This window comes from Pseudoduganella flava (genome assembly GCF_007830495.1).
GTDB lineage: Bacteria > Pseudomonadota > Gammaproteobacteria > Burkholderiales > Burkholderiaceae_D > Rugamonas > Rugamonas flava.
Genome location: NZ_VLKW01000004.1, coordinates 401,117 through 513,699, shown reverse-complemented (window position 1 = coordinate 513,699; position 112,583 = coordinate 401,117). Strand labels below are relative to the sequence as shown.

Annotated in this window: 107 protein-coding genes, 1 tRNA gene and 1 pseudogene (2 of these 109 running past the window's edge); 28 read left to right on the top strand and 81 right to left on the bottom strand. The window is 66.5% G+C overall.

Going from position 1 to position 112,583, the window contains the following annotated elements; genetic code table 11:
• From IP92_RS13970 to scpC, 6 genes are all read right to left on the bottom strand, one after another.
• Window positions 1-1,013: the 5' portion of a M14 family metallopeptidase gene (locus tag IP92_RS13970; protein ID WP_145875782.1), read on the bottom strand. 112 nt of this gene lie to the left of the window's left edge; the window shows 1,013 of its 1,125 coding nt (coding positions 1-1,013); the start codon lies at window positions 1,011-1,013; the stop codon falls past the left edge of the window.
• Between the two features lie 368 nt (window positions 1,014-1,381).
• Entirely contained in the window at window positions 1,382-2,845 is a 1,464-nt protein-coding gene (locus IP92_RS13965; protein WP_145875780.1) for a catalase, read from the bottom strand.
• Window positions 2,846-2,968: 123 nt separating this feature from the next.
• Window positions 2,969-6,187 carry a DUF4214 domain-containing protein gene (locus IP92_RS13960; protein ID WP_145875778.1) on the bottom strand — a complete coding sequence of 1,073 codons (3,219 nt, stop codon included), beginning with the start codon at window positions 6,185-6,187 and terminating at the stop codon, window positions 2,969-2,971.
• Window positions 6,188-6,277: 90 nt separating this feature from the next.
• Window positions 6,278-12,136, bottom strand: coding sequence for a DUF4347 domain-containing protein (locus tag IP92_RS13955; protein WP_145875776.1), 5,859 nt, complete (start codon window positions 12,134-12,136; stop codon window positions 6,278-6,280).
• Between the two features lie 57 nt (window positions 12,137-12,193).
• On the bottom strand, window positions 12,194-12,829 hold the full coding sequence (locus tag IP92_RS13950) for a phage tail protein (protein ID WP_199271917.1): 636 nt from the start codon (window positions 12,827-12,829) through the stop codon (window positions 12,194-12,196).
• A gap of 215 nt (window positions 12,830-13,044) precedes the next feature.
• Window positions 13,045-14,547 (bottom strand): succinyl-CoA:acetate CoA-transferase ScpC, encoded by a 1,503-nt coding sequence (gene scpC, locus IP92_RS13945; protein ID WP_371860936.1) that lies wholly within the window; start codon window positions 14,545-14,547, stop codon window positions 13,045-13,047.
• A gap of 104 nt (window positions 14,548-14,651) precedes the next feature.
• On the opposite strand from scpC, the gene IP92_RS13940 reads away from it, so the two are divergent.
• On the top strand, window positions 14,652-15,530 hold the full coding sequence (locus tag IP92_RS13940; RefSeq protein WP_145875772.1) for a LysR family transcriptional regulator: 879 nt from the start codon (window positions 14,652-14,654) through the stop codon (window positions 15,528-15,530).
• A gap of 54 nt (window positions 15,531-15,584) precedes the next feature.
• Here IP92_RS13940 and IP92_RS13935 read toward each other — a convergent pair whose 3' ends face one another.
• Window positions 15,585-16,361 carry a transporter gene (locus IP92_RS13935; protein ID WP_145875770.1) on the bottom strand — a complete coding sequence of 259 codons (777 nt, stop codon included), beginning with the start codon at window positions 16,359-16,361 and terminating at the stop codon, window positions 15,585-15,587.
• Between the two features lie 95 nt (window positions 16,362-16,456).
• Between IP92_RS13935 and IP92_RS13930 the strand changes: the two genes are divergently transcribed.
• Window positions 16,457-16,798: a VOC family protein gene (locus tag IP92_RS13930; RefSeq protein ID WP_145875768.1), complete on the top strand. Its 342-nt coding sequence runs from the start codon at window positions 16,457-16,459 to the stop codon at window positions 16,796-16,798.
• Window positions 16,799-16,801: 3 nt separating this feature from the next.
• Here IP92_RS13930 and IP92_RS13925 read toward each other — a convergent pair whose 3' ends face one another.
• The 4 genes from IP92_RS13925 to IP92_RS13910 form a co-directional block, all read right to left on the bottom strand.
• Window positions 16,802-17,539 carry a metallophosphoesterase family protein gene (locus IP92_RS13925; RefSeq protein WP_145875766.1) on the bottom strand — a complete coding sequence of 246 codons (738 nt, stop codon included), beginning with the start codon at window positions 17,537-17,539 and terminating at the stop codon, window positions 16,802-16,804.
• 39 nt (window positions 17,540-17,578) lie between these two features.
• Window positions 17,579-18,058: a DUF6644 family protein gene (locus IP92_RS13920; RefSeq protein WP_145875764.1), complete on the bottom strand. Its 480-nt coding sequence runs from the start codon at window positions 18,056-18,058 to the stop codon at window positions 17,579-17,581.
• Between the two features lie 2 nt (window positions 18,059-18,060).
• Window positions 18,061-18,423, bottom strand: coding sequence for a DUF6152 family protein (locus IP92_RS13915; RefSeq protein WP_145875763.1), 363 nt, complete (start codon window positions 18,421-18,423; stop codon window positions 18,061-18,063).
• Between the two features lie 75 nt (window positions 18,424-18,498).
• Window positions 18,499-18,993, bottom strand: coding sequence for a hypothetical protein (locus tag IP92_RS13910; RefSeq protein WP_145875761.1), 495 nt, complete (start codon window positions 18,991-18,993; stop codon window positions 18,499-18,501).
• A gap of 486 nt (window positions 18,994-19,479) precedes the next feature.
• Here IP92_RS13910 and IP92_RS13905 point away from each other — a divergent pair, with 486 nt between their 5' ends.
• Entirely contained in the window at window positions 19,480-20,562 is a 1,083-nt protein-coding gene (locus IP92_RS13905) for a hypothetical protein (RefSeq protein WP_145875759.1), read from the top strand.
• Here the strand turns inward: IP92_RS13905 and IP92_RS13900 are convergent.
• Complete coding sequence (locus tag IP92_RS13900) at window positions 20,537-20,848, bottom strand: hypothetical protein (RefSeq protein WP_145875757.1); 312 nt, start codon at window positions 20,846-20,848, stop codon at window positions 20,537-20,539. The genes IP92_RS13905 and IP92_RS13900 overlap by 26 nt on opposite strands.
• Window positions 20,849-20,850: 2 nt before the next feature.
• A complete protein-coding gene (locus IP92_RS13895; protein WP_145875755.1) occupies window positions 20,851-21,216 on the bottom strand; it encodes a DUF6152 family protein in 366 nt (121 codons plus the stop codon).
• A gap of 38 nt (window positions 21,217-21,254) precedes the next feature.
• Here IP92_RS13895 and IP92_RS13890 point away from each other — a divergent pair, with 38 nt between their 5' ends.
• Window positions 21,255-21,728, top strand: a complete 474-nt coding sequence (locus tag IP92_RS13890) for a hypothetical protein (RefSeq protein WP_145875752.1) — start codon at window positions 21,255-21,257, stop codon at window positions 21,726-21,728.
• Here IP92_RS13890 and IP92_RS13885 read toward each other — a convergent pair.
• From IP92_RS13885 to IP92_RS13875, 3 genes are all read right to left on the bottom strand, one after another.
• Window positions 21,703-22,833, bottom strand: a complete 1,131-nt coding sequence (locus tag IP92_RS13885) for a HEPN domain-containing protein (protein WP_145875750.1) — start codon at window positions 22,831-22,833, stop codon at window positions 21,703-21,705. The genes IP92_RS13890 and IP92_RS13885 overlap by 26 nt on opposite strands.
• A 563-nt stretch (window positions 22,834-23,396) precedes the next feature.
• Window positions 23,397-23,825, bottom strand: a complete 429-nt coding sequence (locus IP92_RS13880) for a tyrosine-type recombinase/integrase (protein WP_158206700.1) — start codon at window positions 23,823-23,825, stop codon at window positions 23,397-23,399.
• Complete coding sequence (locus tag IP92_RS13875; RefSeq protein ID WP_145875747.1) at window positions 23,813-24,130, bottom strand: hypothetical protein; 318 nt, start codon at window positions 24,128-24,130, stop codon at window positions 23,813-23,815. Before IP92_RS13875 ends, IP92_RS13880 begins: the two co-directional genes overlap by 13 nt.
• Window positions 24,131-24,638: 508 nt before the next feature.
• Here IP92_RS13875 and IP92_RS13870 point away from each other — a divergent pair.
• Complete coding sequence (locus tag IP92_RS13870; RefSeq protein ID WP_145875745.1) at window positions 24,639-24,944, top strand: site-specific integrase; 306 nt, start codon at window positions 24,639-24,641, stop codon at window positions 24,942-24,944.
• Window positions 24,945-25,158: 214 nt separating this feature from the next.
• Here the strand turns inward: IP92_RS13870 and IP92_RS13865 are convergent, their stop codons facing one another.
• Together IP92_RS13865 and IP92_RS13860 are read right to left on the bottom strand one after the other, a co-directional pair.
• Window positions 25,159-25,923: a hypothetical protein gene (locus tag IP92_RS13865; protein ID WP_145875743.1), complete on the bottom strand. Its 765-nt coding sequence runs from the start codon at window positions 25,921-25,923 to the stop codon at window positions 25,159-25,161.
• A 14-nt stretch (window positions 25,924-25,937) separates the two neighbouring features.
• A tRNA-Pro gene (locus tag IP92_RS13860) sits at window positions 25,938-26,014 on the bottom strand.
• Between the two features lie 102 nt (window positions 26,015-26,116).
• Between IP92_RS13860 and IP92_RS13855 the strand changes: the two genes are divergently transcribed.
• Window positions 26,117-26,947 carry an SIR2 family NAD-dependent protein deacylase gene (locus tag IP92_RS13855; protein ID WP_145875740.1) on the top strand — a complete coding sequence of 277 codons (831 nt, stop codon included), beginning with the start codon at window positions 26,117-26,119 and terminating at the stop codon, window positions 26,945-26,947.
• A 3-nt stretch (window positions 26,948-26,950) separates the two neighbouring features.
• On the opposite strand, the gene IP92_RS13850 is transcribed toward IP92_RS13855, so the two are convergent.
• Together IP92_RS13850 and IP92_RS13845 are read right to left on the bottom strand one after the other, a co-directional pair.
• Window positions 26,951-27,661 (bottom strand): fumarylacetoacetate hydrolase family protein, encoded by a 711-nt coding sequence (locus IP92_RS13850; RefSeq protein WP_145875738.1) that lies wholly within the window; start codon window positions 27,659-27,661, stop codon window positions 26,951-26,953.
• An 18-nt stretch (window positions 27,662-27,679) separates the two neighbouring features.
• Window positions 27,680-28,291 carry a TetR/AcrR family transcriptional regulator gene (locus IP92_RS13845; protein ID WP_145875736.1) on the bottom strand — a complete coding sequence of 204 codons (612 nt, stop codon included), beginning with the start codon at window positions 28,289-28,291 and terminating at the stop codon, window positions 27,680-27,682.
• A gap of 123 nt (window positions 28,292-28,414) precedes the next feature.
• Here IP92_RS13845 and IP92_RS13840 point away from each other — a divergent pair, with 123 nt between their 5' ends.
• On the top strand, window positions 28,415-28,909 hold the full coding sequence (locus IP92_RS13840) for a GNAT family N-acetyltransferase (protein WP_158206701.1): 495 nt from the start codon (window positions 28,415-28,417) through the stop codon (window positions 28,907-28,909).
• Between the two features lie 194 nt (window positions 28,910-29,103).
• On the opposite strand, the gene IP92_RS13835 is transcribed toward IP92_RS13840, so the two are convergent.
• Genes IP92_RS13835 through IP92_RS13825 form a run of 3 tightly spaced genes read right to left on the bottom strand, consistent with a single transcriptional unit; the run spans window position 29,104 to window position 34,886 of the window.
• Window positions 29,104-30,522, bottom strand: a complete 1,419-nt coding sequence (locus IP92_RS13835) for an efflux transporter outer membrane subunit (RefSeq protein ID WP_145875732.1) — start codon at window positions 30,520-30,522, stop codon at window positions 29,104-29,106.
• Entirely contained in the window at window positions 30,519-33,662 is a 3,144-nt protein-coding gene (locus IP92_RS13830; RefSeq protein ID WP_145875730.1) for an efflux RND transporter permease subunit, read from the bottom strand. The genes IP92_RS13835 and IP92_RS13830 overlap by 4 nt, the downstream gene beginning before the upstream one ends.
• A 12-nt stretch (window positions 33,663-33,674) precedes the next feature.
• Window positions 33,675-34,886, bottom strand: a complete 1,212-nt coding sequence (locus IP92_RS13825) for an efflux RND transporter periplasmic adaptor subunit (protein ID WP_145875728.1) — start codon at window positions 34,884-34,886, stop codon at window positions 33,675-33,677.
• Between the two features lie 580 nt (window positions 34,887-35,466).
• Between IP92_RS13825 and IP92_RS13820 the strand changes: the two genes are divergently transcribed.
• Window positions 35,467-36,909, top strand: a complete 1,443-nt coding sequence (locus IP92_RS13820; protein ID WP_158206702.1) for a PEP-CTERM sorting domain-containing protein — start codon at window positions 35,467-35,469, stop codon at window positions 36,907-36,909.
• A gap of 46 nt (window positions 36,910-36,955) precedes the next feature.
• On the opposite strand, the gene IP92_RS13815 is transcribed toward IP92_RS13820, so the two are convergent.
• The 4 genes from IP92_RS13815 to IP92_RS13800 form a co-directional block, all read right to left on the bottom strand.
• On the bottom strand, window positions 36,956-37,717 hold the full coding sequence (locus IP92_RS13815; RefSeq protein WP_145875723.1) for a hypothetical protein: 762 nt from the start codon (window positions 37,715-37,717) through the stop codon (window positions 36,956-36,958).
• 152 nt (window positions 37,718-37,869) lie between these two features.
• A complete protein-coding gene (locus IP92_RS13810) occupies window positions 37,870-39,777 on the bottom strand; it encodes an MFS transporter (protein WP_145875721.1) in 1,908 nt (635 codons plus the stop codon).
• A 67-nt stretch (window positions 39,778-39,844) separates the two neighbouring features.
• Entirely contained in the window at window positions 39,845-41,134 is a 1,290-nt protein-coding gene (locus IP92_RS13805) for a sensor histidine kinase (protein ID WP_145875719.1), read from the bottom strand.
• 1 nt (window position 41,135) lies between these two features.
• Entirely contained in the window at window positions 41,136-41,789 is a 654-nt protein-coding gene (locus IP92_RS13800) for a response regulator transcription factor (RefSeq protein WP_145875716.1), read from the bottom strand.
• A gap of 153 nt (window positions 41,790-41,942) precedes the next feature.
• Between IP92_RS13800 and IP92_RS13795 the strand changes: the two genes are divergently transcribed.
• Window positions 41,943-42,602 carry an energy transducer TonB gene (locus IP92_RS13795; RefSeq protein ID WP_145875714.1) on the top strand — a complete coding sequence of 220 codons (660 nt, stop codon included), beginning with the start codon at window positions 41,943-41,945 and terminating at the stop codon, window positions 42,600-42,602.
• 33 nt (window positions 42,603-42,635) lie between these two features.
• On the opposite strand, the gene IP92_RS13790 is transcribed toward IP92_RS13795, so the two are convergent.
• Complete coding sequence (locus IP92_RS13790) at window positions 42,636-43,358, bottom strand: class I SAM-dependent methyltransferase (protein ID WP_145875712.1); 723 nt, start codon at window positions 43,356-43,358, stop codon at window positions 42,636-42,638.
• A 68-nt stretch (window positions 43,359-43,426) separates the two neighbouring features.
• Here IP92_RS13790 and IP92_RS13785 point away from each other — a divergent pair, with 68 nt between their 5' ends.
• Window positions 43,427-44,287, top strand: coding sequence for a polysaccharide deacetylase family protein (locus tag IP92_RS13785; protein ID WP_229418762.1), 861 nt, complete (start codon window positions 43,427-43,429; stop codon window positions 44,285-44,287).
• Window positions 44,288-44,293: 6 nt separating this feature from the next.
• Here the strand turns inward: IP92_RS13785 and IP92_RS13780 are convergent, their stop codons facing one another.
• From IP92_RS13780 to IP92_RS13690, 20 genes and pseudogenes are all read right to left on the bottom strand, one after another.
• Complete coding sequence (locus tag IP92_RS13780; protein WP_145875708.1) at window positions 44,294-44,905, bottom strand: 4'-phosphopantetheinyl transferase family protein; 612 nt, start codon at window positions 44,903-44,905, stop codon at window positions 44,294-44,296.
• Window positions 44,905-45,351 carry an excinuclease ATPase subunit gene (locus IP92_RS13775; RefSeq protein ID WP_145875706.1) on the bottom strand — a complete coding sequence of 149 codons (447 nt, stop codon included), beginning with the start codon at window positions 45,349-45,351 and terminating at the stop codon, window positions 44,905-44,907. The genes IP92_RS13780 and IP92_RS13775 overlap by 1 nt, the downstream gene beginning before the upstream one ends.
• 19 nt (window positions 45,352-45,370) lie before the next feature.
• Entirely contained in the window at window positions 45,371-46,600 is a 1,230-nt protein-coding gene (locus IP92_RS13770) for a beta-ketoacyl-ACP synthase (RefSeq protein ID WP_145875704.1), read from the bottom strand.
• On the bottom strand, window positions 46,597-47,334 hold the full coding sequence (fabG, locus tag IP92_RS13765; RefSeq protein WP_145875702.1) for a 3-oxoacyl-ACP reductase FabG: 738 nt from the start codon (window positions 47,332-47,334) through the stop codon (window positions 46,597-46,599). The genes IP92_RS13770 and fabG overlap by 4 nt, the downstream gene beginning before the upstream one ends.
• Window positions 47,331-47,771 carry a hotdog family protein gene (locus IP92_RS30790; RefSeq protein ID WP_503826282.1) on the bottom strand — a complete coding sequence of 147 codons (441 nt, stop codon included), beginning with the start codon at window positions 47,769-47,771 and terminating at the stop codon, window positions 47,331-47,333. Before IP92_RS30790 ends, fabG begins: the two co-directional genes overlap by 4 nt.
• Window positions 47,772-47,789: 18 nt before the next feature.
• Window positions 47,790-48,959 (bottom strand): annotated as a pseudogene (locus IP92_RS13760) (beta-ketoacyl-ACP synthase); the annotation flags it as partial.
• Between the two features lie 13 nt (window positions 48,960-48,972).
• Complete coding sequence (locus tag IP92_RS13755; RefSeq protein WP_229418761.1) at window positions 48,973-49,530, bottom strand: DUF3261 domain-containing protein; 558 nt, start codon at window positions 49,528-49,530, stop codon at window positions 48,973-48,975.
• Window positions 49,515-50,750: an NAD(P)/FAD-dependent oxidoreductase gene (locus tag IP92_RS13750; protein ID WP_145875700.1), complete on the bottom strand. Its 1,236-nt coding sequence runs from the start codon at window positions 50,748-50,750 to the stop codon at window positions 49,515-49,517. The genes IP92_RS13755 and IP92_RS13750 overlap by 16 nt, the downstream gene beginning before the upstream one ends.
• Entirely contained in the window at window positions 50,731-53,118 is a 2,388-nt protein-coding gene (locus tag IP92_RS13745; protein ID WP_145875960.1) for an MMPL family transporter, read from the bottom strand. The genes IP92_RS13750 and IP92_RS13745 overlap by 20 nt, the downstream gene beginning before the upstream one ends.
• Window positions 53,118-53,735: a LolA family protein gene (locus IP92_RS13740; protein WP_229418760.1), complete on the bottom strand. Its 618-nt coding sequence runs from the start codon at window positions 53,733-53,735 to the stop codon at window positions 53,118-53,120. The genes IP92_RS13745 and IP92_RS13740 overlap by 1 nt, the downstream gene beginning before the upstream one ends.
• Entirely contained in the window at window positions 53,732-54,157 is a 426-nt protein-coding gene (locus tag IP92_RS13735; RefSeq protein WP_145875699.1) for an acyl-CoA thioesterase, read from the bottom strand. The genes IP92_RS13740 and IP92_RS13735 overlap by 4 nt, the downstream gene beginning before the upstream one ends.
• Window positions 54,144-55,700, bottom strand: coding sequence for an HAL/PAL/TAL family ammonia-lyase (locus IP92_RS13730; protein WP_145875697.1), 1,557 nt, complete (start codon window positions 55,698-55,700; stop codon window positions 54,144-54,146). Before IP92_RS13730 ends, IP92_RS13735 begins: the two co-directional genes overlap by 14 nt.
• Window positions 55,687-56,682: a lysophospholipid acyltransferase family protein gene (locus tag IP92_RS13725; protein WP_443094147.1), complete on the bottom strand. Its 996-nt coding sequence runs from the start codon at window positions 56,680-56,682 to the stop codon at window positions 55,687-55,689. Before IP92_RS13725 ends, IP92_RS13730 begins: the two co-directional genes overlap by 14 nt.
• Window positions 56,679-57,422: a glycosyltransferase family 2 protein gene (locus IP92_RS13720; RefSeq protein ID WP_145875695.1), complete on the bottom strand. Its 744-nt coding sequence runs from the start codon at window positions 57,420-57,422 to the stop codon at window positions 56,679-56,681. Before IP92_RS13720 ends, IP92_RS13725 begins: the two co-directional genes overlap by 4 nt.
• Window positions 57,415-59,154: an ApeI family dehydratase gene (locus IP92_RS13715; RefSeq protein WP_145875693.1), complete on the bottom strand. Its 1,740-nt coding sequence runs from the start codon at window positions 59,152-59,154 to the stop codon at window positions 57,415-57,417. Before IP92_RS13715 ends, IP92_RS13720 begins: the two co-directional genes overlap by 8 nt.
• Complete coding sequence (locus tag IP92_RS13710) at window positions 59,147-59,692, bottom strand: COG4648 family protein (protein ID WP_145875690.1); 546 nt, start codon at window positions 59,690-59,692, stop codon at window positions 59,147-59,149. The genes IP92_RS13715 and IP92_RS13710 overlap by 8 nt, the downstream gene beginning before the upstream one ends.
• A gap of 4 nt (window positions 59,693-59,696) precedes the next feature.
• Window positions 59,697-59,966, bottom strand: a complete 270-nt coding sequence (locus IP92_RS13705) for an acyl carrier protein (protein ID WP_229418759.1) — start codon at window positions 59,964-59,966, stop codon at window positions 59,697-59,699.
• Window positions 59,967-59,976: 10 nt separating this feature from the next.
• Window positions 59,977-60,231, bottom strand: a complete 255-nt coding sequence (locus tag IP92_RS13700; RefSeq protein WP_145875687.1) for a phosphopantetheine-binding protein — start codon at window positions 60,229-60,231, stop codon at window positions 59,977-59,979.
• Window positions 60,224-61,027, bottom strand: a complete 804-nt coding sequence (locus IP92_RS13695; RefSeq protein WP_145875952.1) for a lysophospholipid acyltransferase family protein — start codon at window positions 61,025-61,027, stop codon at window positions 60,224-60,226. The genes IP92_RS13700 and IP92_RS13695 overlap by 8 nt, the downstream gene beginning before the upstream one ends.
• Window positions 61,017-61,760: a beta-ketoacyl synthase chain length factor gene (locus tag IP92_RS13690; protein WP_145875685.1), complete on the bottom strand. Its 744-nt coding sequence runs from the start codon at window positions 61,758-61,760 to the stop codon at window positions 61,017-61,019. The genes IP92_RS13695 and IP92_RS13690 overlap by 11 nt, the downstream gene beginning before the upstream one ends.
• A gap of 466 nt (window positions 61,761-62,226) precedes the next feature.
• Between IP92_RS13690 and IP92_RS13685 the strand changes: the two genes are divergently transcribed.
• From IP92_RS13685 to IP92_RS13670, 4 genes are all read left to right on the top strand, one after another.
• Window positions 62,227-63,648 (top strand): HAMP domain-containing sensor histidine kinase, encoded by a 1,422-nt coding sequence (locus IP92_RS13685; protein ID WP_145875683.1) that lies wholly within the window; start codon window positions 62,227-62,229, stop codon window positions 63,646-63,648.
• A complete protein-coding gene (locus tag IP92_RS13680) occupies window positions 63,638-64,219 on the top strand; it encodes a hypothetical protein (protein ID WP_229418758.1) in 582 nt (193 codons plus the stop codon). The genes IP92_RS13685 and IP92_RS13680 overlap by 11 nt, the downstream gene beginning before the upstream one ends.
• Window positions 64,219-65,601, top strand: coding sequence for a sigma 54-interacting transcriptional regulator (locus IP92_RS13675; protein ID WP_145875682.1), 1,383 nt, complete (start codon window positions 64,219-64,221; stop codon window positions 65,599-65,601). Before IP92_RS13680 ends, IP92_RS13675 begins: the two co-directional genes overlap by 1 nt.
• A gap of 222 nt (window positions 65,602-65,823) precedes the next feature.
• A complete protein-coding gene (locus IP92_RS13670; RefSeq protein ID WP_145875680.1) occupies window positions 65,824-66,138 on the top strand; it encodes a BON domain-containing protein in 315 nt (104 codons plus the stop codon).
• 196 nt (window positions 66,139-66,334) lie between these two features.
• On the opposite strand, the gene IP92_RS13665 is transcribed toward IP92_RS13670, so the two are convergent.
• Window positions 66,335-66,949 carry an MSMEG_1061 family FMN-dependent PPOX-type flavoprotein gene (locus IP92_RS13665; RefSeq protein WP_260071102.1) on the bottom strand — a complete coding sequence of 205 codons (615 nt, stop codon included), beginning with the start codon at window positions 66,947-66,949 and terminating at the stop codon, window positions 66,335-66,337.
• Window positions 66,946-67,200 (bottom strand): hypothetical protein, encoded by a 255-nt coding sequence (locus IP92_RS13660; RefSeq protein ID WP_145875678.1) that lies wholly within the window; start codon window positions 67,198-67,200, stop codon window positions 66,946-66,948. Before IP92_RS13660 ends, IP92_RS13665 begins: the two co-directional genes overlap by 4 nt.
• Window positions 67,201-67,288: 88 nt before the next feature.
• Between IP92_RS13660 and IP92_RS13655 the strand changes: the two genes are divergently transcribed.
• Entirely contained in the window at window positions 67,289-68,101 is an 813-nt protein-coding gene (locus IP92_RS13655; protein WP_145875676.1) for an AraC family transcriptional regulator, read from the top strand.
• 91 nt (window positions 68,102-68,192) lie between these two features.
• Here IP92_RS13655 and IP92_RS13650 read toward each other — a convergent pair whose 3' ends face one another.
• From IP92_RS13650 to IP92_RS13640, 3 genes are all read right to left on the bottom strand, one after another.
• Window positions 68,193-68,969, bottom strand: coding sequence for an APH(3')-II family aminoglycoside O-phosphotransferase (locus tag IP92_RS13650; protein ID WP_229418757.1), 777 nt, complete (start codon window positions 68,967-68,969; stop codon window positions 68,193-68,195).
• A gap of 65 nt (window positions 68,970-69,034) precedes the next feature.
• Window positions 69,035-70,357 (bottom strand): homoserine dehydrogenase, encoded by a 1,323-nt coding sequence (locus tag IP92_RS13645; RefSeq protein WP_145875675.1) that lies wholly within the window; start codon window positions 70,355-70,357, stop codon window positions 69,035-69,037.
• 64 nt (window positions 70,358-70,421) lie between these two features.
• Window positions 70,422-71,651 carry a pyridoxal phosphate-dependent aminotransferase gene (locus IP92_RS13640; RefSeq protein WP_145875674.1) on the bottom strand — a complete coding sequence of 410 codons (1,230 nt, stop codon included), beginning with the start codon at window positions 71,649-71,651 and terminating at the stop codon, window positions 70,422-70,424.
• Between the two features lie 164 nt (window positions 71,652-71,815).
• Here IP92_RS13640 and IP92_RS13635 point away from each other — a divergent pair, with 164 nt between their 5' ends.
• The 3 genes from IP92_RS13635 to IP92_RS13625 all read left to right on the top strand — a co-directional run bounded on the left by IP92_RS13635 (window position 71,816) and on the right by IP92_RS13625 (window position 74,808).
• Window positions 71,816-72,190 (top strand): Mth938-like domain-containing protein, encoded by a 375-nt coding sequence (locus tag IP92_RS13635; RefSeq protein ID WP_145875673.1) that lies wholly within the window; start codon window positions 71,816-71,818, stop codon window positions 72,188-72,190.
• A gap of 129 nt (window positions 72,191-72,319) precedes the next feature.
• Window positions 72,320-72,763, top strand: coding sequence for a peroxiredoxin (locus IP92_RS13630; protein ID WP_145875944.1), 444 nt, complete (start codon window positions 72,320-72,322; stop codon window positions 72,761-72,763).
• Window positions 72,764-73,002: 239 nt separating this feature from the next.
• Entirely contained in the window at window positions 73,003-74,808 is a 1,806-nt protein-coding gene (locus IP92_RS13625; RefSeq protein WP_145875672.1) for a PhoH family protein, read from the top strand.
• 238 nt (window positions 74,809-75,046) lie between these two features.
• On the opposite strand, the gene IP92_RS13620 is transcribed toward IP92_RS13625, so the two are convergent.
• On the bottom strand, window positions 75,047-75,937 hold the full coding sequence (locus tag IP92_RS13620) for an alpha/beta hydrolase (RefSeq protein WP_145875671.1): 891 nt from the start codon (window positions 75,935-75,937) through the stop codon (window positions 75,047-75,049).
• Window positions 75,938-76,076: 139 nt separating this feature from the next.
• Here IP92_RS13620 and IP92_RS13615 point away from each other — a divergent pair, with 139 nt between their 5' ends.
• Together IP92_RS13615 and IP92_RS13610 are read left to right on the top strand one after the other, a co-directional pair.
• Window positions 76,077-77,195, top strand: a complete 1,119-nt coding sequence (locus IP92_RS13615; protein ID WP_229418756.1) for a sensor histidine kinase — start codon at window positions 76,077-76,079, stop codon at window positions 77,193-77,195.
• Window positions 77,196-77,199: 4 nt separating this feature from the next.
• Window positions 77,200-77,952 (top strand): LytR/AlgR family response regulator transcription factor, encoded by a 753-nt coding sequence (locus IP92_RS13610; protein WP_145875670.1) that lies wholly within the window; start codon window positions 77,200-77,202, stop codon window positions 77,950-77,952.
• On the opposite strand, the gene IP92_RS13605 is transcribed toward IP92_RS13610, so the two are convergent.
• Entirely contained in the window at window positions 77,927-78,367 is a 441-nt protein-coding gene (locus IP92_RS13605) for a VOC family protein (protein ID WP_145875669.1), read from the bottom strand. The genes IP92_RS13610 and IP92_RS13605 overlap by 26 nt on opposite strands.
• A gap of 80 nt (window positions 78,368-78,447) precedes the next feature.
• Between IP92_RS13605 and IP92_RS13600 the strand changes: the two genes are divergently transcribed.
• Entirely contained in the window at window positions 78,448-78,648 is a 201-nt protein-coding gene (locus IP92_RS13600; protein WP_145875668.1) for a heavy-metal-associated domain-containing protein, read from the top strand.
• Here IP92_RS13600 and IP92_RS13595 read toward each other — a convergent pair whose 3' ends face one another.
• Both IP92_RS13595 and IP92_RS13590 read right to left on the bottom strand, forming a co-directional pair.
• On the bottom strand, window positions 78,649-79,500 hold the full coding sequence (locus IP92_RS13595) for a DUF1444 domain-containing protein (RefSeq protein ID WP_145875667.1): 852 nt from the start codon (window positions 79,498-79,500) through the stop codon (window positions 78,649-78,651).
• The gene (locus IP92_RS13590; protein ID WP_145875666.1) at window positions 79,497-80,222 is read right to left on the bottom strand and encodes a glutathione S-transferase; all 726 of its coding nucleotides are present in this window, start codon (window positions 80,220-80,222) and stop codon (window positions 79,497-79,499) included. Before IP92_RS13590 ends, IP92_RS13595 begins: the two co-directional genes overlap by 4 nt.
• A gap of 93 nt (window positions 80,223-80,315) precedes the next feature.
• Between IP92_RS13590 and IP92_RS13585 the strand changes: the two genes are divergently transcribed.
• Entirely contained in the window at window positions 80,316-81,077 is a 762-nt protein-coding gene (locus tag IP92_RS13585) for a sulfite exporter TauE/SafE family protein (RefSeq protein ID WP_145875665.1), read from the top strand.
• 16 nt (window positions 81,078-81,093) lie between these two features.
• Here IP92_RS13585 and cueR read toward each other — a convergent pair whose 3' ends face one another.
• The 7 genes from cueR to IP92_RS13550 form a co-directional block, all read right to left on the bottom strand.
• A complete protein-coding gene (cueR, locus tag IP92_RS13580) occupies window positions 81,094-81,498 on the bottom strand; it encodes a Cu(I)-responsive transcriptional regulator (protein WP_145875664.1) in 405 nt (134 codons plus the stop codon).
• The gene (locus tag IP92_RS13575) at window positions 81,495-83,942 is read right to left on the bottom strand and encodes a heavy metal translocating P-type ATPase (RefSeq protein WP_145875663.1); all 2,448 of its coding nucleotides are present in this window, start codon (window positions 83,940-83,942) and stop codon (window positions 81,495-81,497) included. Before IP92_RS13575 ends, cueR begins: the two co-directional genes overlap by 4 nt.
• An 81-nt stretch (window positions 83,943-84,023) precedes the next feature.
• Window positions 84,024-84,722, bottom strand: coding sequence for a FecR family protein (locus IP92_RS13570; RefSeq protein ID WP_145875661.1), 699 nt, complete (start codon window positions 84,720-84,722; stop codon window positions 84,024-84,026).
• 31 nt (window positions 84,723-84,753) lie between these two features.
• Window positions 84,754-88,686 carry a two-partner secretion domain-containing protein gene (locus IP92_RS30470; RefSeq protein ID WP_229418755.1) on the bottom strand — a complete coding sequence of 1,311 codons (3,933 nt, stop codon included), beginning with the start codon at window positions 88,684-88,686 and terminating at the stop codon, window positions 84,754-84,756.
• Window positions 88,687-88,695: 9 nt separating this feature from the next.
• Window positions 88,696-90,285 carry a ShlB/FhaC/HecB family hemolysin secretion/activation protein gene (locus tag IP92_RS13560; RefSeq protein WP_145875659.1) on the bottom strand — a complete coding sequence of 530 codons (1,590 nt, stop codon included), beginning with the start codon at window positions 90,283-90,285 and terminating at the stop codon, window positions 88,696-88,698.
• Between the two features lie 230 nt (window positions 90,286-90,515).
• Window positions 90,516-92,792: a CHASE2 domain-containing protein gene (locus IP92_RS13555; protein WP_199271919.1), complete on the bottom strand. Its 2,277-nt coding sequence runs from the start codon at window positions 92,790-92,792 to the stop codon at window positions 90,516-90,518.
• Window positions 92,793-92,794: 2 nt separating this feature from the next.
• Window positions 92,795-94,411, bottom strand: a complete 1,617-nt coding sequence (locus IP92_RS13550) for an HD domain-containing phosphohydrolase (RefSeq protein ID WP_145875657.1) — start codon at window positions 94,409-94,411, stop codon at window positions 92,795-92,797.
• Window positions 94,412-94,601: 190 nt separating this feature from the next.
• Here IP92_RS13550 and IP92_RS13545 point away from each other — a divergent pair, with 190 nt between their 5' ends.
• From IP92_RS13545 to IP92_RS13530, 4 genes are read left to right on the top strand one after another with little or no spacing between them, the layout of a single operon-like run.
• On the top strand, window positions 94,602-95,495 hold the full coding sequence (locus IP92_RS13545; RefSeq protein WP_145875654.1) for an MBL fold metallo-hydrolase: 894 nt from the start codon (window positions 94,602-94,604) through the stop codon (window positions 95,493-95,495).
• On the top strand, window positions 95,495-95,923 hold the full coding sequence (locus tag IP92_RS13540) for a hypothetical protein (protein WP_145875652.1): 429 nt from the start codon (window positions 95,495-95,497) through the stop codon (window positions 95,921-95,923). The genes IP92_RS13545 and IP92_RS13540 overlap by 1 nt, the downstream gene beginning before the upstream one ends.
• A gap of 16 nt (window positions 95,924-95,939) precedes the next feature.
• Window positions 95,940-96,389 (top strand): hypothetical protein, encoded by a 450-nt coding sequence (locus IP92_RS13535; RefSeq protein ID WP_145875650.1) that lies wholly within the window; start codon window positions 95,940-95,942, stop codon window positions 96,387-96,389.
• A gap of 2 nt (window positions 96,390-96,391) precedes the next feature.
• Window positions 96,392-96,784 (top strand): VOC family protein, encoded by a 393-nt coding sequence (locus IP92_RS13530; protein WP_145875648.1) that lies wholly within the window; start codon window positions 96,392-96,394, stop codon window positions 96,782-96,784.
• Between the two features lie 13 nt (window positions 96,785-96,797).
• Here the strand turns inward: IP92_RS13530 and IP92_RS13525 are convergent, their stop codons facing one another.
• Together IP92_RS13525 and IP92_RS13520 are read right to left on the bottom strand one after the other, a co-directional pair.
• Window positions 96,798-97,754, bottom strand: a complete 957-nt coding sequence (locus IP92_RS13525) for a GNAT family N-acetyltransferase (protein WP_145875646.1) — start codon at window positions 97,752-97,754, stop codon at window positions 96,798-96,800.
• Entirely contained in the window at window positions 97,751-98,317 is a 567-nt protein-coding gene (locus IP92_RS13520; RefSeq protein WP_145875644.1) for a helix-turn-helix domain-containing protein, read from the bottom strand. Before IP92_RS13520 ends, IP92_RS13525 begins: the two co-directional genes overlap by 4 nt.
• A 56-nt stretch (window positions 98,318-98,373) precedes the next feature.
• On the opposite strand from IP92_RS13520, the gene IP92_RS13515 reads away from it, so the two are divergent.
• Entirely contained in the window at window positions 98,374-98,763 is a 390-nt protein-coding gene (locus IP92_RS13515) for a hypothetical protein (RefSeq protein ID WP_145875641.1), read from the top strand.
• Here the strand turns inward: IP92_RS13515 and IP92_RS13510 are convergent.
• The 8 genes from IP92_RS13510 to rpsF all read right to left on the bottom strand — a co-directional run bounded on the left by IP92_RS13510 (window position 98,760) and on the right by rpsF (window position 104,599).
• Entirely contained in the window at window positions 98,760-99,752 is a 993-nt protein-coding gene (locus IP92_RS13510) for a bile acid:sodium symporter family protein (RefSeq protein WP_145875638.1), read from the bottom strand. The two genes, IP92_RS13515 and IP92_RS13510, sit on opposite strands and share 4 nt — an antisense overlap.
• A gap of 65 nt (window positions 99,753-99,817) precedes the next feature.
• Entirely contained in the window at window positions 99,818-100,828 is a 1,011-nt protein-coding gene (locus IP92_RS13505; RefSeq protein WP_145875636.1) for an inorganic phosphate transporter, read from the bottom strand.
• A 25-nt stretch (window positions 100,829-100,853) separates the two neighbouring features.
• The gene (locus IP92_RS13500; protein WP_145875634.1) at window positions 100,854-101,480 is read right to left on the bottom strand and encodes a DUF47 domain-containing protein; all 627 of its coding nucleotides are present in this window, start codon (window positions 101,478-101,480) and stop codon (window positions 100,854-100,856) included.
• A gap of 66 nt (window positions 101,481-101,546) precedes the next feature.
• On the bottom strand, window positions 101,547-102,932 hold the full coding sequence (locus tag IP92_RS13495; RefSeq protein ID WP_145875632.1) for a replicative DNA helicase: 1,386 nt from the start codon (window positions 102,930-102,932) through the stop codon (window positions 101,547-101,549).
• 168 nt (window positions 102,933-103,100) lie between these two features.
• On the bottom strand, window positions 103,101-103,553 hold the full coding sequence (gene rplI, locus IP92_RS13490) for a 50S ribosomal protein L9 (RefSeq protein WP_145875630.1): 453 nt from the start codon (window positions 103,551-103,553) through the stop codon (window positions 103,101-103,103).
• 34 nt (window positions 103,554-103,587) lie between these two features.
• The gene (gene rpsR, locus IP92_RS13485; RefSeq protein ID WP_107143310.1) at window positions 103,588-103,878 is read right to left on the bottom strand and encodes a 30S ribosomal protein S18; all 291 of its coding nucleotides are present in this window, start codon (window positions 103,876-103,878) and stop codon (window positions 103,588-103,590) included.
• Window position 103,879: 1 nt separating this feature from the next.
• Window positions 103,880-104,200, bottom strand: a complete 321-nt coding sequence (priB, locus tag IP92_RS13480; RefSeq protein ID WP_145875938.1) for a primosomal replication protein N — start codon at window positions 104,198-104,200, stop codon at window positions 103,880-103,882.
• A gap of 15 nt (window positions 104,201-104,215) precedes the next feature.
• Entirely contained in the window at window positions 104,216-104,599 is a 384-nt protein-coding gene (gene rpsF / locus IP92_RS13475) for a 30S ribosomal protein S6 (protein WP_145875628.1), read from the bottom strand.
• Window positions 104,600-104,859: 260 nt separating this feature from the next.
• On the opposite strand from rpsF, the gene lexA reads away from it, so the two are divergent.
• Complete coding sequence (gene lexA, locus IP92_RS13470) at window positions 104,860-105,525, top strand: transcriptional repressor LexA (RefSeq protein WP_145875626.1); 666 nt, start codon at window positions 104,860-104,862, stop codon at window positions 105,523-105,525.
• A gap of 3 nt (window positions 105,526-105,528) precedes the next feature.
• Here the strand turns inward: lexA and IP92_RS13465 are convergent, their stop codons facing one another.
• From IP92_RS13465 to accD, 7 genes are all read right to left on the bottom strand, one after another.
• Complete coding sequence (locus IP92_RS13465) at window positions 105,529-106,368, bottom strand: hypothetical protein (RefSeq protein ID WP_145875624.1); 840 nt, start codon at window positions 106,366-106,368, stop codon at window positions 105,529-105,531.
• Window positions 106,365-107,606, bottom strand: a complete 1,242-nt coding sequence (locus IP92_RS13460) for a cystathionine gamma-synthase family protein (RefSeq protein ID WP_145875622.1) — start codon at window positions 107,604-107,606, stop codon at window positions 106,365-106,367. The genes IP92_RS13465 and IP92_RS13460 overlap by 4 nt, the downstream gene beginning before the upstream one ends.
• A 312-nt stretch (window positions 107,607-107,918) precedes the next feature.
• Window positions 107,919-109,442 (bottom strand): amidophosphoribosyltransferase, encoded by a 1,524-nt coding sequence (gene purF, locus IP92_RS13455; RefSeq protein ID WP_145875620.1) that lies wholly within the window; start codon window positions 109,440-109,442, stop codon window positions 107,919-107,921.
• A 39-nt stretch (window positions 109,443-109,481) separates the two neighbouring features.
• Window positions 109,482-109,970 carry a CvpA family protein gene (locus tag IP92_RS13450; protein WP_145875618.1) on the bottom strand — a complete coding sequence of 163 codons (489 nt, stop codon included), beginning with the start codon at window positions 109,968-109,970 and terminating at the stop codon, window positions 109,482-109,484.
• Window positions 109,971-110,001: 31 nt separating this feature from the next.
• Window positions 110,002-110,979 (bottom strand): SPOR domain-containing protein, encoded by a 978-nt coding sequence (locus IP92_RS13445; RefSeq protein ID WP_145875616.1) that lies wholly within the window; start codon window positions 110,977-110,979, stop codon window positions 110,002-110,004.
• Between the two features lie 11 nt (window positions 110,980-110,990).
• Window positions 110,991-112,277: a bifunctional tetrahydrofolate synthase/dihydrofolate synthase gene (gene folC, locus IP92_RS13440; protein ID WP_145875614.1), complete on the bottom strand. Its 1,287-nt coding sequence runs from the start codon at window positions 112,275-112,277 to the stop codon at window positions 110,991-110,993.
• A gap of 118 nt (window positions 112,278-112,395) precedes the next feature.
• On the bottom strand, window positions 112,396-112,583 hold the 3' portion of the coding sequence (gene accD / locus IP92_RS13435) for an acetyl-CoA carboxylase, carboxyltransferase subunit beta (protein ID WP_145875612.1). It continues 685 nt past the right edge of the window; the window shows 188 of its 873 coding nt (coding positions 686-873); its start codon lies off the right edge, out of view; the stop codon is at window positions 112,396-112,398.

Sequence of the window (112,583 nt, the reverse complement as noted above, 5' to 3'; positions counted from 1 at the left end):
GGCATCTCGAGCGTCAGCGCGAGGCAGCCGAAGTGGTGGCCGATGTACTTCGACGCCAGGGTCAGCATGTCTTCCTTGTACTTGCTGATGGGGTAGCCGACCTTGTCCTGGAAGTCCGGGCTGGCGGCCTTGTAGCGCTCGATGAAGTTCTTCTGCGCGGCGGCCTGCTCGGGCGTGAACTTCTCCAGCATCTCGTTGCCCGCCACGAAGTTGTACGGCAGCGCTTCATCGCCATGGATGTCGAAGAACATGTCGACGCCCGTTTCGTGGATCTTGTTCTTCACGCACAGCACCTCGGGCGAGCGCTCGAGCGTAGGCGTCATCCATTCGCGGTTCAGGTTGGCGCCGGCCGCGTTGGTGCGCAGGTTGCCGCGCACGGAGCCGTCCGGATTCATGTTCGGCACGATGTGGAACACGCAGCGCTGCAGCAGCTTGCGGGCGATCGGGTTGGCGTCGTCGAGCAGCGCGTCGATCAGGCCTTCGATGAACCACTCGGCCATCGACTCGCCCGGGTGCTGGCGGGCGATGAACCAGATCTTCTTCTCGGCCTCCGGATTGCCGATCGTGACGAGGTTCATGTCGCGGCCGTCGACGGTGGAACCCAGGTCCAGCACGCGAGCGATCGGGTTCTCGGCCACCTCGCCCAACAGGCGCAGGTGGCGCTCCCACGAGTACGGCTCGAAGTAGGCGTAGTAGACGCTGTCGAGGTCCGGCGTGTGCTTGATCGTCATCACGTCGCCATCGAACGACGTCGGCACGCGGAACCAGTTCTCGCCATCGTAGCTGGCCACCGCGTTGTAGTCCTCGAAGCCCTTCGCGTAGGTGGCCTGCCCCGCGTTCAGGAAACGCAGCGCCAGCGCCTGCCCGCGCGCACCCTGCACGCGGAAGTGGAACCACTGGTGGATGTCCGCATGCGAATCGCTGCGCAGCTTCAGCTCGATATTGGCGGAATTCTCCGCGCTCACGACGTCGATCGCGCCGGAGTCGAAGTTCTGACTGATTTTAATGGTCATTGTTGTCCTGGAATCCGATGGGTTTGGATGGGCGTATTGTCCCCGGTTTGAGTCCTGAATGCAAAAAAGCAGACCAGTGGCCCGCTTTTTTGACATTACTTACTGTTCAGCCCGTGTCACTGGTGCCAGGCACCAGTGACACGGACTCAGCAGCCGCTCTGGGTGAATTTGTCCCCTGGTGCCAGGCACCAAGGGACATTTTACGGCTGAGTCCGTGTCTCCTGGTGCCAGGCACCAAGGGACATTTTACGGCTGAGTCCGTGTCTCCTGGTGCCAGGCACCAAGGGACATTTTACGGCTGAGCTCGTGTCAACGGTGCCTGGCAGTGGGACCATGGTCCCGCGGACACAAGCTCAGCCAGTGCGGCCTCAGGCGACGTTGCGGCCGCGTTGCTTCAGCGCGGCGCGCACGCCGGCGCCGTAGGCTGGGTCGGCCTTGTCGAAGTGGGCCAGCTGGCGCAGGACGATGTCGTCCGGCACTTGCGACAGCGGGCCGGCCAGGTTGGCGAACAGCGCCTGCTGCTCGTCCGCCGGCAGCAGGCGGAACAGGTTGCCGGCTTGCGTGTAGTCGTCGTCCGTGCCGCGTGGGTCGTAGATGCCCGCCGGGCCGTTCAATGCCAGCGCCGGTTCGCCGTGGCCCAGGCCTTGCACGCCCGTACCGCCCGCTTGCACCGTCGCGTAGTTTTGCTCGGCACCGCCGTTCGCGAAGGCCATCGCGCCGTCACGCTGCTGGTTGTGCACCGGGCAGCGCGGTGCGTTCACCGGCAGGTACTGGTGGTTCGTGCCGACGCGGTACAGCTGGGCGTCGTGGTAGGCGAACAGGCGTGCCTGCAGCATCTTGTCCGGCGAATAGCCCATGCCCGGGACGACGTTCGCCGGCGACAGCGCGGCCTGCTCCACCTCGGCATGGTAGTTCACCGGGTTGCGGTTCAGTTCCAGCACGCCAACTTGCTGCAGCGGGAAGTCCGCGTGCGGCCAGACCTTCGTCAGGTCGAACGGGTTCCAGCCGGTGCGCTGCTCCCATGCGGCCAGTTCGGCTTCCGTCGCCGCCTGGATCGACACGGTCCAGCGCGGGAACTCGCCGCGGGCGATCGCGTTGAACAGGTCGCGCTGCGCGTAGTCCGGGTCTTCGCCGGCGATGCGCACAGCGTCCGCGGCGGTCAGGTTCTTGATGCCCTGCTGCGTCAGGAAGTGCCACTTCACGTAGACGCGTTCTCCGGCATCATTGATCAGGCTGAAGGTGTGGCTGCCGAAGCCGTGCATGTGGCGGTAGCCGTCCGGCGTGCCGCGGCTGGAGAACAAGGTCGTCACCTGGTGCAGCGATTCCGGGGCCTTGCTCCAGAAGTCGAACATCATCGTCGCCGACTTCAGGTTCGTTTGCGGGTCGCGCTTTTGCGTGTGGATGAAGTCGGGGAACTTGATGCCGTCCTTCAGGAAGAACACGGGCGTGTTGTTGCCGACCAGGTCCCAGTTGCCTTCTTCCGTGTAGAAGCGCACCGCGAAGCCGCGCGGATCGCGCTCGGTGTCGGCGCTGCCCTTTTCGCCGCCCACCGTGGAAAAGCGCAGGAACGTTTCGGTCTGCTTGCCGATCGCCGAGAACAGCTTGGCCTTCGTGTACTTGCGGATGTCGTGCGTGACGGTGAACGTGCCATAGGCGCCCGAGCCTTTCGCGTGCACCACGCGCTCAGGAATGCGCTCGCGGTTGAAGTGCTGCAGCTTCTCGAGCAGGTGGAAGTCCTGCAGCAGCAACGGGCCGCGCGGCCCTGCGCTGGCCGAGTTCTGGTTGTCCGCGACGGGAATGCCGGATGCGGTGGTGATTGGCGGCTGGCTCATGTTTTGGCTCCTGTGTGGTGTGAACGTGAAGAAATTCTACGTTGCCATCGCACATTGGAAAAGCTAATTGATTCTATCGAAAGGATAGGTATCACCAATGGTAGAGCCGCCGCTCACTCGAACCTACTGGCCGGGTGTTGCAAATTGTGCAGCGACCACCGCGTCCTGCCCGATCCACGTGCCGATCAGCTCGGCGCGGGTGTGGTCATGCAGATAGTTCACCCACGCTGCCGTGCCGCCGGCCGCCCCCGCCGCCAGGCCCGAGTTCGCGTACAGCGCCTGCACGAACGCGCTGTCGGACAGCTGGCCATAACGCGCCTGGAACTCGGCGGATGCCGCAAAGCCGTTCGCCAGTTGCTGCGCCGACGCGTGCTGCGCGGTCCACCCCGCGATGCCGGCCAGGTCGGCGGCGCGCCCGAGCACCGCCTGGTACAGCAGGCCCACCGTCTCGACATCCGCGCTCTGGCTGAACGACAGGTCGCGGGTGCCGTCCGCGAACTCGGCGCGCTCGATGCCCGTCAGCGTATCGGTCTCGCCGCCGGCCGTCGTCAGCGCGATGCGGCCGTCGCCCAGCACGCGCACCAGCCAGTCGGCCTGCTTGCCGGCGAAAACGGCCGTGTCGATGCCGTCGCCGCCCACCAGCACGTCGTTGCCGCTGCCGCCCTCGAGCCGGTCGTCGCCGCTGCCCGCCAGCCAGCCCTGCTCCACCGCCACGTTTGGCGCGGCGACGGCGATGCCGTCCGCATAGTCGCTGCGATGCTCGCCGCTGGTGGCAAAGGCGAGCAGCACGTCGGCGCGCGACAGCGCCGGGCTGCCGGTGCCGGCCAGCTTGCCGAGCCAGAACGCGACGCCGGCCGCCTCGCCGTCGCGCCCCAGCACCTGCCGGTACAGTGCCTCGACGAAGGCGCTGTCCGTACCCGTGTCCAGCGCGGAGCCCGCCCATTCGGCCGACTGGGTGAGCGCCTGCGCGATCGCGGCCAGCGGCGCCCCGCCCTGCGCGTACAGGTTGAGCCCTGCCAAGTCGGGCGTGCGGCCGAACGCGGCCTGGTACAGCAGGGCCAGGTCAGTCAGCGTGGCGGCCGGCGCGGCAAGGAAGCCCAGCGCGCCCGCGTCACCAATCAGCTGTGCCGGCGCGACGATGGCGCCGTCGTGCGTGACGTTCAGCACCCCGTCGACCAGATTGAACGCCCACGCGCCGCGGTCGCTGCTGCCGCCCAGCAGCACGTCGTTGCCGGCCCCGCCGGCCAGCACGTCATTGCCGCCACCGCCCGCGAGGACGTCGTTGCCTTCGCCGCCGGACAGCGTGTCGCTGCCCTGGCTGCCGCGCAGGTCGACGTCCTCGGGCTGGTCGGGTTGCGCCGGCACGGGCGGTGCGATCGTATTGATGGCATAGGCGCCGGACTGCACGCTGCCGCTGCCGGCGATGTGCGCCGCATCCTGCACGCCCGTGAGATCGAGCGTGATGTGATTGACGGCCGCGGCGAGGTTCGCCGCCGGCGTGAACGCCGCCGTCCATGTTTTGCCGCCGTCGGTCGTCGCGAGCGCGCCGAGCGTGCCGCCCTCCACCGTCAGGTCGTCCAGCGCGAAGCCCGAGACGGGCTCGGAGAACGTCACCGTCAGCGTCGCCTTCTCGCCGAATGCCAGGCTGCTGTCCGACAGCGCCAGCGTGGCCGCCGGTGCAGTACCGCTGACGGTGACGACCGTGTTCGAGTCGAACGCCGTCTGGAACCAGCCGTCGCCCACCGTCACCGCCAGCGCCGTCGACACGGAGTCGCCGGGGCCTGCCTGGTTCGCGGCCGGCGTGAACACGAGCGCGCGCAGTGCCGCCTGCAGCGCGGCCGGCGTGCCGCTCATCGTGTAGATGCCCGCGCCGCCGGACAGGCCCGCGCCGGACAGCGTGCCGTGGCTGCCGTCGTACGAGATCGTCAGCTGCAGCGTGTCGTTGTCCGGGTCGGCGATCGTGATGCCGGCGAACGGCGTGGCCTGCTGGGTATCCGTGATCGCGATGTTGGTGGCCGGCGCGACCAGCGACGGGTCGCCATTGAACAGCACGTTGAACGTCTGCACGAGCGGCGTCATCGTGTTGCCGACGGTGTCGCGCACGCCGCTGACGGTCACCGTGTACGTGCCTTCGTCGGCGCTGTCCCACGTGCCGCCTGGCGCGGAGAACACGTACTGGCCCTCATAGGTACCGATGTTCATCGTCGACCCCGCCCCGACGAGATTGCCGTTCGGCCCCGTCACGGTCACGCCGGCGAACACGGCGCTGTTCTGTTCGATGCCGCTGCCCGCATCGGCAAAGTCGATGCCGAACGACAGGCCGGCGCCACTCGGGTTGAAGAGGTTATCGAGGTGCGCCGTCGCCGTCGGTCCCGCCGTATCCAGCTGGTAGGACAACGACGTGGCGCTGCCGCGGCCATCCTGGTCGACGGCCTTCAGCTGCAGGCCGCCGCCGGCAACGAGGGTGGCGTTCGTCCACGTCAGCGTCGTGCCGCTCACCTTCGACGTGATGTCGGTCCACGTCGCGCCATTGTCCAGCGAACCCTGCACGGTCTGACCGACGGCCAGCGCGCCGCTCAATGTCGCGGTGATCGTCTGCACCGCGACATTGGTGATGCGGTCGCCCGCCGTGCCCGTATCGTCCGAGAAGCCGATCGCCGAGAACGTCACCGCCGGGGCGCTGCTGACGAACGTGATGGACCTGGCGGCGGACAGCGCGCTCGTCACGAAGCCGTCGCCCGACGTCGTGAACGCGTAGGCGTTGTAGGTGCCGGTCAATGCCGCGGCGGACAGCCCGTTGACGGTCCAGCCGTTGGAATGCACCGTCGCCGACGCGGCCGCCTCGCCAACATCGTAGGCGGCGTTGCCGTTCTGGTCGATGAACACGGTGACCTTGCTGGTCGTGTCGTTGCGTGCGCTGGTGCCGCTGAAGGTCAGCGACGTTGCCGACGTGATGTCGTCGGATGCACTGGCGCCGTTGTCGCTGGCGCTTGCCAGATCGGGCTTGCCCGGGGTTTCCGGCGCGACCCGGATCGTGATCTCGCGCGTGACGGTATCGACACCGTCCGACACGGCCATCGTGAACTTGTCGAGGCCGGCATAGCCATCGGTGGCCATGTAGATCAACAGGCCGCCCGGCGTGATGCTGGTGCCGCCGGAGGCCGCCGTCATCTGGTACATCGTCAACGTGCCATGGGCGGGACCGATAACCTGCGTCCACGTCAGCGTCTGGCCGCTGTCGGGATCGCTGACGGCGGCAAGTTCGTTGAAACGCTGGGATCCGACATTCTGGATGTGGAGCAGCGGATTGTTGTTCAGGAAAACGGGAGCGGTATTGGGCACGGTGAGGATCGCGGGCGGAAAAACCCGCGATCTTACCTGCAAAACGATGCTATTAGTACATATTTATTGTTTCAACGAACACTGAACCGCTCAGTAGCCGGGGTCCGTGAACTGCGCATCGGCCACCGCCTGCTGGGTAACCCATGTGCCGATCAGCTCCGCCCGGGTGTGGCTGCCCAGATAGGACACCCAGCTCTGCGCCCCGCCCGCCGCGGCGGCGTCCAGGCCGGAATTGGCGTAAAGCGCCTGGACGAACGCCGTGTCGGACATGCCGTCGTAGCGACCGTGGAACTCGGCCGATGCCGCGAACCCGGCGGCCAGCTGCGCCGTCGTCAGATGCTGGTTCGCCCACGAGGCGATGCCCGGCAGGTCGGCCGCACGGTCCAGCACGGCCTGGTACAGCAGGCCCAGCGTCTCGATCTGGTCCCCCTGCGTGAACGACAGGTCGAGCGTGCCGTCGGCGAATTCGCCCCGCTCGATGCCGGACAGCACATCCGGGCCGCCCGCCGCGACGCTGGCCAGCACGACCCGATCGGGTCCGGTCACGAGCAGTCCGTAATCGGCTTGCTTGCCGGCGAAGACGGCCGTGTCGGTACCGTCGCCGCCGACCAGCACGTCATCGCCCGTGCCGCCCTCGAGCCGGTCGTCGCCGCTGCCTGTGATCCAGCCCCGCTCCGCCGTCACATCCGCCGCCGCGACGACGATGCCGTTCGCATAATGGCCGCGGTGCTCCGCGCTGGTGGCGAACGCCAGCAGCACGTCGGCACGAGACAGTGCCGGCCCATCGGTGCCGGCCAGCTTGCCGAGCCAGAACGCGACGCCCGCCGCCTCGCCCGCACGCCCCAGCACCTGCTGGTACAGCGCCTGCACATAGGCACTGTCGGTAGCGGCGTTCAGCGCCGAAGCCTTCCATTCGGCCGAGTTCACGAAGCCCTGGGCGATCGCCGCCATCGACGCGCCGCGCTCGAGGTAGAAGTTCAGCCCCGTCAGATCGGCCGCCCGGTCGAACGCGCCGTGGTACAGCAGCGCGATGTCGCGCAGCGATGCGGCGCCGGCCGAGATGAATGCCAACGCATCGGCACTCGCATCGAGCTCCGTGCGCGCCAGCGTTTCGCTCAGCAGCGGCGCGAACATTTGCGTCTGGTGCCCCGCGCTCAGCGTGCCGTCCGCCGCCAGCGTGAAGTCCCAATGCCCGCGGTCGCTGCGCCCGCCCTGCAGGATGTCGTTGCCGGCCCCGCCGCCTACGCTGTCGTTGCCGATCCCGCCGGCCGCCGCGTCGTTGCCGTCGCCGCCCGACAGGGTGTCGTTGCCGCCCGCGCTGCCGATCACGTCGTCGCCCCCGCCACCCAGCAGCTGGTCGTCCTCGGGCCCCAGGAAGATGCTCTGGCTTGCATCGTCGCCGATGACGATGTTGTTGCCCGCCCCGCCGCGCAGCGTGGCCGCGCCGACGACCGCGGCAAACGCCACATTGTCGAGCTGCAGCGTGACGTTCGGTCCCACCTGGTGCGCATCGAGCACGATGCCGTGCACGGCGGCGCCGGCCGGCGTACCCGTCGTGGTGGCGCCCGAAATCAGGATCGAGCCGGCCGCGCCCGCGGTGGCCGTCGGCGTCACCGTGGCCGTCTGCAGCAGCGTGCTCGCCAGCAGATTGTCGAGGAACGTCGTGCCCTCGCCCGTCATCTGCTGCTGCACGTCCGATCCGCTCGCGGTCTTCTGTTCGATGCGGCGGATCAGGTCCAGCAACGCTTCCTGGTTCGTCAGCAGTGTGGCCGGGCCGCTGACGTCCAGGCCCGTGCCGACAGGCAGGCTGACCGTGAGCGCCGCGCCGGTCCCGCCTTTGGTCGCGGCCAGCGGAATATCGGCCAGGCCCGGGTGCGGCGTGTTCGGGTCGTCGGTGCGCGTCGTGGTCACGACCGGCACGGTGACGGTGTTGTTGACGAGGCCCGTACCCGGGTCGGTCTGCTGCGTGCTGGTGACGGGCACGCCGTCGACCGTGCCGGTGGGCTGCTCCGGCCCGGGCGCGGTACCCGTCTGCACCGCATACGTATTCGACGTGGCCGTGCCCGTGCCCGCCGTGCCGTCCCCGCTGTGCACCTGCGTCAGGTTCAGCGCGATGGTGTTCGACGTGACCCACGCACTGGCGGCGGGCGTCAGCGTCGCCGTCCACGTCAGGCCGCCGTCCGCCGTCGCCAGCTGCGTCAGCGTGCCGTTCGGTGCCGTCAGGTCGCCGATGTCCAGGTCCTGCACGGCCTGCGTGAACGTGATCGTGACCGTCGTCGTCTCGCCTGCCGTCAGCGTGGTGTCGCCAACGGCGATCGTCGCCGTTGGCCGGAAGCCGACGTGGAACGTGTGCGCGGCGGCATCCGCGACGACGGCGTTGCCGGCCATGTCCATCACGCCGCCGGACAGGCCGATCGTGTAGTCGCCCGCCTCGCTCGCGTCCCAGCTGCCGCCCGGCGCTTCCACCGTGTAGGTGACGGTATTGCCGCTTGCCTGCGCGGCGCTCACCGTCAGCGTGCCACCCGGCCCGGTGACGGACACGTTGTCCGTGCTGATCGACGCCTTGTTCAACCCCGAGCCGCCGGTATCGCTGTAGGCGACGGTGAACGTGAAGGTGGCCGTGCTCGGATCGATCAGGTTCGTGCGCACCGGCGTGGCCGCTACCGGTGCTGCCGTATCGATCAGGTAGGCCTGCGGCAGCGCCGTGCCGTGGTTGCCAGCCGTGTCGCTGACGCGCGCCTGCAGCGTGCCGCTGCCCGTCAGCGTCTGGTTCTGCAGCGACCACACGCCCGAACCGATCGACCCCATGGCCGTGGTCCAGTGCACGCCGTTGTCGAGCGAGACCTCGACGAATTCGCCGGCGGCCAGCGGCCCGCTCAGCGTGCCGCCGATGTTCTGCGCCGCCACATTGGTGATGAAGTCGGTGCCGCTGTCGCCGTTGTCCGCCGACAGCGCCGCATCGGCAACGGTGAGCGTCGGCGCGGTGGTATCGAGCTCGTAGGCATGGCTGGCCGCGATCCCATCCTGCGCATTGCTGTCGGTGGCCTTGATGGCGATCGTGTCGGTGCCGGACAGTGTGACACCGACCCACTTCACGCTGGTGCCGCTGACCTGGTTCGTGATGTCGACCCACTTGCCGCCATTGTCCAGCGAGCCCCATACCTTGTCGCCCACGTCCAGCGCCTTGCTGAGCGTGGCCGTGACCGTCTGGGATGCCACGTTCGTGATGAAGTCCGTGTTGCTTATGCCCGTGTCGCTGGACAGCGCCAGCCCCGATACCGCGGGCGCGGTACTGAAGGCCACGTTGAACGTGTCCGCCGACGCATCGGCGGCGACGGCATTGCCGGCCCGGTCGCGCACGGACGAAGCATTGAGCGCGACCGTGTAGGTGCCGACGTCGCCGGTGTCCCAGCTGCCGCCGGGCGCCTGCACCGTGTAGGTCACTTCATTGCCGCTGGCGGCAATGCCGGTGACGGCCAGCTTGTTGCCGTTCGGGTCAAACACGCCGACATTGCCCGTGCCGAACGTGCTCGTGTCGAGCGTGGAACCGCCCGTGTCGGCATATGTCACCTTGAAGGTGAACGCGCTGCCCGACGGAGCGATCTGATCCACCGCCACCACGGCTGCGGTAGGCGCCGTCGTATCGACCACGTAGGCTTGCGACGATGCGCTGCCGTGGTTGCCCGCCGTATCGGTGACCCGCACTTGCAGCGTGCCGCTGGCCGCCAATGTCTGCCCGGCCAGCGACCACGTGTTCGTGCCGGTCGTATTGGAGGCGGTGGTCCACGTCGAACCGTTGTTCAGCGAGACCTCGACGAAGTCTCCTGCGGCGGTGGGCGCGGACAGCGTGCCGGAAATCGTCTGCGCCGCCGTGTTCGTGACGAAGTCGCCGGCACTGGCACCGCTGTCCGCCGACAGCGCCTGGGAGGCGACCGTTTGCGTCGGCGCCGAGGTATCGAGCGTGTAGGCCTGCGTGGCGACCGATCCCTGGTTGCCGTGTTCGTCGTCGACGCGCAGGCGGATGCCGCCGCCGGCAACGAGCGTGGCACCCGTCCACGTCAGCGTCGTGCCGCTGACCTTGCTCGTGATGTCCACCCAGCTGCCGCCGTTGTCGACCGAGCCGTAAACCACATCGCCCGCACCGGGCGCGCCGGACAACGTGGCCGTGATCGTCTGCGCGGCGGTGGCCGTGTTGAAGTCGGCGTTGCTGGTGCCCGTATCGGCGGAAATGTCGATGCCGCTGAACGTGAGCGTTGGTGCAGTGTGGTCCACCGTGATCGCCAGCGGCGCGCTGGTGCTGCTCGTCAGGCTGCCGGTGGCGGACGTCACGAGCGAGTAGACGTTGTAGTTGCCCGAGGTGAGCGCGGCCGTATTGATGCCGCTGACCGTCCAGCTGCCGTTGTTGACGGTGGCCGTGCCGGTCGCTTCGCCGGCGTTGTAGGCGCCGTTGTTGTTGGTATCGATGAACACCCGCACCGTGCTGGCGACATCGCCCGCCGCGCTGGTGCCGGAGAACGTCATCACGTTCGCGGCGGTGATGTTGTCGGTGCTGCTGGCGCCCGTGTCGCTGGCGGCCGCCAGGTCCGGCGCGCCCGGCTGCGCGGGGTTGACGTTGACGGTGATCGTGCGCGTGGCGGTGACCGAGCCGTCCGATACCTGTACCGTGAAGGTGTCCGTGCCTGCGTAGCCCGCCGTCGGCGTATAGGTCAGCGTGCCGCCGGGGGTGATGTTCGAGCTGCCCGTTGCGGCGGTCGCGCCGGAGAGCGTCAGCGTGCCGTGCGTCGGCATCGTCTTTTGCGTCCACGTCAACGTCTCGCCGCTGTCGGTATCGCTCACGTGCAGCAGCGCGGACATGTCGACGGCGCCGGCGTTCTGCGCCGCGGTGAGCGTCGTCGTGCTGCCGACGAACGTGGGCGGCACGCTGATGTTGGACAGGACGATGTCGTCGAACTCCAGGGCGATCGGGTTGCCGTCGGCGTCCGTGAACTCGGCATAGCTCGCGTTCTGCAGCGCCGCCGCCGACGAGGTGTACACGTGGCCGTCCGGATCGAACGGCAACGTGAAGTCCACGAACCCCTTGTCGGTGGTGACACGCAGCGTCGACAGGCCGGAGGTGTTGATCAGCGAGAACGACGTCAGCGTGAACACCTTGCCGCTGTCCAGCTGCATCCTGACCTTCAGCGGCAGCTGGATCGACGAATCGGACCAGTCGACCGCCAGCACGTTGCCGTTCATGACCGCATCGGACGAGTTGCCGGTGAACGTACCCTCGGGCACGACGACCAGCGCGCTGCTGGGGGCGGTGACGGTGAGCGTATGCGCGCCGACAGTCTGCGTCGCGGTGGCCGTACCCGGCGCGCCGATGTTCTGGTCGGCGTTGAAGTTGCTCTCGAAACCGAACGTGACGGGCGTGGCCAGCGTGCCGGCAAACGTGTCGAATGCACCATCGCTGCCCAGCGCCGCCGTCTCGATCGTGCCGCTGCTGCGCTCGAGCACCCAGTCGCCGCCGGCCGCCGCCGCCCCGGTCAGCCCGGTAGATGCCGCCACGTCGGCGCCGGTCAGCCGCGCCAGCGTGTCGACCAGGGCCGCGCCGGCGCTGCCTGCCCCCGCGTCGCAGCCGTACAGCAGCAGGTCGGCATCGGCGCTCAGTGCGGCGCGGATCGCCGCCACGTCGGCACTGCGCTCCTCCAGCACCTGCGCCGTCAACGCCAGGGCGCCCAGCTGCAGCGTCCCCGCAGTGCCGTGCGACAGCACGTGCACGGCGTCGATGCCGCTGCGGCCGGCCAGCGTGGCGGCGATCTGCGCCAGGCCATCGCGACTATCGATCAGGTGGACTTCGGCTGAAGGATCGAGGCTTGCAAGCAGCGCCTGGTAGTTGGCGATGCCGGGGTCGATGAAAACGATGTGGGTTCGCGTTGCCTGGTCGGCAGTGTCCTGCATGACGTACATGGTGCTCAATCCTTCATGAACGATTGATTCGATGACGCGGCTTCGTGGGTGCGCGGCTCAGGGCCGCGACGGATAGAGCCCGTTGACGCAGATGATGAAGTTCATCGTCACGAAGGGCGGCAACGTCGCCATGTTGGCGCTGCCGGTCAGCGTCAGCGGCAGCGCGGTGCCGTCGCCCGTGTTCGTGGTCGCGACGCTGCCGCTGGCGGCGGGCAGGGTCACGTCGAACGGCTTGAGGGTATCGGTCTGGGCGCCGGTACTGTAGGCCTTCACGGCCACCGTGCCGCTGACGGGTTTGCCGAGGACCATCGTGGTAGTCGGCACACTGTCGGTCGCGTTCGAGTCGCTGTCGACCGGGATGGCGATGCTCACGGAACCCGACGTACCGCCGGTGAACGTGGCGCCATGGCTATGGGCGGGCAGGTTGGTGAGCCCGATCGTGACGCTGCCGGTGGAGGTGACGGTCGCGGTCGCGCTGGCCGCGCCGCCCGTCTGGCCGATCTGGCCCGGATTCGGTGCCCCCATCGGGAATTTCCCACACAGGTTGGGCAGGCCGAAGGTGGTCTTCCCGTCGCCGCCATACACCGTGCCGATCAGCGAGTACAACGCCATGTACTGTTGCATCGGCAGCAATTGGCCGTTGCACATGGCCCAGTCGGCCGGAGCCCAGTTCATCGGCCACGGTATGATCATTCCGAGCATCGCATCCATATCCACGTCTCCTCTTGTTGGATAAACGGCTTATGCGAGGTGATCATGCCATAGGCTGCTGCCAGGATGATTGGAGCGAATGTAAATAACAGGGGGTGGCGCGACAATTCGTGCGCCGGGAAGTGAGAATTGGAGAGATTTTCGCGGAACCCGCGTGCATTAAGCCGGCCGCGCCGGGCGCGCGGCCGCTGTGCCGCTCAAGTCACTTGCATCGTGCCAGTGCGCCGATACCGCTCATGCCACGCCAGCGCCTCTTCCAGCAGGTGCGGCGTCTGGCCGCCGCGCAGCAGGGCGCGCTCGTAATAATCGCGTAACTGCGCCCGGTATGCGGGGTGGGCGCAGTGCTCGATGATCACAGGTGCGCGTTCGCGCGGCGCCAGCCCGCGCAGGTCCGCCAGGCCCCACTCCGTCACCAGTACGTCCACGTCGTGCTCCGTGTGGTCGACGTGCGACACCATCGGCACGACGCTGGAGATCGCGCCATCCTTCGCCTCCGACTTGCTGACGAAGATCGCCAGCTCGCCGTTGCGGGCGAAGTCGCCCGAGCCGCCGATGCCGTTCATCATATGGGTGCCGCCCACGTGGGTGGAATTGACATTCCCGTAGATGTCGAATTCCAGTGCCGTGTTCAGGCCGATGATGCCGAGCCGGCGCACGATTTCCGGATGGTTGCTGACCTCCTGCGGGCGCAGCACGATGCGGTCGCGGTACTTGTCCAGGTTGGCGATGAAGCGCTCGTGCGTCGCGGCCGACAGCGTGATCGACGATGCTGACGCCAGCGCCAGCTGGCCGGCGTCGAGGAGTTCGATGGCGCTGTCCTGCAGCACTTCCGAATACATCGTCAGGCCGCGGAACGACGATTGCGTCAGGCCGTGCAGCACGGCGTTGGCGATCGTGCCGATGCCCGCCTGCAGCGGCAGCAGTTGCGGCGTCATGCGGCCGGCGCTGACCTCGCCTTCCAGGAACGCGATCACGTGGCGCGCGATGGCGTCCGTTTCAGTATCGGGCGGCAGCACGGAAGACGGGCTGTCCGGGCTGTTGGTGACGACGATCGCGGCGATGCGCGCCGGGTCCACGGCGATGGCGGTAGCGCCGATGCGCTGGCCCGGATGCGTCAGCGGAATGGGCTCGCGTCCGGGGCGCGGGCGCGGCACGTAGATGTCGTGCAGGCCTTCCAGCGCCACCGGCGCGGCCAGGTTCAATTCGATGATGACCTGCTTTGCCTGCTGCACGAAGCTGGCGCTGTTCCCGACTGCCATCGTCGGCACGATCGACCCATCTTCGCGGATCGCGCAGGCCTCGATGACGGCGATGTCGATGGCGGGCAGCACGCCGCTGCGCAGCTGCTCGGCCGTCTCCGACAGGTGCTGGTCGATGAACATCACCTCGCCTGTGTTGATCTTGCGGCGCAGCGAAGCATCGGCCTGGAACGGCAGGCGGCGCGCGATGACGCCGGCGTTGGCCATCAGGCCGTCGCTGTCGTTGCCGAGCGATGCGCCCGTGATCAGGGTCAGGTCCAGCGGTTCGCCGCGGGCGCGCTCGACGAGCGCGCGCGGCAGCGCCTTGGCATCGCCCGCCTTCGTGAATCCGCTCATGCCGACCGTCATGCCGGGCCGGAACAGCCGGGCGGCGTCCTGCGCCTCCATGAAGCGTGCCGCCAGTTCCGGGCGGCGCACGCGTGCTTGCGCCAGTGCTTCCATCATGTTCTCCACTTTCATTGCCTCAGGAACACAGTATAGGAGTGCACTTCATGCGCAATATGACTTATATTCTCTTGTTCCATTCCTAAAATTCATGGAGACCGATGGATATCCGATCGCTGCGCTACTTTGTCGAGACGGCCCGCCTGTCCAGTTTCACGCAAGCGGCCGAGCAGTTGCACGTGACGCAGTCGACGATCAGCAAGATGGTGCACCAGCTGGAGCAGGAGCTGGGCACGCCGCTGTTCGTGCGCGACGGCCGGCGCCTGGGGCTGACGGACACGGGCCGCGTCGTCTACCAGCGCGGCCAGGAACTGCTGGCGACGATGCGTACCCTCACGGCCGAAGTGCAGGACATCCAGGCGGTGCGCCACGGCACGCTGAACATCGGCATCCCGCCGATGATCAACATGCTGTTCACGCCCGTGCTGAAGGCGTTCCGCGAACGCTACCCGGAGATCCGGCTGCTGCTGCGCGAGGAGACGGGGCCGGAAGTGGAGCGCCTTGTCGCGACCGGGGAACTGGAGATCGGCATGACGATGCTGCCGGGCGACCCGATGCTGCCCGTCGAACGGCTGCCGGTGGCCAGCTACCCGATCTGGGCGCTGGCGGCGAAAGGCACGTTCCAGCACCAACGCCGCACGCTGAAGCTGGAGGCGCTGAAGGACTTGCCGATCGTGCTGCTGACGGACGACTTCGCGCTGACGCGCAGCCTGCGCATGGCATTCGCGCAGGCCGGCTTCGAGCCGCTGGTGACGGCGCAAAGCGGCCAGTGGGACTGGCTGGTGGAGATGGCGTCGGCCGGCATCGGCGTGGCGCTGCTGCCGGAACCGTTCATCGACCGGCTGGCCGACGACACGCTGCACGCGGTGCGCATCGTCGAACCGGAGCTGCCGTGGCAGGTGGCGCACGTGTGGAGCGGGCGTTACCTCTCGCACGCTGCGCGGGCCTGGCTGGACGTTGCCGCCGACGTGCTAGGGTAGCGCGGCACTTCGCCCTCCCCGTATGTGCCGTCAGAAGCGCAGCGACAGCCCCAGCTACAGCGCCAGGTCCGGCGTGCGGCTGTTGACGCCGCGCGCCAGCAGCGCATCGACCTGCCAGTCGCGCGCGATCACCCACGAGCCGCCCACGTCGAACGTGGCTTGCGTGCCGCCGTCGCGCCCACGCGCGATGCGGGGCGCGGCCAGCTCGACGAAGGTGCGCACCCGGTCCGTCAACGCCTTGCCCAGCACGATGCCGAAGATGCCGTTGACGGCATGGCCGCCGTCCGGCGAGCGCTCGCGGATCAGGCCCGGCATCACGCCCAGGTCGAAGCCATGCGGCAGCTCCCATTCGGCGGACACGCGCAGCGACGGGCGCACGCCCTCGCCGCGGAACGCGGCCGAGCCGGAGTCGATGTCCGCATGCAGCAGCACACCCAGCGACGGCCAGCCCTGCCCTGCGTCGCGCACGTGCCATTTGACGCCCAGCGCATCGTCGGCCCAGCCGTGCGCGCGTTCGTGGCCGTCGATACTGTCGGCGCGATAGCGTTCGCGCCCGTCCGTTTCCAGGCGCAGCTCCACCGTGTCGCTGACGCCCACCCGCAGCAAGGTTGGCGTGGTGGTGGTGCGCTCCTTCAAGCCCGCATCGCGGTTGCGTTCCAGCGCGAAGCCCGTTTCGATCTGCACGCGGCCCTTGCCGACGACGTTGCTCGATTCGACGAAGTCCGGCCGGTCCGTGGCGATGTCTTCGTCCTTCTGCTGGGCGGTGGCGGTCAACGGCAGCAGCGCGGCGCAGCACAGCAGCGCGCCGGCGAGGTATTCTTTGGTGGTCATGTGGGCTCTTCGGTAACTGGCACGGTGCCAGTGTAGCCGGGATGCCGCCAGCCTGGCGCGGCCCGTGCCGGGCCTGCCCAACCATGGAGGATGCGATGCGCCTGAACCACCTCGATCTGCCCGTCCCGGATGTGGCCGCGGCCACCGATTACTTCGTGCGCGGCTTCGGTTTCGAACCCGTACACGGCGGACCCCGCATGGCTGTACTGCTGGGCGCGGACGGTTTCGCGCTCGTGCTGAGCCACGGCGAGCCGCGCTATCCGGACGGCTTTCACATCGGCTTCCTGCAGCCCTCCGACGAGGCCGTGCATACGGCGCACAGCCGGCTCGCGGCTGCGGGCATCGCCGCGCCCGCGCCGCAGCGGCACGACGGTGTACTGCAGTTCTGGTGCACCGCGCCCGGTGGCGTGACGATCGAAATCAGCCACCGGGGTTGACGCCTACGGCATGCGCCCCGTGCGCAACGCATGGGCCCAGTCGGGTCGGCCGTTGCGCTCGGCCAGTTCCGCCGCCAGCTCCCAGTCGTACGGCACGGCCACGTGCTCGACGAGCCAGCCGGCCGCCGTCCGTTCGACGATCGCGTAGCGTGCATGGGGCGTGCCGTTTTCCACCTTGTGCGGATGCGGCTGGTCGTCGTCGTAGGCCTGCAGGCCGACGCTGCCGGGATTGACGACGAGCCGGCCGTCGTCCAGCCGCACGCTGCGCGGCACGTGCGTGTGGCCGCACAGGATCAGCGACGCGGCCGCATCCCCTGCCCGTTCCAGCACCTCGGCATGCGTGGCCGGCCGCATGCCCGTTGGCGTGACGGTCTCCATCCAGTACACGAGGTCCGACGACGGTGTGCCGTGCACCAGCAGCACGTCGTTCGTCAGCTTCAGCGTGCCCGGCAGCGAGTGGATCCACGCGCGTTCGACCTGCGTGATCTGCTCGTGCGCGTAACGGTCCGAGGCGCCCATCTTTTCCGGCACGTGCATCAGCACCTGCCGTTCGTGGTTGCCGGCGATCGTCGGCATGCCGAGGGCGATGAGCCGCTCGGCCGTGTCGCGCGGCTGCAATGGGCCGGACAGGATGTCGCCCAGGTTCACCGTCACGGTCACATTGCGCCGTTCGATATCGGCCAGCACCGCTTCCAGTGCGCCGAGGTTGCCGTGGATATCCGAGATGGCCGCGATCTTCATGGTGAACTCCGAGGGGACGTTAGCGGCAGTATAAGGGCTTCAGGTATAGGCGAGCAGCCGCCCGCAGGCGACGATCGCCGTCCACAGCAGCAGCGACAGCAGTGCCTGCGCCCGCGCCAGCACAGGCGCCGCCACGCCGGCATCCCAATGCGCAACGCCCCGGTACACGCCCACATGGAACAGCGCCGCGTTGACGCCGGCCGCCGCCAGCAGCGCCAGCTTCAGCCGGAACGTGGGGTTGGCAATGAAGTCCTGCGGCGCGCTGGCGAACATCAGCAAGCCGGCCGGCACGATCAGCAGCAGGCTGGCCGCCGCCCACGGGAGCACGTGTGCGCCGAGCGCCCGCACGGGCAACCGGCGTGCAAAGCCGAGCACGCGCAGATCGAACATCGCCACAGCGCCCACCAGCACGGCAAAGCCGATGATGTGCACGGTCTCCACTGCCGGATACAGCCACACCCCATCGCGCATCGCCCGCGCCACCGGCGTGCCGGCCAGCCACGCCGTCCACGCCTGCATCGTCAGCGCAACTCGGTCGTCTTGTCTTTGACGGTGATCCGTTCGGCCCGCAGCTCGCCCGCCTTCGTGCGGTGCGGGTAGCCATACACGGTGGCCTGCCCACCTGCCGCCAGCGCCTCCTTCGGCAAGCCGCGGCTCTCCATCCGCGACGGCGGCGCAAGCACGACGTGCCACGTCCTGTCGGCCGTCTTCAGCTCGACGTGGCCGTGTGGCTGGGTGTAGCCGCTGGCGGCGATGGTGCCGGTCAGGGTCAGCGGTTTGTCGGCATCGTATTCGCTCCAGCCGTGGTGGGCGAGGGCGGTGGCGGCAACGACAGCGAGGCCCGCAGACATTCCGATGAAGCGCAGATGAGGGACGATAGGCATGCGTGTTCTCCAAAAACGAGATTTTCCCACTTTAGGCGATCACCGCAAAAGCGCAAGGCTGCCTTACCAGCTCAGCTAGAGATCATTCTCCGATGTAGGCTGCTCGGCGAGGGCTTTCTTAATCATAAGTGCGCTGCTGCGAGGGAAGTTCTGCGCTGCCGAGAATGCACCGACGAACATCATTGCAAAAACAAGGAAAAGTGTACCCACTGCGGCGCTTCCCGTTAGTCCAGGATAAAAAAAGATCGCGACGAATAACAGCGCCGCCACTGCGAAACTCACGAACATAATAACCGTATTGAAAGCGAACTCCACTCGTTCAATCCAGTTGAATGATCTGACACGCATTTCATGCCGCGCGTTAAACTCAAGAAAGGGATGCGCTCTCCTTATGATGCGCCAGTTGGCAACGTGAGACACACGCTCATGTAAGGAGACTAATGCATCACGCCTTCGCTTCTCTGCATAGATACCTGTAGCGGTACGAAACATGTGGGTGTCCCTCATCTCCTGCACCACCCGAACACACGTAATATCGGCCTTCTCAGGACAATCCAAATACTTTTCCATTGACGCTACTCGTTCCGACCTACGTTGCGAGAAATGCTGAATGAGAGGTATCGATTTGACTTTCAAGAGTAACCAGATGGATACTGCGATGACCGCAAAGAGACCGGACGGCGTACTGAACAACACCGAGATGGCTCCAATAAGCGCGGGCAGCCCTTCTACAGCCGCTCTGGCGTCTTCGACTCTTGCTGTGAGAGTTCCATTTATCACATTTCTCTCCTTTGTACTTACTGAGGGTTGCTCACATCCTACGAGGCACGACGGATACATTCACGGTCCCGTCCCCCTACGGGTACATGAGAGGCACGGTCTACTCCGCCGGCGCAACCTTTCCGCACCGCGAAGCGATGACCGATCTCGTGTATCCCAACCACGACGGCGTATTCACAGGAGCCGATCGCTTCACAGCTAACAATGATATGGTACAGTTCAATCATCATCTCGAACTGGATTTTTGAAAATATAACTCAGGGCCATACAATGCGAATGCAAAGCAACCAAGAAACCGTATTAGAAGAATTCATGCAAAGATCTTTTGGTGCGCAGTTCCTCTACATCCCTCAGAAATTCTATAAAGGGACCGCCCCGAAAGAACCAGCAGATCTTGCGTGGGTGTCAAACGAAACAGTCGCGCTCTTCTATTTACAGTCCTCGCGAGACAGCCTTGCTGAGCAGACAGAACACAATCGAAATCAAGCGGCTGGCTACCATCGCCTTTGGGCTACTAAGGAGACTCGGTACGCTCTTCGAGGGAAGAACAGATTTGGTGACGAATGCTTCGTGCCATACGCTAGGGTGCGGTCATACCTAACAATATTAGTTGTATCAAATGAGTGCGGAGTTCATTTTGCGCCTCCGATTACCGATAAGATACCTCATGCTGTGTTAGTCATTCCTGATAAGCTATTACACTGGATAGCGGATTTTGGTGGAACAATTGTCGACTTATTCACTCTCCTCAATATTTGTCTAACTGCGAATTCGAGCAACCCCTCTAGCGATCCAGAGGAGCAGTTTGAAGATCTCGCTGCCACTGTGTTGGCATACGTAACGCACTCGTTCGCGAATGCAGATCCGGAGCGGCGCTATCTCAGCGGCACGCCAGCCTTTGACTTCCACATCCTGCATGAACATTTATCGAGAATGCGCATGGCCGCAAATAACGCAGCTCTTGATAAGGATGCTAGACAGCAAATGGCAGACGTGTTCGGAGATCTGATGCTCAACGAATATGCAAGCTTAACAGCAACTGTCGAGAGGGCAATTTCTGCATCTTCCCCACCGGAGTTCAAAAACTGGGTAGTTATGAAGATGGAGGGAAAACACTACTCGTTTGTGGTGGGAACTGTAAATCTTCAATCAACAAACGTGGCCCAAGTTACACAAGCGGTGATCGAAACAAGCAAGAATGAAAAAGGGGGGCGAGAATGCATATCGATTTTGTATGGCAATATCGCGAATGCCAACGATTTCCGCGTTCCTATTACGATCGCCTTACCTAAAACACTTCCACGCAAGCACTACGAAATCCTATCAGAGAGAATTATTGAGTTAAGTCGGGCATATTGAGTCGACGTATGAAGTCCGCGAAACAGCGCCAGAGCGGGCGCGATCCAAAGCCTGATTTTGTTGCCATCACAAATAAAAGGCCCAGCAAGGCCACGCTTTCGCACAATATACGCACGAGTAAACAATGCGCGAAGCCGAGCACGCGCAGATCGAACATCGCCACCGCGCCCACCAGCACGGCAAAGCCGATGATGTGCACGGTCTCCACTGCCGGATACAGCCACACCCCATCGCGCATCGCCCGAGCGACCGGCGTGCCGGCCAGCCACGCCGTCCACGCCTGCATCGTCAGCGCAACTCGGTCGTCTGGTCTTTGACGGTGATCCGTTCGGCCCGCAGCTCGCCCGCCTTCGTGCGGTGCGGGTAGCCATAGACGGTGGCCTGCCCACCGGCCGCCAGCGCATCTTTCGGCAAGCCGCGGCTCTCCATCCGCGACGGCGGCGCGAGCACGACGTTCCACGTCCTGTCGGCCGTCTTCAGCTCGACGTGGCCGTGTGGCTGGGTGTAGCCGCTGGCGGCGATTGTGCCGGTCAGGGTCAGCGGTTTGTCGGCATCGTATTCGCTCCAGCCGTGGTGGGCGAAGGCGGTGGCGGCAACACTGGCGGCCAGTAAGGGTGCGACCAGCAGCGTGATGACTCGGGTGGCGGCTTGCATGGGCTTCCACCTGCAGTCGGGCGACGGGAACCGTTACCATGTCTGAAAACACCGGCAATAACAAGATAGCAAAACGCCCTTGGCGGCGCCGTCACTTGCCGCGTGTTAATTGCATTTTTTCAAGTATCTCTGCAATTCCCGCTACCAGTGCGGCGCTTTGCCGACCTACTTGGGTAACCAACGACGATTTCGGCTGGTTCCCACAAGGCAGTCCGTTCCAGCTGAGCTGGACGGCCGTGTATGACACGGATTTCCCGGTACACGCGCTGGCGCCATCCGAGGGCCAGCGTGCAACCGCGCTGTCCGGCACGATGGCCGTCAACATCAACCGTGTGGCGGTACAGTCCGACACCTTGCCTAACAGCGCAAACTATTTCGGCGTGTACCGCGGTGCTTACCAGAACGGAGCCGTCGCTGCCCCTGCAGAGCCCGATCTATGCCAACGGTCATCTGTACAACTTCTTCCTGAAATTGTTCCCGTCCAGACTATTTTTTCCACTGCAAGCCGCTGATCAGTTCCACCTCACGAATTATCGCCAACCGGAGGAACTTTTCGGCCAAAGCGAGGACCCTTCTATTGTCCTCACTGAGGCGGGCGCGCTTCCCGTGGACGAGCTTGTTTCGAACATCCATAATTTCACCGAACTGTGTAATAAATCCAGCACGACCGCTGGGCTTGCCTGATAGTAGAAAAGCAATCCTGTCTGCCAACCTTGCATTTCCTATGATCTCTGTAGGATCACCCAGCAGTGCTTCCAAACCGATGCAATATTGTATGAACCTTACCGACTCATTTTGTGCAACGTGCGCATCTTCATACCAATCGACTGCCGCAGCCAGGTTTTCCTGTCCTTTCTCCTCAAGTACAGAAAGTGCCTTTCCAACGTCGGCAAATATCGTCCGCAACAGATCGACGAACGGATCGTAAAGCAAAAAACTCTGATATTCAGGTAATGCGGGTCGGTAGCACCGCAACCGCAGGCCTGCGATTCTACCTTCTAACAAAGGCGGGACTTTCAGTGAAAAAGAGGCGCCTTCCTCCGTGTGATCCCAGAAAATACCAGCGAATGAATGCTGGTCATCGTAGTAGCCGCCGCACGTCACCATCATGCAAAACATTACTCGATTCGCTCTGCTGAACGCCTCCTGTTGCGCCATTGTTTCTACGCCCGGCTCAGAATAGCCTTGAACAGCTATATATAATACGCCCTCACGTCCAGTGAGAGCGAGATTGACACCATCGGCTATATCAATATCGCAGTCAGGAAGGTCGACGCCCAAGTCAGGAAAGTGAAGCACCAGGCGGTAATCTTTAGGGAACTGCGCGAAGTAGTCGACTAAGCGGTCTTCCACAAGCTGCCGCCCGACCTCGGGCTCAACAGTGTATGTACCGTCGCTGCGCTCAAATTCGCGTTCAAATTCATTAAAGACATTCAAGACCGATCTAACCACATCCATTCTGGACATAAAGCCAGAGTAAACTCGATGAATCGAAGCGATCATCTCATCCCATGGATGGTCATAGCGGAATATAGGAGTGCGCTCCATTTCAACCGTTCGCAGATACTCGGTAATAATTTCCCTGTATTTTCCCTTCAAAACCCGCTTGTTGCCCATCTTCAGCTCCTAAGTTGGAGCTATCTTATCAGCTAAGCGACCACCGGGGGACCTACCGAGCTCTCGGTGCACAAGTCACCGAGCTTATGTTCGATGGATTCTGGGCTAGGAAGTCGAGTTCCTTCAGGGCCTTGTGGATGCGCGCCCTCTGATCATAAGCTGTCGCTTTCGCAACGCTCAGCGCTGCTGCCGCAGCCGAAATAGTCATCCCACGCACGAAGAACGACCGATCAATCGTTGCCCGCATATCCCACACACTAATTCCAAGTGCAACAGCCGGCGATCCCGGTCTTCATAACTAGGCCATCGGCGACAGCGCGTACTGCTGCGTGGAATGGTTGAAGGCGAATGTCAGTGCGTCGTGGGTGTCACGGAAAGCTGGTCTTGCATGGTGGTCCTCCATCGGTGGTTGCTGCGGTCTTGTGCTGCTGGCGGGCTTCGGTTTCGGGGTCGCGCTTCTAAAAACCCGATGACTGTTGATAATCGTGACGTCCTGTACCATAAGGGTCCGTTTCGAGCACCTCGCCACTTTCGCGCCTCTCAAACCCATTTTTTCGGCGATTCTAGCCGCGCAGCGTGCGGCCGTGTCCAGGTCTTTTTGAGGTAGGCATGGTTGTCAGCGGCGACTTGTGGCGCATCACCTTCTGGATCGTCTGGATGGGCACGCCCTCCTCCGAGAACAGCGTCGCGAACGTGCCGCGCAGGCGGTGGGGCGTGACGCCGTTGGTCTTGCACAGGGCGTTCGCCAGCATCATTGGGCGGCGGGAGAAGCCGGCCTGCAGCTCGGTGCCATCGGCACGCGGCGCGATCAATCCCTCGTCGCGGCTGAGCAGGCGCAGATGGTCGATCATCCAGCGCGGCACGGGCACGGGCTCAGCTCCACGCCGCTTCGTACGGCCAAGCGTGTATGTGCTGCGCTGCCAGTCGATCCACTCCTGCCGCGCGCCGGCGGCCTCGCGCTCGCGGAGGCCCAGGCCAATCAGCAGGCGCACAACGGTCGCGCCTTCGGGGCGCGCCAGTACAGGTGCAACAGCCGCACGACCGAGACGCTGCGCAGGTGGTCTGCGCTTGCGGTTTGCGCGTGCATGGCTAGCTGGCGGTTGAACAGCTCTGCGAGCGTCGGCACCGGCTCGCCGCGGCTGGCGCGTATGACGGCATCAGAGTATACGCGGCCAGCGAACTCTTCGGCTTCGCCGCGTTTGGTCAGCCGCGTGCTGCCCTGCACGCGCTCGCCGATCACCACGGACCGGTAGTGCCAGATATTCCCCTTGCGTGGTCGAAAAACGGTCACGTCCATCGGTCGCGCCTTATCACTGTCGTGTCGGACATCTTGAACTCCTTCGCAAGATTTTCGAGCGACCAGCGCAGCGTGGCCTCCGCCTCTCTCGCCTGCCTCCCCCAACCGTCACGGACTTGTCGCCGTTCGCTATGCACTCGGCGATGCGGCGCGCCTAGCGCCGGTGATCGAACGCGTCATCCGCGCTCTGCCTGATGCCGGCGGCGGCCATGTCGCGAAGAATCGAGACGGCGGCCTCCTTCGACCTCCTTGTCTTGCTCGACGCGCGCCGGAATGTCCGGTCATTCTTTTCGCTCGAGCTGCATGCCCAAGGCCCGCTCCCATGCCAGTCGCACTTGGGAGAAGGTCTGGCGCCGCAAATCGGTTCTGAGGCCGATAGCGGGCCAGAAAACAGCCGGGTGTGACACACCCCAAGCGCCCTCAGTTCGGCGCGGGATGCTGATAACCCGCCAGCAGTTACGCGCGATCCGAGCTGGAGTCATTCAGAGAGCACCGCGGCACCGGTGCCGTGCTCGCCACCGTCAGCGGACCGATGTTTGTCGCGATCATCGATATCACGTACCTCCTTCAGGCCCGGGCCATCGACATGCAGACGATGCGCCATGGGAAGTTCGAGAGCGGCGTAATCCATCTCAAGCCGCGCAAGACCGCTAAAAGCAGCGCGGCGGCTAACATCGTGATAACGCCAACAATCAGGGGGTACGATCGCGGGCGGGCCATCAAGCGATCGCGCGGCATCATCAGCCCTCACCTGTTCGCGACGACGAAGGGTGGCGCCTATTCGAAGACCGGGCTCATATCGATGTGGCGCTGAGCGAAGGAGCGCGCGGGCATTACAGCTGACGTCACGTTCAAGGATATCCGCGCGCTTGGCGCTACAGACGCCGCCAAGCTGAAGATACACTGGGAAGAGTTACAAAAGCGCTTGGTCCATACCAGCGGCCGTACGACGGACATTTACATTAAATCGGCGGTGCCTGACCTGTTCTACCTTGCGATCGAGCTTCCTTGGCTGTCCCGTTGACGATCTAGCGTCGTCGCACTAGCGCTAATAGTTTTGGTGCCAATGCAGTCCATTTATAAAAAGTTACGTCAAAAGACGGCGCGAGCGTTTGCAGTAGGCCCAAGCGAATAAGGCCGCTGACATTAAGCGCTTCGATACTGCCGATTAACGCGGAGTAAGTGTGCTCTGGGGTCTGAAAATTCTCATCCTCGATTATGCACACAGCGCTGTATTGGAACAGCTCATCTAATAGTCGAATCTCCGCAGCAGACATATCACGGACAAGCCGCCCGAGCGCTTCTGGTACCCCGGCGCAGGCCTGCTCATCAATTAGCGAATTTCGAAAAGCTATGCGAAGGTAATCTAACTTGGCTTGATCGATTGTTGCATACACAGCGGCGCCACAGTCACTTGCCACCTTATATTGCTCTTCGGTTATGCGATCGAGATCGATTCGCATCGCCTCTACATCACGCCGCATTGCGTCTAACGCATCTCTCGTCCGTTGCACGTACCGCTCAGCAATCGCGCTTTGAGCCAGACCGGGGACGATCCCGAGAAGTGCGATTGCAAAGGGATCTGGTGGAAGTCCCGCGCCTATGAGCGCGGGCCCGGTCACGGCCGCCCCAGCGCTGAGCAGAGCGGCTGCCAAAGGATTTCCTAGGAACTTTTCGGTACTGCTCGGCTCCATCTTGCCTCTCGGATAGTGGAGAAAACAAAAACCCACCGAACCGATATTAGACATCTGCCTGATATACAGTGGTGGGTTTATGTACAGCTTGCGCTGCAAGTCATTGAATCCAATGGTCGGGACGGCGGGATTCGAACTCGCGACCCCCTGCACCCCATGCAGGTGCGCTACCAGGCTGCGCTACGCCCCGACGAGTGGCGCATTATAACAGAGCCATTTGAGTTTTTGCTATGGTCTTTTGCATCCAGGCAGGGTCACGGCTATGGCCGCCGGGCCGCGCTAGAATGCCCGCATGGATGCCCTCTCCTCCTCCCTGCTCGATCGCGCGGCGGCGCTGATACGCGATGCGGATGCCCTTGTCGTCGCGGCCGGGGCCGGCATCGGCGTCGATTCGGGCTTGCCGGATTTTCGCGGCAACGAAGGCTTCTGGCGCGCCTATCCGGCCCTCGGCAAGGCGCGTATCGACTTCGCCAGCGCCGCGTCGCCGGCCACGTTCCGCAGCGACCCTCGCCTCGCCTGGGGCTTTTATGGCCACCGCCTGGCGCTGTATCGCGCCACCGTGCCCCATGCCGGCTTCGCGCTGCTGAAACGCTGGGGTGAAGCGATGCCGAACGGGGTTCACGTCTTCACCAGCAACGTCGATGGGCAGTTCCAGAAGGCGGGGTTCGATCCCGCGCGCGTCCATGAATGCCACGGCTCGATCCATCACCTGCAATGCCTGGCGCCGTGCGGCGATGCGATCTGGGAGGCGGAGGACTTCGTGCCGGAGGTGGATGCCGATGCGTGCCGGCTGTCGAACGAGCCGCCGCGCTGCCCACATTGCGGCGGGCTGGCGCGGCCGAACATCCTGATGTTCGGCGACTGGGACTGGATCGAGCGCCGCAGCGCGCAGCAGGCGGCGCGGCTGGAGCAGTGGCTGCGCGCTGCCGAGCGCCCCGTCGTCATCGAGCTGGGTGCCGGCACCGCGATCCCGTCCGTGCGGCAGTTCAGCCACCAGGTGATCCGCGCCGGCGGGCGGCTCGTGCGCATCAACCCGCGCGAGCCGGAGGTGCCGACGAAACTCGATGTCGGCCTTCCCGCCGGCGCGCTCGAAGGCTTGAGCGCGCTGGCCGCGCGGCTGTAGCGCTTACACGTAGCGGACGGCGATGTCCGTCAGGCCGTCCACGTGGGCGGTAAGCAGTTGTCCGCGCTGCACGGCGCCGACGCCTTCCGGCGTGCCCGTGAAAATCAGGTCGCCCGGCTGCAGCGTGAACAGCGTCGACAGGTTGGCGATCGTCTCGGCGATCGACCAGATCATGTCCGCCACGTGGCCGGACTGCTTCACGGCGCCATCGACCTGCAGCGCGATCGCCGCATTGCCGATGCCCGGCACGCTTGCTGCCGGATGCACGGAGCCGACGGGGGCCGAGAAATCGAACGCCTTGCCGATCTCCCACGGGCGGCCGGCGGCCTTCATCTGGCCTTGCAGGTCGCGGCGTGTCATGTCCAGGCCCACGGCGTAGCCGAAGATGTGCGACGGCGCGTCGGCCGCCGGGATGTTCGCGCCGCCCTTGCCGATCGCCACCACCAGCTCGCATTCATGGTGGAAGTCTTCCGTCCGCGGCGGGAACGGCAGTTCCACCGTGGCGCCGGCGGGCACCGCGACGACGGCGTCCGCATCGCCCGGTTTGCAGAAGAAGAACGGCGGCTCGCGGTTCGGGTCCGAGCCCATTTCGCGGGCATGGCCCGCATAGTTGCGCCCGACGCAGTAGACGCGGCGGACGGGGAACAGCGCGGCGCTGCCGGCGACGGGCAGCGCTGCCGCCTGGTGCGGGGCGAAGACGTAGGATGTGCTCATAAGCTCCAATCGTGGTGGTCAGCTGAACAGCAGCGGCTTCAACGCGAGGTGGAACGACGCGATCAGCTGCTCCGGGTCGAGATCCGGGTTGTGCAGGGCACGCACGGGCAGGCCCTGGAACATCGTGATGATAGCGTCCATCCGGCCATTGAGCACGGCGTCGTCAACGCTGATGCCGTGCAGCGCGCGGCCGCGCTTCAGGATCGCGCGGAACTGGTCGCGCGTGCGCCGGTCCGCATCGCGCACGACGGCGGCGATCTTCGGGTTGCGCGATGCTTCCGCCGTGATCTCCATCGGCATGAACCACGTCTGCGGGTTCAGGTCGTCGCGCACGCCTTGCGGGATGCGGTCCAGCAGCGCCTGCAACGGGTCTTCCTGTTGCTCGAGTTCGCGCAGGTCGGCGGCGATGCGCTCGACGTTCTCCTCGACGAAGGCGGCGATGATCGCATCCTTGCTGTCGAAGTAGTTGTAGATATGGCCGGCGCTCATGCCGGCCGCTTTCGAGATCTCCGCCATGCTCGCGCCATGAAAGCCGCTGCGGCCGAAACAGGCCGCGGCCGCGTCCAGTACCTGGCGGCGCCGGTGGCGCGCCTTTTCCGGGTCGTGATGGCGTTTTTCGATATGATTCATGCTGTCTTTCTGGGGTTGCCGGCCCTCTTTCCCCACTGCCGGCACCGGTTTGTCAAACGGATCGCCCGTGCACGCGCACGGATGCTATCATTTTCTCCGACCGCTACTTGCGCAAGGACGACCATGTCAACCAGGACTTCCCGCACGATCGAAATGCGGCCGGCGGAAGCCGCCGACCAGGCCTTCATGGAGCAGCTCTATGCGAGCACGCGTACGGCAGAGCAGCGCATGGGTGCATGCGATGCCCGCACCGAGGCGCTGCTGATGGCCTTGCAGTTCCGCGCGCGGCAGACGCAGCTGCATGCGCTGTACCCTTACGGCGACGTTGCCGTCATCGTCGAACGCGAGCGGCCGATCGGCGCCCTGTACGTCAACTACGGCGCCGACGAAATCCGCATCCTGGACATCAGCCTGCTGCCCGAATGCCGCAACCGCGGCATCGGCCTCGGCCTGTTGCGCAGCCTGCAGGCACAAGGCGTGCGCATGCGCGTGCCCGTGCGGCTGGACGTGCTGCCCGGCAGCCGTGCCCAGCGCCTGTTCCAGCGCTGCGGGTTTACGCTCAACGGGGCGAACGGCCTGTTCCTTTGTATGGAGTGGACGCCGCCGTTGTTGACTTGAACGTTATTTGTCGAAGCGCAGGTTCGCCCGCCGGCACCCCAGACCCAAACCTAGGGTCAGACCCGGCGGGGCTTTGCCGGGGTTTCGGAGAGCATGCTCTCCGCCGGCAAAGCGGTGCGGGCTTGCACGCCCGCACTCCTCCCTGACCCCTGCCTTTGCCGTTGGGTTTAACTTTTACCACGGCCCCTTGGCCCTTACTGCCAGCCGCCGCCCAGGACTTTATACAGCGTCACCTGATTCGACGCCTTCGCCAACCGCGCCGTAATCAAGCTCTGCTGCGCCGCATACAACGTCCGCTGCGACACCAGCGCGTTCAGGTACGACTCCGCCCCCTTCTGGTAACGCTGCTCGTGGATCCGGTAGCTCTTGCCGGACGCTTCCACCAGTGCCGTCTGCGACGCCACCCGCTCATCGATCGTGCCGCGCTGGGCCAGTGCATCGGCCACTTCGCGGAATGCCGACTGGATCGCCTTTTCGTACTGCGCGACGGCGATGTCGCGGTTGGTCTTCGCGATGTCCAGGTTGGCCTGGTTTGCACCGCCCGCGAAGATCGGCAAGGTCAGCTGCGGGATGAACGTCCATGCGCCGGAACCCGCCTTGAACAGGCCCGACAAGGCGCCGCTCGCGCTGCCGGCTGATGCCGTCAGCGAGATGCTGGGGAAGAACGCGGCACGGGCGACGCCGATGTCCGCGTTGGCCGCCTGCAGCGTGCGTTCGGCGGACAGCACGTCCGGCCGGCGTTGCAGCACCGTCGACGGCACGCCTTCCGGCAGGTCCGCCACCTGCGTCACGGGGCCCAGCGGGCCTTGCGGCAGCAGCTCGGCCGGCACCGCTGCGCCGGCCAGCAGCGCCAGCGCGTTCTGGTCGGCCGCCACCTGCGCCGTGTACACGGCCACGTCGTTGCGGGCCGATTCCACGCTCGTCTGCGCCTCGTACATGTCGAGGCCGGACGTGGCACCCGCCTCGAAGCGACGCTTGCTGAGCTCATACGTGATCTGCTGGCTCTTCAGCGTGTCCTGCGCCAGGCGCAGGCGCTCCTGGTCCGCGGCCAGCGTCAGCCACGCATTGGTCACTTCGGCCACCAGGCTGATCTGCTGCGAGCGGCGCGCTTCCGCCGTGCCCAGGTACTGCTGCAACGCGGCCTCGGACAGGTTCTTCACGCGGCCGAAGAAGTCCAGCTCGAACGCGGGAATGCCCAGGCCCGCGCTGTACTGGCGGGTGATGTAGCCATCGCCGGTGGGCGACGAATTGTCCGGCACGCGATTGGCCGTCTGGCTGACGGTGGCGTTCACGTGCGGCACCTGCCCGGCACGCTGCACGCCATACTGGGCGCGCGCCTTCTCGATGTTCAGGATCGACACGCGCAGGTCGCGGTTGTTGGCCAGCGCCAGCTCGACCAGCTGCTTCAACTGCTCGTCGGCGATGAAGTCGCGCCAGGCGATGTCATACGCTTCCTTCGTCGCGGTCGGCTGCGCGGCCGGCTTGTAGGCATCGCCTTGCGGCCACGTCTGCGCGGCCGACGGGATCGGGGCGGCCGGGCGTTCGTACGTCGGCGCCAGGCTGCAGCCGGCCAGCAGCGCGGTCACCGCCAGGGTGATCAAAGACTTGTTCATTGAGCTTCCTTTACAACAGTGGTACCCGGGGCGGCGGCTTGCTTGCTGGCGAACCAGCTGCGTACCAGCACGAAGAACACGGGCACGAAGAAGATGCCGAGGAACGTCGCCGTCAGCATCCCGCCCAGCACGCCCACGCCGATCGCGTTCTGGCTGCCGGAGCCGGCGCCGCTCGCCACGGCCAGCGGCAGCACGCCCAGGCCGAATGCGATCGACGTCATCAGGATCGGCCGCAGGCGCAGCTTCACCGCTTCCAGCGTCGCTTCGCGCAGGTCGCGGCCCGCTTCCTGCAGTTCTTTCGCGAATTCCACGATCAGGATCGCGTTCTTCGCGGACAGGCCGACCACCGTCAACAGGCCCACCTGGAAGTACACGTCGTTCGCCAGGTGGAAGCCCCACGTCGCGATCACGGTACCGATGATGCCCAGCGGGACGACCAGCAGCACCGAGAACGGCACCGACCAGCTTTCATACAGCGCGGCCAGGCACAGGAACACGATCAGGATCGAGATCGAGTACAGCGCCGGCGTCTGCGAGCCGGACTGGCGCTCTTCGACGGACAGGCCGGTCCATTCGAAGCCGATACCCGGCGGCAGTTGCGCCACCAGCTTCTCGACTTCGGCCATCGCGGCACCGGACGACACGCCCGGCGCCGGGCTGCCCTGGATGTTCACCGAGGACAGGCCGTTGTAGCGCTCCAGGCGCGGCGATGCGTAGATCCACTCGCCCGTGGCGAACGCGGAGAACGGCACCATGGCGCCCGCCGTATTGCGGACGAACCACTTCGACAGGTCTTCCGGCACCATGCGCGAATCCGGCTGGCCCTGCATGTACACCTTCTTCACGCGGCCACGGTCGATGAAGTCGTTGACGTACGACGAACCCCAGCCCACCGACAGCACCTTGTTCACTTCCGCCACGGACAGGCCGAGCGCGGTCGCCTTCTGCTGGTCGATAATGACCTTGTACTGCGGCGTATCTTCCTGGCCGTTCGGACGCACGCCGACCAGCAGCTTGCTTTGCGACGCCATGCCCAGCAGCTGGTTGCGCGCGGCCATCAGCTTGTCGTGGCCAACGCCGGCCACGTCCTGCAGCTGCAGGTCGAAGCCCGAGGCGTTACCCAGTTCCAGCACGGCCGGCGGCGCGAACGCGAACACCATCGAATCGCGCAGCTGCATCAGCGCGCCCATCGCCCGGCCGGCGATCGCGCTGACGCGGTTTTCCTTGCCCGGACGTTCCTTCCAGTCCTTCATCCGCACGAACGCGATACCCGTGTTCTGGCCGTTGCCGCCGAACGAGAAGCCGGCCACCGCGAACACGGAAGCGACGTTCGCCTTTTCCTTGTTCAGGAAGTAGTCCTCGACCTTCTCGATCGTCTTCAACGTACGTTCCTGTGTGGCGCCCGTCGGCAGCTGGATCTGCGAGAACAGCACGCCCTGGTCTTCTTCCGGCAGGAAAGAAGTCGGCAGGCGCATGAACACGAGCGCCAGCACGCCCAGCAGCACGACGTACAGGATCATCGACGCACCGCGGCGGCGGATCATGCCGCCCACCATGCCCTGGTACTTGTTGGTGCTGCGTTCGAACGTGCGGTTGAACCAGCCGAAGAAGCCGCGGTCGGACAGGTGATGGCCCTTCTCGACGGGCTTGAGGATCGTGGCGCACAGCGCCGGCGTGAAGATCATTGCGACCAGCACGGACAGCACCATCGCCGACACGATCGTGATCGAGAACTGGCGGTAGATGACGCCCGTGGAGCCGCCGAAGAACGCCATCGGCACGAACACGGCGGACAGCACCATCGCGATGCCGACCAGCGCGCCGGAAATCTGGCCCATCGATTTCTTCGTCGCCTCTTTCGGCGACAGGCCCTCTTCCGTCATCACGCGCTCGACGTTTTCCACGACGACGATCGCATCGTCGACCAGCAGGCCGATCGCCAGCACCATCGCGAACATCGTCAGCGTGTTGATCGAGTAGCCGAACGCGGACAGGATCGCGAAGGTACCCAGCAGCACCACCGGCACGGCCATCGTCGGGATCAGCGTGGCGCGGAAGTTCTGCAGGAACAGGTACATCACGAGGAACACCAGCACGATCGCCTCGCCCAGCGTCTTCACGACTTCCTCGATCGACAGCTCGACGAACGGCGTCGTGTCAAACGCCACGACGGCCTTCATCCCTTGCGGGAACAGCTTGCCCATCTCTTCGATCTTCGCCTTCACCAGCTTAGCGGTATCGAGGGCGTTGGCGCCGGTGGCCAGCTTCAGTGCGATACCGGTAGCGGGCTTGCCGTTGAAGCGGGCGACCGTGTTGTAGTTCTCGCGGCCCAGTTCCATCTTCGCCACGTCGCGCAGGTGCACGGTGGCGCCGCTTCCCATCGTCTTCAGCAGGATCGCGCCGAACTGCTCGGCCGTCTGCAGGCGGCTCTGCGCCGACACGGTGGCGTTCAGCTGCTGGCCCGGCACGGCGGGCGCGCCACCCAGTTCACCGGCGGAGACTTCCGCGTTCTGCGCCTGCACGGCCGTGATCACGTCCGACGGCGTCAGCTGGTAGCTTTGCAGCTTCGAGGGATCGAGCCAGATGCGCATCGCGTACTGGGAACCGAACAAGGTCACGTCGCCCACGCCTTCGACGCGGGAGATCGGATCGAGCACGTTGGCCGCCACGTAGTCGCCCAGGTCGGCGTTGTTCATGCTGCCGTCCTCGGACACGAAGCCCAGCACCAGCAGGAAGTTCTTGGTGGCTTTCGACACCACCAGGCCCTGTTGCGTGACGGCGGCCGGCAGCAGCGGCGTCGCCAGCTGCAGCTTGTTCTGCACCTGCACCTGGGCGATGTCCGGGTTCGTGCCGTTCTTGAACGTCAGCGTGATGCCGATGCCGCCGGCCGAGTCGGACGAGGAGCTCATGTAGCGCAGCCCGTCGATGCCCTTCATCTTCTGTTCGATGACCTGCGTGACTGCGTCTTCCACGGTCTTCGCGGAAGCGCCCGGGTACGAACCGGAGATCGAGATCGACGGCGGCGCGATGCTCGGGTACTGCGCGATCGGCAGCGCCCGGATCGCGAGCACGCCCGCGAGCATGATGACGATCGCTATGACCCACGCGAAGATGGGGCGATCGATGAAAAATCTAGCCATGGATAAAACTCCTTACTGTGCGGCGGCGGGTTTGCCGGCGGCGGCGGTGGCTGCCGGTCGGGTTGCCTCGCCCTGCGCCACGACGGCCGGTGCACCCGGCTTCACCTTCTGCAGGCCTTCGATGATCACGCGGTCGCCGGCATTCAGGCCACCGGCCACGAGCCACTTGTCGCCCTGCGTGCCGGCAGTCTTGATGACGCGCTGCTCGACGATGCCCTGCTGGTTCAGCACCAGCGCCGTCGCTTCGCCCTTCTGGTTGCGCGTCACGCCCTGTTGCGGCACGGCGATCGCCTGCTCGTTGACGCCGTTCTCGACGACGGCACGCACGAACATCCCCGGCAGCAGGTCATGCTTCGGGTTCGGGAAGATCGCGCGCAGCGTGACGTTGCCGGTGCCCGGATCGACGCTCGCGTCGGCGAACTGCAGCTTGCCCGGCTGCGCATAGGTGGTGCCGTCGGCCAGCTTCAGCGTGACCTTGGCCTGGCCGGCTTGCTTCACGCCGCCCGCCTCGATGTTCTTCTTCAGGCGCAGCAGGTCTTCGCTGGACTGCGTCACGTCGACATAGATCGGGTCGAGCTGCTGCACGGTGGTCATCGCCGTTTCCTGGCCAGCGGTAACCAGCGCACCCGGCGTCACGTTCGAGCGGCTGATGCGGCCGGAGATCGGCGCATGCACCTTCGTGTACTCCACGTTGATGCGCGCCGTTTCCAGCGATGCCTTGGCCGATTCGACGTCGGCGCGGGCCTGCGCTTCGGCGGCGATCGCGTCGTCGTAATCCTGGCGCGACACGCCTTCGATCTCGACCAGCTCCTTGTAGCGCTTCACTTTCGGGCCGGCCGTCAGCAGGTTGGCCTGAGCGCGGGTCAGCGCGGCCTTGGCCGAGTTGTAGGTGGCCTGGTAGGTGGCCGGATCGATCTGGTACAGCTGGGTGCCGGCCTTCACGTCGGCGCCTTCCGTAAACAGGCGCTTCTGGATGATGCCGGACACCTGCGGACGCACTTCGGCGATCTGGTAGGCGGACGTGCGGCCGGGCAGTTCAGCCGTCACCGGCAGCGCCTGCGGCTGCACCGTGTAGACGGCCACTTGCGGCGGCGGCATCTTGCCGCCCGGCGCACCGGCGCCTTCCTTCTGATGGGACTCGCAGCCGGCGGTCAGCGCCGCCGCGCATGCGAGGAAAACGAGGCCGGCCGTGCGGAGAGGCGGGCGGGAGAGCGAGTGTTCCATACGTTGTCTTTCTGATCTGTGAGGTATCGCGCGATAGAATGAACGATCATTCTAATACAGATCAGAAACTTGTGCGTTTGCTGACTGGGAAGTCAGCAAAAATAATCAGATTGACTCGAACCGGTTCCTGTGAGCAATAGATGCGGATTTCTTGGCGTGCAACCGCCCTTTAGAGCCGCCAGCGTTCCAAGGGACGTCCGCTTCACTCCGGCGAGCAGCATTGTTGCGCAAACTAAACAGCAACAACGCCACCAATTGATCAAGATCAATGCTGCGGCTGAGACGAACTCATTGGCGGCGAGACGGTTGACTATTATGCAAGAACCAAGCTTGTCACGGCCTCCAGTAGCCCCTCCCAGGCGCGAGACACGCTGCACATCGGCGTTGGTGCCTGAGGCGCCGCCGGCGACGGAGCGCCCCGCAGCGCGCCGTAATTCAGAAAACCCTTGAACAGATGGAGGCCGTCATGTTTCCTCGTCATTGTTGTGCGTGGTTATTGCTCGTGCTTGTTACCGCCGTTACTGCGACAGCCGCCCAGGCGGCGAACGGTGGCGAATCGTTTTCCGCCGGGTTTTCCAACGTGCGCGTACAAGTGTTCGACCTGACGCCGGACGATGGCCAGCCGGCCGCCTACCAGCTCGGCACGACGATCACCGAGATGCGGGCGGATATCGCGTCGAGTTCCGGGTTGCCCACGCAGGGTATCCAGCACACGGTCTCGGACAACCTGCCCTATACGCTGCAACTGAATGCGTATGGCCTGGAAACGACCGTGTACACGGGGGCCGGCCTCAGCGACGCCGGCTTTACTTATGTGATGCCGTCACGCCCCGTCGAAGCCAGCGCCTTCCGGCTCGAGATGTTGCAGGTGACACCCGTGATCCTCGCACCGCATTCGCTGCTCGTCGTGGACGGCATGGCCAACCGCACCACCTCGGACTTGCATCCCTACGACTTCATCTATTTGCGGCTGAACGGCGAACTGGCGGGGCTGAGCACAACGGATTTCTGGATCTGCTGCGAAGCGCCGCCCGGCACGCTGGCCCGGCCCTTCCAGTTTGCGTATGCGAACACCGGCAGCACGCCGATGACGCTGTCGATGATGTTGAACACGATGACGGAAGTGACGCTGGCCGTACCGGAGCCGTCCGGATGGGCAATGCTGCTGGCTGGCCTGGTCCTGCTGGCCGTCGCCGGCGGGCGCGGCACCAAACGGGCGCTCGGCCGCATCGGCAAGGCCGCCGGAATCGTCGCGCTGTGCGGCAACGCCGGCATCGCGGCAGCGCAATCGGCCGCCGATCCGTTCGTCATCGGCAGGCTCAGCAACGTTGCGTTGACGGTGGTGGACATCGCGCCGGACGACGGCATCACCGCCGCATACCATATCAACGAAGAGAGCGTGGGACTGTCGAATGCCGTGTGGTGGCTGCAAGGCGAGGTACGCAAGGACGTGACGCCGCCCGTCGGTACGCCCGCACAAAGCCAGCTCGACTTCATGGCCTGGCAGACGTCGATCGCGACCAATGGCGCGCGGGGCGATGCGGTGTCCAGCATCGTCTGGGACGCGGAAACGCCGCTGGAATCGTCGTTCTACTACTCGATCAGCAACAGCTACGACTACGCCGCCAACATCACGCTGCGGCCCGGCACCGCACTGGTCCTCAGCGGCACGCTGTTCCAGCAGTACGTGCCGCGCGGGATGCACCCTTACGATCTCGTGCAGTCGTTCTTCACGGCCGAGATGAACAACGAGTACGGGGCCTCCCACTTCAGCTCGACGCCGGCCAAGTACGGCCCGGACACGATCCAGGAGTGGAACCAGACGTTCGACTTCACGCTGGCCATCACCAATCCCGATCCCATCGACGCGGCCATCGGCCTGCGCCTGCACCTCTACTCGGGCATGATTCCGCGCCTGCCGCTGTTGCCGGTGCCCGAGCCTGCGTCGTACGCGATGCTGCTGGCTGGCCTTGGAGTGCTGTGCCGCTACCGGCCGAAGCGCGCGGGCGCCACGGCCGGCTGATCGTCCGACCGGGGCACCGGTCGGACAACTGGCATGGAGCTGCCGATCAAGTCGTCGTCGTCACCGGCACAAACTGGATCGTCAGATTCTGCAGATAGACGGCGCTGTTCGCCTCGAAGCCGGAATCGATCCCGAACAGCACCCACAGCTTGCCTTCGCCATCCGTCTTCACTTTCACGCCCGTCGTATTGCGCAGCAGCTTCGATGCGTACTTGCGGGTGCCGTCGCATGGCAGGCCGTTGGCGACGTTGCCCAGCACGAGCGACGTGGCGCCTGCCGTGCCCTGGTTGCCGTGGTCGATGTTCAGGCGCACGTCGCCGTTCGTGTTGACGGCCTTCGGTTCGGTGGCCGATGCCGCCGCGATCACGTACACGGATTCGCCCGGCGCGCCGCCGACGCCGGAGCAGCCGCTCGGTGCGTCCGTCAGCAGGTTCAGCGTGTACACATAGAACGTGTATTCGGTATTGGCGACGAAGCCGGTGAACTGCTTCTTCACGTACAGCAGCAGGTCGTCGCTGCGGTTCGTGCCGCCCACGTAGTAGGCCTTCGTGCCCTTGTAGCCGGTGCCGAGGGCCTCGGTGCTGCGCAATTCGATCGCGACTTCCGTCGGTGCCGTGGCGGTCGTGTAGTCGCTTGCTTCGCCGGACCAGCCGTCGGCGCCCTGGTTGAAGTCCTGCGACAGCACGACGGACGTCGCCGTCGGCGTGGAGCCGGTGCTCGTGCCGGCGGGATCGTCATCGCCGCCGCCGCAGGCGGACAGCAAGGCAAGGGTAGCTACCGACAGTGCGGCTTTCCAGGTACGGATCATCGTTGATTATCTCTTGTTGTGTGCGTGGGTAGATGGCGCGCGCCGCATGTGGGCACATGCGCGCGCCGCGTCATTGTAAAAAGGAACAGCCCGTTCGTGTGATCTTATTGTAACGAGTTGTATGCCAGAGCAACCATTAAGCCGCCGCGGCCTTATTTCCAGTCGCCGCGCAGCGCCAGCACCTCGCGCTGCAGCAGCTCGGGAGTAGCGTCCGACGGCGGCACCGGCTGGCCCACCGCCAGCGCGAGACGCGAACGCAGTCCCTTGCGGAACGCCCGTTCGAACACGTTGTCGTCGCTGCGCGAAAGCAGGTGGCCCCACAGGCCGCGCAGCGCCATCGGAATCACCGGCACCTGCGAGCGTTCGACGATCTTCGCGATGCCGCCCTTGAATTCGTTGATCTCGCCCGTCGTCGTCAGCCGTCCTTCCGGGAAGATGCATACCAGCTCCCCGTCGTGCAGCGCATGGGCGATGTCCACGTAGGCCTTCTCCAGCAGCCACGGGTCTTCCTTCGCCGGCGCGATCGGGATCGCCTTCGCCGTGCGGAAAATGAAGCCCAGGAGCGGCGTCTTGAAGATGCGGTGGTCCATCACGAAGCGAATCGGCCGCGGGCTCGCCGCCATGATGACGATCGCATCGACGTAGCTGACGTGGTTGCAGACGAGGACCGCGGCGCCCTCCTCCGGAATGCGGCCGGCCTCGATCACCTTCACCTTGTGCACCGTGTGGATCAGCAGCCAGGCCAGGAAGCGCATCAGGAATTCCGGCACCAGCGAGAAGATGTAGGCGGCGACGAGCGCATTCATGATCGCGGTGGCCAGGAACAGTTCCGGAATCGTCAGGCCCTGCCCCAGCAGCAGGATCGCAACGCCGGCCGCCGCCACCATGAACAGCGCGTTCAGGATGTTCATGCCGGCGATCGTGCGCGACAGGTGGCGCGGATCGCAGCGCAGCTGGATCAGCGCGAACAGCGGCACGATGAAGAAGCCGCCGAACACGCCGATCAGCACGACGTCCAACACGATGCGCCACGCGCCCGGCTGCGCCAGCATGCCGAACGCGTCGACGGGCGACATGAGGGTGGACCCGAGCGCGCTACCGCCGTAACCGAGGCTGGCGAAATACAGGTCGACGCCGAACAGCGACAGGCCGATGGACCCGAACGGCACCAGGCCGATCTCCACCTTGCGGCCGGAGAGCTTCTCGCACAGCAGCGAGCCGGCGCCGATCCCCAGCGAGAACACCGTCAACAGCAGCACGAACACGCTGTGATCGCCATGCAGGTAGTTCATCGCATACACGGGGAACTGGGCCAGCACCATAGCGCCGTAGAACCAGAACCACGAATTGCCCAGCATCGACAGGAACACGCTGCGATTGCCGGCCGAGTGCCGCAGGTTGCGCACCGTTTCCGCCAGCGGGTTCCAGGCGATCCGCAAGTCGGGCGCTGGCGCGGGCGTCAGCGGGATGCGGTAGCTGGCCAGCAAACCCAGCACCGCGAAGCCGACGGTGGCCCCGGCCACCACCGAAATGCCCAGCGCGCCGTGCATCACGATCACGTCGCCAAACACCTGGCCCAGCAGGATGCCGACGAACGTGCCCATCTCCACCATGCCGTTGCCGCCCGTGAGTTCCTCGGGCCGCAGCTGCTGCGGCATGTACGAGTATTTGACGGGGCCGAACAGCGTGGAGTGCGTGCCCATCGCGAACACGGCCAGGATCAGGAGCCACAGCGTGTGCGTCAGCCAGCCCGCCGCCGCGATGCCCATGATCGCGATCTCGGCCCACTTGATGAAGCGCACCAGCGCGGCCTTCTCGAACTTCTCGGCCACCTGCCCCGCCGTTGCGGAGAACAGCACGTACGGCAGGATGAACAGCCCCGGGATCAGGTTCGTCACCATCGACGGCGACAGCGCCGTCCAGCTGGCCGCGTCGAACGTCAGCACGACGATCAGCGCCGTCTTGAACAGGTTGTCGTTGAACGCGCCCAGGAACTGCGTCCAGAAGAACGGCGCGAAACGGCGCTGCGTCAGCAGCGTGAATTGACTGGCATGGCTCATGTGCGGTGCTCATGAAAAACGGAACCGACAACATACCCCACTTCCGCCGGCCGGACAACGTGCGACCTCACGCGAGCGGCAGGCGGATCGCGATGCGCGTGCCGCCACCGTCGCTATCGATCGTGAAGCTGCCACTTGCCGCATGCACGCGTTCGCGCATGCCGGCGATGCCCACGCCATCCGTGCTCGTGGCGGCGTAGCCGATGCCGTCGTCGCGCACGTCGATCGTCACCGCACCGTCGCGGCGCGCCAGCAGCACGGCAGCATGGCGCGCGCGGGCATGCTTGACGACGTTCGACAGCGCCTCCTGCACGATGCGATAGATCGAGATCGCCAGTTCCGGTTCGAGACCCGCGAACTCGCCTTCGACGCGGCAGGTGAAGCGGCAGTCGGCATGGCTGGCATCCATCTGCCGCACCATCTCCTCGATCGCGCCCTGCAGGCCGAGCATGTCCAGCACCTCGGGGCGCAGGCGCCGCACCAGCGCCCGGCCGCTGTTGTACAGCCCAAGCGTCGTCTGCGTGATCGAGCGCGCGCGGGCCGCGATGTCCTCTGCCACGTCGGCAGGCTCCACGGTGGCGGCCAAGGTGGCGATGCGCTGCGACTCCAGCCGCGCGGCGATCAGCGCGGCGTTCAATTCGTCGTGGATCTCCAGCGCGATGCTCTGGCGCTCCTCTTCCACGGCCGTGTTCAGGCGGCGCAGCAGCCGGCGCTTTTCCGCGTCCGCCTCGCGCAGCGCGGCGATCGACGCCTGCAACGACGTGTCGAACCCTTCGGACAGCCGCCAGGCCAGCGCGCCGCACAGCAGCAGCCCTGCCGTGACGGCCAGCAGTTCAAGCCGGAAGCGCGCCGCCTGGCGCGCCAGCAGGGCATCGGCGGACATCCGCACGCGGAGATAGCCCACCGTTTCAAACGCGGGCGGCGGCGCGCCATTCGCCGCGCCGAACACGACGCGGCCGTCCTGCGCGCGCATGTTCAGCCACACGAGGCGCTTGACGACCGGCGCCTCATAGTAGCGGCGCTCCGGCTGGCCGCGCGCCTGGCCCGCCAGGCGCAGCAGCTCGCGCCGTTGCGCGTCCAGCAGCGCCACTTCGACGATGGCCGGATCGGCCTGCAGCACGCCGCGCACCGAGCGGCGCAACTCGTCGTATTGGCCGGACACCACGGCGTATTCGCTGCTGTCGGCCAGCACGCGCGCCAGCAGCGTGCCCCGTTCGGCCAGCTCGGCACGCACCTCGTCCTGGCGCGACAGGTAGCTGAGCCACACAAGGGCCAGGCACAGCACCACCAGCGGTGCCAGGGTGATCGCCAGCAGCCGCGTGCGGGTGCTCCAATGGCGCCAGGACAGCGGCGTCATCTCAGGGCTGCAGCAAGCCGTAGCGCACCGCCAGCCGCGTGATGTCGGCGGCGCGCTGCACGCCCAGCTTGTCCTTGATGGCCTGGCTGGCATTGCTGATCGTTTTCGACGACACATCGAGCCGCTCGGCGATCTCGGCGTTCGTCAAGCCTTCCGCCATCAGCGTGAAGATCTCCAGCGAGCGCTCGTCGAGCAGCGCTTGCGGCGACGCGTCGCCCTGCACGGACAGGCTGGCGAGGCGCTCGGCGATGCGCGGCATGAAATACAGCTCGCCCGCGTGGGCGCGGCGCACGGCCGCAGCCAACTCCTCCGGGTCGCAATCCTTCGTGATGAACGCGCGCGCGCCGATCCGGTAGCACTCCTTGATCAGGCTGTCCTGGTCGAACTGCGTCAGGAACACGATGCGCGCGGCGCCGTCGCGGGCCAGGATGTCGCGCGCCACGTCGAGGCCCGTCAACTGCTCGCCGAAGCGGATGTCCAGCACCAGCACGTCCGGCTGCAATGCGGCGAACTGCTCGAGCGCCTCGGCCGGGCTCCTTGCCTGCGCCACCACCTCGATGTCCGGCCGCTCCAGCGACAGCGCGAACCCCGTCATCACGATCGGGTGGTCGTCCGCCAGCATCACGCGGATCCGTTCTTCCTTCGCCTTCCTCATCTACCAGCCCTCCGCAAACTTCATTACCAATGAGTGGAAGCATACCACTCCACATAATTACTCGTTAACCCCTTCCATTTTTACCATTACATGGAATAGTATACTTCCACGACATAGCAATCCAGATTTCCAACCAAGGTAAAGGAGTGCGCCATGAACTTCCTCGACAACCAGCGCGCCGGACGGCGCAACCCCACCGGCATCGCCGTCGTCGTGCTGCTGCACGTCGCCGCGGCCTTCGTTGCGCTGCACAGCTCGAAGATCCTGATCCACCGTGCGCCGGAGAGCATCGTCGACGTGATCCCCATTCCGGACACCCCGCCGCCGCCGCCCCCGCCGCCGGTGCCGCTGCCGGACATCCTGCCGCCGCCGACCACGTCGGTCGTCGTGCCGGACATCACGCCGGACGTGCCGCCGGTGGAGCCGGTGGACATCACGACCCGCCGCATCGACGAACCGCCGCCGCCCGCCGACACGCGGGGCGGCACGGTGCGCCAGCAGCCGCCCGTGGAACAAACCAGGCGCGAGCCGGTGAAGGTGGCGCCGGTGGTGGATGCGAAGGCATGCACGCGGCCTGAATATCCGCGCAATGCGCAGCGCAACGGCGACACCGGCACGGTCACGCTGGCCTTCCTGATCGGCACGGACGGCAAGGTGATGGAATCGAAGGTGGAGAAGTCGAGCGGCTCGCGCGAACTCGATCGCGCGGCGCAGGCGGGGTTGTCGCTGTGCCGCTTCCAGCCGGGCACCGTGGACGGCGTGCCCTACCAGTCGTGGACGCGGATGCAGTACGTGTGGAACCTGGACGAGTAGGCCGGCAAGCCGAAAGGCCTGCCGGCCTCCCGCTCAGGGCTTGCGGGCGACCAGGTTGATCAGCGTTTCCTCGCGCACCGCCGGCGGCTTGATGCGCAGCACGCGCTCCATCAGGCCCAGGTCTTCTCGGCTCCACCACAGGAACGGATAGGAGACGGCGCTGTCCGGCACGTCGAAACCGGCGGCGCGCACCATCGCCAGGTATTCCGGCGCCGTCTTCTGCACGTCCATCGGGTGGCGGAACAGCAGCCGGATCATCCACGAGTGGATGTAGCGCCGGGTCGACTCGGCGAACAGCAGCACGCCGCCCGGTTTGAGCACGCGGAAGAATTCGCGGATCGCGTTTTCCTGGTCGATCAGGTGGTGGAACGTCTGGTGGCAGAACAGCAGGTCCACCGATGCATCGGGCAAGGCGATGTTCGAGCTGGAACAGCAAATGAACTCGGCGGCGATGCCATGCGCCGTCACTTCCCGGCTCGACGCTTCCAGCATCTCGGGATCGATGTCCATGCCGATCAGCCGGCGCGGCGCGAAGCGGCGGTGCAGCTTCGGCAGCGAGCGGCCGTAGCCGCAGCCCACGTCCGCCACCACCTCATAGCTGGTGCGATCCGCCGGCATCAGCCGCGCCAGGTCGGTCAGCGCCCGTTCCAGCACGTGCACCGTCCACGTCTCGGTGCGCAGGAACCATTTACCGAATTCCGTTTCCGGCACGTGCGGTTCGGCGGCCGGCTGTGTCCATTGTGGCTGTGCATTCATACAATTTCCCTTAATTTCAATCCGGACGCCGCTTTATAATGCGTGCCCGTCCAACATCCAATGCTCTCGTGTCGATCCGTGTTCCGCTACTGCTGCTCGCGCTGTCCATCCTGCCGCAGGCCCGTGCCGACACGGCGGAGCCGGCGCACGTCGCGCCGATACGCTTCCTGCTGACCTTCGACGACGGCCCCAGCGCGGCGGCCGACGACAGCAATTCCACCGTCCGCGTGCTCGGCACGCTGGCGCACAACGGCGTGCAGGACGGCATTAAGGCCGTCTTCTTCACGCAGACGCGCCACTGGCGCGGCGGCGGTACGGCCACGGGCCGCGCGCTGATCCGCCGCGAGTACGATGCGGGCCACGTCGTCGCCCTGCATTCGGCCACCGCCACGCACGCGAATCACCGCTTCATGGGCGCCGCCGAGCTGGACGAAACCCTGCAGCGCGGCGTCGACGACCTGCGCTCCCTGACCGGCACGCCTCCCGTACTGGTGCGCCCGCCGTTCTGGGCCTACGATGCGGCCACGCTGGAGAGCTATCACCGCCACGGCCTGGCAATGCTGCTGACGGACCTGAACGCCAACGACGGCAAGATCTGGGGCGTCAACTTCAGCTGGCACAAGCGCGCCAACCTGCTCGCCATGCTGGCCGAAACGAAGAAGCGCTGGTCCGCCGGCGCGATGCACAGCGTCGACGGGGTCACGCCTGTCGTCGTCACCTTCCACGACGTGAACAGCTATACGGCCAGCCACCTCGACGAATACCTGGCGATCCTGCTCGACGTGGCGCACGAACTCGATATCCCCGTCGCCACGAAACCCTTCTACGACGAGCACGACGCGCTCGAACGGGCGGCGCTGGCCAGCACCGTCAAGAGTGCCGCGGAACATCCGCGGCTGCCGGGCTTGTGGAACTGGCTCTGGCAGTAACCCGCACTACAGCGCGGCAACGTGCACCACCGGCGCCGCCAGCGGCTGCGCCGCGCACAGCGCGATCGCCAGTACGTCATGCGCCACTGCGACGCACGCCGCTGCCTCCAAATTCACCGCATCCATTCCTAGCTTGATGCGCGCTTCCTGCGCGCTCCATGCCGCATAAAACTCGTGCAACCGCTCCCCTGGTGCCAGCGCCGCGAGGCGCGCACACGTCGCCGCATCGAACGCATGCTCGGCCAACGCATCGACGTCCCGGCCCGCTTCCTTCACTTCGATGTCGAGGCCCAGCGCCGTCTCCGTGCTGAGCGCACAGGCGACCCAGTCGCCGCTGTGCGATACCGACAGGCCGGGCAGTGCAACCGCCGGCGATACCAGCCACGGCGCCCTTCCCGCCTGCCCGCCGAATACGACTGCCGCGGGCGGCAGGCCAAGCAAGTCGCCGGCCGCGATGCGCAGCAGCGCGCGCGCGGCGATGAACTGGCGCCGCCGCTGCGGCCGTGCGAACTCGCGCGCGCGCTCGCTGTCGGACAGCCACTGCCAGTACAGATCGAGCCGCGCCTCGTCCAGCGCGCCGATGTCGGCAAGCCAGACGTGCGCGGCCGCCTGCGTCATTACTGCGCGATCTTCACGAACTCGCCTTTCAGCGCAACGCCGCTGACGATGTTACCGTCGTGGCATTCGAACTCCGTCTGGCTCGACATCTCGTTGTTCTTGTAGTTGCTGACGATGTTGACGACGGCGTTCGCGCCCACTTCCTCGGCCTTCTTCTTCAATGCCAGCATCGCCGACAGGAACGCCCAGTTGCAGGCCGTTTCCGGCGTCTTGCCGAAGCTGTTGGTCTTCTGGCTGGTGCGGTCGCTCGTGATCTTCTGCGTGACCTTCGGCGTCGGCTGGTCGCCGAAGTAGAACTTCACGTTGTCGCCCAGGCGGCCCTGCGCATCGTTCGACGCCATCGCGCCGGCGATCGGCAGCATCAGCTTGCGGTCGGCTGCGCTGGCCGGCAGGGTGGCTGCGCAGGCGGTTGCCGCCAGGACCATCGTCAACATCGCTTTTTTCATTTTTCTTCCTTTGCTGTGGTTAATTTGCTCGTTTGAAGATCAGGGAGGTGTTGATGCCGCCGAATGCGAAATTATTCGACATCACGTACTCGCATTGCAGCTCGCGGCCCTGGCCCGCGATGAAATCGAGGGGTGCGCACGCCGGGTCCACCTGGTCGAGGTTGATCGTCGGCGCGAACCAGCCGGCCCGCATCATCTCGATGCTGATCCAGGCTTCCAGCGCGCCGCAGGCGCCCAGCGTGTGGCCCATGTAGCTCTTCAGGGAGCTGATCGGCACGCCGCTGCCGAACACCTGTTGCGTCGCCAGCGATTCGGCCACGTCGCCTTGCGCCGTGCCCGTGCCGTGCGCGTTCACATAGCCGATGTCGGCAGCCTGCAGGCCAGCGTCGGCCAGCGCCAGCTCCATCGCCGTCTTCATCGTCGCGGCGTTCGGTTGCGTCACGTGCACGCCGTCGCTGTTGGTGCCGAAGCCCACCAGTTCCGCATGGATCGTGGCGCCGCGCGCCAGCGCGTGTTCGCGTTCCTCCAGCACCAGCGCGCCGGCGCCTTCGCCGATCACCAGGCCGTCGCGCTGCGCGTCGAACGGGCGCGGCGACGTATGCGGCGCGTCATTGCGCGTGCTGGTCGCGAACAGCGTGTCGAACACGGCGGCCTCGGTGGCATCCAGTTCCTCGGCGCCGCCGGCCAGCATGGCCGTCTGCTTGCCGCTCTTGATCGCTTCGTACGCATAGCCGATGCCCTGGCTACCCGACGTGCAGGCGGACGACGTCGTGTACACGCGGCCCGTGATGCCGAAGAACACGCCGATGTTGACGGGCGCCGTGTGCGACATCATCTTGATGTAGGTCGTCGCATTGATGCCGCGCGTGGTGCGCTCGTCCATCATGCGGCCGAAGTCGCCGATGGCGCTCGGCGTGCCGGCGGACGAGCCGAACGACACGCCCATCGCGCCGGATGTCAGCAGCGGGTGGCCGAGCAGCCCGGCCTCCTGCAGCGCCAGTTCGCAGGCGCGGGTGGCCATCAGCGCCACGCGGCCCATGCTGCGCGTGCTCTTGCGGTTGAAGCGCTCGGACAGATCGAACGGCGCGGCCGGCGCGCCCAGGTTCGTGTTCAAGCCCTCGTAGTGAGACCACTCTTCCATCCGCACGACGGCGTTGCGCCCTTCGCGCAGGCGCGCGTGGATCGCCGGCCAGTCGTTGCCGATCGGGCTGATGCCGGCCATGCCGGTGACGACGACACGGCGGCTCATGCGAGGCCCCCGTTGACGGAGATCACCTGGCGCGTGATGTAGCCGGCATCCTCGCTCATCAGGAAGCTGACGGCGGCCGCCACCTCTTCCGGCTTGCCGATGCGGCGCGCCGGGATCATCTTCAATGCCTCGTCCATCGGCACGTCGCTCGTCATGTCCGTCTCGATCAGGCCGGGCGCCACGCAGTTCACCGTGATCGCGCGCTTGGCCAGTTCCAGCGCCAGCGCCTTCGTCGCGCCGATGATGCCGGCCTTGGCGGCGCTGTAGTTCACCTGGCCGCGATTGCCGATCAGGCCGGACACGGAAGCCAGTGTGACGATGCGGCCCGGCTTGCGGCGCTGGACCAGCGGCATCACGAGGGGGTTCAGCACGTTGTAGAAGCCATCCAGGTTGGTACGCAGCACCAGGTCCCAGTCCTCGCCGGACATGGCCGGGAAGGCATTGTCGCGGGCGATGCCGGCGCTGCACACGACGCCGTAGTAGCAGCCGTGCTGCGCGATGTCCGCTTCCAGCGCGGCGGCCGTGCCGGCGCGATCGCTGACGTCGAATTGCAGCACCCTCGCGGCGCGGCCCATCTCGGCGATATGCGCGGCCACCGCGTCAGCCTCGGCGCGCTGGCTGCGGCAATGCAGCACCACGTCGTAGCCTTCGCGTGCCAGGCGCAGCGCGACGGCCTTGCCGATGCCGCGCGACGACCCTGTCACCAGCACGCTCATGGATGTAGTTTGATTCATACTGCTGTTCCACCTTGTAGAAACTCGTTCACATTATCGGGCTGGTAGACCGTCACCGTCGCCGTGGCCACGGTCCTGCCCTCTACTTCGATCCTGCACTCGAACGCGCCCAGGCCGTTGTCGCCCTGCAGCGCGCGGTGCGCATGCACGTGCAGCACGGCGCCCACTGCGAACGCCGGCACGGCCGCTTCGTATTTGCGCGATCCCAGCAGGAATCCTACCTTGACGGCGTCGCCGCGCCGGCGCGCCAGCCAGCCCGCGTGGGCGGCGATGGCCTGCGCCATGTATTCGATGCCGACCCAGCTGCCGACGGCCGCGCCATCGCAAAACATGCTGTCCGGCCGGATCGCCACCTGCGCGCACAGGTCGTCGTCGCCGGCACTGACCACGCTGTCGAGCAGCACCATCTTCCCCGAATGCGGCAGCAGTTCCGCGATCGGCGGCAGCGGTGCGTGCCCCAGTACCAGCGCCGCGTTCGAGCCGCCGAACGCGAACGACGTGCTGGCCACATGGCGCAGCGGCCGCCCCAGCGTGGCACCCGGCGGCACCAGGTTCAGTGCCGGCAGCGCGGGGTCGGGCTGACCGTCCCACAGGTGCGGCGGCAGGTGCCCGCGGCTGTTTTCCGGCTGCAGCGCAAGCCAGCACAGCGCCGCTTCGATGGCCGCCGCGGCGCCCAGCGTGTGGCCGGTAAGCGGCTTGGTCGAGCTGACCGGCACTTCGCAGCCGAACAACTCGGCGATCACGCGCGACTCCATCGCATCGTTCTGCGGCGTGGCAGTGCCGTGCATATTGATGTAGTCGATGTCGGCGGGCGCCAGGCCGGCGCGGCGCAGCGCATCCGTCAGCGCCAGGCGCGCGCCGGCGCCGGTGGGATCGGGTGCCGACATGTGGTGGCCGTCCGACGATTCGCCCCAGCCCAGCAGCGCCACGGCGGCCGGCTCGCGCGTCATCAGGAACAACGCCGCACCTTCGCCGATATTGATGCCGTGCCGGTTCGCGCTCATCGGGTTGCAGCGCTCGGCGCTGACCGACTCCAGTGCCGAGAAGCCGGCCACGGTGAATGCGCACAGCGAGTCGGCGCCGCCCGTCAGCACGGCATCGCACAGGCCCATGCGGATCAGCCGCGCCGCGCTGGCCATCGCCTTCGCGCTGGACGAGCAGGCGCTGGAATGCACGTAGGCGGGCCCGCTGATGCCCAGCTGTTCCGCCAGCATCGCCGCGGGCGAGCCCATCTCCTGCTGGCCGTAATGGAAGGCCTCGTCCAGCGTGCCGTGCGCCGCCTTGTGCAGCACCGCCTTCTCCGTCTCGGCGATGCCGGACGTGCTGGTGCCGAGGATGACGCCGACCCGGTGCGCACCGTAGCGCGCCACGGCCGCGTCGACGGCCGGACGGATCTGCGCCAGCGCGGCCAGCGCGAGCGCGTTGTTGCGGCTGCGCTGAGCGGCCGGCAGGTGGTCCACCGACGACAGCGCGGCGCGCACCTGGCCCAGCGGCAGCGCGCGGCCCGGCGAGCAATCGGTGCTGGGCTGCACGCCGGCGCGGCCGGCGAACAGGTTGTCGCGCACCTCGTCCCGGCTCGCGCCCAGCGCGCACACGATGCCGCACTCGTTCAGGTAGACATACATTGCATTCATCGCTTCATTCGTTCGGGGCAAACTGAATCGTCAGCCGGTATTTATACCGCAGGTTGTCCAGCACCACCGTGCCGCTCCAGCGCGGCGTGCCGCTGTAGGCGATCTCCATGATCGGCTCGTCGTGCAGGTACAGCGTGCGGTGCAGCCCCTGCTCGGCGATGCGCCAGCCTTCCGGCAGCGCCTGCGCGACCGCTTCGGCGGGCCACAACGTCAGCTGCATGTCTTCCAGCACGTCTTCCGCGCGCACCTGGCGCGGCAGCATCACGTGCCGCCATTCCTTCACATCCTTGCCGTCGTAGTGCAGCGACAGCACGCGCTGGCCGAACGCGAGGCCGACCACGTCGACCGCATCCGGCTCGACTTGCAGCGCGACGTCCAGGTCGTCCGTGCGGCCGGCGCGCTCCACCTTCAGGTGCTGCTGCACGCTGATCGACTGGCCCAGCGCGGCCGGGGCCAGCTTCAGGCCGAGGCGGGCCGGCGGTGGCGGCGCGCTGGCGCAGCCAGCCAGCAGCGCCGCCAGCACCGCTGCCGTTGCCAGTCCAGCCTTCAGGTGAGCGCGCACGCCGCCTCCAGTGCCGCCAGCCGCCGTGTCGTCTCCTTCACGTACGGATTGCTCTGGTCCCAGGCGTAGCCGGCCAGGATCGACGCGATCATGCGGCGGATCTCCGGCTGCTGCCGCTCATGGAAGATGATGCGCTGGAAGCCGCCCGCGTACCACGATTCGACGAAGGCGCGGAACGTGTCGACGCCCTTGCGCAGCGGCGCGCCGTATTCCGCCTGCCAGTCGACCGCTTCGCCGGCGAACTGGCGCGCCAGCACGCCGGCCGCCAGGCTGGCCGAGCGCACGGCGATCGTCACGCCGGACGAGAACACGGGGTCGAGGAACTCGCCCGCGTTGCCCAGCAGCGCATAGCCCTCGCCCCACAGTTTTTCCACGTTGGCCGAGTAGCCGACGATCTGCCGCGCCGGCGTATCCCACGTGGCGTTCTTCAGCAGGTCCGCCAGCGATGGGTCTTCGGCCACGATGGTCTGCAGCCGCTCGGTCGGCGAGCCCTGGTACTGCTCCAGGAAGGCCGTCTCGGCAACCACGCCCAGCGAGCAGCGGCCGCCGGCGAATGGAATCGTCCAGAACCACACGTCGTTGTGGCGCGGGTGCACGGTGACGCGGATCTTGTTGCGGTCGAAGCCTTCGGCGATGCCGTCGGCCACGTGCGTGAAGATCGCGCCCCGCACGGGGAAGTTCGACGGCGTCTCCAGCTTCAACAGCCGCGGCAGGATGCGCCCGAAGCCGCTGGCATCGAGGATGAAGCCCGCTTCGACCTGATACTGGCGGCCGTCCGGGTCCTTGACGGTGACGAGCGAGCGGCCACCAGGGCGGCCCAGTTCGATGTCCAGCACTTCATGGCGGAAACGGATCTCGGCGCCCTGCTTCTGCGCTTCTTTCGCCAGCAGGTGGTCGAAGTCGGCGCGCTGCACCTGGTACGTCGTGCCCCAGCCTTCCGAATGCTTGTCGCGGAAATCGAAGGCCGTGTAGACGCCGTCCTTCATGAACGCCGCGCCGTTCTTGAACTGGAAGCCCGCCTCGACGACGGCGCGCAGCATGCCCGCTTCCTCCAGATACTGCATGCTCTGCGGCAGCAGGCTCTCGCCGATCGAGAACCGGGGGAACTGTTCGCGCTCGATCACGAGCACCTGGCGGCCCTGTTTCCTCAACAGGGCGGCGGCGACGGAACCGGCGGGGCCCGCGCCGACGATCAGGATTTCAGCGGATTCCAATTGCATCTGCATCTACTTTCTTTTTGATTGAGGGGTTACCGAAACAGGGCACGGCCAGCCACACGATCAGCGTGCCCAGCAACATCGTCAAGCCGAACGAGTGCAGCGCCGGCGTGTTCGACAGCGCCAGCAGGCCGAAGCCGAGGATCGTGTTCGCGGCGGACAGGCCGACGGCCAGCCATGCCGTGGCATCGCGGCGATCCGGGCTCTCCTGCATGAAGATGCCGTAGTCGACGCCGATCCCCAGCAGCAGCATCAGCGCCAGCACGTGGAACAGCTGCAGGTCCTGCCCCGCGTAGCCCAGGATCGCCAGCGTGGCGATGCTGGCGGCCGCCGTCGGGGCGATCACGCGCCACGCGCGGCCGCGGTAGCGCGGCAGCAGCAACAGGAACACGACGCCATAGGCGGCCAGCACGACGAAGCCCATCGTCACGCGGTAGGCGCCCAGCACGGACGAGATCTCCGCGACCTTGTCGACCCACTGCACGCCGGCGACGTCGCGCGCCAGGCGTGACAGCATCACCGCGTCGGCGAAATTCAGGCCGCGCAGCGCGACGATGCTGGCGTACTCGCCATGTTCCTTGCCCAGCCACAGGTGGCGCCACGGCTCGCTGCTGGGCGCTTGCAGGAAGGCGTCCAGCGTCAGCGGCGTGCCGGCTGCGCGCAGCCGCGCCGCGGTCGCGTCGACCCATGCGCCATCCTCCCCGGTCTGCTGGGCCAGCGCGGCCAGCGGCCCGCCATGTCCCAGCAGCTTCAAGTCCAGCAGCGCGCGCCGCTCCTGCTGCGTGCGCGCCGACGGCACCCAGTTCGACAGCGCCTGGTAGCCCGTCAGCTTGCCCCGCTGGACCAGCGGATCGAGCCTGCGCTTCAGTTCTTCTTCGCGTTGCAGCACCTGTTCCTGCGACGTGCCGCGCACGAGGAAGAACTGCACGGGCGTCGGCGCATCGAGCAGCTTGCCCAGCGCGAGCTGGTCGTCAACGAGGTGCTTCGGCGGATTCTGCAGCTGGCGGATGTCGTCGTTCGCCTTCATGCGCGCGATGCCGAACAGCGCGGCGGCGCCGAACAGCACGGCGGCGATCCACGTGGTCCGCTGCGCGCGCAGCACGGGCCAGCGCGCCAGCAACGCGCCGTAGCGCTGCGCCAGCGCGCCGCCCCGCAACGTCTGGGGGCCGATCAGCTGGGGGAACCAGCACACGACCGTCAGCCATGCGAAGATCAGCCCGAGCGCGGAAAACACGGCCATCTGGCGCAGTCCCGGGAACGGCGTCAACGCCAGGCCCGTGTAGCCGATCACAGCGGCCAGCAACGTCAGCGCAAGGCTGGGCAGCAGCTTTTTCAGCAGCGTCTGCGAATCCAGCGTGGCCGGTGCCGACAGCCGGTTGCACAGGTAGTACGCGCCGTAATCCTGGGCGACGCCGATCAGGCTTGCGCCGAACACGAGGGTCATCAGGTGGATCTGGCCGAACAGCAGCCAGCACACGGACAGCGCACCCAGGCAGCCGATGCCCAGCGACAGCAGGATCAGCCCGATGGGTTTCAGCGAACGGAAAGTGCACCACACGAGCAGCACGATGCCGGCCAGCGAACCGAGGCCGATCGTATGCATCTCGCGGCTGGCCTGCGCGCTGGCGGCCGCGGCGTGCAGGATCACGCCCGCTTCGATGACGCGGCCCTGCTGCGCACCCAGCTGCGCGCCCTGCAGCGCGGCGGTCTTTGCGGCCTGCAGCAGCGGCAGCACCTGGTCCTGCGCCGTCATCGACAGCGCCGGTACCTTCAGCGTGAGCGGCAGCAGCACATACTGCATCGCGTCGTCCGCGACGAACAGGTGCCCGTCGCGCGGGCGCACGGGGGTTTCCTGCGCGCGCTCCTGCGCCCAGCCCGCGAACAGGCCAAACGGATCGTCCTGCCACGCGCCCAGCTTCGGGCCGCCGAACGGCGCATATAGTTTCGCCAGCGCCTGCTGCGTCCAGAACGCGGCGCCTTCCTTTTCCAACTGCGCCTGCTGCGCCGCCGTCATCAGCACGAGGCGGTGCTTCTGAAACAATGCCAGGTAATCCGACTGCAGTTGCTCGTTCGCCTGGGTTGCCGCGAACAGGTCCGGCCGTTTCGCCAGCACGGCGGCATACGCATCGGCCGCCCGCTTCGCATCCTCCCACTCGCGCGCGCCGACCAGCACGATCACGCGCTGCTGCGCCGCGTCGACCATGTGGGCGAACGAGCGTTGCAGCACGGGGTCGCGGTCCTGCACCGGGAGCAGCGCCATGATGTCGGTGTCCGGCACGATGCGCTGGACGAACCACAGATAGGCGTTATGCCCCAGCAGCAGGCACACGGCGGCCAGCCACAGGATCGCGAACGTGCGGGCGCGTGCCATCATTTGAACAGCGCCGCCTCTTCCGGCAACAGGGCCGCGTCACCGCTCTTGATCTCGGAGAACACGATGCTGGTGCGGTCGCCCGACGCTTCGCTGATGACGATGTTCTTCACGTAGGCGCCGCCATCTAGTTTGATCGTGCCGATCGCCTTCGCCAGCGCCGGCTCGCGCGCTTCCAGCGTCACGTTCCAGCTGTCGCTGCCCACCGTGCCGTCCACCTTGAACAGCTGCTCGAGCTGGGCGAGGTCGCCCGCCAGCAGCGCGAACAGCACCTGGTTGATCATGCGCACCGTCGGTTCCGTCTTCGCATCGAGGCGCATCGCCACGCGATCGCCCTGGTAGTGGACGATCTCGCCTTTCGTCAGCCGCAGCGTGTTCGGGAACGGTGCCAGGGTGCGCCACAGCACGCCCTTCTCCTGCAGCACGCAGAAGCGGCCGTTCGCCGCCAGCGGCTTCTTCATGCCGGCCAGCGTCTTCTGCTGGTCGAAGCGGCCGCACATCGCTTTGGGTTGCGCCAGCATCGCCTGGATCTTCGCGACCGGCACAGGCGCGGCCTGCGTCGTGGCGCATGCGCCGGCCGACATCGCAACGGCCAGCATCATCAGGATTTTCTTCATGCGATCCCCAGTTTCTTCATCAGTACGGGCGGCGACACGTAGCACATCTCCTTCGTGTCGATGTGCACGGCCACCATCGTCGTCGTCGCGCGGTTCAGGCGCTTGCCCGATGCCGCATCCGTGATCAGGTAGTCGATCTTCAGGCAGTTTTCCCACTCGACGATGTCGGCGCGCAGGCGGATCTTCTGCCCGAACGTGGCCGGCGCCACGTAGCGCAGGCGCATGTCGACGATCGGCCACGCATAGCCGGATTCCTTCATCTGCGGGTAGTTGTAGCCGATCTTGTCGAGCAGCGCGCAGCGCACCACCTCGAGGTATTTCACGTAGTTGCCGTGCCAGACGATCTCCATCGGGTCCAGGTCGAAGAACTGGACTTCCATGTCGACTTCCGCATACCAGCGGCTCTCCTTAGCCTTGCGCATACAGCTCCCATGCCTTGCCGCGGATCTTGCCGACCAGAGCGCGGATCTCGCCATCGAGGCGGCGGTCTTCCTCGATCGGCGCGATGCCCAGCGCCTCGACCATCTGCACCAGGTGCGGCTGCAGTGCCAGCTCGGGGGTGACGCGCGCGCGCAGCCAGGCGCCCTGGCGCACCGTGACGAGCAGCGCGGCCACGACCTGTTCCGTCAGTTCCAGCACGCGCAGGCAGTCGCGCGCGGCGATCGTGCCCATGCTGACCTTGTCCTGGTTGTGGCATTCGGTGGAGCGCGAGAACACGGAGGCCGGCATCGTCAGCTTCAGCGCCTCGGCCGTCCACGCGGACGCGCTGATCTGCAAGGCTTTGAGGCCATGGTTGATCGCCGCGCGCGGCCCCGTGCTGCCGGACAGGTTGGCCGGCAGGCCGTTGTTGTAGCGGGCGTCGACGAGCAGCGCCATCTGACGGTCCAGCAGGTCGGCGATATTGGCCACGGCGTTCTTCATGCCGTCCATCGCGAACGCGATGTGGCCGCCGTAGAAATGGCCGCCATGCAGCACGCGCTCGTTGTCGCCGTCGATCAGCGGGTTGTCGTTCGCGCTGTTCAGTTCATTCTCGATATTGGCGCGGAAGAACGGCAGCGCATCGGCCAGCACGCCGATCACGTGCGGCGCGCAGCGGATCGAGTAGCGGTCCTGCAGGCGCTTGCCGTTGCGTTCCCACACGGTGGTCGGCAGGTCCGTGCGCAGCATCGCCGCCACGCCCTGCATGCCGGCGTGCGGCTTCACGGAGAACAGCACTTCGTCGAAGTGATGGGCGTTGCCGTCCAGCGCGTACGACGCCAGCGCCGTGATCCGCGTGGCGAGGCGCACCAGGTATTCGGCGCGGTCGTAGGCGAGGCACGCGAGCGCCGTCATCACGGCCGTGCCGTTCATGATCGCCAGGCCCTCCTTCGGGCGCAGTTTCAATGGCGTGATGCCCGCTTCGCGCAGCGCGATGGCGGCGTCGACGATCTGGCCATTGCGCCAGACTTCACGCTCGCCGCACAGCACGGCGGCCAGGTACGACAGCGGCGTCAGGTCGCCGGACGCGCCGACGGAACCCTCGGCCGGGATCAGCGGCAGCAAGCCCGCGTCCAGCAGGCGCGTGATCTGCAGCAGCAGTTCGACGGAGACGCCGCTGTAGCCCTTGGCCAGCGATGCGAGGCGTGCGGCCAGGATCGCGCGCGTCTCGGCCGGATCGAAGTAGCGGCCGGCGCCGCAGCCGTGGTACGTGTACAGGTGGTGCGGCAGCTCGGCCACCAGGTCCGGCGGGATCGTCACGGTGCACGAGTCGCCATAGCCCGTCGTCACGCCATACACATTGCCGTCCTCGCGCAGCAGGCGGTCGAGGAAGTCGGCGCCGCGGGCGATCGCCGCGCGAAAGTCCGGATCGGGGGACAGCTCGGCGCTGGCCTGCCCTTGCGCGATGGCGACGATGTCTTCGATCGTGAGCCGGTTGCGGTCGAAACGCACGGCGCGCCGGGCGGATTGGATGTCAGCGAGATGCATCGTCGGTGTCCTGAGAGTTGTGTTGCACCGGCAGGTGCCAGAAATCGTAGAAATTGAACCATTGCAGCGGTGCGCGCACCGCGTAGTGCTCGAGCCGGCGCGCATACGCGGCAGCCAGGCTCGCCAGCGCCTCGGTGCGGCCCTTGCGGGGCAGCCGGACGCCGTCCTGGAAGTGCTCGATGTGCACTTCCGTCACGCCGTTCACGCGCACGGTGAACAGCAGGTAGACGGGGCATTGCAGGATACCGGCCAACAGGTACGGCCCCACCGGGAACGGTGCCGGCTCGCCGAGGAACGGCACGGTGGCCACGTGCTCGTTGCCCGACACGGGCACGCGGTCGCCGGCGATGACGACGAACTCGCCGCGCGACACGCGCTCGGACAGCAGCATCGCCGTGGCAGGCGTCATCTCCGTCACCTGCAGCAGGTTGCTCTGGCTGGCGGGATTCAGTTTGCCCATCAGCCGGTTGAACGCCTGCGCGTGCTTGGTATGCACCAGCACCGTCGTCGTCACGGCACTGCGCTGGCGCGACAGCACGCGCGTCAGCTCCACATTGCCCAGGTGCGCGCAGATCATCACGCCGCCGGTGCGGCGCGCGACGGCGTTCTCGATCAATTCGCCGCCGTACAGCCGCACGCCATCGAGCGGATACAGGCCGCCCCACAGCAGCAGCTTGTCCAGCAGGTTTTCGCCGAAGCTGGCGAAGTGCGCCAGCACGCCCGGCACCCGCTTGCCGGCGTCCGGGCCCACGAACGCCCGCATGCGCCGCAGGTAGTCGCGCGACGCGCGCCGCGCCCTGCCCTGCGTGGCCAGGTACCAGGCCAGCACCGGATAGACGGCCACGCGGAACGGCCAGCGGCCGAAGCGGCGGCACACCCAGAACAGGAAGCGCATGCCGGCCACGAAACTCACCTCGTCGATCGAGGCCCAGTGGCGCCGCCTTTCACTCATCCCTGCCTCGCCCACTTGCGCGTCGCTCACCTGCGCCTCCACTTGCGGGCCAGCAGCAGCGGCATGCGCGGCAGCATGCCGAGGAACAGCGCCGTGTGCATGCCGGTGATCAGCACGTTGTCGCGCCACACGAGGAAGTGCGACACGCCGTCTTCCGGGTAGCGCACGCGCGTGGGCACGTTGACGATGGCGACGCCGCGCCAGTGCAGCCGCACCAGCACGTCCGTATCGAAGTTCATCCGCTTGCCCAGCCGCGTGCGGGCCGCCAGCGCGTGGATCGCCGCCAGCGGATAGACGCGGAAGCCGCACATCGAATCGCGGATGTCGAACGACAGCGTGTTGATCCACACCCAGATGTGCGTCGCGTAGCGGCCGTACAGCCGGGCCTTCGGCACCGACTCGTCGTACACGGGATGGCCACAGATCACCGCGTCCGGCCGCGCCGCGCCTTGCGCGAGGAAGCGCGGCACGTCGTCCGTGTCGTGCTGGCCGTCCGCGTCGATCTGCAACGCGTGGCTGTAGCCCAGCTCGCGCGCCTTCGTCAGGCCGGCCATCACGGCCGCACCCTTGCCGGAGTTGACGGCCAGGCGTACCAGCGTCACGCGGCCGCTTTCGGCTGCGGCGATGTCGTCCAGCACGCGCGCGCAGGCGGCCGTGCTGCCGTCGTCGACGAGCACGCAATGCAGGCCGTGCGCCAGCAGGCGCGCGGTGACGCCGCCGATGGCGCCTTCGTGGTTGTACACGGGGATCACGGCGCAAGGCTTAAACATCGGCGGCCTCCCCGAACAGCACGCGGCCGCTGGCATGCTGGCCGGCGGATGAGCGGTAGGCGAACGTCAGCTGGCCCTTGGCGGGATCGTGCAGCAACTCCAGCTGCACCGGCATGCCGGGCTGGATCACGTGCTGGAATTTCAGGGCCTGCATCGTGCGGAACGCGGGCGGCAGCGCGAAGTGCTCGCGGCCGTAACGGATCGCCCACTCCACCTGCGCCACGCCCGGCAGGATCGGCGCTTGGTCGAAATGGCCGTCGAAGTACAGCAGGTTGACGGGGGCCGTCACCTCGATCAGCACGCGGCGCTCGTCGCGCTCGAGCACCTGCACGTGCGGCTGCCGCACAGGATCCGACAGCAGCGCCAGCAGCGCCGCAACGGTCGTCTTGCCTTGCGCGTTGACGGGCAGCTGGTCCAGGTAGCGCCAGCGGCGCGGCAGCGCGACGGCGTCGACGACGCCCGCCAGCGCGGCGCGCAGCCGGCCGTTCAATGCCAGCTTGCCGTCGGCGGCCAGCAGCGCGCGGCCGGCCGGCGTCGGCACGACAAACGCGGCCAGCATCTGGCGCTGGCCAGGTTCCGGATCGCACAGCACGACGCGCGCTTCGGCCGCCAGATCGGTTGCCAGCAGCGCCGCTTCCAGCGCGTCCAGGGAGATGCGTTTTTCCTCGATCTTGGCGATGCGGTCGCCCCGCCCCATCAGCTGGAACCGGCCGCCGGCCAGCTCCTGCGCGCGGTCGGCGAGGCGCAGCCACGCATCGTCCGGCAAGTGCGGCGAGCGTACTTCCAGCAAGCCGTCGACGAGGCGCCACGTCACGGTGGGGAACGGCGTCCAGCCTTCGTCGCCCACCTGCGGCAGCTGCGCGCGGCGGCGCCATGCGATGCCGCCCGTTTCCGAGCTGCCGAACACTTCGAACGGCACCGCGCCGAGCAGCGTGCCGCACGCTTGCGCGGTGTCGGCCGGCAGCGGGCCGCCGGACGAGAACACGGCGCGCAGCTGCGTGCGCGCACCGCTCCAGTCCAGGTGGGCCGGCAGGCGCTTCAGGTGCGCGGGGCTGGCGACCAGCACGGCCGGTTGCGCGGCCAGTGCGGCGGCCAGCGTTTCCGGGTAGGCGATGCTGTGCGCATGGATCGTCCGCCCCGTGTACAGCGGCCACAGCACCTTGAACAGCAGGCCGTAGATGTGCTGGTGCGAGACGGTGGCGATCACGTGCGCGTCGCCGGCGGCCGCGCCGAACAGCATCTCCAGTGTGGCGACTTCGCTGGCCAGCTGGCACAGCTTCTTCGGGATCGCCTGGGCCGCGCCGGTACTGCCGGACGTGAACACGACCAGCGCATCGGCCTCGTCGTCCAACGCTTCGAACGGCGCATCGTCGCCGGGACAAAACTGTGGCAGCGGGTCGGGCGCCAGCGGCGCGCGCGCGGCCGGGAAGTCGCCCAGGAAGCCGTCGACCTCGCGCGCCAGGTGGGCGCAGGTGGCATCGAGCGTGTCGGCACTGAGCCAGACGGTCTTGCCGGCGTGCCAGGCGCCCAGCAGCGCGGCCGCGAACTCGATGCTGTCCTCGAGGTACAGCGCCCAGCGCGTGCCCGCCTGCTCGCGCAGCAGCGCGCGCCACGCACGCACGCGGGCCAGGAAGGCGGCCGTGTCGACGGCGGCGCCGTCGCGTACGCCGACAGGCATGGCGGTTGGCCGCGCGGCCAGCCGCACGACGAGAAGGGACAACGAATCAGACATGATGCAACCGCTTGAAACGCAGGCGGACCAGGTATTCGCCGCCGAACAGTAAGCCCATCAGCACGTACGAGATCACGCCCGTGTACAGCGACCATGCCGCATCGCTGGCCCACAGCGCCGTGCCCAGCGCGATCGCACCGTTACAGACAAAGAACACGCACCACACCTGCGTGACGGTGCGCATGTAGGCGCCGGCGACGGCCGGGAAGTCCTGGCCGGACAGCCGCGCCATCCGCTCGATCGCCGAGACGGGCGTCAGCAGGCTGGCGCCGAACACGCCCAGCATCGCGGCGCTGACGAGCACCGGATACAGCTTCAGCGGCAGCAAGCCGTTGCTCCACACGGCGCAGGCGACCAGCACCAGCGCACCGGCCACGGACCAGCGCGCGCCGCGCGAGATGCGCAGCGCCGGCAGCCGCGCGAGCGCGGCCAGCAGCAACAGGCCAGCCAGCCAGCGCGGCTCGAAGCGGCCGTGGCCCAGCCAGATCGCCAGCGGATACAGCACCGTGACAGCCACGGCGACGACGTTCAACAACATGCGGTCAGACCGCCGGCTCCGTCAGGCCGGCCAGCGCGTCGACGACGTCGCCGATCGTGCGGATCGTCTTGAACACTTCCGGCTGCAGGCGCTTGCCGGTCAGCTGCTTCAGTTTCACGGCCAGGTCGACGGCGTCGATGCTGTCGATGTCCAGGTCTTCGTACAGGTTCGAGTCGGCCGTCAGCGTGGCCTTGTCCAGTTCGAACATGTCGGCCAGCAGGTCGATCACCCAGGACTGCAGCTCGGCGCTGCTCATTGCGGTCAAATCAATCATCGTGTGCTCCTTATTGCTTGCGATGGGTCTCGATCATCGCCGCCAGCGCCCGCACGGAGGCGAAATGGCGGCGCGTATCCTCGGAGTCGGCCGACAGCGAGATGCCGTATTTCTTCTGCAGCGCCACGCCCAGCTCGAGCGCGTCGATCGAGTCCAGCCCCAGCCCTTCGACGAACAGCGGCGCATCCGTGTCGATGTCCTTCGGGCTGATGTCTTCCAGCTGGAGCACGTCGATGATCAGTTCCTTCACTTCTTGTTCAAGCATGGCCTTGGTACTTCCCCGTAAAATAGTTCTGCAAAAATTCCGTCAGGCGGCGCGCCGCGATCACTTCGCTCGCGCCGTCGGTGAACGGTGCCACCGGCACGTCGTCCTGCACTTCCAGCGAGAAGCGCACGCGGCGCGGCGGCACGCGCCACCATTTCTCGCCCTTGCCCAGCGTGGGCGGATCGCAGCGGATCACGACGGGCGTGATGTCGCGCGCGCCGCGCACCGCGACATTGGCGGCGCCCCGCTTCAGGCAGATGGCGCCGCCGGCCGGCGTGCGCGTCCCTTCCGGAAACACGATCAGGTTGCCGCCCCGTTCCAGCGACGCGATGCAGTCGCGCACCAGGTCGCCGCCGTCGCCGCCGCTGCCGGCGTTACTGATATAGCCTGCGGCCCGCACCGGTCCGCGCGTGAACGGGTTGTTCCACAGCGCAGCCTTGACAATGCAGTCCGCGTTGCGCACGAAGGCCATCAGGAACACCGTGTCGATCAGGGTCGGATGGTTTGCCAGGATCAGCAAGCCGCGCCGCTCCAGCTTTTCCAGCCCGCGCACGTCGTAGCGCAGCACGCCGAGCAGCCGCATCACGTCCACATACGCGCGAAACGCCAGCCGGATGATCGTGCGCGCCGCCGCCACCCGCCGCGCGCGCCGCCACACGGCAACGTACAGCAGCGGGAACACGACTAGCCGCAGCAGCAGCCCGCCGATCCCGAACAACGCAAACGACAGCCCGGTGGCCGCGACGCGCCATGAACGCCCAAGCGGCCCCAGCCGGGCAATCCACTCAGGCGCCATGCGCACCGCGGCTCCAGCGCCAGCGGCGCCGTCCTGCCACCCGTTCCAGTTGCGCCGCGCCGCCCGCAAAAAAGCGCAGCACTTCGAGCGTGCCCGGCATGCCGCCGTGCGGTTCGTCCGCGTCGGCCGCCGTCCAGTCCAGCGCGAGCCGCTCGCCGCCGTCGCGTGCCATCAGCCACGCGAACGCATGCGGCTCCTCGGCCCGGTCGGCAAACGGCGCGAACATGTCGGGCAGCGGGCATTCGCACGCCACCAGCAGTACCATCGGTTCGCCGTCCGCCAGCAGGCCGCAGGCCTCGATCACCGCATGCTCGAGCGTGCCGCTGCCGGCCGCGAGCGCGATATGATTGGCGCGGTCGCCGCGCGCAATCGAGAACATGCCCGCGTTGGCGTTATGGACCGACATGCCGAACGCGGTGGGCGATAGCGGCACCCCGTGGGCCAGATCGTCCAGCAGCGCGATCGCGCGCGCGGTCTCGCCATGGCGGGAGCAAAACACGGTGGGAACGCCGGCATGTTCGCCGAGCGCCTGGTAGGCGACGTCGAGCGCCATCTTGCCCAGTTGGCCGAGGCGGCGGCGTTGCATCGCGGGCATCGCACGCACGCCCGGTTCGCCTTCGGCCGGGATCGGCCACGGCGCGGCGGCCCATGCGGACCACTCGTCTGGCGTACCCAGGCCGGGCGCCCATGCGGCATGCCCGACAATGGAAAAACTGATGCCTGCCCTGTGCATTTGATTAAATCCTCGTCGCGGTGGTTACTGCAAAACGTGCGCCACTGCGAATGGGGTTTGTGGCAGGTACTGGTCCGGATTATAAGCGAGCCCTGCCTTGAAATTCAAAAAAATATCCCCAAGGAACTATCAAGCGTTGCATTTTGGCGCACGGCAACGGGACAGAAGTCTAGCCGTCAATGTTCGGTGAAAGGTCGCCGAATTGTCACAATCCGTCGCAGAATTTGTAACTCTGCCGATAACCAACCCGGCCATCCCATCAAATCTCACCAAATGTCACGTTAATATCGCGGGTTTCCTCGGATGGGATTGCAGTCGACAAATTAACTAATCCACTCCGAAACAAGTATTTCCATAGGTGAATGCCATCCGTTGCCCGGCAGTTGAATGGGTCAACAACATGGTCCCGAATTCAACTATTATTCGTTAGTCAACATTAACATCGCATTACGCAACCCGCATCCTCATGCCGATCAAGCTATCGTTCCGCCAGCTGTCGCTGGTTGCCTTCCTGCTCATTGCCGCGCTGCTCAGTGCGACGTCGGTGCACGCGCTGCTGACGCTGGACCGGCTCGCGCAGCACAGCCGCGAAGCCGGCAACGACGCGATCGCGCTGACGGCCAACGCGCAGCGCCTGGCCGAACGCAGCGTGGCGATGGAACGCAGCGCACGCCAGTTCCTCGTGCTGAACGATCCCGCCTTCCTGGAGCGCTTCGGCGAAGCATGGCGCGATGCGCTAGCGGCGCTGGACGCGATCGCGGCCGCCCTGCCCGGCGCGGAACCGGCGTCGTTCGCGGACTGGCGCCGCAACGGCGAGGCGGCCCGGCAGGCGCTCGACATGCCCCGCGCGCGCAACAACGCGCGCCAGTTGCGGCTCGATGCGGCGCTGGCGCAACTGCCGGCCATCAACGACGAGCTGGCCCACCAGGTGCAGGAAGAGGTGGACCGGCGCAACGCGGCCATCGTCGACGAGCTGGAAGAGCGCCGCAACATCCTGCGCGGACAGGTCGCGCTGTCGATCGCGCTGGCTGCCGTGCTGGCGATCGCGTTCGGCGTATGGCTGGCGCGGCCGCTGCGGCAGATCGAGAGCGCGATCGGCCAGCTGGGCGGCAACCGCTACGACCTGCCGATCGACATCACGGGGCCGGGCGACCTGCGCCGCCTGGGCCGCCACCTGGACTGGCTGCGCCAGCGCCTCGCCGACCTGGAAGCGGACAAGGCGCGCTTCCTGCGCCACATCTCGCACGAGCTGAAGACGCCGCTCGCCGCGCTGGTCGAAGGCGTCGCGCTGCTGGAGGACGAGGTGGCCGGCCCGCTGGTGCCGAAACAGCGCGAGATCGCCGCGATCCTGCGCCAGAACACGGCATCGCTGCAGAACCAGATCGAAGACCTGCTGCGTTACAATGCCGCCAGTTTCGACGCCCAGCACCTGCAGCGCGAAAGCGTCGACGTGGGCGCGCTGCTGCGCCAGGTCGTCGACAGCCAACTGCTGCAATGGCAGGCGAAGAGCCTCGTCGTGATGGTCGAAGGCGCCGCGGCGCCGCTGTGGGCCGATTCCGCGAAGCTGTCGATCGTGGCCAGCAACCTGTTGTCGAACGCCGTCCGCTTCTCGCCCGAGGGCGGCACGGTGCGCTTCCTGCTCGGAGAGGCCAACGGCATGCTGCGGATCGATTGCGTCGACCAGGGCCCCGGTGTGGCGCCAGGCGACGCACAGCGCGTCTTCGAGCCCTTCTACCAGGGCGAACGCCAGCCGCCGGGTGCCCGGCGCGGCAACGGCATCGGCCTGTCGATCGTCCGCGAATATGTGATTGCACACGGCGGCACGCTGCAACTTCTGCCCTCATCGCCAGGGGCCCACTTCCGTATCGAACTGCCCTATGAAAACTGAACCAACCCGTTACCACGCCATGCTGATTGCGCTGTTGCCGGCGCTGCTGCTGGCGGCCTGCGCCCAGCAGCGTCCCGTGCTGGCGCATTACCCGGCGGCGCCGCCGGTGCAGCCGCTGCCGATCCGGGTCGCCCCCGTGGCGCCGCCGGACGAGGTGGCGCCGCTGCTGGCCTACCACCAGTCGCTGCGCAAGATGACGCAGGGCGAGCTGCTGAAGGAGCTTTCGGGCCTGCTGCAGCAGCAGCGCACCGCGAAGATCACACTGCAGATGGGCATGATCCTGATGCTGACGCGCGGCAGCGGCGACCTGGCACGGGCGCAATCGCTGTTCGACAGCGTGACCAGCTCCACCGACCCGGAAGCGGAAGGCGTGCGCGCGTTTGCGCAGCTGCTGTCCAGCCATTGCGCGGAGGCGCGCCGGCTGTCCGACGTGGCCGACCGGCTCGCGTCGCAATTGAAGGAGACCCAGCGCAAGACCGACCAGCTCAATGAAACGCTCGAAGCCCTGAAGGCCATCGAGCGGGGACTGCCGGTGCGGCCGACGAGCGGCGGGTCCGCGGGAGCACGCTGATGGCAGCCGACAAACCCCACCTGCTGCTCGTCGACGACGACGATGACTTGCTGCGCCTGCTGTCGATGCGGCTGACCGCGAACGGCTACCGCGTGACGGCCGTCGGCAGCGCCGATGCCGCGCTGGCGCGGCTGTCGATCGAGCTGCCGGCGCTCGTGATCAGCGACGTGCGGCTGCCGGACCGCGACGGCATGGTGCTGTTCCAGCAGATCCGCAGCCAGTACCCGGCCCTGCCGGTGATCCTGCTGACGGCGCACGGCACGATTCCGGACGCCGTCGAGGCCACCACGCTGGGTGCCTATGCCTACCTGACCAAGCCGTTCGATGCGAAGGTGCTACTGGAGCGGATCGGCCAGGCATTGGCGCTGACGGCGCCGGCCACGGCGCGCAGCGACGGCGACGACGACTGGCGCGCCGAGATCATCAGCCGCAGCCAGGCGATGGCCGAACTGCTGGCGGAAGCGCGCCTGGTGGCGGCATCGGACGCCAGTGTGCTGATCCGCGGCGAAAGCGGCACCGGCAAGGAATTGCTGGCACGGGCGATCCACCGCGCCAGCCGCCGCGCCAGCCGCCCGTTCATCGCCGTCAACTGCGGCGCGATTCCCGAGAACCTGCTGGAGTCGGAACTGTTCGGCCACGTGAAGGGCGCGTACACGGGCGCCGTGACGAGCCGCGAAGGCCTCGTGCAGGCGGCGGACGGCGGCACGCTGTTCCTCGACGAGATCGGCGACATGCCGCTGCTGCTGCAGGTGAAGCTGCTGCGCGTGCTGCAGGAACGCGTGGTGCGCCAGCTCGGCTCGGACGCCGGCCGGCCCGTCGACGTGCGCGTGCTGTCCGCCACCCACCGGGACCTGGACGCCGCGATGCTCGAAGGGCAGTTCCGTGAAGACCTGTATTACCGCCTGAACGTGATCACGCTGACGTTGCCGCCGCTGGCGCAGCGGCGCGAGGACATTGGCCTGCTGGCGACGCGCTTCCTGCAGATGCTGGCCGCGAAATACCAGAAGACCGTCAACGGCTTCGCGCCGGACGCGCTGGAGGCGCTGACGCGCTCCGCCTGGCCCGGCAACGTGCGCCAGCTGTACAACGTGGTCGAACACGTGTGCGCGCTGGCGACGGCGCCGCTGGTGCCCCTGTCGCTGGTGCAGCGCGCGCTGCGCGTGCCGACGCTCGAGGTGCTGAGCTACACGGAAGCGAAGCAGCGCTTCGAGCGCAACTACCTCGTGCAGCTGCTGAAACTCACGGATGGCAACGTCTCCGACGCGGCGCGCCTGGCCGAACGGAACCGCACGGAGTTCTATCGCCTGCTGTCGAAATACGATCTCACGGCATCGCAGTTCCGCGGCGACGGCGGCGCTGTCGCCGACGAGCGACAAGATTAACACCAAGTAAATCAAGCACTTGCGCCAGCCGGGCCGGTACCTGTCGCCACACAGCGACAAAACCGGCCCAATCCTCCCCGCTTTCTGATTCTTGCCGGCAATTTAATCTTGCCGGAAATTCCAAACTGTTGATTTCACACGGCTTTTTAGAGCTGGCACGGCGTTTGCTCATAGGAGGACAACGTCACACGGCGTTCCTTTAACTACGATGGAGATTCAACGATGACGAACACCAAACTGATCGCTTCCCTGCTGGCTGCCGCTGCTCTGACGATGGGCGCTACCGCTTACGCCGAGCCGCAACAGGATGCCGCCATGGCAGGCGCCGCCGCCGCTTCGGGCGACACCGCACTGACCTCGAAGGTCAAGGCTGTCCTGGCCGACCAGAAGCAGATCGGTGTGAGCGCCAACCAGGGCGTCGTGACGCTGACCGGCACGGTGGCGAGCACGGACGAAGGCACCAAGGCGATCCAGGCCGCTTCGGCTGTCGAAGGTGTCAAGGAAGTCAAGAGCGAACTGACCGTCGCATCCAAGTAATCCTGAGCAGGAGTAACCGATTCGGCCCGGATCACCCCGTTCGGGCCACCCCGATTCGGCCCCTGCTGCCGGGGGCCGTACCTTAGTAGTACCGGCAGTAAGTAGCATCTGAGAGTAGCAGAAGTACCTCCCCTTCCCACGGGCGCACGCGAGTGTCGCCCGTCTTTTTTTGTCCGGCGCTTTCCGTACAGGTCGCTCAATACAGGTCGTGCTTCACGGCGTGCGCGTAATGCGCATCCATCTGCGCGACATCCATGCCGCCTACGTCCGCCAGCGCGGAGATCACCTTGCCGACGCTCGGCACCTGCCCCGCTTCGATGCGGCTGCCCGGCTCCCACAACTTCGCGCGATTGGCCGCTTTCCCGCAATGGAACAGCACTTCGTTGACGGTGACGACCGTCGCGGTCTTCGGCGTACGGCCGTTCTCGGCAAGGCTCGCCAGCAGGTTCGGATCGATGCTGATGTCCGCATGGCCGTTGATGCGCATGAACGCGTCGAAGCCGGGAAACAGGAACAGCATGCCCACCCGCGCATCGCCCTGCAGATTGCGCAGCGACGCGATGCGGTTGTTGCCGGGCCAGTCGGCGAAGGCGATCGTCTGCCGGTCCAGCACGTGCACGAAGCCGGGCGGCCCGCCGCGCGGCGACACGTCCAGGTTCACCTCCTTCGCCGTCGCCAGGCAAAAGAACGTGGCGACCTTCAGGTAGGCTTCATGCACGTCGACGAGGTGATCGCGCACGGCCTCGCGGATCATCGGCGCGGCCGGCGCATACAGCGCGTCCAGGTCGGGCGAGCTGGCAGGCGCGTTCACAGCCGCGCTCCAACGAATGCACGCAGTTCCGGGTCGCGCAGTTCGAACACGTCGAACAAACGCAATGCCGCCAGCGCCGGCAACGCATCTTCGATGTCGCGCAGCGCCGCGGCACGCTGGCCCAGCGGCGTGGCCGGATCGCGCAGCGCCAGCGCGTTGGCGAGAAAGGCGCCGACGGTGCCCTTGCGCACCGTGACGCCGTGCAGGTCGACCGTGTCGGTATGGCCGGGGAGGATGTCTTCCGCTCGCATGATGCTCTCCTTGTGATGTGGACGAAGTCACTGTAGCATCCCGATCGATGGCGGCTATAAAGCACAGCTGCCAAGGAATAGCACTTTCATGCCAACTTCTCTCGACGATTTCATCCGCCAGCACGGCTTCGTGGACTGGCCCGACGGTCCGCTGGTGGTCGCGGCGACGGCTCGCGACAACCGCGAACGCGCCTCGCCGCCGCACCGCCATGCACGTGGCCAGTTGTTCGGGTCGACCAGCGGCTTGCTGACCGTCGGCGTCGAGGATGCCGTATGGGTGGTGCCGTCGATCCATGCCGTGTGGCTGCCGCCGCACCAGCAGCATTGGGCGCGCTCGCACGGCACGTTCGAAGGGTGGAGCGTGTATGTCGCCGAGGACGCCTGTAGGGCGTTGCCGCCGTCCGCCTGCACGGTGCGCGTGTCCGGCCTGCTACGCGAGGCGGTGCGGCGGGCGGCCGGGTGGCCGGTGCGGCGCGCCGCCCTGCCGCCGCCGCAGGCACGAATCGCCCAGGTGATCGTCGACGAGATCGCCGGGCTGCAAGCCGAGCCGCTCGGCCTGCCGCTGCCGCGCGACGCGCGCCTGCAGAAGATCGCCGGCGCGCTGGCGGACGATCCCGCCGATCCGCGCGGCATCGACGCATGGGCCGCATGGGCCGGCACCAGCGCCCGCACGCTGAGCCGGCGTTTCGTGACCGAGACGGGGTTTACGTTTTCGGCCTGGCGCCAGCGCGCCCGGCTGCTGAGGGGCCTGGAGATGCTGGCGGCCGGCCTGCCCGTCAACGCGATCGCGCTCGACCTGGGCTACGCGACGGCCAGCGCGTTCATCGGCGTGTTCCGGCAGGCGTTCGGCGTGACGCCGGCGGTGTACCGGCAGCGGCTGGCAGGGAGCGAAGGCGGATGAGCCGGCGCTTGCCCCGGCAGCAGGCGTTGTGCAGCATTGCGTCATCACCAATCCACACCGCCAGGAATACGAGCGCCGGCCGCCGGCCTCCTCAGAAGAACTCGTCCAGCAGCCGGTAGAAGCGGCACCGGTCCGGGTCCAGTGCGATGCCATAGTCGGCCAGGAACACGTCGACCCACTCGTCGCCCAGCTCCTCGGCGATGTCGCGCGTGGCCAGCGCCAGATCCTGCCAGCGGTCGGCCACGCCGAGCCGGCCGCAGTCGATGATGCCGGCCAGCGCGCCGCCCTGCACGATGACGTTCGGCAGGCACGCATCGCCGTGCGTGACGACCAGATCCTCGCGCGCCGGGCGGCGTTCCTCCAGCAGCGCGAACAGCGAGGCCGGGTCCATGCCGGCATGTTCGTCGTCCAGGTCGTCCTCGTCGACGAGCCCCGCCTCCATGCGTGCGCGGGCCCGCGCGATGCGCTGCGCGGCGCCGTGGTCGAACGGACAGCCGGCCGGGTCCAGCGCATGCAGCACACGCAGCGCCTCGGCCAGCACGCGCACCTTGGCGCGCGGCGGCAGGTCCGCCGCCAGCAGGTCGTGGCCCGGCACTTCGCCCAGCAGCAGCCAGTGATGCCCGTCCGCGGTGGCCTCGTCCAGCACGGCGGCACACGCGATGCCGGCGCCGGCCAGCCAGCGCAGCCGCGCCGCCTCGTCTCGCAGTTCGGACAGCGCACTCGCTTCTTCCGTCTTCACGAATAGCGTGGGCCGGCCCGGCGCCTGGAGCCGGTACACGGACGCTTCCGAGCAGCCCGTATCGACGGCCGCGCAGGCATAGCCGGCCAGCCGTTCGCGCCACGCCGCGGGCAACGCAACATCCATCATGCAATCCTCCATTACAAATGAAAAAGGACGGCAGCGCCGTCCTTCGGTGTCGCGAAAAGCGCTGCTTACGCCAGGTTTTCGAGACGGATCTTCGTCACGCTGCCCAGTACCGTCGGCAAGCCTTCCATCCGCGCGATCGCGGCCAGCACGTTCTTCTCCTGTGCCTGATGCGTCAGCATGATGATGTCGGCCTGCGTCTCGCCTTCGGCCGGCTCCTTCTGCAGCATCGCATCGATCGAGATGTCCGCATCGGCGAGGATGCGGGTCAGGTCCGCCAGCACGCCCGGCTGGTCGGCCACGCGCATGCGCAGGTAGTAGCTGGTCGTGATCTCGGCCATCGGCAGGATCTCGATGTCGGCCAGTTCGTCCGGCTGGAACGCCAGGTGCGGCACGCGGTGTTCCGGATCGGCCGTGGCCAGGCGCGTGATGTCGACGAGGTCGGCGATGACGGCCGACGCGGTCGGCTCGGCGCCGGCGCCCTTGCCGTAGTAGAGGGTGGCGCCGATCGCGTCGCCCTGCACCAGCACGGCATTCATCGCGCCTTCCACGTTGGCGATCAGGCGCTTGGCCGGGATCAGCGTCGGGTGCACGCGCAGCTCGATGCCTTCCACGCCGTTCACCCTGGCGCGCTTGGCGATGCCCAGCAGCTTGATGCGATAGCCCAGCTGCTCGGCGTACTTGATGTCGATGGCGGCCAGCTTCGTGATGCCTTCCACGTGCGCCTTGGCGAACTGCACGGGGATGCCGAATGCGATGGCGGACAGGATCGTGGCCTTGTGCGCCGCGTCCACGCCTTCGATATCGAAGGTGGGATCCGCTTCCGCGTAGCCCAGCGCCTGCGCTTCCTTCAGCACCGTGTCGAAGTCCAGGCCCTTGTCGCGCATCTCGGACAGGATGAAGTTCGTGGTGCCGTTGATGATCCCCGCCAGCCACTGCACGCGGTTGGCCGTCAGGCCTTCGCGCAGCGCCTTGATGATCGGGATGCCGCCGGCGACGGCGGCTTCGAACGCCACCATCACGCCCTTGTCCTGGGCGGCCTTGAAGATCTCGTTGCCGTGCACCGCGAGCAGTGCCTTGTTGGCGGTGACGACGTGCTTGCCGTTCGCGATCGCCTGCATCACCAGTTCGCGTGCCGTGTCGTAACCGCCGATCAGTTCGACGACGATGTCGATCGCCGGATCGTTGACGATCTCGAACGGGTCGGCCACGACGCGCACTTCGCCGTTGGTGCGCTGTTTCGCGCGCTCGAGGTTGCGGGCCGACACGGCCACCACCTCGATGCCGCGGCCGGCGCGGCGGCGGATCTCTTCCTGGTTGCGTTTCAGGACGTCGAAGGTACCGCCTCCGACATTGCCCACTCCGAGCAATCCTACTTTTATCGATTTCATGTTTCAGCGTCAGTAACGGGCGCGCGGCGTTGCCGCACACCGGGTTGATCGGTCAGCCGTGTCCTCAGTTGTGTCCATGGCGGCGGCGGTAGCTTTCGAAGAAGCGCGCGATGCGCCCGAAAGCTTCCGTCATGTCGTCCGTGTTGGGCAGGAACACGACACGGAAGTGGTCCGGCGCGATCCAGTTGAAGCCCGTTCCCTGGACGATCAGGACCTTCGTTTCGGCCAGCAGGTCGTAGGCGAACTGCTGGTCGTCCGCGATCGGATAGATCTTCGGGTCGAGGCGGGGGAACATGTACAGTGCCGCCTTCGGTTTCACCACGCTGACACCGGGGATCTCGGTGAGCAGCTGGTACGCGAGGTCGCGCTGCTTCAGCAGCCGCCCGCCGGGGCCGACCAGATCCTGTATGCTCTGGTAGCCGCCGAGCGCAGTCTGGATGGCAAACTGGCCCGGTGCATTGGCGCAAAGGCGCATCGACGCGAGCATGTTCAGCCCCTCGATGTAGTCCTTCGCATGTCGTTTTTCGCCCGAGACGACCATCCAGCCGGCCCGGTAGCCGCATGCGCGGTAGTTCTTCGACAGGCCGTTGAACGTCACGCACAGCACGTCGTCGCACAGCGAGGCGAGCGACGTGTGCTGCGCGCCGTCGTACAGCACCTTGTCGTAGATTTCGTCGGCGTAGATGATCAGCTGATGCTGGCGCGCCAGCTCGATGATCGAGAGCAGCACCTCGTCCGGATACAGCGCGCCGGTGGGGTTGTTCGGGTTGATGACGACGATCGCGCGCGTGTTCGGCGTGATCTTCTTCTTCATGTCCTCGATGTCCGGGTACCAGTCCTGGCGCTCGTCGCAGATGTAGTGCACGGGGCGCCCGCCGGACAGGCTGACGGCCGCCGTCCACAGCGGATAATCCGGGGCCGGCACCAGCACTTCGTCGCCGTTGTTGAGCAGCGCGTTCATCGCCATCACGATCAGCTCGGAGGCGCCGTTGCCCAGGTAGATATCGTCGATCGTCACGCCGGCGATGTTCTTTTCCTGCGTGTAGTGCATCACCGCCTTGCGCGGCGCGAACATGCCTTTCGAATCCGTGTAGCCTGCCGCGTTCGGCAACTGCACCTTCATGTCCTGCACGATCTCGTCGGGCGGATCGAAGCCGAACAGGGCCAGGTTGCCAATGTTCAGCTTGGTAATCTTGTGGCCCTCTTCCTCCATCTGCCGGGCCTTTTCCGGCACGGGACCACGGATTTCATAACAGACTTCTGCCAGCTTGTTCGATTTCTGAATCGGTCGCAAAATCAATCCCCGGACGTATTTACTGCGCGCATTTGCTGCATTGCGAAAATAACCCATTCTGCCGAATAAAGATCGTTTAGGCAACCGATGGCGGGCGCGTTGGCCTGCCTTCTGCTCAAAACGGTACAATAGGACCTGTTCGCGACCAGATACGAGCGATATCCATGAAGCTCCACTCCAGCAATACCCAGCAATACCAGACCGTGACCGGTTACTTCGACGGCGGCATCGAGATCAATGCGCAGCCCTACGACTACAGCCTGGTGGTGCTGCCCGAGCAGCCGCCGCAGCCGTGGCCCGTGGCGTCGTTCGAGAGCCTGACCGTCGAGCACTTCGAAACGCTGCTGGCGGAAACGCCGGACGTCGTCATCCTCGGCACCGGCGAGCGCCAGCGCTTCGTGCACCCGCGCCTGTCCGCGCCGCTGACGGCGCGCCGCATCGGCGTCGAGTGCATGGACACGAACGCGGCCTGCCGCACCTACAACATCCTGATGGGCGAAGGGCGCAAGGCGCTGCTCGCGCTCATCGTGGAAAAATAATCACTTGTTTCAGCTCATCCTGACCCCATATCGGATGGGCATCTTGCCCGCTTCGTACCCAGTCGATCAAGGCAATCACCAACGCTTCCAGGAGTATCCAGAGTGTCCGACACCCCGAACACCGCCCCGCTGCCCGATTTTTCCGCGCCGATGACGAGCGGCCACACGTTCACGCTGTCCGGCCGTCCGGCCAGGTCGACGGTGCTGTTCTTCTACCCGAAGGACAACACGCCCGGCTGCACGACGGAAAACATGGCATTCCGCGACCTGCACGACCAGTTCAAGGCGGCCGGCGCGGAAGTGTATGGCGTGAGCCGCGATTCGCTGCGCTCGCACGAAGGATTCAAGGCCAAGCTGGGCTTGCCGTTCGAGCTGATCTCCGACCCGGACGAGGCGGTGTGCCAGGCGTTCGGCGTGATGAAGATGAAGAAGATGTATGGCAAGGAAGTCCGCGGTGTCGAGCGCAGCACGTTTGTGATTGACGCTGACGGCCGGTTGGTGAAAGAATGGCGTGGCGTGAAGGTACCCGGTCACGTCGATGAAGTGCTGGAATTTGTAGCGCGCCGGGGCTAGGCACTGTGCCCGGCGCGTCGCCGATTCCGGTTTATAAAACTTACCGCGCAACATACCGCGCAACATACCGCGATTGCGACAGCGTAGATTTTGAGTCAACAGCGTTCTCCTCTCCTCACTGCTCACCCGCTATCCGGGCAGGTTCCTGCCCTCTTGGCATCCGCCGCATTTACCACTGCGTTTCCATTGTCACCATGGCCCGTGCCGGCCATGGCGTACCTTTTTAAGACGAGATCCTGATGCCACTGCCAAAACTGCCTACCAAGCCGGCCACGCTGCTGCTGGCGAAAGATTATCCGAAGGCCAGCGGCGCCAATCCGGTGCCGTTCCCGGAACATGACACGGCACCTTCGAAGAAAACCGCACGCGCAGCCAAATCGGTGGCCGTGCTCGAACCGGTCGCCCCGCCCGTGATGGCCGAGCCGCTGCCGCCCGTGCCGAAGAAGGCCGCCGCGAAGAAGGGTGCCGCGAAGACCGCCGCGCCCGTCGAGATGCCGGTCGCCGCAGCCGCCCCCGTCGAGGCGAAAGCGCCGCGCGCGAAGGTCACGCCGATCAAGGCCGAGGCTCCCCATCCGGCCAAGCACAAGCCGGTCGAAGTCAACATCAAGTCGTCGACGAGCCGCCATGCGGACCAGATCGGCGGCACGAAGCTGTTCGTGCTCGACACGAACGTGCTGATGCACGACCCGACGTCGCTGTTCCGCTTCGAGGAACACGATGTGTACCTGCCGATGATGACCCTGGAAGAGCTGGACAACCACAAGAAGGGCATGTCCGAAGTGGCGCGCAATGCGCGGCAGGTATCGCGCACGCTCGACGCGCTGGTCGCCAACACGGACGACGACGCGATCGAACAAGGCATCCCGCTCGCGAAGCTGGGCAACAAGGATGCAAAGGGCCGCCTGTACTTCCAGACGCGCCTGCAGATCGCCGATCTGCCGGAAGGCCTGCCGCAAGGGAAGGCGGACAACCAGATCCTGGCCGTCGTCCGTTCGCTGGAAGCGGAGCAGCCGGGCCGCGCCGTCGTGCTGGTGTCGAAGGACATCAATATGCGCATCAAGGCGCGCGCGCTGGGCCTGCCCGCCGAGGACTACTTCAACGACCACGTGCTGGAAGACACGGACCTGCTGTACTCCGGCATCGTGCAGCTGCCGGACGACTTCTGGACCAAGCACGGCAAGGACATGGAGAGCTGGTCCGAGAGCAAGAACGGCTACAGCACCACGTACTACCGCGTGACGGGGCCGTTCGTGCCGTCGCTGCTGGTGAACCAGTTCGTGTACCTGGAACCGAACAACGGCGAGGCGTCGTTCTACGGCCAGGTCAAGCAGATCAACGGCAAGACGGCCGTGATCCGCGTGCTGCGCGACTACAGCCACAGCAAGAACAACGTGTGGGGCGTGACCGCCCGCAACCGCGAGCAGAACTTCGCGCTCAACCTGCTGATGGATCCGGAATGCGACTTCGTCACGTTGCTGGGCCAGGCCGGTACCGGCAAGACCCTGCTGGCACTGGCTTCCGGCCTGGCGCAGGTGCTGGAGACGAAGCTGTACAACGAGATCATCGTCACGCGCGTGACGGTGCCGGTCGGCGAGGACATCGGCTTCCTGCCGGGTACCGAGGAAGAGAAGATGGGCCCGTGGATGGGCGCGTTCGACGACAACCTCGAAGTGCTGAACAAGTCCGACAACGACGCCGGCGAATGGGGCCGCGCCGCGACGCAGGACCTGATCCGCTCGCGCATTAAGATCAAGTCGCTGAACTTCATGCGCGGCCGCACGTTCGTCAACAAGTTCCTGATCATCGACGAGGCGCAGAACCTGACGCCGAAGCAGATGAAGACGCTGGTGACGCGCGCCGGCCCCGGTACGAAGATCCTCTGCCTCGGCAACATCGCGCAGATCGACACGCCGTACCTGACGGAAGGCTCGAGCGGCCTGACGTACGTCGTCGACCGATTCAAGGGCTGGTCCCACAGCGGTCACGTGACCCTGGCCCGCGGCGAACGCTCCCGCCTCGCCGACCACGCCAGCGACGTGCTGTAAGCCCCACCGCTCCCCGCTAAACCCCGCCCGCGCAAGCCGGCGGGGTTTTTTATTGCCGCCCGAAGGTGGCATATCCACCACAAACCCGGATGGGGACTGTCCCTCGTTTTTGGCAACGAACTGAATGACCGTCGGCCGCCTCGCTTGCTTGAAAGGGTTTTTATGGCGCCTCTTTCGGACAGCCGAATTTTCCGGGGTTTGTTTCCAAAAACGAGGGACAGTCCCCGAATTTTGGAAACTATTTCCCTGACTTCAACCAGGCGCGCAGGCCGTGCGTCAGCACGAGCGGGAACACGCTTGCGTGGTCTTCGTCGGCGAAGACTTTCACGCGCGTCGTGAGGCCGGGGTAGCGGTGCGACGCGAGCGCCTGGTCGAATTCGCGCAGGTCGGCGACCATGTCGGCTTCCTCCTCCGCGCGGGAGCGCTTGCGGCCCCGGGCCAGCGTCTCGCGTGCGCCGATGCCGAAGAAGACGGACGCCGGCAAGTCCTTGTGCGCGGCCGCGTAGTCACGTTCGCGGTCGAACATCACGCCGCGGTCGAACCACAGCGACGGGCTGCCGAGGATGTAGTGCTGGAAAGCGTCCGGCCGCGTGAACAGGATCTCCAGGCCGAGCAAGCCGCCATACGAATGGCCGACGAAGATCTTGCGGCGCATGTCGGCACGGTAGTTCGCGGCGACCAGCGCAAACACGTCGCCCGTCACGAACCGGGCATAGGCGGCGGCTTCTCCGGAGACCAATGCCCGGCCCAAAGGATCCTGCTTGCGAGCGCTGCCGCGCGGCACAGTCGGCGTGTAGTCGCGCGTGCGGCTGTAGACGGGCGAGTCGCCGCGCGAGTACGACAGGGCCACGACAATGACTTCCTCCATGCGTGCATGCTTGTGCAGCCGCTGCGCGATATTGCGCGTGACGGCGAAGCCATAGTCGGCATCGACCACGAACACGACCGGGTAGCGTCGCGTCGAGTCGCGGTAAGAGTCCGGCAGCGCGACGAATACCTGGTAATCGCGCTTCAGCGCGGCGGCGTGGATGTCGCGCACCTCGGTATTCGTCAGTTCGTAGGTGGGCGGTGCCGCGTTCGCGTTGGTGGCGAGGCAGCACAGCAGCAGCAAGGTTCGCAGCGCATTCAATCGTCAATCTCCTGTCAATGGTGAAGCGCCCGATTCTGCCGCCTGCCACACCGTTTGCGGACCCGCGTGTGACCAAATCCCGCCGCCGCGGGACGGCCCCGCCCGGGATCAACGGCGCCCGCTGCTATACTTTTCGCCGATGAATGCCGACCACGCCCTGCCCGCCGCCACTTCCGCTTCCGTCATCCGGCCGGCCTGGCGCACGATCGCGCTGGGCACGCTCGTGTGGGCGGCCATCAGCGCGCTCGGCGCCCTGCAGACGTACAGCGACAACCTGCGCACCGGCGTCGAGAGCCACTACGGCACCTTGCTGGCCACGTGGTTCGTCGAGTACGCGATCCCGCTGATGGTGCTGTCCTTCGTGCTCTCGACCGTGCTGGCGCGCTGGCCGGGCCTTGTGGCGCGGCCGCGCAACGTGGTGCCGCTGTTCGTCGGCCTCGTACTGTTGTTCCAGCCCGCCCAATGGCTGTACATCGCGTGGCTGCGCGGCTACCTCGTGATCGGCAGCCTGGAAGACGTGAGACGGCTGATGCTGAAGATGCTGCTGGTCGGCTGGTTCACGACCACGGCCACCTTCGCCGCCATCCTCGCGATGCATTACTGGCGCCAGGCCAAGGAACGCGAGCTGGCCTGGCAGCGCACCCAGAACGACATGCTGAACCTGCGCCTCGCGCTGGAGGAGCAGCGCATGCTCGCCTTGCGCGCCCAGCTCGAGCCGCACTTCCTGTTCAATGCGCTGAACGCGATCAGCGCCCTGGTGCGCGCCGGCGACGGCAAGGTGGCGCTGGGTGGCATCGCCCGCCTGTCCGCGCTGCTGCGCTATGCGCTGACGGCCAGCGTGCACAATACGGCCAGCCTGGCCGACGAGCTGCGCTTCGTGCGCGACTACCTCGACCTGCAGCGGCTGCGCTATGGCGAGCGGCTACGCGTGCACATCGACGGCGACGACGAGACGCTGCACCAGGTCGACTGCCCACCGCTGCTGCTGCAGCCGCTGATCGAGAACGCGCTGCGCCATGACCTCGACTGCCACGACGGCCCCGGCGACCTGCGCGTCGCGTTCGCCCGCGAACCGGGCGCGCTGCGCGTGCTGGTCTCGAACCCGCTGGGCGCCGCGTGCTCGCCGAACCCCGGCGCGGGCCTGGGCCTGGCCAACACGCGCGACCGGCTGCGGCTGATGCATCCCGCCGCGACGCTGACGGCCGGCCCGCATGACGGCCGCTTCGTCGCCGAAGTGCGCCTGCCGTTGACGGACTGACGCGATGCCGGTGCGCTACCTGATCGTCGACGACGAGGAACCGGGCCGGGCCAACCTGCGCCTCGCGCTGGCCGGCCAGCCCGGCTGGACCCTGGCGGCCGAGTGCGACAGCGCCGCCGCCGCGCGTGCCGCGCTGGCAGCTGGCGACGTCGACCTGCTGTTCCTCGACATCCAGATGCCGTCCGAATCCGGCCTTGTATTGGCGCGTGAAATCAGCCGGCTGCGCGAACCGCCGCTGATCGTCTTCGTCACGGCATACAGCAGCCACGCCGTCGACGCGTTCGAGGTGCATGCGCTCGACTACCTGTTGAAGCCGCTGGACGACGCGCGCCTCGCGCACACCATCGAGCGCACCGAAGCGATGCTGCGGCACCGCCAGCGCGAGGCTTATGGCGCCGCGCTGCGCCATTACGTGGAGTCGGCCGACGGCGGCTACGTGGACCGTGTCAACGTGCGCTCCGTCGGCCGCATCGAGCAGGTGCTCGTCGCCGACATCCTGTGGATCGGCGCGGCCGGCAATTACGCGGAATTACACCTGGCCGCGCGCACGGTGCTGCACCGGATCACGTTGAATCGCCTGGAGGGATTGCTCGACCCGGCGCGCTTCCTGCGCGTGCACCGCGGCGCGATCGTGCGGCGCGACCAGATCGCCGCGCTGGAGACGGTGGGCGACGGCAGCTGGCGCCTCACGTTGCGCTGCGGCGCGCAGGTGAGCGTCAGCGAGCGTTACATCAACCAGCTGAAGGCGGCGCTGTGAACCGCCGCGCGATCGGGTGGTCGGCATTCATCTGCAGCAGGTCCCACAGGTTGCCGTACAGGTCCGCGAACACGGCGACGAGGCCGTAGTCCTCCTGCTTCGGCTCGCGCACGAAGCGCACGCCATGCTCGCGCAGCCGGGCGACATCGCGCCAGAAGTCATCCGTGTTCAGGAACAGGAACACGCGCCCGCCCGCCTGGTTGCCGACGAACGGCTCCTGCTCGGGCTTGGAGGCCTTGACCAGCAGGATCGTCGTGCCCACCCCGCCGGGTGGCGCGACGACGACCCAGCGCTTGTCCTGCGCCGGCTGGTAGGTATCGTCGAGCAGCTCGAACCCCAGCTTGTTGACGTAGAAGTCGATCGCCTCGTCGTAATCCCGCACGACGAGGGCGATGTGCACGATGGCCTGTTTCATCGATTCCTTTCAGGGCGCGCTTGACCTTCCCCCGGCAGGTAGGATTACAGTACGCGCATCGACAACGAAAGGAGTATCGCATGTACGAACTGCAAGTTGAAAACATGAGCTGCGGCCACTGCGTGGCCAGCGTGACGAAGGCCGTCAAGGCGCTCGACAACGGCGCCCAGGTCGCCGTGGACCTGGCCGGCAAGCAGGTGAAGGTGCAGTCCGGCGCACCGCTGGACGCCGTCAAGGCGGCCATTGTGGACGCCGGCTATCCCGTCACCAGCGCGCGCTGATCAGCGTACCGCCTGCCACCCGGCCGGGGTCCAGCGCAGCACCTGGTCGGACAACGGCTTCGGTGCGCGGCGCGCGAGGTTCGCGCCGTAGGTGCGCAGCGCATCGATGCCGGCCGGCGTATCGCCGGCGCTGTACAGGAGCAGGTCCGGCGCCGGTGCCATCACCAGCAGCGCGCCGTGCTGCGCCTGCGCCAGCGCTTCCCACTGCGGCGCGAACGCAAGGCGCGACGCCGTGTAGTAGCCCAGCGTCAGCTGCTGGATCTGGCCGGCCTCCACGGGTGCCGCCTTGCCGGCAAGCGGCGGCACTTCGCGGTCCGTGTTGGCCCGCGCCAGCGCCAGGACGGCGGCCGCATCGAGTCCGGTGCGCGCCAGGTCGTCGCTCGTCACGGGCCGTGTCGCCTGTGGGGTATCTAGCACGGCGATGACAACGAGATCGGCCGCGAGTGGCGCCGTCACCAGCTTCACGCCCTGCGCTCCCAGCATCCGGCCCACCTGCGTGGCGTACTCCGCCGGCCGCACGGCTAGCCGCACACCCTGCTCCAGCGCTGCCTTGTCGGGCAGTTTGCCTTCGCGCGCGAGCGCTTCCTTGACGGCGCCAACCAGCGCCTGCAACTCTTCGTCGCAGCTCGCCTCGGCGGTGGTGCAGGTGCGCCATGGAGTGTCCAGTCCGACCCGCAGCGAGCCGACCCGCAGGCGCAGCGGCTGGAGGATCTCCACCTGCTGGCCGGGCAGCGCTGCACGCATGCGCTGGGCGACGTCGGCGGTAAAGGCCGCCGGCTCGGGTGCGGCCGCATGGGCCGCGTTGAACAGGCAATGCGCCGCCAGCGCGGCAAGGGTGACCGAACGTTTCAATTCTTCTCCAGTTCCGGGTAGCGCCGGAAGATCCCATCCTCGTTGAACGGAATCCTCCGCTTCGAGCGTAGATACGCCGCGATGTTCGGCCGTTCGCGCACCATGTCGCACAGCGCGGTCAGCCGGGGCCACTGCGGCGCCAGCTGCATCATCGTCTTCGGGAACGCATAACGCAAGCCCTCGACCAGCTGGAACAGCGACAGGTCGACGTAGGTGAGCTTCGCGCCCACGGCGAAATTGCCCCGTGCCGGATTGGCCTGCAACACGTTCTCGAAGTAGCCCAGGAATTTCGGGATGCGCTCGGCGCGAAAGTAGCGTGAGCGTGCCCGCGCTTCCTTCTTCTGCTCCTCGTAGTAGCTGTTCACCGAGATCGGATGGTGCGAGTCGTGCGCCTCGGCGACGATGTCCGCGATCGTCAGCTGCAGCTGGTTGCACCACAGCCGCCCTTTCTCGCTGCGCGGCGCCAGGCCGTGGCGCGCGCCCAGGAACAGCAGGATGTTCGTCGTCTGCCCGATCAGCAGTTCGCCCGCGCGCAGCACCGGCGGCGCGAACGCGGCCTGCGGTTCGCCGGCGAAATCGAGCGCGGCCTCGAGCTGCGCCATGCCTTGCTTGGTGCCGCGCGCCACGTCGCGGTACGGCACGCCCGCCTCCTCCAAAGCCAGCCGCACGAATTCGCCGCGGCCCTGGATCGTCGGCCAGTAGTACAGGATGTAGGGTTCCATTGCACCTCCATGAAGTGGGTCCGCGCATTCTAGCCCGGCAGCCACGAAGGCGGCGCTATAATCGGCCTCCCCCGCCCACGAACCGAGACACCCATGGCCGTTCCTCCGCTCGACCTTCCCGCCATCCTGCTGCTTGCTTGCGCCGGGCTGCTTGCCGGCACGCAGAATGCGCTGGCCGGCGGCGGATCGTTCATCACGTTTCCGGCGCTGCTGCTGGCCGGCCTGAACCCGCTGGCGGCGAACATGACGTCGACGATCGCGATGTTTCCCAGCCAGGCCACGTCGGCGATCGCGGGCCGCAAGCTGGTGGACGACGTCGGCCCGCTGACGTTCCGCCAGATGTTCGCCATCAGCGTCGTCGGCGGCATCGCCGGCGCCTTCCTGCTGCGCATCACGCCGCCCACGTTCTTCGCACAGCTGGTGCCGTGGCTCGTGCTGTTCGCCACGGCGATGTTCGCGTGGGGCGCGTTCCGCAAGCAGCCGCTGCACGCGGCCAGCCGCATGCCCGCATGGGGCCTGGCCCTGACACAGGCGGCGATTGCCGTCTACGGCGGCTACTTCGGCGGCGGTATCGGCTTCCTGATGCTGGCCGCGCTGACGATCGCCGGCCAGCAGATTCGCGCCGCCACCGCCACGAAGAACATGCTGGCGATGGCCATGAATGCATCGGCCACATTGATCTTCGCGTTCTCGAACCTGATCAGCTGGCCCGCCGCGGTCGCGCTGTGCGCCGGCGGCATCGGCGGCGGCCTGCTCGGCTCCTGGCTGATCTACCGGCTGCCGCAGCGCGTGATGCGCATCTTCGTCGTGTGCGTCGGCGCCGCACTGACCGTCTGGATGTTCCTGCGCCAGTAGGGCTACACCGAGCGCTTCACTGCGGCAGCGCCGCGTCCGTGCCCAGGCTTTGCAGGATCGGGCAGTCGGGCCGGTCGTCGCCGTGGCAGCAGCTGGCCAGCGTGGCGATCGTGTCGCGCATCTCCGTCAACTCCCGAATCCGTTCGTCCAGCTCGGCCACGTGGTCGAGCGCGATGCGCTTCACGTCAGCGCTGGCGCGATTCCCGTCCTGCCACAGCGACAGCAGCTCGGCGATGCGCTCCAGAGAAAACCCCAGCTTGCGGGCGCGCCGGATGAAGCGCAGCGTGTGCAGCTCGCGCTGGCCGTACACGCGGTAGCCGCTGTCGGTGCGGTGCGCGGCCGGCACCAGGCCGATGCTCTCGTAGTAGCGGATCATCTTCGCGGTCACACCGGAGGCGGTGGCGGCTTGTCCGATGTTCATGCTCGTTCTCCTCGCGGGTGCCAGCGGCGCAGCAGCAGCGCATTGGTGATCACGCTGACGGAGGACAGCGCCATCGCCGCGCCCGCGACGACGGGATTGAGCATGCCCAGCGCCGCCAGCGGAATGCCGGCCAGGTTGTAGATGAAGGCCCAGAACAGGTTCTGGCGGATCTTCGCGAACGTGCGGCGCGAGATGTCGATCGCGTCCGCGACGAGGGCGGGATCGCCGCGCATCAGCGTGATGCCGGCCGCCTGCATCGCCACGTCGGTACCGGTGGACATCGCGATGCCGACGTCGGCCGCGGCCAGCGCCGGCGCATCGTTGATGCCGTCGCCGACCATCGCCACGCGCGCCCCGGCCGCCTTCAGCTTGCCGATGTGGGCCGTCTTGTCGGCCGGCAGCAGGTTCGCCACCGCCGTGCCGATGCCCAGCCGGCCCGCCACCGCCTGCGCGCTGCCGGCGTTATCGCCCGTCAGCATCACCGTCGCGATGCCTTGCGCATGCAGCCGGGCGACGGCCGCCTGTGCGGTGGCTTTCGGCGGGTCGGCAAACGCCACCAGGCCAAGCAGCTGCCGCGCGCCCGCGTCGGCGAGCCACGACACCGTGTGCCCCGTCTCTTCGAGCCGCGCGGCGTCGGCGGCCAGCGGATCGAGCGCGATGCCCCGCTCCGTCATCAGCCGCGTGCTGCCCAGGATCAGGTCGCGCCCAGCCACGGCCGCCGCCAGTCCGCGGCCCGGCAATGCAGTCACCGCTTGCGCGGCCGGCACCGCCAGCGCCCGCTCATTTGCCGCATCCAGCACGGCTCTGGCCAGCGCGTGCTCGCTGCCCCGCTGCACGGCAGCGGTCAGCGCCAGCAGCTCCGTATCGGGCAGGCCGTGCGGATGCAGCGCCGCCAGCACGGGCCGGCCCTGCGTCAACGTGCCCGTCTTGTCGAACACCACGGTCTTGATGCCGTGCGCCGTTTCCAGCGCTTCGGCGTCCTTGATCAGGATGCCGTACCGCGCGGCGACGCCGGTGCCGGCCATGATCGCGGCCGGCGTGGCAAGGCCCAGCGCGCACGGGCACGCGATGACAAGCACCGCGACGGCGTTGATCGTGGCATGTTCCAGGTCGCCGGTGGCGAACCACCAGCCGAGCAAGGTCAGTGCCGCAAGGCCCAGCACGACGGGCACGAACACGGCGCTGATCCGGTCCACCAGGTGCTGCACGGGGGCCTTGGCGGCCTGCGCATCCTCGACGAGGCGGATGATGCGCTCGAGCGTCGTCTCGGCCCCCGTTGCCGTCGTGCGCACCAGCAGCGCGCCCTCGCCGTTGATCGCGCCGCCCGTCACGCGGTCGCCCGGCTGGCGTGCGACGGGCAGGCTTTCGCCCGTGATCAGCGCCTCGTCGACGTGGCTGGCGCCTTCGATCACTTCGCCGTCCACAGCGATGCGTTCACCGGGCCGCACGACGACGAAGTCGCCCGGGCGCACGGCGGCCACCGGCACGTCGACATCGCCGGTGCCGCGGCGCACGCGTGCCGACTCGGGCCGCAGCGTCTGCAGTGCGCGGATCGCCGACGTGGTCTGGCGCTTCGCGCGCGCCTCGAGCCACTTGCCCAGCAGGACCAGCGCGATGACGACGGACGACGCTTCGAAATACAGGTGCATCTGCCGCCCGGCCAGCAGCAGGTAGACGGACAGGCCGTAAGCGGCACTGGTGCCCAGCGCGACCAGCAAGTCCATATTGCCCGCCTTGGCCCGCACGGCCTTCCAGCCGGCCCGGTAGAAGCGCGCGCCGAACAGGAATTGCACGGGCGTGGCGAGCAGCCATTGCAGCCACGCGGGCACCATCAGGTGCGCGCCGAACTGCTCGATGATCATCGGTACGACGAGCGGCAGCGCCAGCAGGCCGGCCAGCAGCACGGGCAGGCCGTCGTTACTGCCGTGCAGCCAGCCGCGTACCCTGGACTGCGGTGTTGCGGGGGTGGCGGTCGGTGTGGTGGCCGATGTGGTGGCCATTGGTGCCAGCGCTTCGGCTTCATAGCCGGCCTTGGCGACGGCGTCGTGCAGCAGCGCGAACGGCAGCGGCTCAGCCGATTCGACGCGGGCCGTCTCTGTGGCGAGGTTCACGCTGGCGCTTTGCACGCCCGGCACGGCCGCCAGCGCCTTCTCGACCCGGCCGACGCATGATGCACAACTCATGCCGCCGACGCGCAGGTCGAGCGTGTGGGTCGTCGCGGGCGCCGGCGCTTCGGCTTCGTAGCCGGCCTTCTCGACGGCGGCACGCAGCGCGTCGAACGGCAGCGTGTCGTCCGACTCGACCCGCGCCGTCTCGGTGGCGAGATTGACGCTGGCGCGCCGCACGCCAGGCACGGCGGCCAATGCCTTTTCGACACGGCCGACGCACGACGCGCAGCTCATGCCTTTGACGCGAACGTCTTGCGTATGGAGGGTGGTGCTCATCGGGATACTCCTGTGCCATGGTTTGATGGCAGCTTCAAGTATCCCATGATGGGAAGGTCAAGGGTTATTTTCAAGGCGCTTTCAGCGCACCTCGCAATCGACCGCCCCCGTCTTGCCCGCCGTCCCCGGCATGCCCGGTGTCCCCGGCGCCGTCGAGCTGTTGAACACGGGCGGCGGCACGAACTGCATGCCCGGATCGGCCGGCAGCACGACCGGCGGCTGCGTATTGCCGGGCACAAAACCGAACTGCCCGGCGCTGAAATGCTCCGCGCCGCCCGGATTGGCCACGTGGATCATGCCGTCCAATACCTGCACGTACAGCCCCGGCGCCCGCGCGCCCGCCGGCATCTGCTGGGCGGCCTGCGGCACATATTCGACGACGAACGTCGTGCCGCGGATGCCGATCGTCGCCGTCGGCGTCTTCAGCTCGAACTTCTCCTTGCTGCGCTTGCCCAGCAGGCCCGTCACGGAACGCAGACCGCCCTTGACGAGGTTGAAGCGGGCCTGGTCGCCATCCGGCCGCTCGGCCGCGAAGCTGAAGTTCTCGATCGTCATCGTCGAGCCAGGGCGCAGCGTGATCTCGCTGTTGTCGATGAACTTCACCATCGCATAGGTGTTCTTTTCCGTCACCAGCGTGTCGCCGTTCTCCACTTCCGACTTCAGCGACAGGATCTTGACGCCGCCGCCGGCCTTCTTTGCCAGCAGGGGCCCGGACAGCTGGACGACAATGCCCGCGACCGGCGCCGCCCACGCGGGACCGGCACACAGCAAGGCGCACATCAGGGCGCACAGAGACCACCCGCGCAGCCAATCAATTGCAGTAGTTTTTGATCGGTGGTTTTTCATCTGCTGTTCCCTTGGTTGCGGGGGCGTTGCCGCCATCGCGTTGCTTCTTGTCCTTCTCCCCTTGCGCGGGACCGCCCGGCGGTGCCGGCTCGCGATCACGCCGCACGGCCGTGATGATCTCGTTCGCCGCGCGCTGCACGGGCTTGACCGGTTCGTCGACGGATGGCGGCGCGATCACCTGGCACATCGCCAGCGCCGGGGAGATCATGCACACGTCGACGCTGACGGGTGGCTGCGGTGCCGGCGGCTCAGGCGTCGGCGGCTGGACGGGTGGCGTCGGCGGTTCCGGCGGTGTCGGCGGAACAGGCGGCACCGGTGGTGTCGGTGGTACCGGCGGCGTTGGTGGCACCGGCGGCGTTGGAGGCACCGGTGGCACCGGCGGCTCCGGTACTGGCGGCGGCGGTGGTGGCGGTGGTGGCGGTGGCGGCGGTGGTGGTGGCGGTGGCGGTGGTGGCGGAGACACCACGTCAGTCGGCCGCGTGACGATGCCCAGCGGTGCCTCGATGCGCGCGCCCTGGGCGATCGTCAGCACGGAAGCCGAGCGTGCGGCAAGGAAGATGTTGCCTCGTTCGGCACGGACCAGCGCCGAGTTGCCGATCGTGAGCAGGTCGTCGCCCGGGCTGACGTACATGGGCCGCAGCAGGATATCGCCCCGCTCCGACGTGACGGTGCCGTAGACGGACAGCTGCTCGTAGGCCGTCAGGGCGATGCCGCCGCGATCCGTGGCGACAACGCCCGCCGGATCGATCGTCGTCGCGCCGAAATTGTTCAGTGTGACCGAGCCGCCGTTGCCCAGGTTGAGCTTGAGCCGGTGCACGGTCAGCGCGCCCGGCCGGGTGGCGTTATTCTTGATGGCGATGGGCGCATCGCCGCTGGTGGCGCCGCTCTCGATGTCCAGCAAGCCCACCTCGGTCAGCAGCGCCTGCTCGTAGGAGCCGACGGCGCCGCCCGTGCGCACGGTCAGCGTCGTGCCGGCGATCGTTCCCCCGGACGTCGCCAGCGCGCCGCCGATGTCGAGGTTGATGTCCTTGCCGGCGATGCCGGCGATGGCGCCGTCGACGCCGGCCAGGCGGGCCACGGCCACATCGCCCTCGCCGGCGAAGCGCACCGCGCCGCCAGCCCGCACGGCCAGCGAGCGCACGTCGCTGACCGCCGTGTCCAGGATCACGTCGCCGGTCGCCTGCACGGCCAGCCCGGCGGCCGCGATGTAGCCGTTGTCGTCCTGGTCGATGCTGTCCGCCGCCAACGCCACGTTGCGACCGGCCTGCACGCCATCGATGCCGCCGCCCCCCGTCAGGCGCAGCGCGCCGCGCGTGCGGAACGCGATGTCGCCCGTCGCGTCCGTCGCGCTGGCGGCCAGGTTGCGGACGTCGTTGCCCGCGTCGGTCAGCGTCACGCTGGCACCGGAGGCGATCAGCGTATCGGCGCTGAGCGCGGCCGTCTGCGTCACCGCGCCGGTGGCGCGCAAGGTCAGCCCATCGTGCGCCTTCAGCGCGGCGTTGACCGCGACCGAGCCGCCCTGCAGCGTCACCATGCCGGCCATGTCGCCGACCTGCGCGCCGGCCGTTGCCAGGTCCAACGCGCCGGCCACCGTCACGGTGCCGGCATAGCCGTCGCGCGTGCCGATCGCCAGCCGCGGTGCATGCACGGCCGCCAGTTCCGCGGCGCTCAGGTAGCCGCCGCTGGTGCCCAGCGCGATGGCCGCGTCGTCCGAGTAGGTGTCGAACGCGGCATAGGTGGCGCCGATGCTGCCGGCAATGTCCACGTTGTTCGAGCGCACCTGCACGCGGTTCGCCTCGATGACGCCCCCGGCCGACACCGTGACGGTGCCGCTCGCTGCCAGGTTACCCACGTAGATCGTGCCGTTCGACGCCGACGCGCGCAGTCCCGCGCCGATGGCGATATTGCCTTGCGACTCGAGGAACAGCGCGGACGCCGTGTCCAGGTTGACGTCGCCGACGACGGCGATGCCGCCCTGGTGCGCGCTGGTGCCCACGTTGATCTCGAAGGCCTCGACACGATTCAATTCGGCCTGGCCCAGGCTCAGCTTCGAAGAATCGTCGCCGCCCAGCAGGATGCCGCGTGCCGCGTCCGTCGTCGTGAACGACACGAAGCCGCCCTGCCCCGATCCGGCTTCGACGCGGCCGTCGAGCTTCACGTCGTCGGCCACGAACGACACCTGCTGCGCGAACGCATCGTCGCCGCTCGCGCGCACGGTGGCGCCCGAGCCGATCTCGATGCGCCCGCCGGCCACGTTCGACTGCAGCAGCACGTTCGCCTTGCCGGCATCGACGTCGTCGCTCACGACGACGCGCGCACCGGCCAGCGTGACGTCGCCGCCATTGGTGGCAAGCGGTGCGGCGATCGTCACGCGGCCGCTGCCGGAGGCGGCACCCGCTGCGGCATCGTTGGCCGACAGGTCGACCGCGCCGCCGTGCGTCGTGATGCTGGCGGCCACGTCGATGTCGTTGCCGGCCTGCGCCGTCAGGCCGACGCCGGCGGCTGCGATGTTCACCGCGTCGCTGATCTTGATGTCGTGCCGGGCCTGAAGCTTGACGTTGGCCGTGGCGTTGTTCAGCAGTGCCGTCGCGACCTGCGTGACGCCGCTCTCGGATCCCGCATTGAAATCGGCCACGTCGGACAAGGCGGCGCCGCCGGCGACGACCGCCTTCACTTCGATGTCGTATGGATCGAGCAGCCAGCTGCCGTTGCCGCCTGCGCCGGAGGCATCCACGCGCACGCCGTTGACGTCAAGGTAGTGGCCCGACGTTTCGACGAAGCCGCCCTTGCCGGTGCCCGCGCCGCGCACCGACACCGTGCCGTGCACGCGTGCCGTGTCGTCGCCCCACGCGACGATCTTGCCGCCGTTGCCGGACACCAGCGCATCGGCGGCCAACGTCGCATCGGCGCCGACGTACACCTGGCGCGCGTTCGCTCCCGCCGCCGTGGCGGCGCCCTGCTTGTCACCACCCAGCAGCACGGTGCCGCCGCCGTGCGCGCCGCCTGCATCGATGCGCGCATCCCCCGTCACGCCCACCTGCGGGCCCAGCACGACGATGTCGCCGCCCTTGTCCGCGCCGCGTGCGCTGGTGCGGCTGCCGCCTTCGATGAGCGCCGTGCGGCTGGCCTTCAGCACGATCTTGCCGTTCGCGCCCACCGTGGCGCTGTCCGCGTTGATCGTGCCGCGCTGGTTCAGCAGCGCGCCGTAGATGCCGACACGGCCGCCGGCGGCAACGATCGCGCCCAGGTTCAGCGCGCGGTCTTCCGGCGCCGACACCACCACGTGCACGGCCGGATCGGCCGAATCAACGAGCTGCACGCTGCGGCCAGCGGCCAGCAGCACTTCGCCGTTCGGCGCATTGATGATGCCCGTATTCGCGACGTCCGGCGCGATCAGGAACACCTGGCCGCCCTGCGGCGTCGTGATCGTTCCCTGGTTGGCGACTGCCGCGCCGGCACCGTCGAACAGGTTCTTCCCGGCCAGGAAGTTCGCATCGGTGATGTTCAGTGACGACGCCACGAGGCCGTTGACGTCGATGCGCGCATCCTTGCCGAACAGGATGCCGTTCGGGTTGATCAGGTACACCTTGCCGTTCGATTGCAGCGCGCCGAGGATGCTGCTGGGGTCCTGCCCCGTGATGCGGTTCAGCACCCGGCTGTCCGCGTTCTGCTGCAGGAAGCGGGTGATCTCGCCCCTGTCGATCGAGAAGCTGTGCCAGTTGATGATCGTGTTCGGCGCGTTCGTGATCGTGAACACGTTGCCGTTCTGGCTGAACGCGGCCTGGCCGGCCACGACTTGCGGCAGGGTGGGATTGGCGAGCGCCGTGCCTGCGAAGCACGCCGCGATCGTCGCGGCCAGCAGCTTGGTGCGGAACTGGGGCAAAGGGTGTTGGTTCATCGTGTTGCCTCAATAGGAAAGGCCGAGCCGCACGTGCAGCCGGTTCGCGTCATTGCGTTGCGTGGCACCGGCACGCACCACGTGGCCGTAGTCGAGCTGCAGGTTGACTTGACTGGCGAGCAGCACGCGCATGCCCAGGCCGGCGGCGGCGATCGCGGTGCTGGTCAGCTCGCCGGGCAGCGCATGCTTGCGGCGCACGCCGGCCACGTCGTAGAACGCCAGCGCGCGGCATTGCCAGCGCCCGTTGCCGCACAGGTTCGGCGTGTACAGCTCCAGGTTGCCGCCGGCGCCCGCGTCGTTGGCGATCTCGCGCTCGGAAAAGCCCCGTACCGATGCAGCGCCGCCCGCGCCGAACTGCTCGCCGGGGATCAGCGCGTCGCCCGTCAGCTGGGCGTTGGCGATCGCCCGCAATTGCCAGTCGGCCGGCAGCACCTGGCTCCAGCTGGCGGACAGGCGCAACAGCGTGTAGTCGTCCGGCGCATGCGTGCGCGCCAACGTGAAGTCCTGCTGGCTGCCGCGCGCGCCGCCGGGGATGTTGCGCACCAGCGTGGCGGAACCGGCCAGTTCGCTGTCCGGCGTTGTCCACGTGCCCTGCCATGCCGCGCTGGCGGGATGCACGGTGACGTTGTTGCCCACGTCCTGCCCCAGCAGCACGATGCTGTTGCGGAACGCCTTGTGGTCGATGCCGTACACGAGTTTCGACTCGAGGCCGCCGCGCTTGACGAGGTTGTGCGTATAGCGCGCGCCGAACACGGCGCCCGCGCCGCTGACGGCCAGGTCGAACACACCGGCCGTCACGGTGCCCGAATCGATGTTCGAGTAGTTGGCGAACAAGTCGATGGCATCGCCCAGCGCGTACAGCGGCACGTGGTAGCCGATGCCGTACACCTTGACGCGGCCCGGCTTCTCGACCGTGGTCGTGTACTGCAGCGACAGCACGTGGTCGCGGTTCCACAGGTTCGCGTGCTGCAGCACGAAGCCCACGTGGGTGCGGCCCGTTTGCGCGGTGCCCGTGTTGTCGACGTTCGCCATCGCCTTCCACGGTGCTTCGTCCGTCACGTCGAGCGTCGCGTCCACCTCGTCGTCGCGCTCGCCCTGGCGCAAACTCAGTTTGGTCTTCTTGGCCGGGTTCTCGTTCGCGAGCTTCAGGCTTTGCGAGATCGCGGCCACGTTCGGCGTCGTGCCGCCCACCAGGCCGGGCACGCTGCGGCGGATGTTCGCCTCGTCGAACTGCGTGTTGTTCCTCACCAGCACGGTGCCGATCTTCGTCTGCACGACGCGCAATTGCACGACGCCCCGGTCCAGCTCCTGCTCCGGCAGCTCCACCGTCACGATACTGTAGCCCGCCTGCTGGTAAGCCGCTTCGAGCGCCTCGAGCGCGCGCTGCACGTCGCCGAAATCGCGGTCCTTGCCGGCAAACGGCGCCACCGTCCGCGCAACGACGTCCGGTGCCAGCAGCGTATTGCCGTCGACCTGGAAGCGGCTGATATCGAAGCGGATCGTGGCCGGCGCGGCATCGGTCTGCGCCCAGGCGGCGCTGATGGGCACGGCGGCGGCAAGGATCGAGCCTGCGATCAGGCGCGCAAAGCGGTATGTCATGGTGATTGAGGAATTCTTCTGGTTCTGGTCGGCTTGCGCTGTTTCCGCGCAGCACGAATTATCCTGCAGAAACATCGACGGGAATGTGATATTGCCACAAAACAACACCATTTGTGTGCCGGATGCGATGTACTCAAGTCGTCAGAGTACACATATGCAACAAATAATTCTTATTTGAAATATTGTTGATTTGTCGCAGAATTGTCGCCGCGGGGCGCTTCCGTCCGTTCCTACTTGGTCGCGAACGTCGTCACGCCATCCCAATCGGCGCCCGGTGGATGGGCGCGGTAGTGGGCGATGCGTTCGGCGTACAGTGCGTACAGCGCGCGGTCGGGCGCTGCCGCCCGCAGGCCTTCGATACTGGCGGCGGCTTCGCTCCAGCGCTGCGCGCGCACCAGCGCCAGCGCCGCGTGCCACGCATCCAGCTCCGCGCGGGTCGCCGCATCGACATGCTGTTCCAGCGCCACCGGCTCGAAGATCGCCACCGGCTCGTGCTTGCCCTTCACCCGCACCAGGTCCAGTTCGCGGTAGGCGAACTGCGGCGCGGCCGCGCGCGTGGCGGCGCCGACGCAGATGCCGACGCTGTACACCTTCGTGATGCCTTCCAGCCGCGCGCCCAGGTTGACGGCATCGCCCATCACCGTGTACGCGCGGCGGATCGACGAGCCCATGTCGCCCACGTGCATCAAGCCGCTGTTCAAGCCGATGCCGATCGCCAGCGCGGGCCAGCCGCGCCGCACGAATTCGTCGTTCAGGCGCGCTGCCGTGGCCTGCATCAGCAGCGCCGTCGCCACGCCGCGGTAAGCGTGGTCGGCAAACGGCACGGGCGCGCCCCAGAACGCCATCACGGCGTCGCCGATGTACTTGTCGAGCGTGCCCCGGTGGCTGTCGCGGATATCCTCGGACATCGCCGTCAGGTAGCGGTTGATGTATTCGCGCAGCTCCTTCGGCGGCAGCCCTTCCGAGATCGTCGTGAAGCCGCGCACGTCGACGAACATCACGGTCAGCTCGCGGCTTTCGCCATCCATGCTGTAGCGCTCCGGGTTTTCCGCCATCTCGGCCACCAGCTCGGGCGCCACGTACTCGCCGAAGCGCGACACCAGCGCGCGGCCGCGCCGCACCTCGAAGAAGTAGCCCCACGCGACGTTGAGCACGAACAGCGCGACGATCAGCAGCAGCGGCATCGCCACGTTCAGCACGGCGTCGTGCGCGCTGTACAGCCAGTAATTGAGCCAGGCGACGGCCAGCGCCGTGGCGACGGCCAGCAGCATCGACCATGCCGGCGCCAGCACGGCCAGCGCCACGGCAAGCAGCACGCCGACGGCCAGCACCTGCAGCAACTCGGCGGCCGCCGCGAAGTCCGGACGCGCCTTGAAGCTGCCGTCCAGGATCGACTTGATCAGGTTCGCATGCACCTCGACACCGGGGTAGACCGCGGAGACGGGCGTCGCCCGCAAGTCGTTCAACCCCGCGGCCGTCGTGCCGACCAGCACGATGACGCCGGCCAGCGCGTCGCGCGGCACGGCGCCATGCAGCACGTCCACGGCCGATACGTAACGGAACGCGCCGCCGCTTGGGCCGCCGGGTCCGCGGAACTGCACCGTCGTCGTCAGGCCCTCCCCCACCGGGATGCGGATCGCACCATCGGGATGGAACAGCGCGATCGCATCGACGCCGCCGCTGGCGCGCTGCGCGGCGGACAGCGTGTCCACCGTGCCTTCCCACAGCGGAGCGATGGCCCGCGCGTTGAGCGCCGCGGCCACGGTGGCCAGCGACAGGGTCGGGTAGTAGCCGTCGCCGATCCGTTGCAGCAGCGGCGTCGAGCGCACCACGCCATCGCGGTCCGGCAGCACGGAGAAAATGCCGGCGCCGCGCGCGGCCTGCTGCAGCCGGGCGATGTTCGCCTCGTAGCCGGGCGTCGTGTACGCGTCGAGCGTGCGGCCGTTCAGCGACGCGACCGTGAACGCGGCCGGCGGCAGCACGCCCTTTGCGCCGCTGCCGGACGTGGCATAGCCCAGCACCACCGGTTGCCCGGCCAGCGCCTGGGCCAGCAGGCCGTCGTAATCCATCCGCGGCTGCAGCCGCGCCAGTTGGCGCTCCAGCCCCGGCACGTCCTTCAGCTCGCCCTCGGCCAGGCCTTGCAGCACGCCGTAGCCGGAGCTGTTGTCGGGTTCGGGGAACGAGACGTCGAAGCCCACCGCGGCCACGCCATACTCGTGCGTCAGTTGCGTGACGAGCCTTGCCATCACGTCGCGGCTCCACGGGAAGCGGCCAACCTGCGCGAGGCTGCGGTCGTCGATGTCGACGATGACGACACGGGGATCCAGCTCGGCGGGTTCGACGCGCATGCGCAGGCCGGCGATGAACGTGTCGAGCCGCTCGACGGTGTCGACGTGCAGCCAGCCGGCCGCCTGCAGCGCGGCGCCCGCCGTCAGCAGCAGGCCGAGGGCCCAGCGTGCGGCATGGCGGCGCGCGCTCTTGCGCACCCGGGCGAGCAGCGCCGGCATGGTCAGGGCACGTAGCCGGGGATCTTCGCTTCGTCGACGGCGTCGATCTGCGCGGGATCCAGGTATTTGCCGGCGAAGCGCATGTACACCTTCTTGCGCACGAAGATGTCGAACAGGTCCGGGTCGATGTGGCCGTTCAGGCAGAACTTGCCGAGGATTTCGAGCGATTCGGACAGCGTCTTCGCCTTCTTGTACGGCCGGTCGTGCGCCGTCAGCGCCTCGAAGATGTCGGCGATCGCCATCACCCGCGCCGGCACCGACATCTCGTCGCGCGTCAAGCCTTTCGGGTAGCCCTTGCCGTCCATGCGCTCGTGGTGGCCGCCGGCGAATTCCGGCACGCGGCGCAGGTGCTTCGGCCACGGCAGCGATTCAAGCATCCGCACCGTCATCACGATGTGGTTGTTGATGATCTTGCGTTCGTCGTCGTTCAACGTGCCGAAGCGGATCGTCAGGTTGCGCACTTCGTCGTCGGACAGGAACGGCGCGTCGCTGCCGGCCGGGTTGGTCCAGCGCCGCCCCGCGATGCGGTGCACGCGCTCCTGGTCATCAGGCCGCATGCCCTCGCCGCCCACGTTCACGCGACGCAGGAAGGCGCGGTCGTCGGCCAGTGCGGCCTGTTCCTGCGCGAGCTCCGCACCAATCGCCTCCGCATCGCCGCCGGCCAGCTGCTGCCTGAGCGCGCGAATCTCGGCATCGCGCAGCAGCACCTCGAAGCGCGTGTCGATCAGGTCGATGCGGTCGTAGATGGTTTCCAGCTTGGTGGCCTTGTCGACGACGTGCACCGGCGTCGTGATCTTGCCGCAGTCGTGCAGCAGGCCCGCGAACCACAGCTCCTTGCGGTCCGCATCCGTCATCGTGAAGTCGGCCATCGGCCCGTCGTCCGTCTCGTGCACGGCCTCGGCCAGCATCATCGTCAGCTCCGGCACGAACTGGCAGTGCCGGCCCGTGTACGGCGACTTCGCGTCGATGCCGATGTTGATCAGGTTGACGAGGGACTCCAGCAGCTTTTCCAGCTGTACGATCAGCTGGCGGTTCGTCAGTGCCAGCGCGGCCTGCGCCGCCAGCGCCTCGATGAAGCGCTGGTCGGTCGGCGAGAACGTGCCGATGACGCCCGTGTCGCGGTCCTTCGCGTTGATCAGCTGGAGCACGCCCAGCAGCTCGCCTTCGTGGTCGCGCATCGGCACCGTCAGGAACGATTGCGAGCGGTAGTTGAACTGGCGGTCGAACGCGCGCATGCCGGAGAAGTTGAACACGTCGGCCTGGTATACGTCGGCGATGTTCACGGACACGCCGAAATTCGCGGCATACGCGGCGACGGAGGCCAGGTTCTTGCCGCCGTTGTCGTCGACGAGGGGGACCGGCGGGATGTCGACGGCCGTGCCGCCGCTGCCGCCGTGGTGCAGGCCCAGCGTGTCGTTGACGGACAGCTGGAAGCACAGGCTGCGCCGGTCCGCGCTGGGGCGGTACACCGTGCCGCCATCGGCGTTCGTGATGCTCTTGGCAACCATCAGTATCCGTTCCAGCAGCAGCTCCATGTCGTGGCTGGACGCCAGCGCGACCGACAGCTCGGTCAGCTGGTCCAGCCGCTGCGCGATTTGGGCGGGATACAGTTCTTGCATGCGCGGAAGTGTAGCCGGACGGCAAGCTGATGTACACGAGAAATACAATCGAGTGCAACTTTTGCCGGCGAGAAAGCGACAGATGGCCCGAAAACGGCTGCCGATGGCCAGAAAAGATGAAAAAACGGCTATCATCCGGGGGACTCCGGCACACGCGACCGGACAGGAACAAGAGCAACCAGGGGTAAGAATGAGATTCAAATTCTGGGGGGTGCGCGGCTCGATCCCCTCACCGGGCCCGCGTACCGTACGGTATGGCGGCAACACCACGTGCATTGAAATCCGCAGCGACGACGACACGCTGATCGTCATCGACGGCGGCACGGGCCTGTTCTGCCTCGCGCAATCCCTGGTGGCCTCCAGCCGGCGGCCGATCCACGCCAACATCTTCATCACGCACAGCCACTGGGACCACATCCACGGCCTGCCGTTCTTCACGCCGCTGTTCATCAAGGGCAGCCGCGTGCGCCTGCACGGCGCGACGGACCCGGATACCGGAAACGGCATCGAGCACGTGATGGGCGTGCAGCTGCAGAACAGCTACTTCCCCGTCAGCGAGACGCAGATGGATGCGACGATCGAGTACCGCACCTTGCAGGTCGGCGAAGCGCTGCCGGTCGGCGACGCCGTCGTGCGCAACGTCGTGATGAGCCACCCGGTCACGGACCTGGGCTACCGGGTTGACTGCAACGGCAAGTCGGTGTTCTTCACGGGCGACCATGAACCGCTGTTCAACCTGCACCCCGCCGATCATCCGGAGCACGCGGCCTGCCAGGCGCACGTGGCGCAGCGCACGGCCGCTATCGACGACCTGGTGCGCGGTGTCGATGCGCTGATCGTCGACTGCTCGTACACGCGCGAGGAATATCCTGCCAAGATCGGCTGGGGCCACGGCACGTTCGACAGCGCGCTGGAGATGGCGCTGCGCACCGGCGCGAAGCAGCTCTATTGCACCCACCACGAACCGACCCGCAGCGACGACGAGCTGGAAGCCGTGTTCGCCGAAGTGATGGCGCGCTATGCGCCGCGGCTGGGCGCGCTGCGCGTGTTCCTCGCCTACGAAGGCATGGAAGTGACGCTGTGATGGAGAAGCTGACAGGCACCGTGACCGACCTGCGGCACGGTAAAACGGTATCGTACAACCCAAAGACAGGCACCAGCGTCGTGCACGCGGCCGTGTTCCGGCTCGACGGCCAGCTGGTGAAGATCGTCTCGACCCAGGAGCCGCTGGTGATCGCCGAAGGCCAGCAGCTGCTCGTCGCGGGCCGCCGCCGCGGCAAGCTGTTCGTCGCCTATGCGCACCGCAACCTGACGACGGGCGCGGAGGGACATGAAGGGTGGGCCACGCGGCTGGTGGTGACGATCCTCGTCGTCACCGCGGCGCTGTGGCTGGCGGCCCAGCTGGGCGGCGACTACATGGCCGTGTTCGCGATCGTGTTCGTCGCCGCCGGCGGCGCGATGGCGTGGCGCTCGTTCGAAGTGGTGCAGGCGATCGTCGCGCTGCGGCGCTGACCGACAAGGAGATCGAATGGAAACGTTGAAGGGGATCGCAAGCAACGTCCACCATGGCACCGCCGTCACCGGCAACACGGCTGGCGATGGCACCAACGTGACGACGGTGCATACGACGTTGCTGCGCATCGCCGGCGTGCAGGTGCGGCTGACGGGGGCGGAACTGGCCGCGATCAGCGACGGCGACCGCATCGCGGTGGCGGGCCTGCGCAGCGACAGCGGCCTGTTCATGGGCCTCGCCTACCGCAACGAAACGACGGGCGTCTCCGGCAGCGAAGGCTGGACGGGCCGCCTCGCCGTGTGCGCCGTCCTGCTGGCCATGGGCGTGTGGATGGCCTCGCAGGCACGGCAATCGGCCGGCCTCGTTGCGCTGGCCATCCTTGCCGTATGGTGCACGGGCATCGGTTGGCACGCCTTGCGTTCGCTGCGCGTGCGCCAGGCCGAACGCACGCTGCGGGAGGCGTGACGATGCTGTCGCACATCTTCATCGGGGTTACCGACTTCGGCCGCGCATTCGATTTCTACGCGGCGTTGATGGACACGCTCGGCCAGCCGCTGCGCTTTCGCGACGACAGCCGGCCGTGGGCAGGCTGGATGCCGCACGATGCGCCGCGCCCACTGCTGCTGATCGGCGCCCCGTTCGACGGCATGCCGGCCACCGTGGGCAATGGCGCGATGACGGCGCTGCTGGCACCGGACCGCGCCACCGTCGACCGCGCCCATGCCGCCGCACTGGCGCATGGCGGCACGTGCGACGGGCCGCCCGGCCTGCGGCCCGAGTACCACGCGAACTATTACGGTGCCTACTTCCGCGATCCGGATGGGAACAAGCTGTGCGTGGCGTGCCACGCGGTCGAGTGAATCGCCGGCCCGATCAAAGCCGCTTGCCGAAGCACACCGCCGCGTCGTTCCCCACATACTTGCCGAAGTTCGGAATGCGCAGATAGCCCTGCGCGTCGTAGAAGCGCACGGCCCGTTCGTTGACCTTGCGCGTCTCCAGCCACAGGCCGCGATAGCCCAGCGCCGCGGCACGCGCCTCCAGGTGCGCCAGCACGGCACCGCCCGCGCCGCTGCCCGGGCGGGCATACATGCGCTTCACTTCGGCCACGTCGCCATCGAGCGGCAGCAAGGCACCGCAGCCGACCGCCCTGCCCGCGTCGTCGCGGGCGATCGCGAAGGCGCCGGCGCGGGCCACGTCGAACGCGGCAGCGCCCGAGTCACCCGTGATCGCTGCGAGTACCTGCGACAGCTCGGCCATCAGCGCGCGTGCGTCGTCCGAGTCCGGATCCTCATCCCGAACGGCGATGGACGGCCCGAGCACCTTGTACATCACGCGCGTCGCCCCGAGCGCATCGCCATCCAGGATCGCATAGCGGGGGATGTCGCCGCAGGTGCGATATCCCAGCCCGGCGTACAGGTGCTGTGCGCCGCTGCCGGACCATGTGTCGAGCACAAGCAGCGTGCGGCCCAGCTCACGTGCGCGGGCCTCGGCGGCCTGCAGCAGCAGCCGGCCGATGCCGCGCCGGCGCCAGCCCGTATGCACCAGCATCTTGTTCACCTCGGCGCGGTGGGCGCCGTTGGCCGGCATCGCCAGCGCGAGCTGCACGGTGCCGCACAGGGTGCCGTGTTCGTCGCGCGCGGCGAACAGCGTGCGCGCGCCGGCATCGACCTGCTGCGCCACCGCCAGCCAGAAGCGGCGCGCATCGGCCACCGTGAATGGCGGCAGGAAGCCGACGCTTGCGCCATGCAGCACGCAGTCGTGCAGCACGTCGGCCAGTTCATTGGCGGCGGCGCGTACGCTGTCCGCATGCAGTTCCTCGATCGTGATCATGGCTCGCAGATGGCGATCAGGTAGTGGGCGCCCATGGGGCCGGGGCACGCGAAGCGCGTGGCGCCGTACAGGCGAAAACGCAGGCAGTCGCCGGTCTGCAATGTGTGGACGGTGCCGTCCAGCGTGTACTCAAGCAGGCCGTCGAGCATCCAGATGTGCTGCTCCAGGCCGGACACGGGCGGCGCTTCGTAATCGATGACGGCGCCGGCGGGCAGCCGCCCTTCGATCAGTTCCGCGCGCATGCCCTGCGCCGGCGGCGACACCATCCGGCGCGTGAAGCCGCTGGCCGGATCGGTCCATACGGCCTGCTCGGCAGCCTTGATCAGCTGCGCGCCCTGCTCCTCGACGGCGGCGATCAGGCGCGACATCGGCAAGCCGTACGCGGCGCACAGCTTGCCCAGCAGCGCCGCCGTGGGACTGGTTTCGCCGCGCTCCAGGCGCGACAGCGTGGCGCGGCTGATGCCGCTTCGCTTGGCCAGCTCGTCCAGCGACCAGCCGCGCTGTTCGCGCAGCGCCGCCAGCCGGGCCACCAGCTTCGTCTCGAATTCGTCATGATTTCCCATAATTGAGATAATATCTCAAATTCGGGATGAGATGCAAGATGGGCTACAATCGGCCGATGTACACACTGACTTTCAAGGCGCTGCAGGAGTGGGCTGCGCGTTCGGATGCCGTGACCGCGCCCTGCATGTGCCCCGGCGACGCCGCGGCAGGCTGGATCAGCTACCCCGTCACACTGGACCCGGCGCAATGCACGCCGGTCGGCACGCTGGTGGAAGACCCGTATGCGGAAGCGACGTTCGCCGAATACCATCCGGACGGCACGCGCTATGACAGCGTGCAGGCGCCGATCGCGCCGCGCTGGTATCCGTACAACCGCTGCCAGGTGACGCGCTGCCGCGACTGCGGCCGCGCTTACCTGCAGTACACCGAGGCGGGCGGCTACTTCGTCGACCGGCGCATCCGCGCGCTGCGCGCCGCGCTGCTGGTGGATGCGCCCGGCGCTTAACCGGAACGCTGCGCGAACCGCTGCGCCAGCACGGCGCATACCATCAACTGGATCTGGTGGAACAACATCAGGGGCAGGATGATCATTCCCAGCGACGACGTGGCGAACAGCACCTTCGCCATCGGCACGCCGGAAGCGAGGCTTTTCTTCGAGCCGCAGAACACGATCGTCACCTCGTCCTCGCGCGAGAAGCCCAGCTTGCGGCTGACGTAGTACGACAACGCCAGCACGAGCGCCAGCAGCACGCCGCAGACGACGCCCAGCGTGACCAGCAGTTGCGGCGACAGCTTGTGCCAGATACCTTCGCTGACCGCTTCCGAGAACGCCGTGTAGACGACCAGCAGGATCGAGCCCTGGTCCACGTATTTCAGCAGCGGCTTGTGCTTGTCCACCCACGCGCCGATCAGCGGGCGCGCCAGCTGGCCGGCGATGAACGGCACCAGCAACTGCAGCACGATGGCGAGGACGGCGTCGTTCGTCGAACGCGCCGCGTGGCCCTGTACGACGAATGCGGACACCAGCAGTGGCGTGATGAAGATGCCGAGGAAGTTCGATGCGGAGGCGCTGCAGATCGCGGCCGGCACGTTACCGCGGCCCATTGCGGTCAACGCGATCGACGACTGCACCGTGGACGGCAGCATGCACAGGAACAGCAGGCCCAGATACAGCTCCGGCGTCAGCACGTGCAGCGCGAGCGGCTTGAACAGCAGGCCAAGCAGCGGGAACAGCACGAAGGTACAGCACAGCACCAGCACGTGCAGGCGCCAGTGCGTGACGCCTTCCACGATGGCCGTGCGCGACAGCTTGGCGCCGTGCAGGAAGAACAACAAACCGATCGCGAACGTGGTGACGTCGCCGAACACCGCGGCCGCCTGGCCCGTGCACGGCAGCACGGAGGCGACGGCGACGGTGGTCAGGAGGGCAAGCGTGAAGTTGTCGGGCTTGAGGCGCAGCAGGGACTGCGAGAGGGAAGCAATTGCGGAAACCATGCGGTCATTCTAGCGTAGATAAAAAAAGGAGGCCGGAGCCTCCTTTTTTCTTGTCATGTGGTTCATCACATGATGTGGGTGCCGATCCACCAGCCGATCGCCGCGACGAACGCGGAGGCGGGAATCGTGAAGATCCACGCCCACACGATATTGCCGGCCACGCCCCAGCGCACGGCCGACAGGCGCTGCGCCGAGCCGACGCCGACGATGGCGCCCGTGATCGTGTGCGTCGTCGATACGGGCACGCCCCAGAACGATGCCATCAGGAGCGTGATCGCGCCGCCCGTCTCGGCGCAGAAGCCGCCGACAGGTTTCAGTTTCGTGATCTTCTGGCCCATGGTTTTCACGATGCGCCAGCCGCCAAACAGCGTGCCGAACGAGATCGCCGCATAGCACGCGACGATGACCCAGGTCGGCGGCGTCGTATCGGTCGCGGCCACGTGGCCGGACGCGATCAGCAGCATCCAGATGATGCCCATGGTTTTCTGCGCGTCGTTGCCGCCGTGGCCCAAGCTGTAGCTGGCCGCCGAGAACAGCTGCAGGCGGCGGAACCAGCCGTCGATCTTGCGGGGCGTCGATTTGACGAACACCCACGACACGATGAGCATGATGACGGAGCCGAGGATGAAGCCCAGCAGCGGCGCGACGACGATGAACACGACCGTCTTGATCAAGCCGCCGGCGACCAGTGCGCCGGTGCCGGACTTGGCGACGGCGGCGCCCACCAGGCCGCCGATCAGCGCGTGCGACGACGACGACGGAATGCCGTAGTACCAGGTGATCACGTTCCACACGATGGCGCCAACGAGGGCGCCGAAGATCACATAATGGTCGACCACGTGCGGGTCGATGGTGCCCTTGCCGATCGTCGTCGCCACTTTCAGGCCGACGATGAAGATCGCGATGAAGTTGAAGAAGGCGGCCATCGCCACGGCCGTTTGCGGCTTCAGCACGCCCGTCGACACGACCGTCGCGATCGCGTTCGCGGCGTCGTGGAAGCCGTTCATGAAATCGAAGATCAGTGCCAGGAAGATCAGTACCGCGAGCGCGTAGATGCTGATTTGTAGGGTCTGCATATTGTTGTTCTGCTCGTGGCGCGCGTTACGCGTTCTCGACGATGATGCCTTCGATGATGTTGGCCACGTCCTCGCAGCGGTCCGTCACGGTTTCCAGGATCTCGTAGATCGCTTTCATCTTGATCAGGTTGCGCACGTCCGGCTCGTCGCGGAACAGCTTCGACATCGCGGCGCGCATCACGTGGTCGGCGTCCGATTCCAGGCGGTCGATCTCTTCGCAGATGCCGACGATCTCGCGGGCATTGTCCATGTTCGCCAGCAGGGCGACAGCGGCCTGCACCTTCTCGCAGCAGGCCAGCACCAGTTCGGCCAGGCGCTTCGCTTCCGGCGTCACGGCGTGCAGGTCGTACAGCGACACGGTCTGGCCGGCGTCTTCCATCATGTCGAGGATGTCGTCCATCTTCGTGATCAGCTTGTGGATGTCGTCGCGGTCCAGCGGCGTGATGAACGTCTTGTGCAGCAGGTCGACAGCCGTGTAGGTGATCTTGTCCGCCTGTTTCTCGATGCTTTCGATCGCGTGGACGCGGTTTTCGAGGTCGTCGAAGTTCGTCATCAGGCCCAGCATTTCTTTCGCGCCCTTGACGCACAGTTCCGCATGCTGGTTGAACAGGTCAAAGAATTTGCCCTCGGTGGGCATCAGGCGTCCAAACATTTTATTCTCCGTTGGGTTGATTCGTGGGTGCTGCCGGGGCCGTGCTCTAGCGGCCCCTCTGGTTCATCAGTCGCCCTGGTAGATCGACAGATTACCGGTGTAGTTGCCGAACTTGGTGTACATGCCCATCCAGGTCAGGCGGATCGCGCCGATCGGGCCGTTACGCTGCTTGCCGATGATGATCTCGGCGGTGCCCTTGTCCGGCGAATCGGGGTTGTACACCTCGTCGCGGTACAGGAAGATGATCACGTCCGCATCCTGTTCGATAGCGCCGGATTCGCGCAAGTCGGACATCACGGGACGTTTGTTCGGACGCTGTTCCAGCGAGCGGTTCAGCTGCGACAGCGCGATCACGGGGCAATGCAATTCCTTCGCCAGGCCCTTCAGCGAACGGGAGATCTCGGAGATCTCGGCCGCGCGGTTGTCGCCCGGCTGCGAACCCTGCATCAGCTGCAGGTAGTCGACGATGATCAGGCCCAGCTTGCCGCACTGGCGCGCCAGGCGTCGCGCGCGGGCGCGCATCTCGATCGGGTTCAGTGCCGGCGTCTCGTCGATGTACAGCTGCGCCTCGTTCATCTTCTGGATCGCGTGCGTCAGCCGCGGCCAGTCTTCGTCGTTCAGCTTGCCCGTACGCAGGCGATGCTGGTCCAGCTGGCCGACCGAGCCCAGCATACGCATCGCCAGCTGCGCGCCGCCCATCTCCATCGAGAACACGGCGACGGGCAGGCCCGCCTCGATCGCGACGTTCTCGCCGATGTTGACGGAGAACGCCGTCTTGCCCATCGATGGACGTCCCGCCACGATGACGAGGTCGCCCGGCTGCAGGCCGGACGTCATCTTGTCCAGGTCCGTGAAACCGGTCGGCACGCCGGTGATCTCGCTGCCGCTGTCGCGGCTGTACAGCTCGTCGATCCGCTCGACGACCTGCGTCAGCAGCGGCTGCACGGCGAGCCAACCCTGCGCACCGCGCGCGCCCTGCTCGGCGATCGCGAAGATCTTCGACTCCGCCTCGTCGAGCATCTGCTTGACTTCCTTGCCTTGCGGGGAAAACGCGTTGCCGGAGATTTCGTCGGCCACCGTGATCAGCTTGCGCAGCACGCCGCGGTCGCGGACGATTTCCGCATAGCGGCGGATGTTCGCGGCGGACGGCGTGTTCTGCGCCATCGCGTTCAGGTACTGCAGGCCACCGCACTCCTCGGCCTTGCCCAGCATCGTCAGGGCTTCGTAGACGGTGATCACGTCGGCGGGCTTGCCGGCGTTGATCAGGCGGATCATCTGCTCGAAGATGATCCGGTGGTCGTAGCGATAGAAGTCCTCCGCATGCATGAAATCGGCGATGCGGTCCCACGCGGCGTTATCGCGCAGCAGGCCGCCGATGACCGATTGCTCGGCTTCGATCGAGTGCGGCGGGATGCGGAGGGAATCGACTTGCGGGTCGGATGGGGCATTCATGGCGCGCATTATACCTGCAACCGCAGGGCAAAGTTCATAATCAGAAGCAATGTCGCATGCAACCATCAGGCGCATGCGCGCTGGGCTGCAGCAATAAAAAAGCCGGGCGAACCCGGCTTTTTCAATGTATACGACAGTCCTGACGCGGAAAAGATTCCGTGTGCAGGATTACGCAGCGTCGCCCACGACGGCCACGGTCACTTCGACCACGACGTCGGTGTGCAGTGCCACGGAAACCGGGTGCTCGCCCACGGTTTTCAGCGGGCCGGTCGGCATGCGCACGGCAGCTTTTTCCACAGCGAAGCCAGCTTTCGTCAGCGCTTCAGCGATGTCGTAGTTGGTCACGGAACCGAACAGACGGCCGTCGACGCCGGCCTTCTGCGACACGGTCACGGTCATGCCGCTCAGCTTGTCGCCCTGGGCTTGTGCAGCGGCCAGCTTTTCAGCGGCAGCTTTTTCCAGTTCGGCGCGCTTGGCTTCGAACTCGGCCACAGCTGCGGTCGTGGCACGGCGTGCCAGCTTTTGCGGGATCAGGAAGTTACGTGCGTAACCGTCCTTGACCTTCACCACGTCGCCCAGGTTGCCGACGTTGATAACTTTTTCCAGCAGAATGATTTGCATAATGTTCTCCAGGTTCTATCTGTACTGCTGCCGATTAGGCGTGGTGCAGATCGGTGTACGGCAGCAGGGCCAGGTAGCGTGCGCGCTTGATCGCGGTGTCCACTTGACGCTGGTAGTGCGCCTTCGTGCCGGTCAGGCGTGCCGGCATGATCTTGCCGTTTTCCTGGATGAAGTCCTTCAGCGTGTCGACGTCTTTGTAATCGACTTGTTCAACGCCAGCGGCGGTGAAGCGGCAGAACTTCTTACGCTTGAACAGCGGATTCTGCTGTTTGCGCTTTTCTTTCAGCTTAGCTTTGTTTTTATCGAACTTTTTACCGAATGCCATTTTAGGCTCCTGTATCTAAATATTGTGTCGTCTGGACGGCACGAAAATCAATGATGTGAAATACCAGGCTCTTGCTGTTGCGGCTTTTTCTGGCGAGGAAGCCCGAGAATTCATAAGCTCCTCCCAGCGGCGCCTGGCTGAAGCGGCCCGAAATCTCCCCCGCGGCAACCGCGGCGATCTCGAACTCGGTCAGTCGGGCGATGCCTGCCTCGACCTGCTGCGAACTGTGCTGCAATACTGCATTCACGATCGGCAGCCCGGCGGGCGTGTAGCGGATGACTTCCCGCTCGGCGATCAGGCCGGTGAAACTCAGCTCGTTCAGCAAGAATCCTGTGTCTTAGGCTGCGGCTGCCGGAGCGGCCGCGGCTTCAGCGCGGTGGCTCTTGGCGGCGTCTTCACGCTGGACCGACTTCATCATCGGCGAAGGAGCGGTTTCCGCTTTCTTCATCTTGACGGTCAGGTGGCGCAGCACGGCATCATTGAACTTGAACGCGGTTTCCAGTTCGACCAGAGTGTCGTTGTCGCACTCGATGTTCATGCAGATGTAGTGAGCCTTGGCCAGCTTCTGGATCGAGTACGCCATTTGACGGCGGCCCCAATCTTCCACGCGGTGCACGTTACCGCCGCGCGAGGTCACGCTGGTCTTGTAACGTTCGATCATCGCGGGCACTTGCTCGCTTTGGTCCGGATGGACGATAAATACGATTTCGTAGTGACGCATGCAAACTCCCTTAAGGACTGTTGATAGCCCACCCTGGCGTCAAGACAGGTGTGGGAAGAGGTAAGCCCGCAAGCATAGCAGGATTTTTGGCCAATTGCTAGCTAGCCACCAGCCTGGAATCGGTGCGCGCCGGGTGAAAAATGGTGTCAGACACCATTTTCCAGGAAATATTTCGCTCTTTTCATCATTTCCCCTTGCATTCCCTCTGACACTGTACAAAAATACAGACTGTCTATATCCACAGCACTTTGCTTCGCACCATGATCAAGCTCACCGCACGGCAGGAACAAATTCTCAACCTGATCAGGGATGCCATCGACAATACCGGCTTCCCGCCCACCCGCGCGGAGATCGCCGCCGAGCTGGGCTTCAAATCGGCCAACGCGGCCGAGGAACACCTGAAGGCGCTGGCGCGCAAAGGGGCCATCGAGATCACGGCGGGCACGTCGCGTGGCATCCGCCTGCTGGGCGAGCGGCCCGCCACGTCGTCGGCCGGCGTGGCCGACCTGGAGCCGCTGCCGCGCGTACCGGCCCCGCTGCTGATGCAACTGCCGCTGATCGGCCGCGTGGCCGCCGGCTCGCCGATGCTGGCGCAGGAAAACCTGGAGACGACGTACAGCGTCGACCCCGCGCTGTTCTCCGCCAAGCCCGACTACCTGTTGAAGGTGCGCGGCGAGTCGATGCGCGACGTGGGCATCATGGACGGCGACCTGCTGGCCGTGAAGAAAGTGGACAGCGCGAAGAACGGCCAGATCGTCGTTGCGCGGATCGGCAGCGAAGTCACCGTGAAGCGCTACCGCCGTACCGGCTCGACGATCGAACTGCTGCCGGAGAATCCGGACTTCAAGGTGATCACCGTGCGCCCGGAAGAAGACGAGTTCGCGCTGGAAGGCCTGGCTGTGGGGCTCGTGCGCGCCTGGCACTGAGCGTTATTTAGCCGCCGGCCTGGCGGGCTTCAGCGCCACGGTGCGGTTGGCCAGGTCCATATACACCCCGTAGGCCTGGAAGAAGTCGGCGCCGAGGATGCCGTCGGCCGCGAAGCGGTCCGGCAACGGCATCAGGTAAGCCTTCAGCGGGACACCGCCTTCCAGCGCCACGCCGACGTACTCGCATGGCCGGGCCGGGCCGAACAGGTCGCACTTGGCCGTCTGGTCGCCCTGCGCCTGCACCGACTGCGGTTTGACGAGCGACAGGTTGGCGGCCGTGTCGAACACCATCCGGTATTTCCCGCGCGGGTTCGACAGCGTCATCACGATACCCTCATGCGCCCGTTCGTGGGACATCGGGTGCCACTCCTTCCCCAACGCCAGCGGTGTCCCAAAGCGCAGCTCCAGCCGGCTCTGGTCGTACACGAACGGCTGCTTTTCGAACAATGCCAGGCCGATGACCGAATGCGGCGGCGGCCCCGCGCCTTCGCCGATGGTCAGGCCCCACGGCTCATGGGACACACCCGTCACCTCGCCGAACGACACGCCGTTGATGACGAGATCGGGAATCACGAACTCCTCCTCGTCGCGCACCTTGCCCGTCAGGTCGGAGCTTTGCACCTTGCGTCCCGTGAGCTTCAAGCCGGGAATGGCCGCCATCACCTCGCGCGTCAGGTGCACGGTGCGCCCGGAGCCGATGTCGAACGTGAACGGATAGGTCGCACCGGCGATCGTCAGCTGGGCGACGGGGATGCCCTTCTCCAGCGCGACGGGCACGGATACCTCGGCCCGCGCGGTCGTCACGCCGAACAACGCGGCGACGACGAACGCGCGGCCGATCATGCGTCCAGCGCGCTCTTGAAGTCGTCGACGAGGTCCGCCGTATCCTCGATGCCGACGGAGACGCGGATCAGCGACTCGGCGATCCCCATCGATGCGCGGCGCTCCGCCCCCATCTCGTAGAAGATCGTGTGCGCGACGGGGATCACGAGCGTGCGAGTGTCGCCCAGGTTCGACGCGGGGATGGCGATCTTCAGCCGGTTCAGGTAATCGAAGCAATCGATGCCGTCCTTCAGCTCGAAGCTGAACAGCGAGCCGTACGACTTGAACAGCTCGCCCGCGATCCGGTGCTGCGGGTGCGACGGCAGGCCCGGATAGTGGACGGCGGCGACGCGCGGATCAGCTTCCAGCATCTCAGCGAGGGCCTTGGCATTGGCGCAGGTGCGCTCCATGCGCAGCGCCAGCGTCTCGGCACCGACGGCGATGTGATGCGCGGCCTCCGGGCCCAGCGACGCGCCGAAGTCGCGCAAGCCTTTCGCGCGGATCTGCGTGATGCCCCACATGCTTGGGGCCGCCTTCTTGTAGTTCTCGAAGATGTTCGGGTAGCGGCTCCAGTCGTAGGCGCCGGTATCGGTCAGGCTGCCGCCCAGCGCGATGCCGTGGCCGGCGATCGACTTCGTCAGCGCATTGACGACAAGGCCCGCGCCGACCGCCTTCGGGCGGAACAGGTAGGGCGTCGTCATCGTGTTGTCGACGATGTACAGGATGCCCTTCTCGGCACACAGTTCGCCGATGCGCCGCAGGTCGGCGATCTGCGTGCGCGGGTTGGCGATCGTCTCGACGAACACGATGCGCGTGTTGTCCTTCAGCGCCGCGGCGACGTTCGCGATATCGGTCGCATCGACGAAATCGACGCCGACGCCCTGCCCGGCCACCGTCTGCCACAGCGAATTCGTGTTCCCGAACAGGAACGACGACGACACGACGTGGTCGCCGGCACGCAGCAGCGCCTGGAACACGGCGCCGATCGCGCCCATGCCGGTGGCGAAACACAGAGTGGCGACGCCGCCCTCCATCTTGTTGACCTTCTCCTCCAGCGCCGACACCGTCGGATTGCCCTGCCGCCCATACCGGAAGCCCGGCTCGCGGCCCTGGAACACCGACGCCAGCTGCCGCGCATCCGTATAGCCGAACGCGACGGAAGTATGGACGGGCTTGTGCAGCGACCCGTGCTCGATGGTCTTCTGCCGATCGCCATGCAGGATCGTCGTCGTGAATCCGTAGTTCTTTTTCTCGCTCATAAACTTTTCGGTCGTTTTACAACGAGGGACTGTCCCTCAATTTTGGAAATATTTCCTGAATCGGGGGACAGTCCCTCGATTTTGGAAACATCGATCAGCCAGAGGGAGCGGGAAGGTTTAACCGTCGGAATCCGTGCCGCGCCCCAACTTTTTCGGTTGTTTTACAACAGGGGACTGTCCCTCGTTTCTGGCAATGTTTCCTGAATCGAGGGACAGTCCCCGGATTTTGGTCCCCGGATTTTGGAAATGTTTCTCGAAATCGGGGTCTACCCCGTTTTAGGAAAGAAAAGGGCTCCGTCAGGAGCCCGTTAGTTATGCCTCGGTCGTCGCAGCGTTCAGGTTCAGCTGCGTGCGCGCCGCGTCCTCGGCCCCCTTTGCCTTCGGGTTGTGGCGGGCGTGCTCGATGCGGTCCAGGTATTCGGGCGAGACGTCGCCCGTGATGTACTTGCCGTCGAAGCACGATGCCTCGAAGCTCGTCAGCGCCGGGTTCACGTCGGAGATCGATTTCTTCAGGTCTTCCAGGTCCTGGTAGACCAGTGCGTCCGCCGTGATTTCCTTGCACACTTCCTCGACGGTGCGGCCGTGGGCGATCAGCTCGTCGCGGGTCGGCATGTCGATGCCGTACACGTTCGGGTACAGCACCGGCGGCGCGGCGGAGGCGAAGATCACTTTCTTCGCGCCCGAGTCGCGTGCCATCTGCACGATCTCACGGCTGGTCGTGCCGCGCACGATCGAGTCGTCGACCAGCAGCACGTTCTTGCCCTTGAACTCGTCGCCGATCGCGTTCAGCTTCTGGCGCACGGATTTCTTGCGCAGCGCCTGGCCCGGCATGATGAAGGTGCGGCCGATGTAGCGGTTCTTGATGAAGCCTTCGCGGTATTCCTTGCCGAGGCGCAGTGCCAGCTGGATCGCGGCGGGGCGCGACGAATCGGGGATCGGCATCACGACGTCGATGTCGTCGGCCAGGCCTTCGCGCTTGATCTTCTCGGCCAGGTACTCGCCCATCTTCAGGCGCGTGCTGTAGACGGATGCGCCGTCGATGACGGAGTCCGGCCGCGCCAGGTACACGTACTCGAACACGCACGGGTTCAGCGACGGATTGTCCGCGCACATCTGGCTGTGCAGGTGGTTCTCCGCGTCGATGAACACGGCCTCGCCCGGCTTCACGTCGCGCACGAAGCGGAAGCCCGCGCCTTCCAGCGCAACGGACTCGGACGCCAGCATGTACTCCGTGCCCTGCTCCGTTTCATTGATGCCGTAGCACAGCGGGCGGATGCCGTACGGATCGCGGAAGCCCAGCAGGCCCACGTCGGCGATCTGGGCAACGGCCGCGTAGCCGCCGCGCACGCGGCGGTTCAGCACCGTCACGGCTTCGAACAGCGTCGACGGCTCCAGCGAATAGCCCGTCGTGGCCTTCATGATCTCGTGCGCGAGCACGTTCAGCAGCACTTCCGAATCGGAGTCCGTGTTGATGTGCCGGCGGTCGTTCTTGAACATCTCCTGCTTCAGCTGTTCCCAGTTCGTCAGGTTGCCGTTGTGGGCCAGCGTGATGCCGAACGGTGCGTTGACGTAGAACGGCTGCGCTTCCTCTTCCGACGACGAGCCGGCCGTCGGATAACGGCAGTGGCCGATGCCGGAGTTGCCCATCAGCGAACGCATGTTACGGGTGCGGAACACGTCACGCACGAGGCCGTTTGCCTTGTGCATCGAGAACATACTGCTGTGGTTGGTGGCGATGCCTGCCGCATCCTGGCCACGGTGTTGCAACAGCAGCAGCGCGTCATACAGCAGCTGGTTGACAGGTTGATGGGAAACGACGCCGACGATGCCACACATAATGCGCTCCTGAACAGGGTGCTACGGATTTAACGAATTCTAAAATTGCACGTGCTGCGCCAGGGCAGCGGGCAGAAAAGGTTTCACGGTGCGGGCGCCGCTCTCGGCCATCGGGCTGAGCATCGCGTGGCGCCAGAAGTCCTGCTGCGGGATCGACGTCATCCCGCACAATATGACACCCGCCAGCACGATTACAAGTCCGCGCGCCAGGCCGAACAGGCCGCCCAGGCCGCGGTCGGCCACCGACAGGCCGCCCGCTTCGATCAGCGCCGACACGGCCATCGCCAGCAATCCCATCAGGATGCGCACGCCGATGAACAGCGCCAGGAACGCCACGATCAGGCGGATCACCTCGCCCGGCACGATGGCCGGCAGCATCTGCGCCAGCGCCGCGCCATAGGCATTCGCGACAACGAAGGCAACGATCCAGCCCAGCAGCGACAGGACTTCCTTAATCAGCCCCCGCATCGTACTGATGACCACGGAGGCGACCAGCACGAACAACACGATGTAATCGAAAATCGTCACAGCGCCCGGATCGTCACAGCGTCAGACACCATCAGGCCGGGATCAGGCTGCCCGACAGCCCGATCTTCTGCAGCTTCGCCTTGGCCTTTTCCGCCTCTTCGCGGCTGCCGAACGGGCCCACCTTCACGCGGGTCAGGTCGCCAGTGGGCGACTTCTGCGTGAACGACTTGATGCCGGCATCGCGCAGCTTGCCCTGCAGCTCATCCACCTTGTCCTTGGCGGACAGCGCGGCCACCTGGATCACGTAGCGGCCCCCATCGGCGGGGGCCGCGGCGGGCTTGCCTTCCAGGATCGCCAACGCACGGGAAGCATCGTCCGGCTTTGCTTCGTGCTTCGGCTCCGGCTTGCTTTCCTTCGCTTCCGGCTTGACCTCGGGCTTCTTCGGCTCGGGTTTCGCTTCCGCGACCTTCTTCGGTTCCGGCTCCTTCTTCGGCTCCGGTTTCACCTCATGCTTCGGCTCCGGCTTCGGTTCGGGCTTGAACTCGGCCTTCGGTTCCGGTTTGTGCTCGGCAAGCTTTGGCTCCGCCGCAATGGCCGGTTTGACCTCGCGCGCGGCAACCTTCACGGGCTCCTTCGGCTCATCGGCCGGCTCGACGATTTCCTCGCTCTGGTCGAGCGCATCGGCCTGGCGCGGCTTCGTCTCGGCGGCGGCGGGCGCGGCCTCGGCTGGCGCGTCGGACGGTTTGTCCTTCGACGGGATCTGGATCGCGATATCGTTCGCGAGCGGCTTCGGCTCCGAATCGAGCACCATCGGCAGGCCGATCGCGACAGCCAGCGCCAGCGCGATCGCGCCGACGAGGCGGCGGCGTGCCCGCTTCTTTTCGGGCAGCACAGGGTCGGGCGCATCCTTGCGGGAACGGCGGGCGGCGCCGGGCACCGCGCCCGCCTCGCTGGACGCGCGCTTCGACCTCGCCCGCTCCGTCAGGGCGCGGTCGTCGGCGGCGCGGTAGTAGCCGCTGTCTTCAGTGGACTGCTGCTTGTTTTTTCCGAATTTCGAGAACAAGCCCATGCGTGTGTTCGTCAGTGTAGAGAGGATTTTCGGGCGGCCATCACGCCGGCGACCGTGAGGAACGATCCAAAGACCACAATTCTATCATTCTCGCCGGCTCGGCTCGTTGCATTCGCAAAAGCTTGTGCGGGGGTATCGAAGACGTTGACTGTCTTTTCATGCGGGTCCGGCACAATTGCCTGCACCTTCGCGGCCAGTTCCGATGCGCTGGCCGCGCGCGGGGACGGCAGGTTCGTCAGGCACCAGTGATCGATCGAGCCGCCGATGGCTTTCAGCACGCCATCGATGTCCTTGTCGTGCATCGAGCCGAACACGGCGAACGTGTACGGATGGAAGCCCATATTGCCCAGGTTCTGGTTCAGCGCGGATGCCGCGTGGGGATTGTGAGCCACGTCCAGGATCACGGTCGGACGGCCCGGCAGCACCTGGAAGCGGCCCGGCAGCTCGACGGTGACGAGGCCATGCCGCACTTCCTGCGCGCCGACCGGCAATTCGTTCTTCAGCACTTCCAGCGCGGCCAGCGCGGCCGATGCGTTCAGCAGCTGGTTGGCGCCGCGCAGGCTCGGGTAAGCCAGCGAATTGCGGCGCATCGAGCGGCCGCCGTAGTTCCACTGCTGCTTGTCGCCGGCGTAGTTGAAGTCGCGGCCCATCAGCCACAGGTCCGCGCCGATCGCGCTGGCATGGTCGATCAGCGACTGCGGCGGCACCGGGTCGCTGCAGATCGCCGCCTTGCCAGGGCGGAAAATGCCGGCCTTCTCGAAGCCGATCTGTTCGCGCGTGCCGCCCAGGTAGTCGACGTGATCGATGTCGACGCTGGTGACGATCGATACGTCCGCATCGGCGACGTTGACGGCGTCCAGGCGGCCACCCAGGCCCACCTCGAGGATCGCCACGTCCAGCTTCGACTTGCTCATCAGGTGCATGATCGCCAACGTCGTGAACTCGAAGTACGTCAGCGGGGTATCGCCGCGCACCGCCTCGACGGCATCGAACGCGGCCACCAGCACGTCATCGGTGGCGAGGTCGCCGTTGATGCGGGCGCGCTCGTTGAAGTCGAGGAAGTGCGGCTTGATGTACAGGCCGACGCGGTAGCCGGCGCGCAGCAGGATCGATTCGAGCATCGCGCACGTGGAGCCCTTGCCGTTGGTGCCCGCGACCATGATGACGGGGCACGTGAACCGCAGCTGCATGCGCTCCTTCACGGCGTGCACACGGTCGAGGCCCATGTTGATGACGGTTTCGGCGTGGCGCGACTCGAGCAGCGCGAGCCATGCGGGCAAGGTGGTCGGGGTGGACATACGGCTTCTCGGCAAAAATCGGCGAAGGCGGCATTGTAGCGCGCCGGAATGAAACGCGGGGCCGGCCCCTTGCAGAGCCGGCCCCGTCGGGCTTGCGGTGGTTGGCGGCGCCGTGCGCTTACGCCAGGACTTCCGCGGCCTGGTTCTGCAGCAGCGCCAGCAGGCGGGCGATTTCCTCGCGCATCTTGCGGCGGTCGACGATCATGTCGATCGCGCCCTTGGTCAGCAGGAACTCGCTGCGCTGGAAGCCTTCCGGCAGCTTCTCGCGCACGGTGTTCTCGATGACGCGCGGGCCGGCGAAGCCGA

Bases quoted from the DNA above. Each gene is read 5' to 3' on its own strand.
- IP92_RS13965 (WP_145875780.1), bottom strand. From the start codon at position 2,845: ATGAGCCAGCCGCCAATCACCACCGCATCCGGCATTCCCGTCGCGGAC.
- IP92_RS13955 (WP_145875776.1), bottom strand. From the start codon at position 12,136: ATGTACGTCATGCAGGACACTGCCGACCAGGCAACGCGAACCCACATC.
- IP92_RS13950 (WP_199271917.1), bottom strand. From the start codon at position 12,829: ATGATCATACCGTGGCCGATGAACTGGGCTCCGGCCGACTGGGCCATG.
- scpC (WP_371860936.1), bottom strand. From the start codon at position 14,547: ATGGAAGCACTGGCGCAAGCACGCGTGCGCCGCCCGGAACTGGCGGCA.
- IP92_RS13940 (WP_145875772.1), top strand. From the start codon at position 14,652: ATGGATATCCGATCGCTGCGCTACTTTGTCGAGACGGCCCGCCTGTCC.
- IP92_RS13935 (WP_145875770.1), bottom strand. From the start codon at position 16,361: ATGACCACCAAAGAATACCTCGCCGGCGCGCTGCTGTGCTGCGCCGCG.
- IP92_RS13930 (WP_145875768.1), top strand. From the start codon at position 16,457: ATGCGCCTGAACCACCTCGATCTGCCCGTCCCGGATGTGGCCGCGGCC.
- IP92_RS13925 (WP_145875766.1), bottom strand. From the start codon at position 17,539: ATGAAGATCGCGGCCATCTCGGATATCCACGGCAACCTCGGCGCACTG.
- IP92_RS13920 (WP_145875764.1), bottom strand. From the start codon at position 18,058: ATGCAGGCGTGGACGGCGTGGCTGGCCGGCACGCCGGTGGCGCGGGCG.
- IP92_RS13915 (WP_145875763.1), bottom strand. From the start codon at position 18,423: ATGCCTATCGTCCCTCATCTGCGCTTCATCGGAATGTCTGCGGGCCTC.
- IP92_RS13910 (WP_145875761.1), bottom strand. From the start codon at position 18,993: ATGGAAAAGTATTTGGATTGTCCTGAGAAGGCCGATATTACGTGTGTT.
- IP92_RS13905 (WP_145875759.1), top strand. From the start codon at position 19,480: ATGCAAAGCAACCAAGAAACCGTATTAGAAGAATTCATGCAAAGATCT.
- IP92_RS13900 (WP_145875757.1), bottom strand. From the start codon at position 20,848: ATGCAGGCGTGGACGGCGTGGCTGGCCGGCACGCCGGTCGCTCGGGCG.
- IP92_RS13895 (WP_145875755.1), bottom strand. From the start codon at position 21,216: ATGCAAGCCGCCACCCGAGTCATCACGCTGCTGGTCGCACCCTTACTG.
- IP92_RS13890 (WP_145875752.1), top strand. From the start codon at position 21,255: ATGTCTGAAAACACCGGCAATAACAAGATAGCAAAACGCCCTTGGCGG.
- IP92_RS13885 (WP_145875750.1), bottom strand. From the start codon at position 22,833: ATGGGCAACAAGCGGGTTTTGAAGGGAAAATACAGGGAAATTATTACC.
- IP92_RS13875 (WP_145875747.1), bottom strand. From the start codon at position 24,130: ATGGACGTGACCGTTTTTCGACCACGCAAGGGGAATATCTGGCACTAC.
- IP92_RS13855 (WP_145875740.1), top strand. From the start codon at position 26,117: ATGGATGCCCTCTCCTCCTCCCTGCTCGATCGCGCGGCGGCGCTGATA.
- IP92_RS13850 (WP_145875738.1), bottom strand. From the start codon at position 27,661: ATGAGCACATCCTACGTCTTCGCCCCGCACCAGGCGGCAGCGCTGCCC.
- IP92_RS13845 (WP_145875736.1), bottom strand. From the start codon at position 28,291: ATGAATCATATCGAAAAACGCCATCACGACCCGGAAAAGGCGCGCCAC.
- IP92_RS13840 (WP_158206701.1), top strand. From the start codon at position 28,415: ATGTCAACCAGGACTTCCCGCACGATCGAAATGCGGCCGGCGGAAGCC.
- IP92_RS13835 (WP_145875732.1), bottom strand. From the start codon at position 30,522: ATGAACAAGTCTTTGATCACCCTGGCGGTGACCGCGCTGCTGGCCGGC.
- IP92_RS13830 (WP_145875730.1), bottom strand. From the start codon at position 33,662: ATGGCTAGATTTTTCATCGATCGCCCCATCTTCGCGTGGGTCATAGCG.
- IP92_RS13825 (WP_145875728.1), bottom strand. From the start codon at position 34,886: ATGGAACACTCGCTCTCCCGCCCGCCTCTCCGCACGGCCGGCCTCGTT.
- IP92_RS13815 (WP_145875723.1), bottom strand. From the start codon at position 37,717: ATGATCCGTACCTGGAAAGCCGCACTGTCGGTAGCTACCCTTGCCTTG.
- IP92_RS13810 (WP_145875721.1), bottom strand. From the start codon at position 39,777: ATGAGCCATGCCAGTCAATTCACGCTGCTGACGCAGCGCCGTTTCGCG.
- IP92_RS13805 (WP_145875719.1), bottom strand. From the start codon at position 41,134: ATGACGCCGCTGTCCTGGCGCCATTGGAGCACCCGCACGCGGCTGCTG.
- IP92_RS13800 (WP_145875716.1), bottom strand. From the start codon at position 41,789: ATGAGGAAGGCGAAGGAAGAACGGATCCGCGTGATGCTGGCGGACGAC.
- IP92_RS13795 (WP_145875714.1), top strand. From the start codon at position 41,943: ATGAACTTCCTCGACAACCAGCGCGCCGGACGGCGCAACCCCACCGGC.
- IP92_RS13790 (WP_145875712.1), bottom strand. From the start codon at position 43,358: ATGAATGCACAGCCACAATGGACACAGCCGGCCGCCGAACCGCACGTG.
- IP92_RS13780 (WP_145875708.1), bottom strand. From the start codon at position 44,905: ATGACGCAGGCGGCCGCGCACGTCTGGCTTGCCGACATCGGCGCGCTG.
- IP92_RS13775 (WP_145875706.1), bottom strand. From the start codon at position 45,351: ATGAAAAAAGCGATGTTGACGATGGTCCTGGCGGCAACCGCCTGCGCA.
- IP92_RS13770 (WP_145875704.1), bottom strand. From the start codon at position 46,600: ATGAGCCGCCGTGTCGTCGTCACCGGCATGGCCGGCATCAGCCCGATC.
- fabG (WP_145875702.1), bottom strand. From the start codon at position 47,334: ATGAATCAAACTACATCCATGAGCGTGCTGGTGACAGGGTCGTCGCGC.
- IP92_RS13750 (WP_145875700.1), bottom strand. From the start codon at position 50,750: ATGCAATTGGAATCCGCTGAAATCCTGATCGTCGGCGCGGGCCCCGCC.
- IP92_RS13745 (WP_145875960.1), bottom strand. From the start codon at position 53,118: ATGGCACGCGCCCGCACGTTCGCGATCCTGTGGCTGGCCGCCGTGTGC.
- IP92_RS13740 (WP_229418760.1), bottom strand. From the start codon at position 53,735: ATGAAGAAAATCCTGATGATGCTGGCCGTTGCGATGTCGGCCGGCGCA.
- IP92_RS13735 (WP_145875699.1), bottom strand. From the start codon at position 54,157: ATGCGCAAGGCTAAGGAGAGCCGCTGGTATGCGGAAGTCGACATGGAA.
- IP92_RS13730 (WP_145875697.1), bottom strand. From the start codon at position 55,700: ATGCATCTCGCTGACATCCAATCCGCCCGGCGCGCCGTGCGTTTCGAC.
- IP92_RS13720 (WP_145875695.1), bottom strand. From the start codon at position 57,422: ATGTTTAAGCCTTGCGCCGTGATCCCCGTGTACAACCACGAAGGCGCC.
- IP92_RS13715 (WP_145875693.1), bottom strand. From the start codon at position 59,154: ATGTCTGATTCGTTGTCCCTTCTCGTCGTGCGGCTGGCCGCGCGGCCA.
- IP92_RS13710 (WP_145875690.1), bottom strand. From the start codon at position 59,692: ATGTTGTTGAACGTCGTCGCCGTGGCTGTCACGGTGCTGTATCCGCTG.
- IP92_RS13705 (WP_229418759.1), bottom strand. From the start codon at position 59,966: ATGATTGATTTGACCGCAATGAGCAGCGCCGAGCTGCAGTCCTGGGTG.
- IP92_RS13700 (WP_145875687.1), bottom strand. From the start codon at position 60,231: ATGCTTGAACAAGAAGTGAAGGAACTGATCATCGACGTGCTCCAGCTG.
- IP92_RS13695 (WP_145875952.1), bottom strand. From the start codon at position 61,027: ATGGCGCCTGAGTGGATTGCCCGGCTGGGGCCGCTTGGGCGTTCATGG.
- IP92_RS13690 (WP_145875685.1), bottom strand. From the start codon at position 61,760: ATGCACAGGGCAGGCATCAGTTTTTCCATTGTCGGGCATGCCGCATGG.
- IP92_RS13685 (WP_145875683.1), top strand. From the start codon at position 62,227: ATGCCGATCAAGCTATCGTTCCGCCAGCTGTCGCTGGTTGCCTTCCTG.
- IP92_RS13680 (WP_229418758.1), top strand. From the start codon at position 63,638: ATGAAAACTGAACCAACCCGTTACCACGCCATGCTGATTGCGCTGTTG.
- IP92_RS13675 (WP_145875682.1), top strand. From the start codon at position 64,219: ATGGCAGCCGACAAACCCCACCTGCTGCTCGTCGACGACGACGATGAC.
- IP92_RS13670 (WP_145875680.1), top strand. From the start codon at position 65,824: ATGACGAACACCAAACTGATCGCTTCCCTGCTGGCTGCCGCTGCTCTG.
- IP92_RS13660 (WP_145875678.1), bottom strand. From the start codon at position 67,200: ATGCGAGCGGAAGACATCCTCCCCGGCCATACCGACACGGTCGACCTG.
- IP92_RS13655 (WP_145875676.1), top strand. From the start codon at position 67,289: ATGCCAACTTCTCTCGACGATTTCATCCGCCAGCACGGCTTCGTGGAC.
- IP92_RS13650 (WP_229418757.1), bottom strand. From the start codon at position 68,969: ATGATGGATGTTGCGTTGCCCGCGGCGTGGCGCGAACGGCTGGCCGGC.
- IP92_RS13645 (WP_145875675.1), bottom strand. From the start codon at position 70,357: ATGAAATCGATAAAAGTAGGATTGCTCGGAGTGGGCAATGTCGGAGGC.
- IP92_RS13635 (WP_145875673.1), top strand. From the start codon at position 71,816: ATGAAGCTCCACTCCAGCAATACCCAGCAATACCAGACCGTGACCGGT.
- IP92_RS13625 (WP_145875672.1), top strand. From the start codon at position 73,003: ATGCCACTGCCAAAACTGCCTACCAAGCCGGCCACGCTGCTGCTGGCG.
- IP92_RS13615 (WP_229418756.1), top strand. From the start codon at position 76,077: ATGAATGCCGACCACGCCCTGCCCGCCGCCACTTCCGCTTCCGTCATC.
- IP92_RS13610 (WP_145875670.1), top strand. From the start codon at position 77,200: ATGCCGGTGCGCTACCTGATCGTCGACGACGAGGAACCGGGCCGGGCC.
- IP92_RS13605 (WP_145875669.1), bottom strand. From the start codon at position 78,367: ATGAAACAGGCCATCGTGCACATCGCCCTCGTCGTGCGGGATTACGAC.
- IP92_RS13600 (WP_145875668.1), top strand. From the start codon at position 78,448: ATGTACGAACTGCAAGTTGAAAACATGAGCTGCGGCCACTGCGTGGCC.
- IP92_RS13590 (WP_145875666.1), bottom strand. From the start codon at position 80,222: ATGGAACCCTACATCCTGTACTACTGGCCGACGATCCAGGGCCGCGGC.
- IP92_RS13585 (WP_145875665.1), top strand. From the start codon at position 80,316: ATGGCCGTTCCTCCGCTCGACCTTCCCGCCATCCTGCTGCTTGCTTGC.
- cueR (WP_145875664.1), bottom strand. From the start codon at position 81,498: ATGAACATCGGACAAGCCGCCACCGCCTCCGGTGTGACCGCGAAGATG.
- IP92_RS13575 (WP_145875663.1), bottom strand. From the start codon at position 83,942: ATGAGCACCACCCTCCATACGCAAGACGTTCGCGTCAAAGGCATGAGC.
- IP92_RS13570 (WP_145875661.1), bottom strand. From the start codon at position 84,722: ATGTGCGCCTTGCTGTGTGCCGGTCCCGCGTGGGCGGCGCCGGTCGCG.
- IP92_RS30470 (WP_229418755.1), bottom strand. From the start codon at position 88,686: ATGAACCAACACCCTTTGCCCCAGTTCCGCACCAAGCTGCTGGCCGCG.
- IP92_RS13560 (WP_145875659.1), bottom strand. From the start codon at position 90,285: ATGACATACCGCTTTGCGCGCCTGATCGCAGGCTCGATCCTTGCCGCC.
- IP92_RS13555 (WP_199271919.1), bottom strand. From the start codon at position 92,792: ATGCCGGCGCTGCTCGCCCGGGTGCGCAAGAGCGCGCGCCGCCATGCC.
- IP92_RS13550 (WP_145875657.1), bottom strand. From the start codon at position 94,411: ATGCAAGAACTGTATCCCGCCCAAATCGCGCAGCGGCTGGACCAGCTG.
- IP92_RS13545 (WP_145875654.1), top strand. From the start codon at position 94,602: ATGAGATTCAAATTCTGGGGGGTGCGCGGCTCGATCCCCTCACCGGGC.
- IP92_RS13540 (WP_145875652.1), top strand. From the start codon at position 95,495: ATGGAGAAGCTGACAGGCACCGTGACCGACCTGCGGCACGGTAAAACG.
- IP92_RS13535 (WP_145875650.1), top strand. From the start codon at position 95,940: ATGGAAACGTTGAAGGGGATCGCAAGCAACGTCCACCATGGCACCGCC.
- IP92_RS13530 (WP_145875648.1), top strand. From the start codon at position 96,392: ATGCTGTCGCACATCTTCATCGGGGTTACCGACTTCGGCCGCGCATTC.
- IP92_RS13525 (WP_145875646.1), bottom strand. From the start codon at position 97,754: ATGATCACGATCGAGGAACTGCATGCGGACAGCGTACGCGCCGCCGCC.
- IP92_RS13520 (WP_145875644.1), bottom strand. From the start codon at position 98,317: ATGGGAAATCATGACGAATTCGAGACGAAGCTGGTGGCCCGGCTGGCG.
- IP92_RS13515 (WP_145875641.1), top strand. From the start codon at position 98,374: ATGTACACACTGACTTTCAAGGCGCTGCAGGAGTGGGCTGCGCGTTCG.
- IP92_RS13510 (WP_145875638.1), bottom strand. From the start codon at position 99,752: ATGGTTTCCGCAATTGCTTCCCTCTCGCAGTCCCTGCTGCGCCTCAAG.
- IP92_RS13505 (WP_145875636.1), bottom strand. From the start codon at position 100,828: ATGCAGACCCTACAAATCAGCATCTACGCGCTCGCGGTACTGATCTTC.
- IP92_RS13500 (WP_145875634.1), bottom strand. From the start codon at position 101,480: ATGTTTGGACGCCTGATGCCCACCGAGGGCAAATTCTTTGACCTGTTC.
- IP92_RS13495 (WP_145875632.1), bottom strand. From the start codon at position 102,932: ATGAATGCCCCATCCGACCCGCAAGTCGATTCCCTCCGCATCCCGCCG.
- rplI (WP_145875630.1), bottom strand. From the start codon at position 103,553: ATGCAAATCATTCTGCTGGAAAAAGTTATCAACGTCGGCAACCTGGGC.
- rpsR (WP_107143310.1), bottom strand. From the start codon at position 103,878: ATGGCATTCGGTAAAAAGTTCGATAAAAACAAAGCTAAGCTGAAAGAA.
- rpsF (WP_145875628.1), bottom strand. From the start codon at position 104,599: ATGCGTCACTACGAAATCGTATTTATCGTCCATCCGGACCAAAGCGAG.
- lexA (WP_145875626.1), top strand. From the start codon at position 104,860: ATGATCAAGCTCACCGCACGGCAGGAACAAATTCTCAACCTGATCAGG.
- IP92_RS13465 (WP_145875624.1), bottom strand. From the start codon at position 106,368: ATGATCGGCCGCGCGTTCGTCGTCGCCGCGTTGTTCGGCGTGACGACC.
- IP92_RS13460 (WP_145875622.1), bottom strand. From the start codon at position 107,606: ATGAGCGAGAAAAAGAACTACGGATTCACGACGACGATCCTGCATGGC.
- purF (WP_145875620.1), bottom strand. From the start codon at position 109,442: ATGTGTGGCATCGTCGGCGTCGTTTCCCATCAACCTGTCAACCAGCTG.
- IP92_RS13445 (WP_145875616.1), bottom strand. From the start codon at position 110,979: ATGGGCTTGTTCTCGAAATTCGGAAAAAACAAGCAGCAGTCCACTGAA.
- folC (WP_145875614.1), bottom strand. From the start codon at position 112,277: ATGTCCACCCCGACCACCTTGCCCGCATGGCTCGCGCTGCTCGAGTCG.